Annotated in this window: 115 protein-coding genes and 2 other RNA genes (2 of these 117 running past the window's edge); 55 read left to right on the forward strand and 62 right to left on the reverse strand. The window is 70.5% G+C overall.

Annotation, left to right across the window (positions count from 1 at the left end; genetic code table 11):
* Together D9R14_RS09270 and aspS are read right to left on the reverse strand one after the other, a co-directional pair.
* A protein-coding gene (locus D9R14_RS09270) for a DUF2059 domain-containing protein (protein ID WP_121623041.1) crosses the window boundary here: on the reverse strand, window positions 1-145 show its start. Its footprint begins 314 nt before the window's first position; only the first 145 of its 459 coding nucleotides appear in the window; it begins with the start codon at window positions 143-145; its stop codon lies beyond the left edge, outside the window.
* 76 nt (window positions 146-221) lie between these two features.
* Window positions 222-1,994 carry an aspartate--tRNA ligase gene (aspS, locus tag D9R14_RS09275; protein ID WP_121623042.1) on the reverse strand — a complete coding sequence of 591 codons (1,773 nt, stop codon included), beginning with the start codon at window positions 1,992-1,994 and terminating at the stop codon, window positions 222-224.
* Window positions 1,995-2,343: 349 nt separating this feature from the next.
* On the opposite strand from aspS, the gene rnd reads away from it, so the two are divergent.
* Together rnd and mutL are read left to right on the forward strand one after the other, a co-directional pair.
* Complete coding sequence (rnd, locus tag D9R14_RS09280) at window positions 2,344-3,495, forward strand: ribonuclease D (RefSeq protein WP_121623043.1); 1,152 nt, start codon at window positions 2,344-2,346, stop codon at window positions 3,493-3,495.
* 57 nt (window positions 3,496-3,552) lie between these two features.
* Window positions 3,553-5,418 carry a DNA mismatch repair endonuclease MutL gene (gene mutL / locus D9R14_RS09285; RefSeq protein ID WP_121623044.1) on the forward strand — a complete coding sequence of 622 codons (1,866 nt, stop codon included), beginning with the start codon at window positions 3,553-3,555 and terminating at the stop codon, window positions 5,416-5,418.
* Window positions 5,419-5,480: 62 nt separating this feature from the next.
* Here the strand turns inward: mutL and D9R14_RS09290 are convergent, their stop codons facing one another.
* From D9R14_RS09290 to D9R14_RS09300, 3 genes are all read right to left on the reverse strand, one after another.
* Complete coding sequence (locus tag D9R14_RS09290) at window positions 5,481-6,482, reverse strand: MBL fold metallo-hydrolase (protein ID WP_121623045.1); 1,002 nt, start codon at window positions 6,480-6,482, stop codon at window positions 5,481-5,483.
* Window positions 6,483-6,614: 132 nt separating this feature from the next.
* Window positions 6,615-7,631, reverse strand: coding sequence for an amino acid ABC transporter substrate-binding protein (locus tag D9R14_RS09295; protein WP_121623046.1), 1,017 nt, complete (start codon window positions 7,629-7,631; stop codon window positions 6,615-6,617).
* Window positions 7,632-7,686: 55 nt separating this feature from the next.
* Complete coding sequence (locus D9R14_RS09300; protein ID WP_121623047.1) at window positions 7,687-8,316, reverse strand: L,D-transpeptidase; 630 nt, start codon at window positions 8,314-8,316, stop codon at window positions 7,687-7,689.
* A gap of 433 nt (window positions 8,317-8,749) precedes the next feature.
* On the opposite strand from D9R14_RS09300, the gene D9R14_RS09305 reads away from it, so the two are divergent.
* Window positions 8,750-9,499, forward strand: coding sequence for a YebC/PmpR family DNA-binding transcriptional regulator (locus D9R14_RS09305; protein ID WP_121623048.1), 750 nt, complete (start codon window positions 8,750-8,752; stop codon window positions 9,497-9,499).
* Between the two features lie 78 nt (window positions 9,500-9,577).
* Here the strand turns inward: D9R14_RS09305 and D9R14_RS09310 are convergent, their stop codons facing one another.
* The gene (locus tag D9R14_RS09310; protein WP_245420668.1) at window positions 9,578-10,018 is read right to left on the reverse strand and encodes a MerR family transcriptional regulator; all 441 of its coding nucleotides are present in this window, start codon (window positions 10,016-10,018) and stop codon (window positions 9,578-9,580) included.
* A 263-nt stretch (window positions 10,019-10,281) separates the two neighbouring features.
* Here D9R14_RS09310 and D9R14_RS09315 point away from each other — a divergent pair, with 263 nt between their 5' ends.
* The 4 genes from D9R14_RS09315 (at window position 10,282) to ruvA (ending at window position 14,730) form a co-directional block, all read left to right on the forward strand.
* On the forward strand, window positions 10,282-12,837 hold the full coding sequence (locus tag D9R14_RS09315; RefSeq protein WP_121623049.1) for a tetratricopeptide repeat protein: 2,556 nt from the start codon (window positions 10,282-10,284) through the stop codon (window positions 12,835-12,837).
* Window positions 12,838-13,136: 299 nt separating this feature from the next.
* Window positions 13,137-13,646, forward strand: a complete 510-nt coding sequence (ruvC, locus tag D9R14_RS09320; RefSeq protein ID WP_121623050.1) for a crossover junction endodeoxyribonuclease RuvC — start codon at window positions 13,137-13,139, stop codon at window positions 13,644-13,646.
* Window positions 13,647-13,667: 21 nt separating this feature from the next.
* Complete coding sequence (locus tag D9R14_RS09325) at window positions 13,668-14,093, forward strand: anthrone oxygenase family protein (RefSeq protein WP_121623051.1); 426 nt, start codon at window positions 13,668-13,670, stop codon at window positions 14,091-14,093.
* 19 nt (window positions 14,094-14,112) lie between these two features.
* Window positions 14,113-14,730, forward strand: coding sequence for a Holliday junction branch migration protein RuvA (gene ruvA / locus D9R14_RS09330; RefSeq protein WP_121623052.1), 618 nt, complete (start codon window positions 14,113-14,115; stop codon window positions 14,728-14,730).
* Between the two features lie 10 nt (window positions 14,731-14,740).
* On the opposite strand, the gene D9R14_RS09335 is transcribed toward ruvA, so the two are convergent.
* The 3 genes from D9R14_RS09335 to D9R14_RS09345 all read right to left on the reverse strand — a co-directional run bounded on the left by D9R14_RS09335 (window position 14,741) and on the right by D9R14_RS09345 (window position 15,976).
* Window positions 14,741-15,145, reverse strand: coding sequence for a type II toxin-antitoxin system VapC family toxin (locus D9R14_RS09335; RefSeq protein ID WP_245420670.1), 405 nt, complete (start codon window positions 15,143-15,145; stop codon window positions 14,741-14,743).
* Window positions 15,138-15,374 (reverse strand): type II toxin-antitoxin system VapB family antitoxin, encoded by a 237-nt coding sequence (locus D9R14_RS09340; RefSeq protein ID WP_121623053.1) that lies wholly within the window; start codon window positions 15,372-15,374, stop codon window positions 15,138-15,140. The genes D9R14_RS09335 and D9R14_RS09340 overlap by 8 nt, the downstream gene beginning before the upstream one ends.
* A 71-nt stretch (window positions 15,375-15,445) precedes the next feature.
* Window positions 15,446-15,976 (reverse strand): flavin reductase family protein, encoded by a 531-nt coding sequence (locus D9R14_RS09345; protein ID WP_121623054.1) that lies wholly within the window; start codon window positions 15,974-15,976, stop codon window positions 15,446-15,448.
* Window positions 15,977-16,154: 178 nt separating this feature from the next.
* Between D9R14_RS09345 and D9R14_RS09350 the strand changes: the two genes are divergently transcribed.
* A complete protein-coding gene (locus D9R14_RS09350) occupies window positions 16,155-16,946 on the forward strand; it encodes an alpha/beta fold hydrolase (RefSeq protein ID WP_210210832.1) in 792 nt (263 codons plus the stop codon).
* Between the two features lie 155 nt (window positions 16,947-17,101).
* On the opposite strand, the gene D9R14_RS09355 is transcribed toward D9R14_RS09350, so the two are convergent.
* On the reverse strand, window positions 17,102-17,878 hold the full coding sequence (locus D9R14_RS09355) for a DUF4394 domain-containing protein (protein WP_121623055.1): 777 nt from the start codon (window positions 17,876-17,878) through the stop codon (window positions 17,102-17,104).
* Between the two features lie 189 nt (window positions 17,879-18,067).
* Here D9R14_RS09355 and D9R14_RS09360 point away from each other — a divergent pair, with 189 nt between their 5' ends.
* From D9R14_RS09360 to D9R14_RS09370, 3 genes are all read left to right on the forward strand, one after another.
* The gene (locus D9R14_RS09360) at window positions 18,068-18,613 is read left to right on the forward strand and encodes a sigma-70 family RNA polymerase sigma factor (RefSeq protein ID WP_121623056.1); all 546 of its coding nucleotides are present in this window, start codon (window positions 18,068-18,070) and stop codon (window positions 18,611-18,613) included.
* Window positions 18,610-19,419, forward strand: a complete 810-nt coding sequence (locus D9R14_RS09365; protein ID WP_121623057.1) for an anti-sigma factor — start codon at window positions 18,610-18,612, stop codon at window positions 19,417-19,419. The genes D9R14_RS09360 and D9R14_RS09365 overlap by 4 nt, the downstream gene beginning before the upstream one ends.
* Before the next feature lie 274 nt (window positions 19,420-19,693).
* Window positions 19,694-21,124, forward strand: coding sequence for a DUF1254 domain-containing protein (locus tag D9R14_RS09370; protein ID WP_121623058.1), 1,431 nt, complete (start codon window positions 19,694-19,696; stop codon window positions 21,122-21,124).
* A gap of 98 nt (window positions 21,125-21,222) precedes the next feature.
* Here D9R14_RS09370 and D9R14_RS09375 read toward each other — a convergent pair whose 3' ends face one another.
* Window positions 21,223-22,155: a polysaccharide deacetylase family protein gene (locus D9R14_RS09375; RefSeq protein WP_121623059.1), complete on the reverse strand. Its 933-nt coding sequence runs from the start codon at window positions 22,153-22,155 to the stop codon at window positions 21,223-21,225.
* A 311-nt stretch (window positions 22,156-22,466) separates the two neighbouring features.
* Here D9R14_RS09375 and ffh point away from each other — a divergent pair, with 311 nt between their 5' ends.
* From ffh to D9R14_RS09395, 4 genes are all read left to right on the forward strand, one after another.
* Window positions 22,467-24,005, forward strand: coding sequence for a signal recognition particle protein (gene ffh, locus D9R14_RS09380; RefSeq protein ID WP_121623060.1), 1,539 nt, complete (start codon window positions 22,467-22,469; stop codon window positions 24,003-24,005).
* Between the two features lie 181 nt (window positions 24,006-24,186).
* Window positions 24,187-24,549, forward strand: a complete 363-nt coding sequence (gene rpsP, locus D9R14_RS09385) for a 30S ribosomal protein S16 (protein WP_121623061.1) — start codon at window positions 24,187-24,189, stop codon at window positions 24,547-24,549.
* A gap of 185 nt (window positions 24,550-24,734) precedes the next feature.
* On the forward strand, window positions 24,735-26,228 hold the full coding sequence (locus D9R14_RS09390; RefSeq protein ID WP_121623062.1) for a leucyl aminopeptidase: 1,494 nt from the start codon (window positions 24,735-24,737) through the stop codon (window positions 26,226-26,228).
* Window positions 26,229-26,376: 148 nt separating this feature from the next.
* The gene (locus D9R14_RS09395) at window positions 26,377-26,826 is read left to right on the forward strand and encodes a DNA polymerase III subunit chi (protein WP_121623063.1); all 450 of its coding nucleotides are present in this window, start codon (window positions 26,377-26,379) and stop codon (window positions 26,824-26,826) included.
* Between the two features lie 12 nt (window positions 26,827-26,838).
* On the opposite strand, the gene D9R14_RS09400 is transcribed toward D9R14_RS09395, so the two are convergent.
* Together D9R14_RS09400 and D9R14_RS09405 are read right to left on the reverse strand one after the other, a co-directional pair.
* Entirely contained in the window at window positions 26,839-27,321 is a 483-nt protein-coding gene (locus tag D9R14_RS09400) for a hypothetical protein (RefSeq protein ID WP_121623064.1), read from the reverse strand.
* Complete coding sequence (locus D9R14_RS09405; RefSeq protein WP_121623065.1) at window positions 27,318-27,647, reverse strand: hypothetical protein; 330 nt, start codon at window positions 27,645-27,647, stop codon at window positions 27,318-27,320. Before D9R14_RS09405 ends, D9R14_RS09400 begins: the two co-directional genes overlap by 4 nt.
* Window positions 27,648-27,808: 161 nt before the next feature.
* Here D9R14_RS09405 and D9R14_RS09410 point away from each other — a divergent pair, with 161 nt between their 5' ends.
* Together D9R14_RS09410 and D9R14_RS09415 are read left to right on the forward strand one after the other, a co-directional pair.
* Window positions 27,809-28,438 (forward strand): 2-hydroxychromene-2-carboxylate isomerase, encoded by a 630-nt coding sequence (locus tag D9R14_RS09410; protein ID WP_121623066.1) that lies wholly within the window; start codon window positions 27,809-27,811, stop codon window positions 28,436-28,438.
* Window positions 28,439-28,567: 129 nt separating this feature from the next.
* Window positions 28,568-29,026 (forward strand): hypothetical protein, encoded by a 459-nt coding sequence (locus D9R14_RS09415; RefSeq protein WP_121623067.1) that lies wholly within the window; start codon window positions 28,568-28,570, stop codon window positions 29,024-29,026.
* Between the two features lie 29 nt (window positions 29,027-29,055).
* Here the strand turns inward: D9R14_RS09415 and D9R14_RS09420 are convergent, their stop codons facing one another.
* A complete protein-coding gene (locus D9R14_RS09420) occupies window positions 29,056-30,012 on the reverse strand; it encodes an alpha/beta hydrolase (RefSeq protein ID WP_121623068.1) in 957 nt (318 codons plus the stop codon).
* Window positions 30,013-30,102: 90 nt separating this feature from the next.
* Between D9R14_RS09420 and D9R14_RS09425 the strand changes: the two genes are divergently transcribed.
* From D9R14_RS09425 to D9R14_RS09435, 3 genes are all read left to right on the forward strand, one after another.
* Entirely contained in the window at window positions 30,103-30,570 is a 468-nt protein-coding gene (locus D9R14_RS09425; protein ID WP_121623069.1) for a secondary thiamine-phosphate synthase enzyme YjbQ, read from the forward strand.
* A gap of 117 nt (window positions 30,571-30,687) precedes the next feature.
* Window positions 30,688-31,362, forward strand: a complete 675-nt coding sequence (locus tag D9R14_RS09430; RefSeq protein WP_121623070.1) for a response regulator — start codon at window positions 30,688-30,690, stop codon at window positions 31,360-31,362.
* A 112-nt stretch (window positions 31,363-31,474) separates the two neighbouring features.
* Window positions 31,475-32,851: an AmpG family muropeptide MFS transporter gene (locus tag D9R14_RS09435; RefSeq protein ID WP_394010517.1), complete on the forward strand. Its 1,377-nt coding sequence runs from the start codon at window positions 31,475-31,477 to the stop codon at window positions 32,849-32,851.
* Between the two features lie 71 nt (window positions 32,852-32,922).
* On the opposite strand, the gene D9R14_RS09440 is transcribed toward D9R14_RS09435, so the two are convergent.
* The 3 genes from D9R14_RS09440 to murJ all read right to left on the reverse strand — a co-directional run bounded on the left by D9R14_RS09440 (window position 32,923) and on the right by murJ (window position 39,008).
* Window positions 32,923-36,120, reverse strand: coding sequence for an efflux RND transporter permease subunit (locus D9R14_RS09440; RefSeq protein WP_121623071.1), 3,198 nt, complete (start codon window positions 36,118-36,120; stop codon window positions 32,923-32,925).
* Window positions 36,121-36,130: 10 nt separating this feature from the next.
* The gene (locus D9R14_RS09445) at window positions 36,131-37,309 is read right to left on the reverse strand and encodes an efflux RND transporter periplasmic adaptor subunit (protein WP_342634779.1); all 1,179 of its coding nucleotides are present in this window, start codon (window positions 37,307-37,309) and stop codon (window positions 36,131-36,133) included.
* Between the two features lie 160 nt (window positions 37,310-37,469).
* The gene (gene murJ / locus D9R14_RS09450; RefSeq protein ID WP_121623072.1) at window positions 37,470-39,008 is read right to left on the reverse strand and encodes a murein biosynthesis integral membrane protein MurJ; all 1,539 of its coding nucleotides are present in this window, start codon (window positions 39,006-39,008) and stop codon (window positions 37,470-37,472) included.
* A 117-nt stretch (window positions 39,009-39,125) separates the two neighbouring features.
* Between murJ and ssrS the strand changes: the two genes are divergently transcribed.
* The 6 genes from ssrS (at window position 39,126) to D9R14_RS09480 (ending at window position 43,944) form a co-directional block, all read left to right on the forward strand.
* Window positions 39,126-39,281, forward strand: a non-coding RNA gene (gene ssrS, locus D9R14_RS09455) — 6S RNA.
* 105 nt (window positions 39,282-39,386) lie between these two features.
* On the forward strand, window positions 39,387-39,941 hold the full coding sequence (locus D9R14_RS09460) for a 5-formyltetrahydrofolate cyclo-ligase (protein WP_245420672.1): 555 nt from the start codon (window positions 39,387-39,389) through the stop codon (window positions 39,939-39,941).
* A gap of 4 nt (window positions 39,942-39,945) precedes the next feature.
* Window positions 39,946-40,767 (forward strand): TIGR00282 family metallophosphoesterase, encoded by an 822-nt coding sequence (locus D9R14_RS09465; RefSeq protein WP_121623073.1) that lies wholly within the window; start codon window positions 39,946-39,948, stop codon window positions 40,765-40,767.
* A 219-nt stretch (window positions 40,768-40,986) separates the two neighbouring features.
* A complete protein-coding gene (gene thrS / locus D9R14_RS09470; protein ID WP_121623074.1) occupies window positions 40,987-42,960 on the forward strand; it encodes a threonine--tRNA ligase in 1,974 nt (657 codons plus the stop codon).
* 128 nt (window positions 42,961-43,088) lie between these two features.
* Window positions 43,089-43,523 (forward strand): DUF7662 domain-containing protein, encoded by a 435-nt coding sequence (locus D9R14_RS09475; RefSeq protein ID WP_147452994.1) that lies wholly within the window; start codon window positions 43,089-43,091, stop codon window positions 43,521-43,523.
* Window position 43,524: 1 nt separating this feature from the next.
* Window positions 43,525-43,944 (forward strand): type II toxin-antitoxin system VapC family toxin, encoded by a 420-nt coding sequence (locus D9R14_RS09480; protein ID WP_121623076.1) that lies wholly within the window; start codon window positions 43,525-43,527, stop codon window positions 43,942-43,944.
* Window positions 43,945-43,946: 2 nt separating this feature from the next.
* On the opposite strand, the gene D9R14_RS09485 is transcribed toward D9R14_RS09480, so the two are convergent.
* From D9R14_RS09485 to purE, 4 genes are all read right to left on the reverse strand, one after another.
* Window positions 43,947-44,285 carry a c-type cytochrome gene (locus tag D9R14_RS09485; protein WP_121623178.1) on the reverse strand — a complete coding sequence of 113 codons (339 nt, stop codon included), beginning with the start codon at window positions 44,283-44,285 and terminating at the stop codon, window positions 43,947-43,949.
* Window positions 44,286-44,374: 89 nt separating this feature from the next.
* Complete coding sequence (locus D9R14_RS09490; RefSeq protein ID WP_184759491.1) at window positions 44,375-45,418, reverse strand: RgsD C-terminal domain-containing protein; 1,044 nt, start codon at window positions 45,416-45,418, stop codon at window positions 44,375-44,377.
* Window positions 45,419-45,511: 93 nt separating this feature from the next.
* The gene (locus D9R14_RS09495; protein ID WP_121623077.1) at window positions 45,512-46,594 is read right to left on the reverse strand and encodes a 5-(carboxyamino)imidazole ribonucleotide synthase; all 1,083 of its coding nucleotides are present in this window, start codon (window positions 46,592-46,594) and stop codon (window positions 45,512-45,514) included.
* A 3-nt stretch (window positions 46,595-46,597) separates the two neighbouring features.
* Window positions 46,598-47,080: a 5-(carboxyamino)imidazole ribonucleotide mutase gene (gene purE / locus D9R14_RS09500; protein ID WP_121623078.1), complete on the reverse strand. Its 483-nt coding sequence runs from the start codon at window positions 47,078-47,080 to the stop codon at window positions 46,598-46,600.
* 209 nt (window positions 47,081-47,289) lie between these two features.
* On the opposite strand from purE, the gene D9R14_RS09505 reads away from it, so the two are divergent.
* Both D9R14_RS09505 and D9R14_RS09510 read left to right on the forward strand, forming a co-directional pair.
* Entirely contained in the window at window positions 47,290-47,514 is a 225-nt protein-coding gene (locus tag D9R14_RS09505; protein ID WP_147452995.1) for a hypothetical protein, read from the forward strand.
* Window positions 47,515-47,550: 36 nt separating this feature from the next.
* The gene (locus tag D9R14_RS09510) at window positions 47,551-48,897 is read left to right on the forward strand and encodes a hypothetical protein (protein ID WP_121623080.1); all 1,347 of its coding nucleotides are present in this window, start codon (window positions 47,551-47,553) and stop codon (window positions 48,895-48,897) included.
* Window positions 48,898-48,910: 13 nt separating this feature from the next.
* Here the strand turns inward: D9R14_RS09510 and D9R14_RS09515 are convergent, their stop codons facing one another.
* From D9R14_RS09515 to D9R14_RS09530, 4 genes are all read right to left on the reverse strand, one after another.
* Window positions 48,911-49,846 (reverse strand): lipid A biosynthesis lauroyl acyltransferase, encoded by a 936-nt coding sequence (locus tag D9R14_RS09515; protein WP_245420675.1) that lies wholly within the window; start codon window positions 49,844-49,846, stop codon window positions 48,911-48,913.
* 12 nt (window positions 49,847-49,858) lie between these two features.
* Complete coding sequence (locus D9R14_RS09520) at window positions 49,859-50,881, reverse strand: zinc-binding dehydrogenase (protein ID WP_121623081.1); 1,023 nt, start codon at window positions 50,879-50,881, stop codon at window positions 49,859-49,861.
* 190 nt (window positions 50,882-51,071) lie between these two features.
* Window positions 51,072-52,355, reverse strand: coding sequence for a beta-ketoacyl-ACP synthase (locus D9R14_RS09525; protein WP_121623082.1), 1,284 nt, complete (start codon window positions 52,353-52,355; stop codon window positions 51,072-51,074).
* Between the two features lie 189 nt (window positions 52,356-52,544).
* Window positions 52,545-53,075 carry an SH3 domain-containing protein gene (locus D9R14_RS09530; protein WP_184759489.1) on the reverse strand — a complete coding sequence of 177 codons (531 nt, stop codon included), beginning with the start codon at window positions 53,073-53,075 and terminating at the stop codon, window positions 52,545-52,547.
* 159 nt (window positions 53,076-53,234) lie between these two features.
* On the opposite strand from D9R14_RS09530, the gene D9R14_RS09535 reads away from it, so the two are divergent.
* Window positions 53,235-54,236, forward strand: a complete 1,002-nt coding sequence (locus D9R14_RS09535) for a 2-hydroxyacid dehydrogenase (RefSeq protein ID WP_121623084.1) — start codon at window positions 53,235-53,237, stop codon at window positions 54,234-54,236.
* A gap of 181 nt (window positions 54,237-54,417) precedes the next feature.
* Here the strand turns inward: D9R14_RS09535 and D9R14_RS09540 are convergent, their stop codons facing one another.
* Complete coding sequence (locus tag D9R14_RS09540; RefSeq protein WP_121623085.1) at window positions 54,418-55,230, reverse strand: HesA/MoeB/ThiF family protein; 813 nt, start codon at window positions 55,228-55,230, stop codon at window positions 54,418-54,420.
* A 102-nt stretch (window positions 55,231-55,332) separates the two neighbouring features.
* Between D9R14_RS09540 and D9R14_RS09545 the strand changes: the two genes are divergently transcribed.
* On the forward strand, window positions 55,333-55,716 hold the full coding sequence (locus tag D9R14_RS09545; RefSeq protein WP_121623086.1) for a four-helix bundle copper-binding protein: 384 nt from the start codon (window positions 55,333-55,335) through the stop codon (window positions 55,714-55,716).
* A 28-nt stretch (window positions 55,717-55,744) separates the two neighbouring features.
* Here the strand turns inward: D9R14_RS09545 and D9R14_RS09550 are convergent, their stop codons facing one another.
* The 3 genes from D9R14_RS09550 to D9R14_RS09560 are packed head-to-tail and all read right to left on the reverse strand — an operon-like array spanning window position 55,745 to window position 57,250.
* Complete coding sequence (locus tag D9R14_RS09550) at window positions 55,745-56,338, reverse strand: DsbE family thiol:disulfide interchange protein (protein WP_121623087.1); 594 nt, start codon at window positions 56,336-56,338, stop codon at window positions 55,745-55,747.
* Complete coding sequence (gene ccmD / locus D9R14_RS09555; RefSeq protein WP_121623088.1) at window positions 56,335-56,514, reverse strand: heme exporter protein CcmD; 180 nt, start codon at window positions 56,512-56,514, stop codon at window positions 56,335-56,337. The genes D9R14_RS09550 and ccmD overlap by 4 nt, the downstream gene beginning before the upstream one ends.
* A 4-nt stretch (window positions 56,515-56,518) precedes the next feature.
* Window positions 56,519-57,250, reverse strand: coding sequence for a heme ABC transporter permease (locus D9R14_RS09560; RefSeq protein ID WP_121623089.1), 732 nt, complete (start codon window positions 57,248-57,250; stop codon window positions 56,519-56,521).
* A 141-nt stretch (window positions 57,251-57,391) separates the two neighbouring features.
* On the opposite strand from D9R14_RS09560, the gene D9R14_RS09565 reads away from it, so the two are divergent.
* Window positions 57,392-57,871, forward strand: a complete 480-nt coding sequence (locus D9R14_RS09565; RefSeq protein ID WP_121623090.1) for a DUF1579 domain-containing protein — start codon at window positions 57,392-57,394, stop codon at window positions 57,869-57,871.
* A gap of 43 nt (window positions 57,872-57,914) precedes the next feature.
* On the opposite strand, the gene D9R14_RS09570 is transcribed toward D9R14_RS09565, so the two are convergent.
* The 3 genes from D9R14_RS09570 to ccmA form a co-directional block, all read right to left on the reverse strand.
* The gene (locus tag D9R14_RS09570) at window positions 57,915-58,481 is read right to left on the reverse strand and encodes a carboxymuconolactone decarboxylase family protein (protein WP_121623091.1); all 567 of its coding nucleotides are present in this window, start codon (window positions 58,479-58,481) and stop codon (window positions 57,915-57,917) included.
* A 105-nt stretch (window positions 58,482-58,586) separates the two neighbouring features.
* Window positions 58,587-59,258: a heme exporter protein CcmB gene (gene ccmB, locus D9R14_RS09575; protein WP_121623092.1), complete on the reverse strand. Its 672-nt coding sequence runs from the start codon at window positions 59,256-59,258 to the stop codon at window positions 58,587-58,589.
* Between the two features lie 343 nt (window positions 59,259-59,601).
* Complete coding sequence (ccmA, locus tag D9R14_RS09580; protein WP_121623093.1) at window positions 59,602-60,207, reverse strand: heme ABC exporter ATP-binding protein CcmA; 606 nt, start codon at window positions 60,205-60,207, stop codon at window positions 59,602-59,604.
* Window positions 60,208-60,390: 183 nt separating this feature from the next.
* Here ccmA and acnA point away from each other — a divergent pair, with 183 nt between their 5' ends.
* The 3 genes from acnA to D9R14_RS09595 all read left to right on the forward strand — a co-directional run bounded on the left by acnA (window position 60,391) and on the right by D9R14_RS09595 (window position 64,933).
* A complete protein-coding gene (gene acnA / locus D9R14_RS09585; RefSeq protein WP_121623094.1) occupies window positions 60,391-63,087 on the forward strand; it encodes an aconitate hydratase AcnA in 2,697 nt (898 codons plus the stop codon).
* Between the two features lie 257 nt (window positions 63,088-63,344).
* A complete protein-coding gene (locus D9R14_RS09590) occupies window positions 63,345-64,127 on the forward strand; it encodes a DUF1223 domain-containing protein (protein WP_121623095.1) in 783 nt (260 codons plus the stop codon).
* A 425-nt stretch (window positions 64,128-64,552) separates the two neighbouring features.
* Window positions 64,553-64,933, forward strand: a complete 381-nt coding sequence (locus D9R14_RS09595) for a DUF2794 domain-containing protein (RefSeq protein ID WP_121623096.1) — start codon at window positions 64,553-64,555, stop codon at window positions 64,931-64,933.
* A gap of 320 nt (window positions 64,934-65,253) precedes the next feature.
* Here D9R14_RS09595 and irrA read toward each other — a convergent pair whose 3' ends face one another.
* Window positions 65,254-65,787, reverse strand: a complete 534-nt coding sequence (irrA, locus tag D9R14_RS09600; protein ID WP_121623180.1) for an iron response transcriptional regulator IrrA — start codon at window positions 65,785-65,787, stop codon at window positions 65,254-65,256.
* 339 nt (window positions 65,788-66,126) lie between these two features.
* On the opposite strand from irrA, the gene D9R14_RS09605 reads away from it, so the two are divergent.
* Window positions 66,127-66,630 carry a disulfide bond formation protein B gene (locus tag D9R14_RS09605; RefSeq protein WP_121623097.1) on the forward strand — a complete coding sequence of 168 codons (504 nt, stop codon included), beginning with the start codon at window positions 66,127-66,129 and terminating at the stop codon, window positions 66,628-66,630.
* Window positions 66,631-66,643: 13 nt separating this feature from the next.
* Here the strand turns inward: D9R14_RS09605 and D9R14_RS09610 are convergent, their stop codons facing one another.
* The 3 genes from D9R14_RS09610 to D9R14_RS09620 form a co-directional block, all read right to left on the reverse strand.
* Window positions 66,644-67,201 (reverse strand): HNH endonuclease, encoded by a 558-nt coding sequence (locus D9R14_RS09610; protein WP_121623098.1) that lies wholly within the window; start codon window positions 67,199-67,201, stop codon window positions 66,644-66,646.
* Between the two features lie 77 nt (window positions 67,202-67,278).
* Entirely contained in the window at window positions 67,279-67,956 is a 678-nt protein-coding gene (locus tag D9R14_RS09615) for an alpha/beta hydrolase (RefSeq protein WP_121623099.1), read from the reverse strand.
* Between the two features lie 22 nt (window positions 67,957-67,978).
* A complete protein-coding gene (locus D9R14_RS09620; RefSeq protein WP_121623100.1) occupies window positions 67,979-68,629 on the reverse strand; it encodes a DNA-3-methyladenine glycosylase family protein in 651 nt (216 codons plus the stop codon).
* Window positions 68,630-68,679: 50 nt separating this feature from the next.
* Here D9R14_RS09620 and gluQRS point away from each other — a divergent pair, with 50 nt between their 5' ends.
* Window positions 68,680-69,672, forward strand: coding sequence for a tRNA glutamyl-Q(34) synthetase GluQRS (gene gluQRS, locus D9R14_RS09625; RefSeq protein WP_245420677.1), 993 nt, complete (start codon window positions 68,680-68,682; stop codon window positions 69,670-69,672).
* Here gluQRS and D9R14_RS09630 read toward each other — a convergent pair.
* The 3 genes from D9R14_RS09630 to D9R14_RS09640 form a co-directional block, all read right to left on the reverse strand.
* Window positions 69,651-70,589, reverse strand: coding sequence for an AEC family transporter (locus D9R14_RS09630; RefSeq protein WP_121623101.1), 939 nt, complete (start codon window positions 70,587-70,589; stop codon window positions 69,651-69,653). The genes gluQRS and D9R14_RS09630 overlap by 22 nt on opposite strands.
* Before the next feature lie 7 nt (window positions 70,590-70,596).
* A complete protein-coding gene (locus D9R14_RS09635) occupies window positions 70,597-70,893 on the reverse strand; it encodes a hypothetical protein (RefSeq protein ID WP_121623102.1) in 297 nt (98 codons plus the stop codon).
* Window positions 70,894-71,141: 248 nt separating this feature from the next.
* Complete coding sequence (locus D9R14_RS09640; RefSeq protein WP_121623182.1) at window positions 71,142-72,050, reverse strand: transporter substrate-binding domain-containing protein; 909 nt, start codon at window positions 72,048-72,050, stop codon at window positions 71,142-71,144.
* 47 nt (window positions 72,051-72,097) lie between these two features.
* Here D9R14_RS09640 and D9R14_RS09645 point away from each other — a divergent pair, with 47 nt between their 5' ends.
* Window positions 72,098-74,044 carry a glycosyltransferase gene (locus D9R14_RS09645; RefSeq protein WP_170168562.1) on the forward strand — a complete coding sequence of 649 codons (1,947 nt, stop codon included), beginning with the start codon at window positions 72,098-72,100 and terminating at the stop codon, window positions 74,042-74,044.
* Here D9R14_RS09645 and D9R14_RS09650 read toward each other — a convergent pair.
* Window positions 74,035-74,685 (reverse strand): SCO family protein, encoded by a 651-nt coding sequence (locus D9R14_RS09650; protein WP_121623104.1) that lies wholly within the window; start codon window positions 74,683-74,685, stop codon window positions 74,035-74,037. The two genes, D9R14_RS09645 and D9R14_RS09650, sit on opposite strands and share 10 nt — an antisense overlap.
* A gap of 27 nt (window positions 74,686-74,712) precedes the next feature.
* Entirely contained in the window at window positions 74,713-74,943 is a 231-nt protein-coding gene (locus D9R14_RS09655; protein ID WP_121623105.1) for a hypothetical protein, read from the reverse strand.
* Window positions 74,944-75,111: 168 nt separating this feature from the next.
* On the opposite strand from D9R14_RS09655, the gene D9R14_RS09660 reads away from it, so the two are divergent.
* From D9R14_RS09660 to D9R14_RS09670, 3 genes are all read left to right on the forward strand, one after another.
* Entirely contained in the window at window positions 75,112-76,785 is a 1,674-nt protein-coding gene (locus D9R14_RS09660; RefSeq protein ID WP_121623106.1) for a lysine--tRNA ligase, read from the forward strand.
* Window positions 76,786-76,825: 40 nt separating this feature from the next.
* Entirely contained in the window at window positions 76,826-77,515 is a 690-nt protein-coding gene (locus D9R14_RS09665) for a sulfotransferase family 2 domain-containing protein (protein ID WP_121623107.1), read from the forward strand.
* Between the two features lie 193 nt (window positions 77,516-77,708).
* Entirely contained in the window at window positions 77,709-78,347 is a 639-nt protein-coding gene (locus D9R14_RS09670; RefSeq protein ID WP_121623108.1) for a peroxiredoxin, read from the forward strand.
* A 73-nt stretch (window positions 78,348-78,420) separates the two neighbouring features.
* On the opposite strand, the gene D9R14_RS09675 is transcribed toward D9R14_RS09670, so the two are convergent.
* On the reverse strand, window positions 78,421-78,852 hold the full coding sequence (locus tag D9R14_RS09675; RefSeq protein ID WP_121623109.1) for a CBS domain-containing protein: 432 nt from the start codon (window positions 78,850-78,852) through the stop codon (window positions 78,421-78,423).
* 151 nt (window positions 78,853-79,003) lie between these two features.
* Window positions 79,004-79,747 carry a rhomboid family intramembrane serine protease gene (locus D9R14_RS09680; protein WP_245420679.1) on the reverse strand — a complete coding sequence of 248 codons (744 nt, stop codon included), beginning with the start codon at window positions 79,745-79,747 and terminating at the stop codon, window positions 79,004-79,006.
* A 290-nt stretch (window positions 79,748-80,037) separates the two neighbouring features.
* On the opposite strand from D9R14_RS09680, the gene D9R14_RS09685 reads away from it, so the two are divergent.
* Window positions 80,038-80,691: a transglutaminase-like cysteine peptidase gene (locus D9R14_RS09685; RefSeq protein WP_121623110.1), complete on the forward strand. Its 654-nt coding sequence runs from the start codon at window positions 80,038-80,040 to the stop codon at window positions 80,689-80,691.
* A gap of 19 nt (window positions 80,692-80,710) precedes the next feature.
* Here D9R14_RS09685 and D9R14_RS09690 read toward each other — a convergent pair whose 3' ends face one another.
* Window positions 80,711-81,241 carry a gamma carbonic anhydrase family protein gene (locus D9R14_RS09690; RefSeq protein ID WP_121623111.1) on the reverse strand — a complete coding sequence of 177 codons (531 nt, stop codon included), beginning with the start codon at window positions 81,239-81,241 and terminating at the stop codon, window positions 80,711-80,713.
* A gap of 149 nt (window positions 81,242-81,390) precedes the next feature.
* On the reverse strand, window positions 81,391-81,615 hold the full coding sequence (locus tag D9R14_RS09695; protein WP_121623112.1) for a hypothetical protein: 225 nt from the start codon (window positions 81,613-81,615) through the stop codon (window positions 81,391-81,393).
* A gap of 141 nt (window positions 81,616-81,756) precedes the next feature.
* On the opposite strand from D9R14_RS09695, the gene D9R14_RS22895 reads away from it, so the two are divergent.
* The gene (locus D9R14_RS22895; protein WP_147452996.1) at window positions 81,757-82,317 is read left to right on the forward strand and encodes a T4SS efffector SepA family protein; all 561 of its coding nucleotides are present in this window, start codon (window positions 81,757-81,759) and stop codon (window positions 82,315-82,317) included.
* A 17-nt stretch (window positions 82,318-82,334) separates the two neighbouring features.
* Here the strand turns inward: D9R14_RS22895 and D9R14_RS09700 are convergent, their stop codons facing one another.
* The 3 genes from D9R14_RS09700 to D9R14_RS09710 all read right to left on the reverse strand — a co-directional run bounded on the left by D9R14_RS09700 (window position 82,335) and on the right by D9R14_RS09710 (window position 84,738).
* Window positions 82,335-83,636 carry an RsmB/NOP family class I SAM-dependent RNA methyltransferase gene (locus tag D9R14_RS09700; protein ID WP_121623113.1) on the reverse strand — a complete coding sequence of 434 codons (1,302 nt, stop codon included), beginning with the start codon at window positions 83,634-83,636 and terminating at the stop codon, window positions 82,335-82,337.
* Complete coding sequence (locus tag D9R14_RS09705; protein ID WP_121623114.1) at window positions 83,633-84,316, reverse strand: 5'-methylthioadenosine/S-adenosylhomocysteine nucleosidase; 684 nt, start codon at window positions 84,314-84,316, stop codon at window positions 83,633-83,635. The genes D9R14_RS09700 and D9R14_RS09705 overlap by 4 nt, the downstream gene beginning before the upstream one ends.
* A 77-nt stretch (window positions 84,317-84,393) precedes the next feature.
* On the reverse strand, window positions 84,394-84,738 hold the full coding sequence (locus D9R14_RS09710; RefSeq protein ID WP_121623115.1) for a hypothetical protein: 345 nt from the start codon (window positions 84,736-84,738) through the stop codon (window positions 84,394-84,396).
* A 262-nt stretch (window positions 84,739-85,000) separates the two neighbouring features.
* Here D9R14_RS09710 and D9R14_RS09715 point away from each other — a divergent pair, with 262 nt between their 5' ends.
* The 5 genes from D9R14_RS09715 to mepA all read left to right on the forward strand — a co-directional run bounded on the left by D9R14_RS09715 (window position 85,001) and on the right by mepA (window position 89,474).
* The gene (locus D9R14_RS09715; RefSeq protein ID WP_121623116.1) at window positions 85,001-85,696 is read left to right on the forward strand and encodes a tetratricopeptide repeat protein; all 696 of its coding nucleotides are present in this window, start codon (window positions 85,001-85,003) and stop codon (window positions 85,694-85,696) included.
* 11 nt (window positions 85,697-85,707) lie between these two features.
* A complete protein-coding gene (locus tag D9R14_RS09720) occupies window positions 85,708-85,968 on the forward strand; it encodes a hypothetical protein (protein WP_121623117.1) in 261 nt (86 codons plus the stop codon).
* Window positions 85,969-86,064: 96 nt separating this feature from the next.
* On the forward strand, window positions 86,065-87,456 hold the full coding sequence (der, locus tag D9R14_RS09725) for a ribosome biogenesis GTPase Der (protein ID WP_121623118.1): 1,392 nt from the start codon (window positions 86,065-86,067) through the stop codon (window positions 87,454-87,456).
* 78 nt (window positions 87,457-87,534) lie between these two features.
* Window positions 87,535-88,569, forward strand: coding sequence for a L,D-transpeptidase (locus tag D9R14_RS09730; protein WP_121623119.1), 1,035 nt, complete (start codon window positions 87,535-87,537; stop codon window positions 88,567-88,569).
* On the forward strand, window positions 88,569-89,474 hold the full coding sequence (mepA, locus tag D9R14_RS09735) for a penicillin-insensitive murein endopeptidase (RefSeq protein WP_121623120.1): 906 nt from the start codon (window positions 88,569-88,571) through the stop codon (window positions 89,472-89,474). The genes D9R14_RS09730 and mepA overlap by 1 nt, the downstream gene beginning before the upstream one ends.
* 10 nt (window positions 89,475-89,484) lie before the next feature.
* On the opposite strand, the gene D9R14_RS09740 is transcribed toward mepA, so the two are convergent.
* Complete coding sequence (locus D9R14_RS09740) at window positions 89,485-90,279, reverse strand: SDR family NAD(P)-dependent oxidoreductase (protein WP_121623121.1); 795 nt, start codon at window positions 90,277-90,279, stop codon at window positions 89,485-89,487.
* A 192-nt stretch (window positions 90,280-90,471) separates the two neighbouring features.
* Here D9R14_RS09740 and D9R14_RS09745 point away from each other — a divergent pair, with 192 nt between their 5' ends.
* The 3 genes from D9R14_RS09745 (at window position 90,472) to D9R14_RS22900 (ending at window position 93,123) form a co-directional block, all read left to right on the forward strand.
* A complete protein-coding gene (locus tag D9R14_RS09745) occupies window positions 90,472-91,434 on the forward strand; it encodes a polysaccharide deacetylase family protein (protein WP_170168563.1) in 963 nt (320 codons plus the stop codon).
* 152 nt (window positions 91,435-91,586) lie between these two features.
* Window positions 91,587-92,849 carry an amidase gene (locus D9R14_RS09750; RefSeq protein WP_121623123.1) on the forward strand — a complete coding sequence of 421 codons (1,263 nt, stop codon included), beginning with the start codon at window positions 91,587-91,589 and terminating at the stop codon, window positions 92,847-92,849.
* A 49-nt stretch (window positions 92,850-92,898) separates the two neighbouring features.
* Window positions 92,899-93,123 (forward strand): hypothetical protein, encoded by a 225-nt coding sequence (locus D9R14_RS22900; protein WP_147452997.1) that lies wholly within the window; start codon window positions 92,899-92,901, stop codon window positions 93,121-93,123.
* Window positions 93,124-93,301: 178 nt separating this feature from the next.
* Here the strand turns inward: D9R14_RS22900 and tolB are convergent, their stop codons facing one another.
* The 5 genes from tolB to ybgC all read right to left on the reverse strand — a co-directional run bounded on the left by tolB (window position 93,302) and on the right by ybgC (window position 97,855).
* Window positions 93,302-94,642 carry a Tol-Pal system beta propeller repeat protein TolB gene (tolB, locus tag D9R14_RS09755; protein WP_121623124.1) on the reverse strand — a complete coding sequence of 447 codons (1,341 nt, stop codon included), beginning with the start codon at window positions 94,640-94,642 and terminating at the stop codon, window positions 93,302-93,304.
* A gap of 252 nt (window positions 94,643-94,894) precedes the next feature.
* Window positions 94,895-95,827 (reverse strand): cell envelope integrity protein TolA, encoded by a 933-nt coding sequence (gene tolA / locus D9R14_RS09760; RefSeq protein ID WP_121623125.1) that lies wholly within the window; start codon window positions 95,825-95,827, stop codon window positions 94,895-94,897.
* A gap of 6 nt (window positions 95,828-95,833) precedes the next feature.
* Window positions 95,834-96,295, reverse strand: a complete 462-nt coding sequence (gene tolR / locus D9R14_RS09765; RefSeq protein ID WP_121623126.1) for a protein TolR — start codon at window positions 96,293-96,295, stop codon at window positions 95,834-95,836.
* A gap of 4 nt (window positions 96,296-96,299) precedes the next feature.
* The gene (gene tolQ, locus D9R14_RS09770; protein ID WP_342634780.1) at window positions 96,300-96,968 is read right to left on the reverse strand and encodes a protein TolQ; all 669 of its coding nucleotides are present in this window, start codon (window positions 96,966-96,968) and stop codon (window positions 96,300-96,302) included.
* Between the two features lie 359 nt (window positions 96,969-97,327).
* On the reverse strand, window positions 97,328-97,855 hold the full coding sequence (ybgC, locus tag D9R14_RS09775) for a tol-pal system-associated acyl-CoA thioesterase (protein WP_121623184.1): 528 nt from the start codon (window positions 97,853-97,855) through the stop codon (window positions 97,328-97,330).
* Between the two features lie 408 nt (window positions 97,856-98,263).
* Here ybgC and D9R14_RS09780 point away from each other — a divergent pair, with 408 nt between their 5' ends.
* Window positions 98,264-98,833, forward strand: coding sequence for a sigma-70 family RNA polymerase sigma factor (locus tag D9R14_RS09780; protein WP_170168564.1), 570 nt, complete (start codon window positions 98,264-98,266; stop codon window positions 98,831-98,833).
* Complete coding sequence (locus tag D9R14_RS09785; protein ID WP_121623129.1) at window positions 98,830-99,498, forward strand: ChrR family anti-sigma-E factor; 669 nt, start codon at window positions 98,830-98,832, stop codon at window positions 99,496-99,498. Before D9R14_RS09780 ends, D9R14_RS09785 begins: the two co-directional genes overlap by 4 nt.
* Window positions 99,499-99,502: 4 nt before the next feature.
* Here the strand turns inward: D9R14_RS09785 and D9R14_RS09790 are convergent, their stop codons facing one another.
* Window positions 99,503-100,069, reverse strand: coding sequence for a DUF2244 domain-containing protein (locus tag D9R14_RS09790; protein ID WP_121623130.1), 567 nt, complete (start codon window positions 100,067-100,069; stop codon window positions 99,503-99,505).
* Window positions 100,070-100,091: 22 nt separating this feature from the next.
* Between D9R14_RS09790 and nth the strand changes: the two genes are divergently transcribed.
* Window positions 100,092-100,976: an endonuclease III gene (gene nth, locus D9R14_RS09795; protein WP_170168565.1), complete on the forward strand. Its 885-nt coding sequence runs from the start codon at window positions 100,092-100,094 to the stop codon at window positions 100,974-100,976.
* An 18-nt stretch (window positions 100,977-100,994) separates the two neighbouring features.
* Here nth and D9R14_RS09800 read toward each other — a convergent pair whose 3' ends face one another.
* The 6 genes from D9R14_RS09800 to D9R14_RS23090 all read right to left on the reverse strand — a co-directional run bounded on the left by D9R14_RS09800 (window position 100,995) and on the right by D9R14_RS23090 (window position 105,044).
* Window positions 100,995-101,513: a dihydrofolate reductase gene (locus tag D9R14_RS09800; protein WP_121623132.1), complete on the reverse strand. Its 519-nt coding sequence runs from the start codon at window positions 101,511-101,513 to the stop codon at window positions 100,995-100,997.
* On the reverse strand, window positions 101,510-102,772 hold the full coding sequence (locus D9R14_RS09805) for a flavin monoamine oxidase family protein (RefSeq protein ID WP_245420682.1): 1,263 nt from the start codon (window positions 102,770-102,772) through the stop codon (window positions 101,510-101,512). Before D9R14_RS09805 ends, D9R14_RS09800 begins: the two co-directional genes overlap by 4 nt.
* Before the next feature lie 43 nt (window positions 102,773-102,815).
* Complete coding sequence (locus tag D9R14_RS09810; RefSeq protein WP_121623134.1) at window positions 102,816-103,415, reverse strand: SspB family protein; 600 nt, start codon at window positions 103,413-103,415, stop codon at window positions 102,816-102,818.
* A gap of 129 nt (window positions 103,416-103,544) precedes the next feature.
* Window positions 103,545-103,906, reverse strand: a transfer-messenger RNA (tmRNA) gene (gene ssrA, locus D9R14_RS09815).
* A gap of 56 nt (window positions 103,907-103,962) precedes the next feature.
* A complete protein-coding gene (locus D9R14_RS09820) occupies window positions 103,963-104,904 on the reverse strand; it encodes a site-specific tyrosine recombinase XerD (protein ID WP_121623135.1) in 942 nt (313 codons plus the stop codon).
* A complete protein-coding gene (locus D9R14_RS23090; RefSeq protein ID WP_170168566.1) occupies window positions 104,901-105,044 on the reverse strand; it encodes a hypothetical protein in 144 nt (47 codons plus the stop codon). The genes D9R14_RS09820 and D9R14_RS23090 overlap by 4 nt, the downstream gene beginning before the upstream one ends.
* A gap of 157 nt (window positions 105,045-105,201) precedes the next feature.
* Between D9R14_RS23090 and D9R14_RS09825 the strand changes: the two genes are divergently transcribed.
* A complete protein-coding gene (locus D9R14_RS09825; protein WP_245420684.1) occupies window positions 105,202-105,810 on the forward strand; it encodes a shikimate kinase in 609 nt (202 codons plus the stop codon).
* A gap of 11 nt (window positions 105,811-105,821) precedes the next feature.
* Window positions 105,822-106,967, forward strand: coding sequence for a 3-dehydroquinate synthase (gene aroB / locus D9R14_RS09830; RefSeq protein WP_121623136.1), 1,146 nt, complete (start codon window positions 105,822-105,824; stop codon window positions 106,965-106,967).
* A gap of 372 nt (window positions 106,968-107,339) precedes the next feature.
* Here aroB and D9R14_RS09835 read toward each other — a convergent pair whose 3' ends face one another.
* Window positions 107,340-107,559, reverse strand: partial view of a polyamine ABC transporter substrate-binding protein gene (locus D9R14_RS09835; RefSeq protein ID WP_121623137.1) — the end only. 887 nt of this gene lie beyond the right edge of the window; the window shows 220 of its 1,107 coding nt (coding positions 888-1,107); its start codon lies beyond the right edge, outside the window; it ends in the stop codon at window positions 107,340-107,342.

Raw genomic sequence — 107,559 nt, forward strand, 5'->3', positions numbered from 1 at the left:
GGGAAAGCGAGAGGTGCACCACCTCGCGCGCCACTGCCGCGGTGTCTTGCGCGGGGGCCCGCGCCGCGGCCGGCGCGGTCTGGGCCGAGGCGGCGGCGGGAAGCACGAGGGCCGCGATCACGAGCAACTGGCGGGCATACCGCATGGGGCTTCCTCCGGGGGGCGCCGGCGCGTGGCGGCCGGCTTCCTCCCCGAAGGCACTCTACATCATTCGCCGGAGATTACTTGCTCGGGGGAACCGCCCGGATATGCAGCTCGCGCAGCTGCTTGGGGCTCGCCTCGCTGGGCGCCCCCATGAGCAGATCGAGCGCCTGCTGGTTCATGGGGAAGAGCGAGATCTCGCGCAGGTTCGTCACGCCGCACAGCAGCATGACGATGCGGTCCACGCCCGCCGCCATGCCGCCATGGGGCGGCGCGCCATACTGGAACGCGCGGTACATGCCGCCGAACCGCTCCACCACGGTGGCCTCGTCATAGCCGGCCAGTTCGAACGCCTTCACCATGGCCTCGGGGCGATGGTTGCGGATGCCGCCGGAGGCGATCTCGTAGCCGTTGCAGGCGATGTCGTACTGGAACGCCTTGATGGTGAGCGGGTCCTGCGTGTTCAGCGCCTCCAGCCCGCCCTGCGGCATGGAGAAGGGGTTGTGCGAGAAGTCGACCTTCTTCTCTTCTTCCGAATATTCGTAGAACGGGAAGTCGACGATCCAGGCCAGCTCGAACCGGTCGTGGTCGACGAGATTCAGGTCCTCGCCCACCTTGGTGCGGGCGAGGCCGGCGAACTTCACGAACTTGTCCGGATCGCCGGCCACGAAGAAGGCGGCGTCCCCGGCCTTGAGGCCGAGCTGGGCGCGGATCGCCTCGGTGCGCTCGGGGCCGATATTGTTGGCGAGCGGGCCGGCGCCCTCCCCCCCTTCACGCCACATGATGTAGCCGAGGCCGGGCTGGCCCTCGCCCTGCGCCCAGGAATTCATGCGGTCGCAGAAGGCGCGGGAGCCGCCGCCGGGAGCCGGGATGGCCCAAACCTCGTTCTTCTCCACCTCCAGCATGCGGGCGAACACCTTGAAGCCCGAGCCGCGGAAATGGTCCGAGACGTTCTGCATCACCAGCGGGTTGCGCAGGTCCGGCTTGTCGGTGCCGTATTTGCGCAGGGCCTCGGCATAGGGAATGCGCGGCCAGTTCTTGGTCACCGGCTTGCCGTTCGCGAAATCTTCGAACACGCCGGTGATGACCGGCTCCACCGCCTGGAACACGTCCTCCTGCTCGACGAAGCTCATCTCCAGGTCGAGCTGGTAGAATTCGCCCGGCAGCCGGTCGGCGCGCGGGTCCTCGTCGCGGAAGCAGGGGGCGATCTGGAAGTAGCGGTCGAAGCCGCTCATCATGATCAGCTGCTTGTACTGCTGCGGCGCCTGCGGCAGCGCATAGAACTTGCCCGCGTGCAGGCGCGAGGGCACGAGGAAGTCGCGCGCCCCCTCCGGCGAGGAGGCGGTGAGGATCGGCGTCTGGAACTCGAAGAAGCCCTGGCCCTTCATTTTCGCACGCATGGCGTCGATGATCGCCATGCGGGTCATGATGTTCTTGTGCAGCTTCTCGCGCCGCAGATCGAGGAAGCGGTACTTGAGCCGCGTCTCCTCGGGATATTCCACGTCGCCGAACACGGGCAGCGGCAGCTCGGCGGCGGCGCCCAGCACTTCGAGCTCGGCGGCGTAGACCTCCACGGCGCCGGTGGCGAGGTCCGGATTCTCGGTGCCCTCGGGGCGCTTGCGCACCTTGCCGTCGATCCGGATCACCCATTCCGCGCGCGCCTTCTCGGCGGCGGCGAAGGCCGGGCTGTCGGGGTCCACCACCACCTGGGTGAGGCCGTAATGGTCGCGCAGGTCGATGAACAGCACGCCGCCATGGTCGCGGATGCGGTGGCACCAGCCGGACAGGCGCACGCTCTGGTCGACCTCGGCGAGGGTGAGCGCGCCGCAGGTGTGGGAGCGGTAGCGGTGCATGGCGTGCCCTTTCAAAGGCTGAATGGTCGGTCTGCGGGGTCCTTCGACCCGGCCTCGGCGCCGGCCGGCCGCGTGTGGCCGGACTGCCGCGAGAGGCCGCGTTCCGCACCGGGCGCCGCCTGGAAGGCCCGGCGCGCCGCGGCGCGGATGACCGCGTCTGAGGCGGGGCGAAGGTGCATGCGCCTTGGGGCTTGTCAAGCGCGCGAGGCCTTTCCGCCGCCGGGGAGACGGCGGCGGCCTGCAGTCATGCGTCCTGCGCAATGCTTGCTTATCAGCCATTCCGCTCACTTCTGACAAAATCGCGCCACATTCCCTTTCCGCGGAGGACGGCGGTGGGTATGGTCGCCCAATGGATCTGATCACCTCCACCGAGGCGCTGGCATCGGCCTGTGAGCGTCTGGCCCGCCACCCCTTCGTTACCGTCGATACGGAGTTTCTGCGGGAAACCACCTTCTGGCCGAAGCTCTGCGTCGTGCAGGTGGCCTCGCCCGAGGAGGCCATCATCATCGACGCCCTCGCCGAGGGGCTCGATCTCGACCCGCTCTACCGCCTCATGGCCGACCACAAGGTGATGAAGGTGTTCCATGCCGGCCGGCAGGACATCGAGATCATCTGGCACCAGGCGCGGCTCATTCCCCATCCGGTGTTCGACACCCAGGTGGCGGCGATGGTGCTGGGCTATGGCGACAGCGTCTCCTACGACCAGCTCGTCCAGCGCGTCACCGGGCACGCCATCGACAAGTCCTCGCGCTTCACCGACTGGTCGCGCCGGCCGCTGAGCCAAGCCCAGCTCACCTATGCGGTGGCGGACGTGACGCATCTGCGCGACATCTTCCTCAAGCTCACCGCCGACCTCGATGCCCGCGGGCGCGGCGAATGGGTGGGCGAGGAAATGCGCGTCCTCACCTCGCCCGCCACCTATGAGCAGAGCCCCGACACCGCCTGGGAGCGCCTGAAGTCCCGCGTGCGCAAGCCGCGCGAGCTGGCGGTGCTGGTCGAGGTGGCCGCCTGGCGCGAGCGCGAGGCGCAGACCCGCGACATGCCGCGCGGCCGCATCGTCAAGGACGAGGTGATCGCCGAGATCGCCGTCCAGGCGCCGCAGACGCCGGAGAAGCTCGCCGAATTGCGTTCCCTGCCCAAGGGCTTCGAGCGCTCGCGCTTCGGCGAGGCGGTGCTCGAGGCGGTGAGGAAAGGGGTCGCCCGCGACCCCAAGACGCTGCCGCGCATCGAGCGCGACAAGCCGCTGCCCAACGGCGCCAGCGCCACGGTGGAGCTGCTCAAGGTGCTGCTGCGCATGACGGCCGAGCAGAACGCGGTCGCCGCCAAGGTGATCGCCACCACCGACGACCTGGAGCGCATCGCCGTCGACGACGCGGCCGACGTGCCGGCCATGCAGGGCTGGCGCCGCGAGCTGTTCGGCGAGCGCGCGCTGGCACTCAAGGCCGGGCGCCTGGCGCTGGCGGTGGACAAGGGCCGCGTGGTGGCGGTGGAGCGGGACTGACCCGCCGGGCGCGCGGCGCTATCATCGGCGCCCGTGGTCCTCTGAGTCGTCCGCCCGATGCCGATCCGCCGCCTGCCGCCCGTGCTCATCGACCGCATCGCCGCCGGCGAGGTGGTGGAGCGGCCGGCCGCGGTGGTGAAGGAACTCACCGAGAACGCGCTCGATGCGGGCGCGCGCGCCGTCGAGGTGGTGATCGACGGCGGCGGGCGCCGCCTGGTGCGGGTCGCCGACGACGGCGCGGGCATGGGGCCGGACGATCTTGCGCTCGCTGTGGAGCGCCACGCCACCTCCAAGCTCGACGGCGAGGACCTGCTCGCCATCTCCACCTTGGGCTTCCGCGGCGAGGCGCTGCCCTCCATCGGCGCGGTGGCGCGCCTTGCCATCACAAGCCGGCCGCGCGGCGCACCGAGCGCGTTCGAGATCCGCGTCGAGGGCGGCGTCGTGAGCCCGCCGCGCCCGGCGGCATTGGCGCAGGGCACGCGGGTGGAGGTGCGCGACCTGTTCTACGCCACCCCGGCGCGGCTGAAGTTCCTGAAGTCCGACCGGGCGGAGGCGGCGGCCGCCGCCGACGTGGTCCGCCGGCTCGCGCTGGCGCGGCCGGACGTGGCCTTCACTCTGGTGCTGGACGACCGGGCGCCGGTGACCTTTCCGGCCCGCGCCGGCGATGCGGACGGGCGCGCCGCGCGCATCGCCGACGTGCTGGGGGCGGAAGCGGGGGCGAACGTGATCCCCGTGGAGGGGATGCGGGAAGGCGTGCTTCTGGAAGGGCTCGCCGGCCTGCCCACCTTCTCCAAGGCCAATTCGCTGAGCCAGTTCCTGTTCGTGAACGGCCGCCCGGTGCGCGACAAGCTGCTGATGGGCGCGGTGCGCGCGGCCTATGCCGATCTCCTGCCCTCCGACCGGCACCCGGTCCTGGCGCTGTTCTTCACGCTCGACCCGCGCGAGGTGGACGTGAACGTGCACCCCGCCAAGACCGAGGTGCGGTTCCGCGACGGCGGCAACGTGCGGGCGCTGATCGTGCGCACGCTGAAGGACGCGCTCGCCGCGCGCGCGCCGCGCACCGCCGCCACCATCGCCGATCGCCTGGTGGCGCTGGCGCGGCCGGAGCCGTCCGGTGCGGCGCCGGCGCAGCCGGGCTTCGGTGCGGGCCGGCAGGCGGCCTATGCGGCGCCGTTCGGGCGGCCCGCCGGCGGCTATGACTGGCGCGCCTCCCCGGCCCTGCCGCTCGGCGGGACGCCGGAAGACGCGCCGGCGGGGGCCGCCGCGCCCGTGCCCGCTCCGCTCGCCCTGCCCTCCGCCGATGCCCGCGCCTTCGCGGGGGCGCCGGAGGCGGGCGACCTCGACCTCCCGCTCGGCGCCGCGCGGGCGCAGCTGCACGAGACCTATATCCTCGCCCAGACCCGCGAGGGCCTGGTGCTGGTGGACCAGCACGCCGCCCATGAGCGCCTGGTCTATGAGCGCCTGAAGGCGGCGCTCGCGCGCGACGGCGTCGCCCGGCAGGGGCTGCTCATCCCCGCCGTGGTGGAGCTGGACGCGGCGGAGGCGGGGCTGATCCTGGAGCGGGCGGCGGAGCTTTCCGCGCTCGGGCTCGACATCGAGCCGTTCGGCCCGGGCGCGGTGCTGGTGCGGGCGGTTCCCGCTCTGCTCGGGGACTGCGACGCGGCGCGCCTGGTGCGCGACCTCGCCGAGCATGCGGGCGAGTGGGACGACGCGCTGCCGCTGGAGCGGCGCCTGCTCCACGTGGCCGCCACCATGGCCTGCCACGGCTCGGTCCGCGCCGGGCGGCGCCTCAAGGTCGAGGAGATGAACGCGCTGCTGCGCGAGATGGAGGCGACCCCGAACGCCGGGGAGTGCAACCATGGCCGCCCCACCTTCGTCACGCTCTCCTTGAGGGACGTGGAGAAGCTGTTCGCGCGGCGCTGAAGCGAACCGGCCGGGAGCGGCGGGCTCCCGGCGCGGATGTCAGGCGGAGCGGCCGCGCAAGCTCACAGGCTGGAGGGGTTCCACAGCACCGGCACGTAGCGGAAGCCGTCGCCGGCCTTCTCCACGTGCGCCACGGCCGGGAACGGGAAGTGGTAGCCGGCGAGCCTGGTGCGGTCTGCCGCCACGCGGTCGAGGTTGGCCTTGCGCACCTCGGCGGCCTTCGCCGCATCCATGTCGAACTGCACCTGCCAGGACGGGTTGGCGACGAACAGCGCGGCGATGTTGGTCAGGTCCGACTGGATGAACATCTCCTCGAGATTGGATTCCAGCGCGAACGAGGTGTGGCCCGGCGTGTGGCCGGGCGTGCCCACCGCCTTGAGGCCGGGCGCCACCTCCTTGTCCCAGGCGTAGCGCTCCAGCTTGCCCTCGAACGGCTTGAACACCCGCCGCACGTTCTGGAACGAGGGCTTCATCGCGTCGGGCGCGCGGCTCATCTGGCCCTCGTCCATCCAGAACGCCCATTCCGCCTCGGGCACCATCACCTGCGCCTTGGGGAAGGCGGGGGTGCCGTCGGCCAGCACGAGGCCGTTGATGTGGTCGCCGTGGAAGTGGGAGATGACGATCTGGTCGATCATCTCGGGCTGAACGCCCAGCGTGCCGAGCGTGCCGCGCAGCTGGCCGACCGCGCCCGGCTCGCCGCCGTTGCCGGTGTCGATCAGCACCCGGCGGCCGCCGATGTTCAGGAGCAGCACGTTGAACGGGATGGAGAGCTGCGCCTCGTCGAGGAATGCCGCCTTCAGCGCCGCCTTCACCGTCTCGGGCGGCTGGTTGCGCACGAAGGTGGGGGGCAAGGGGAAGGTGCGCATGCCGTCGGCGATGGCGGTGATCTCCACGTCGCCCACCTTGTAGCGGTAGGCGCTCGGCACCTGCCGGCCGGCGGCGGGCGCCGGATTGGGCGCCTGGGCGCGCGCGGGCGCCGAGAAGCCGGCGCCGAGACCTGAGGCTCCCAGTCCGGCAAGGGCGGCGGAACCGGCGACAAGGGTACGGCGGGAGAGACTGGGCATGATTCCTCCGGGCGCTTTGCGCGCCTTGATCTGACCGGAGGGAAACTAGAGGCCGCAACGCAAAAGCGCCGCTCACATCGCTGCGAGCGGCGCCTTTTCGGGGGCAGGCCGGCGCCGGGGCGCCAGCGGGAATCAGCGGATCGGCGGGGCGTACTGGATGCCGCCCATGCTCCACAGCTGGTTCACCCCGCGCGGGATGCCGAGCTTGGAGGAGGCGCCCACATTGCGTTCGAAGCTCTCGCCATAATTGCCCACCGCCTTGACGATGCGCGCGGCGAAGTCGTTGGACAGGCCCAGTTCCTCGCCGAGCTTGCCCTCAAGGCCGAGCAGGCGCTTGACGTCCGGCTTCTGGGACTGGAGCGCTGCGTCGAGGTTGGCGGTGGTCACCCCCAGCTCCTCGGCGTTGAGCATGGCGAACAGCGACCACTTGACGATGTTGAACCACTTGTCGTCGCCCTGGCGCACCACGGGGCCGAGCGGCTCCTTGGAGATCACGTCGGGCAGCACGATGTGGTCGGCGGGCTTGGTCATGTTGAGGCGCAGGGCATAGAGCTGCGACACGTCGGTGGTGAGGGTGTCGCACTTGCCCTCGTCATAGGCCTTCACCATGTCGGCCGAGTTCGGCACCGACACCAGCTCCAGCTTCATGTTGTTGGTCTTGAAGTATTCCTCGGTGGCGGCGGCGGCCGTGGTGCCGGCCTGGACGCAGACCTTGGAATTGTCGAGTTCGAGCGACGAGGTCAGCTTGCGCGCGTTCGGCACCAGGAAGCCCTGGCCGTCATAATAGGAGATGCCGGCGAACAGCAGGCCGAGCTTGGCCTCGCGCTCCAGCGTCCAGGTGGAATTGCGCGACAGCAGGTCCACATCGCCCTTCTGCAGCGCCGGGAAGCGCTCCTCGGCGTTGAGCGGCACGAACTTCACCTTGTTCGGATCGCCGAGCACCGCGGCGGCCACCGCGCGGCACATGTCCACGTCGAAGCCGGACCAGCGGCCCGAGGCGTCGGGCGCGGAGAAGCCCGGCAGCCCCTTGGAGACGCCGCAGACCAGCTCGCCGCGGTCCTTCACGCTCTTCAGGGTCTGCTGTGCGAAAGCATTGGTCCCGACGAGCGCGACTGCCGCGCCCGCCAGGAGGGCCAGGATCGTCTTCATGGATGCCCCCGAGGCGATGTTGTCGTTGAGCGTGCGAAGGTGGCCGGGGCCGCCCTCAGAGGGTGGCCTGCTGGCGCACCACCACCTTGGTGCCCACGGGCACGCGCCCGTAGAGGTCGATGATGTCGCTGTTCACGAGACGGAAGCAGCCCGACGACACGGCGTAGCCGATGGTCTGGGGCTGGTTGGTGCCGTGGATGCGGTAGACCGTGCCGCCGATATAGAGCGCGCGGGCCCCCATGGGGTTGCCCGGGCCGCCGGCCATGAAGCGGGGCAGATAGGGCTGGCGCTGGATCATTTCCGCCGGCGGCGTCCAGTCCGGCCATTCGGCCTTGCGGACGATCTCCTTGAGGCCGCCCCACTGGAAGCCGTCGCGGCCGACGCCGATGCCGTAGCGCAGCGCCCGGTTGTCGCCCTGCACGAGGTAGAGGAACCGCTCGTTGGTGTGGATGACGATGGTCCCGGGCTTCTCGGTGGTGCGGAAATAGACCGGCTGGCGCCGGAACGCCGGCTCGAGCTGCGCCTCATCGTCCTCGGAGGCGACGAGGCCGGGCTGATCGCCGATGTCCATCACGGCGCCGGCGCCGCGGCCGGGCGCCTGGGCGGAAGCGACGGGAGAGAAGGCGAGGATGCCGGCCTGGAGCAGCACGGCGAGGGTGAAGGACTTGAACGTGATCGGCGACATTCCGGCCTCTTCTAGCGTGCGCTCCCGGAGGGAGCGGCTTCCATGCACCCGAGGTCTCGCGGCATGTGGCCATGCCGCGGCCCGGACGATTGCCGTTGCCCATCCCTCGCGCGCCGGCCATCCGGCGGTCCCGTCGCGGACCGCCCCAGGCGTTGCCTGACGCGCGACCCCACGTTGGCTTAGCCGAGCGCGCGCCCGAGGAAAAGGGGCCAGCGGCGCGGCGCGACTGGCATTTTTCGGACGGACTCCATCCTGGCGGTAGCAAGGTAAATGGATCGTAACCGGCCTGCCGCCGCGGGCCGTGCGCCGGCGCCGCGCACGCAACCTTGCCCTCGGCCGGGCCACCCGCCTATAAGGCCCGATCAACTCAACGGGATCGGTCCGGGCTGCCTTGCGACAGGGGCGCGGGACAGACCAAGGGACGGTGGCGGCCATGGCCGGACATTCGCAATTCAAGAACATCATGCACCGCAAGGGGCGGCAGGACGCGATGCGCTCCAAGCTGTTCTCCAAGCTGGCGCGCGAGATCACGGTCTCGGCCAAGATGGGCCTGCCCGACCCCGGCATGAACGCGCGCCTGCGCGCCGCCATCCTCGCGGCCCGCGCCGAGAACATGCCCAAGGACAATATCGACCGCGCCATCAAGAAGGCGGCCGGGGCGGACACCGAGAATTACGACGAGATCCGCTATGAGGGCTACGGGCCCGGCGGCGTCGCGGTGATCGTCGAGGCGCTCACCGACAACCGCAACCGCACCGCCTCGGAGGTGCGCTCCTATTTCACCAAGTCCGGCGGCAATCTCGCCGAGACCGGCGCCGTGTCGTTCATGTTCGACCGGGTGGGCGTGGTGGAGTTCGACGCCAAGGCCGCGTCGGCCGACGACATGATGGAGGCCGCCATCGAGGCGGGCGCCGACGATGTCACATCGTCCGAGCACGGCCACGAGGTGGTCTGCGCCGCCGACAGCCTCGCCGAGGTGCAGCGGGCGCTGGAGGCCCGCTTCGGCGAGCCGCGCAAGGCGGCCCTGGCCTGGCGGCCGCAGAATACCGTCGCGGTGGACGACGAGACCGGCGAGAAGCTGCTGCGGCTCGTGGAGACGCTGGAAGACAACGACGACGTGCAGAACGTGGTCGCCAATTTCGAGCTGTCCGAGGCGCTGGTCGCCAAGATGAGCGCCGAGTAACGGCGCGCCGGGCGCGGCCTCACGGCGCGCAGGGGTCCCGGGCGCCGCGATCCGGCGCCCGCGGCCCGGTGGGTCTCCTCAGGAGATCGACAGCTCGTGCAGCATGCCCTTCAGCTCGCCGATGGCCTCGTCGATCTCGCCGCGCTGGCGCTCCAGGATGGTGATCTGGTTCACGCAGCGGTCGCGGGTCAGAGCGAGGCTGGCCCGGTCCTTGCCGTCCTTGGCGCCGACCAGGCTGAGCAGTTCGCTCAGCGTGAAGCCGAGGCGCTTGCCCTTCAGGATCAAGGCGAGGCGGGTGCGGTCGGCGTCGCTGTAGAGGCGGCGGGTCCCGTCGCGCTTGGGGTTCAGAAGGCCCTTGTCCTCATAGAAGCGCAAGGCGCGCAGCGTGGTGCCGAAATCGCGCGAAAGCTCGCCGATGGTGTGGAGGCGCTCGGCGTCCAGCGGACGGCTGCGGAGCGTCTGCGGGGCCGGCAGCTCATGCGCGCCGGTCATGTCGTGGATCGAAGTCTCGATGGTCATCTTGGCTTTCCCGCTGTCGAAGGGGGCGATCAACCCATGTTCGATCGGGCAATGGTTTAGCCGCGACGCGCCCCCACCGGGAGAAACGCGACCTCCTCTTAGGGAAAGTAACGGTTACTTGGTCCGGAATTCCGACCCTTAAGGGCTTGGTTAACACCTCGTTTACCATGTTGGCCGGATGCTCACTTGCACGAATCACCGCAATGCGGCGATGGTAAAGGGTTCCTGCGTTATCGGTTCCCTTTCGCCATGAGGAGGCGGTCATGGAGCGCGGTGCGCGTGCGGCGCGGGCAGACACGGCCATCCGCTCGGCCATCTACAGGGACCTGAGCCGGCAGCTGGGGGACGAGTTCGACCCCGATACGCCCGCTTGGGACCTGGAGCGCGAGCGCCCGTCCTCGGTGGACGCCATGCGCACCGACATGGACGCGCTGCGCGAGCGGCTCGCCCAGGCGGCGCCGCGCCGGGCGGTTCTGGAGATGGACCGGGCGATCTCGCTGCTGAACCGCCGCTTCGAGGAAATGCGGGTCGCCGGGGATTCGGCGCGCACCAAGGAGAGCCTCGCCATCGGCGAGGAACTCGGCAAGCTGCGCGCGGCGCTCGATGCCCTCAACGCGCCGGAGCGCTTCCAGGCGCTCGCCACCGGGGTGGACGCGCTCGCGCGCAAGCTCGACGCGGTATCCTCCCGCCAGCTCGACCCCGTGGAGATCGTCCGCCTCCAGCGCCAGACCGACGAGATGAAGTCGCTGGCCCAGCGCGCGCTGGCGCCGGGCGGGCTTCAGGACATGGCCGAGCGCATCGCCGCCTGCGCCGACAAGATGATGCGCAGCTCCGAGGATCTCGCCCGGCGCATGGGCGAGGCGACGGCCAAGTTCGAGCTGTCGGCCGAGGCGCTGATGAACAAGGTCGGCCAGTTCGAGGCCAGCTACATCCTCGGCGGCCATGCCAATGCCGAGGAACTGCGCCGCGGCGTCAATGCCGAGGTCGGCGCCATCAATGCCCGGCTCGACAAGGTGGCGGCGCAGGTGTCGGCCCTGTCGCCGGCGGCAACGGCCGATATGTCGGCACGCATCGGCGCGCTCCTGACGCGCATGGAGCGGGCCGGCGGCAACGTGGACAAGATCGCGGTCGCACCCTTGACCGAGGCGATGGAGAACCACCTCTCCACCCTCACCGAGCGGGTGCGCGACACCCAGGCGCGCCTCGGCCAGCTGGACAAGATCGAGGACGCCGTCGCCCGGGTCGCGGCGGAAATGGAGCGCGTGCGCGCCGCCGCCACCGAGGCCGCCGCCGAGGCCGCCGAGGCGGTGGCGCTCAAGATTTCCGAGAATGCCGACGGCCCGGCCGTGCTCGGCATCAAGCGCGGCCTTGCGGTGCTGGAGGCGCGCCAGGAGGAGATGGCGCGCCGCCTCGCCGACGCCATCGATCCCGATGCCGACGACCGCGCCCCCCTCGGCCGCGCCGCGCACGACGACGGCCTGTGGACCGCCGGCCCGGAAAGCGTGGAAGAGGCCGTCCTGCAGGAGGAGCCGGCGCCGCGCCAGCCCCGTGCCAAGCCGGCCGACGCGCCGCGCCAGGCCCGCAGCCGCAACCCCGACCCGGCCGCTGCCGAGGCGCGCGACCGCGCCCGCGCCGAGGCGCGCGCCCAGGAAGCCAGAGCCCAGGAAGCCAGGGCCCAGGAAGCCAGGGCTCAGGAGGCCCGCGCCCAGGAGGCCCGTGCCCAGGAGGCCGAGGCGCGGCAGGAGGCGCCCTCCGCGCCGCCCCCGCAGGCCGAGCGCCCCCGCCGCACGCGCATCGATCCGGCACCGGAGCCGCGCTCGCGCGCCATGCCGCAGGACGAGTTCGACCTGCCCGGACCCGAGGCCGAGCGCCGCGCCGACTGGAGCATCGGCGGCGCCGAGCGGCGCCTGCGCCGGGAACGCTCGCGCAAGGAGCGCCTGTCCTCCGCCCAGCGCCGGGACCGGCGCCGCCGCAGCACGCTCAAGGCCCTTGTGGTGGCCGCGGTCCTGCTCATCCTGGTCTCGGGGGTGGGTCTCGCGCTCCAGGCCGTTTCCGGCGTCGTGCCGGGCGTCGGCGCCGCGGTGGATGGCGTCAGGACGCAGGTCTCCGGCCTGCTGTTCAGCCCGGTGCGCGACCTGCCGGCGCCGGTGGGGCCGGCAGCGCTCCAGGCCGCCGCCCGCGCCGGCGACGTCGCCGCCGCCTATGCGGTGGGCGTGCGCTATGCCGACGGTATCGGCATCAGCGCCGATCCCAAGGCGGCCGAGAAGTGGCTCGCTTACGCGGTCTCCGCCGGCTCGGCGCCGGCCGCCTACCGGCTCGGCAGCCTCTACGACAACGTCTCGCGCAATCTCGCCGAGGCCCGGCGCTTCTACGAATGGGCCGCCAGCCAGGGCAATGTGCGGGCCATGCACAATCTCGGCGTGGTCTTTTCCCAGGGCATCGACGGCAAGCCCGACTGGCCGCGCGCCATCGAGTGGTTCCGCAAGAGCGCGGAGATGGGCCAGGCGGACAGCCAGTACAATCTCGGCGTGATCTATGCCCGCGGCCTCGCCGGCTCGGCCGATCTCGCGGAAGCGTGGAAGTGGTTCGCGCTCGCCGCCAGCCAGGGCGATGCCGACAGCGCCACCAAGCGCGACAGCCTGATCACCCGCGCCGATCCCCAGGCGCTGACCCGCGCCCGGCAGGCGGCGGAGAACTTCCGGCCCGCGCCGCTCGATCCCGCCGCCAACTTCGTCGACCTCAAGCCCGACTGGGGCATGGAGAGCGGATCGAACACGGTCGCCCGCCAGGCCTCCACGCCGCCGTCCCGCTCGCTCTGAGGGCCGGCGGTCCGGTCGGGGCCGGAGAGCTTCCGATCCCGTCCCTTCGCGCTGCCGCAGAACCCTCTCCCCGCGGGAGAGGGGCGCCTCACGGCACCGGCTGCGTTGGCGGCCCGGCCTCCCCTGCCGCCGGGTTAGTGCCACCCCCTCCCCGTCGGCGAGAGGGGCGCCTCACGGTGCCGCCTGCGCCGGCGGACGCGGCTTCGCTCCACCGGCGTGAGGGGCGGTATCATCCTGATTTCCGGCGCCCGCCGTCCGCGCCGCTTTCCTCGCAGGCGCGTCCGGGGCAGCCTTCGGCCATGGCATCGCACGTGATTCGCATCATCGGTCTCGATCCCGGCCTGCGCCGCACCGGCTGGGGCGTGATCGAGGCCGAGGGCACCCGGCTCTCCTTCGTCGGCTGCGGCACCGTCCTGCCGCCGGAGGATGCGCCCATGGGCGTGCGCCTTGCCGAACTCCACCGCGGCCTGATCGAGGTGCTGGGCCGCTTTGCGCCGGACGAGGCGGCGGTGGAGGAGACGTTCGTCAACATGAACCCCTCGTCCACCCTCAAGCTCGGCCAGGCGCGCGGCGTGGTGCTGCTGGCCCCCGCCCAGAGCGGGCTGCCGGTGGCGGAATACGCGCCCACTTTGGTGAAGAAGAGCGTGGTGGGCGCCGGCCGGGCCGAGAAGGGGCAGGTGCGGATGATGATCTCGGTGCTGCTGCCCAAGGCGCAGCCTGAGACCGAGGACGCCGCCGATGCCCTTGCGGTCGCCATCACCCACGCGCACCATCGCGGCGCGGCGGCATTGGCGCGGCTGGTGCGGTAGGTCGCCGGCGGGGGACGGGACATGATCTTCGGGCTGCTGGGGCTGGTGGCGGCCGCCGCCTTCACGGGCGCGGCGCTCTACGTCAACGTGGTGGAGCAGCCGGCGCGCCTCGCGCTGAGCGAGGCGAGCGCGCTCGCCCAGTTCCGCCCCGCCGACCGGCGCGGCTTCGCCATGCAGGCGGTCCTGGTGGTCGCCGGCTTCGTCTGCGGCGCCGCCGCCTTCCTCACGCAGGGCGACTGGCACTTCCTCGCCGGGGGCGTGCTGATGCTCGCCAACTGGCCCTACACCTTCATCGGCATCGCGCCCACCGAGCAGCGGCTGATGGCGGCGCGGGCGGATGATCCCGACTGCCGCCGGCTCCTGTCCAACTGGGGCCAGCTCCACATGGTGCGCACCGGCCTCGGCGTGCTCGCCACCTTCATCTTCTTTCAGGCCGTGCTCGACTGACGGCGCGGCGGAGGCCCCCATGATCGGCAAGCTGAAAGGCGTGGTGGATTCCTACGGCGAGGACCATGTGATCCTCGACGTGAATGGGGTCGGCTACCTGGTGCACTGCTCGCAGAAGACCCGCGACGGCCTGCCCGCGCCGGGGGGCGCCGCGAGCCTCCTCATCGAGACCCATGTGCGCGAGGACCAGATCCGCCTGTTCGGCTTCGCCCGCGAGGGAGAGCGCGACTGGTTCCGCCTGCTCCAGAGCGTGCAGGGCATCGGCACCAAGATCGCCCTCGCCATCCTCTCCACCCTGTCGGCCTCGGACCTCGCCGAGGCCATCGCGCTCGGCGACAAGGCCGCGGTCGCCCGCGCGCCGGGGGTGGGGCCGCGCGTCGCCACCCGCATCGTCACCGAGCTGAAGGACAAGATGGGCGGACTTTCCGCCGGCGCGGTGGAGCTTGCCGACCTCGGCGGCGCGCCGGCGCGCGCGGCGAAGGGCGGCCCGGCCTCGGACGCGGTCTCCGCGCTGGTCAATCTCGGCTACGCCCAGGCCCAGGCCGGCGCCGCCGTGGCCGCCGCCGCCCGCGCGGCCGGCGACGGGGCGACCACCGAGACGCTGATCCGGCTGGGGCTCAAGGAACTGGCGCGGTAGGGGGAGCGCTTCAGGGCCGGGCGATGTCGGTGCGGCTGAAGTCGTCGCCCGTGAACAGCAGGGCCGCTCCGAGTGTGCGCGCGGCGCCATAGGCGAAACAGTCGCCAAGATTGAGCGCCGCGGGGTGGCGGCCTTTGCCGAAGCGGGCGAAGGCGGAGACTGCTTCGCTCGCTATGGCCGGCGTAACCGGCTCCTGCGCGATGCCGAGCATGGCCAGAAGCTCGGTCACGAAGTCCTGCGCCGCCCCGGCGTCCCAGCCGGTGATGCGCATGACGGCGAGCACGGTCTCGAATGTCGCCACCGGCGAAGTGACGGGGAGGCACGCCTCCTCGATCAGCCGCAGGAACAAGAGCGCCTCCGGCTCCTCGTTCAGGATCGCCACCAGTGCGGAGGCGTCGATGAACAGGTCAGCCACCGGAGACCTCGTCGAAGAACGCCTTGTCGACCGCAAGCCCGGTCTTCGGCGCGGCGCGGAAGCGTGCCAGCAGAGGCGCGATGCGCGCACGCAAAGGCTGGCGCCCGCGCTCGCGCTCCAGCGCTTCTGCGACCGCACGGCGGATGGCGTCGGTCAGCCCCTCCTTGCGCAGACGGGCAAGCTCGCGCACCGCCTGATCCGTCTTCGGGTCGCGGATGTGGATGGCCATCTTGAGTTTCTCGGCTAGCTGAATAGCCTAACCAGGATAGCTGGCCGCGCGCGCCCTCTCCAAGCGTGCGTTCACGGCATGCGCGAGGGCAGGCGAACGATTTCGCCGTCGACGGCAAAGGTGCCGTAGCCGCGATGGTGCAGGGTGCGCGGCGGCGTGCGCGACGGCGTGTGCCAGGCCTTCACCACCTCCAGCACGAACAGGTTGAAGCGGTTCACGAGCCGGGTGTCGGCCACGCGGCATTCGAGATTGGCGAAGCACTCGCCCACCAGCGGCGCGCCCACCTGGGCGGCGGGCTTCGTGGTGAGGCCGAACTCAGCGAACTTGTCGTGGTCGCGGCCCGAGACGTTGCCGATCGCCACCACCGTCTCGGCCATCTCTGCAGAGGGAATGGCGATCACGCACTCCCCCGTCGCCCTCAGCGCCTTGTGGCTGAAGTCGCCGGAGGCGACGATGCAGGCGATGAGCGGTGGGGTGAAGTCCACCATCATGTGCCAGGACATGGTCATGACATTGGCGCGGCCCGCCGCCGCGGTGGTGAGCAGCACCACGGGACCGGGCTCGATCAGCTGGTAGACGTGGGACAGAGGCAGATCCTTCATGGCGAGCTCCAGCAATCCGGTGCCGCACGCCCCGGCCGTGACCCTGCGACGCGACGGGATCAAGCCTAGCCCCGCTGGCGCCGACGCGCCTTGCGCCGGGTCAGGGACGCGCGCCGCGTGCCGCACATCTTGGCGTGCGCTGCTCGCGGCCGTCCTGCTCGCCGGCGCCGCCGCGCCGATGGCCCTCGCCGGGCCGGACGGGGCGAGCGACCGCCGCGTCGCCGACCTCTCCATCGCCGGCCTCGACCAACGGGTGCTGCTCGCCTCCCCCGCCGCGCCGCGCGCAGTGCTGGTGATGCTCCCCGGCGGCGCCGGCGCTATCGGCATCCGACCCGACGGGACGCTGGCGCATGGTGCCAATTTCCTCGTGCGCACGCGCGCGCGATTTATGAACAAGGGGTTCGCGGTGCTGATTCCCGACGCGGCGGGCACGCGCAACCTGCGCGGCCGGCGCAGCACGCCGGCCTATGGCGACCTGGTACGGGCGCTCGCGGCCTATGCGGGGAGCGAGACGGGCGCGCCGGTCTTTCTCGTCGGCACCAGCCAGGGCGCCATCGCCGCCGCCAACGGCGCGGCACGGGCGCAGCCGGGAGCGGTGGCGGGGCTGGTTCTCACCGAGGCGGTCTCGGACCTCGGCGGCAGCCGCGAGAGCGTCTTCGACGTCGATCTCGCCGCGGTGCGGGTGCCGGTCCTGATCGTCGCCAACCGCGACGATGCCTGCCCGGTCTCTCCGCCCGCCGCGGCGCCGCGGATCGCCGCGGCCCTTGCGGGCGCGCCTTCGGTGACGGTGGAGAATGTGGCCGGAGGGATGCCCGGCAAGGCCTGCGGCTCGCTGTCGCCGCACGGCTACCGCGGCATCGAGGGGCAGGTGGTCGACCTGATCTCCGCCTGGATCGACGCCCGGCTCGCCGCGTTCGGGCGGCAGGGAGCCACAGGACCCCTGCCCCATCCGGCCCGCGATCCGGAATAGGCGGGGCCGGGCGATTAAACCCGGCCCCCAACTCCACGCTGCGGGGGCCACGTGGAGCCGAACGGAGCCGCAGATCACCGCATCAATACGGTGATCCCAGCGGCTGGATCACTCGCGCGCGACCGGCGTCGTGCCGATGCGCGCTTTTCGCGGCATCACATGCCGGGAAGCACGGCGATGTCGCGCACGGTTCCCTTCATACCGGAGATGGTCGCCGCCTTGGTGCTGGCGCCGGTGGCGAGATCGACCTTGTAGAGCGTGTCGCCCGCCATGAGCCACGCGGCGTTCCCGCCCTCGGCGCCGGAGACGATGTCGAAGGCCACCGCCTTGGCGGGCATTCCCAGCGCGCCGACGGTATTGAGCACGCCGTCATTGGGCGGGGCCTGCTTGACGAGCGCGCCGGAGGCGTCGATGTCGAACAATGCGGTCTCCTTGGCGCCCTTCATGGAGTTGGTATAGGCGCCCGCCACCACCTGGGGCGTCTTGCCGGCCATCTTGTCGCCCGCGGCGAAGGCGAGGTTGCCGTCGCGGATCACCTTGCCGTCGTCCACGTTGGCGCGCAGGTTCATGCCGTCCGAGCCGATGATCCGCAGGCGGTCGGCGACCGGGTTGAAGTCCACCGTGACCGTGGTGCCGGCGGCGGGGATCATGTCGAGCTTGGACTTCACCATGGCCTTGCCGCTCGACGTGTCGACGGTCGCGACCGTGCCGTCCGCATAGACGGCGTAGAGCTGGCCGTCCGCCGGGCGGACGTCGATGCCGAGCACGCGGCCGGGACCGCCGGAAATGGCCCAGGTCTTCGCCACCTTGCCGGCCTTGGCATCAACGATGGCGATCTGATCGTCGCCGACGAGGGCGGCCACCGTCTGCGCCTGCGCGCCGGCGAGCGCCGCGGTGGACAGAAGCGTCGCGAGAAGGGTCTGCCTGATCATGGTCCGTCTCCTGGTTGTCCGGCACGAGGCCGTCTGGAGCGGCTACACGCCACCCCCCGGGGCGGATGCAGAGGGGCGGAGATTTTTTTGCGACGGCCGCCGGGACAGGAATATTTCGCGCCCGACGCATCCAAACGGCTCCTCCGCGCATATTGGTCGTCGGGGACAGGAAGGACGCCGAAGACGCCCATGAGCCAGCCCGACGGGGACATTCTGGATGCACTGCGCGCCTGCCAGCGCGGCGACCAGGCGGGCTTGCGCGCGCTCTATGAGCGCGAGGCGCCGCGCATGGTGGGCGTCGCCTACCGCATGCTGCGCCGGCGGGCTTTGGCAGAGGAGGCGGTGCACGATACGTTCGTGCTGGTGTGGCGGCAGGCGGCGAGCTTCGACCCCGCGCGCGGGGCCGCACGCACCTGGATCTATGCCATCCTGCGCAACCGGTCGCTCAACATCCTGCGGGGCGAGACGCGCACCGAACTGGTGGATGATTTCGAGCCCATGGGCCTGGAAAGCGAAGAGGAAGGCCCGGAAGGCGCCCTCATGCGGCTCGCCGAGAGCGGCCGGCTGAGGGGCTGCCTGGAGCGGCTCGAACCGGACCGGCGGCGGGCGATCCTGCTCGCTTACGTCCGCGGCCTGACCCACGGCGAGCTGGCGGGACGCTTCGGCGTGCCGCTCGGAACCATGAAATCCTGGATCCGCCGCTCCCTGCTGGCGCTCAGGGAGTGCCTGGCATGAGCGCGCAGGGCACGCCTCCGACCCCCGACGAGCTGGATCATTTGGCGGCCGAGCATGTTCTCGGCCTCGCGGACCCGGCCGACGAGGCGCGGGCGCGCGCCCTCATGTCCGCCGATCCCGCCTTCCGCGCGCTGGTGGAGACGTGGCGCGCGCGCTTCGCCGAGCTGGACGCGACGGCGGCGCCCGGCGCGCCGTCCGATGCGCTGCTGGAGCGCATTCTGGCGAGCGTCGCCGCCGCTCCTGAGGCAGAGGCCGCGCCGCACGCCACCGTTCCCGAGCCGCCGGCGCGCACGCCAGCCGCTGCCCAGCCGGCGCGCCCCGCGCCGGGTCCGGCCCCGCGTCCCGCGCCGTGGTTCGCCGGCTTCTGGGAGAGCCTCGCCTTCTGGCGCACGGCCGGATTTGCCGCCAGCGCCGCCGCCCTCGTTCTTGCGGTCGGGCTCGCGGTCACGCTGCCGGGAGGTGCGCCGAAGCCGGTGTTCGTCGCTGTGCTGCTGACCCCCGACAACCAGCCGGCCGCCGTGGTCAATGCCTTCGCCAACGGCACCGCGGAGCTCATTCCGCTGCGTTCAATCGAGGTGCCGCAGGGCCGAGCGCTGGAGGTCTGGACCCTGCAGGACCGGGGCCGCGGGCCGGTCTCGATCGGCCTTCTGGAGCGGGCGCGGACGGTGCGGCTCGATCTCGGCCGCCTGCCCGCCACCGGGCCGGACCAGTTGTTCGAGATCACGCTGGAGCCGAGCGCAGGCTCGCCCATCGGCCGCCCCACCGGTCCGATCCTCATGAAGGGCACGACCAGCGCGCCGTTGTGAGCGCCCGCGGATTGGTCCGCCGCGCGCGCAGAGGCGCCCGGACCGCCGGCCCGGCCGCCCGGGAGCGCTATCTTACCGCCCACGGAGGCGTCGTTAGGGAAGCGGGCTAGCGTTCATATTGGCCTGAAATATCAAAGACTAAGGCAACATAGTCGGGGCGTTTGCGTCACGGCTGACGTAGAGCTTGGCGGTGCTTGCAACCGCGCGGCCAGATCCGCGCCGGGTGGTGGGCCGCCGTCGCGGCACCGTCATCCGATCCTTGGGGAGACGACGCATGAAGATCTCGCGGCGCGATGCCACCTTCGGAGGCCTCGGCCTTCTTGCCACGACGCTCGGCGGCGCGCCGGCGCAGGCGGCATTCGACGGCCTCCGCGGCGTGGGCGCGGGCCTGGAGGATTTCTGGACCGCCACCGACGCCTATATCTACGGCTATCCGCTCATCACCATGGAGATGACGCGCCGCGTCATGACCAACGTCGCGGCCCCGAAGGGCACGCGCGCGCCCATGGGCCAGCTCGTGCGCATGCGCGAATATCCCAACGCCGCGTTCCGCGACGTGACCGCGCCCAATGCCGACACGCTCTACACCACCGCCTTCGTGGACCTGGGCAAGGAGCCTTACGTGCTCTCGATCCCCGACATGAAGGACCGCTACTTCCTGTTCCCCATGCTGGACGGCTGGACCAACGTGTTCCAGGTGCCCGGCAAGCGCACCACCGGCACCGGCGCGCAGACCTATGCCATCACCGGGCCCGGCTGGACCGGCACGCTGCCTGCGGGCGTGACGCAGTACAAGTCGCCCACCGCGATGGTGTGGATCCTCGGCCGCATATACTGCACCGGGACGCCGGAGGACTATGCCGCCGTCCATGCGCTGCAGGACCAGGTGAGCCTCGTGCCGCTGAGCGCCTACGGCAAGCCCTACACCCCGCCGGCCGGCAAGGTGAACCCGAAGACCGACATGAAGACGGCGGTGCGCGACCAGGTGAACGCCATGAGCGCGGTGGAATTCTTCACCCTGCTCGCGCAGCTGATGATGACCAACCCGCCGGCGGCGGCCGATGCCCCCGCGCTCGCGAAGTTCGCGAGCATCGGCCTCGTGCCGGGCAAGCCGTTCGACAAGTCGAAGCTGAGGGCGGACTTCGCCAAGCGCATCCCGCAGATCGCGCAGGACCGCATCATGATCCAGTTCAAGATCAATGATGCGGTGAAGACCGTCAACGGCTGGACCTTCACCACCAAGACCGGCGAGTACGGCACCGACTACCTGATGCGCGCGCTCATCACCGCCATCGGCCTCGGCGCCAACCGGCCGCAGGACGCGATCTACCCGACCTCGGAGAAGGCCGCGAACGGCAGCGCCTATGACGGCTCCAAGAAGTACGTGATGCGCTTCCCCAAGGGCCAGCTCCCGCCGGCGAAGGGCTTCTGGTCGCTCACCATGTATGACGGCTCGTTCTTCTTCGTGCCCAATGCGCTGAACCGCTATTCCATCAGTCCGCGCCAGAACCTGAAGGCCAATCCGGACGGGTCCGTCGACCTCTATCTCCAGAAGGACAGCCCCGGCGCCGACAAGGAATCCAACTGGCTGCCCGCGCCGGCCGGCAAGTTCATCCTGATGCTGCGCCTGTACTGGCCCAACCCCGAGAACCCGTCGATCCTCGACGGCACCTGGAGCATTCCCGCGGTCACGCAGGCGAGCTGAGCGCGCAGGCACCGGCGCGCCCGGTGCCCCGCCACGCCGCCAAAGGAAAAGGGCCTTCCTGCTCGGCAGGAAGGCCCTTTTTCAATTCGGGGAGACGATCAGTAGAGGCCGGTTCCGGTCCCGCTGGTGCTGCGCACCGGAGTGGCCGGCGGACGCTGGGTGGATCCGGTGGTCGCGACCGGCTTCGGCTTGGGTGCGGGACTGCCGCTCGCCGCCGTCCCGGCCGGCTTCGGCTTCTTGGGCGGCGCCGGCTTCACCGCGGCGACCTTGGGCGGCTCCGGCTTGTTCATGGCGATCAGCTCGGTCACGGTGACGAACTTGAAGCCGCGCGCGAGCAGCGCGTCGAGCACCTTGGGCATCGCCTGCACGGTGGTCGGGTGGATGTCGTGCGCCAGGATGATGCCGCCCGGGCCGATCTGCTTCATGGTCAGTTCGTAGATCTTGTCGGGGTTCTTGTTCTTCCAGTCGAGGGTGTCGACCGACCAGTAGATGAAGGTCAGGTCGTACTTGTCCTCGATGTGCTTGCGCAGCGGCACAGACATGGCGCCATAAGGCGGGCGCAGATAGCGCGGCTTCTTGCCGGTGATCTTCTCGATCGCGTCGTTGGTCTGGGTGATCTGGCGGTCCGCCTCGGCGAGGCCGACCTTCGGCAGGATCGGGTGGTTCCAGGAGTGGTTCTCCACCTCGTGCCCCTGGGCCACCATCTGCTTCAGGATTTCCGGGCTCTGCACCGCGCGGCTGCCGAGCACGAAGAAAGTCGCCTTGATGCCCCGCTGCTCCAGCATCTTCAGGAGCTTGTTGGTGGTCTCGGGGTTCGGCCCGTCGTCGAAGGTGATGGCGATATAGGGCCCGTCCACGTGCATGGACGAATAGGACGTGATCTTGGCCGGCGCCGCAGGCGCTCCGGACGGCGCGCTCGCGGTCGGGGCGGGGGCGGCGGCCGGGGGCGGCCCCATCATCTGGGCGGAGGCGGAGGAAAGCCCCAGCGTGCCTGCCGCCAGGATGGCGCACAGCCTGAGAATGGTCTTCACGGTCAGGGGTCCCCCGAAACGGTGCCGGTCGCGATCATATCGCGGCCTCTGCACCCGACTGTTCACATGATGTGTCGATAAATTGTGAAACGATGAAGGCACGCGCGGATTTGCCTCGCTCTGTCAAAGGTGCTATCCACCGCGGCTTCACGAGGACGGCCCTGCCGATCCGCCGACCGGGCCTTGCGCCCGGAGGTCACCGCCCGACAGCGCGTTGCGCCCTCGGGCGTGCTTTGCGTTGGCTTTCATGCCGATGCGCGGACGGGCGGCCTGGCCCCCGTCGCGCGTGAAACCCGAACCCACGGACGCTCATGTTCGATACCCTTTCCGACCGCCTCGGCGGCATACTCGACAAGCTGAAGCGGCGCGGCGCTCTCACCGAGGCCGACGTCGGCGAGGCCATGCGCGAGGTGCGCCGCGCGCTGATCGAGGCGGACGTGGCGCTGGACGTGGTACGCTCCTTCACCGACCGGGTGAAGAGCCGCGCCGTCGGCATCGAGGTCATCAAGTCCGTCACCCCGGGCCAGATGGTGGTGAAGATCGTCCACGACGAGCTCGTGGCGACGCTCGGCTCCGACGCCGACCCCATCGATTTGAACGCCCCCGCCCCGGTGCCGATCCTGATGGTCGGCCTGCAGGGCTCGGGCAAGACCACCTCCACCGCCAAGATCGCCAAGCGCCTCACCGAACGCGGCAAGCGCAAGGTGCTGATGGCCTCGCTCGACACCCGCCGTCCGGCGGCCATGGAGCAGCTGGCGACGCTCGGCAAGCAGGTGGAGGTCGCGACCCTTCCCATCGTCGCCGGCCAGTCTGCGGTGCAGATCGCCAAGCGCGCCATCGAGGCGGCCAAGCTCGGCGGCTACGACGTGGTGATGCTCGACACCGCCGGCCGCGTGACGCTGGACGAGGCGCTGATGGCCGAGGTGGCCGAGGTGAAGGCCGCCACCCACCCGCACGAGGTGCTGCTGGTCGCCGACAGCCTCACCGGCCAGGACGCGGTGAACACCGCCAAGGCGTTCGACGGCCGCGTCGGCCTCACCGGCATCGTGCTGACCCGCGCCGACGGCGATGGTCGCGGTGGTGCGGCTCTTTCCATGCGCGCCGTCACCGGCAAGCCCATCAAGCTCATGGGCACCGGCGAGAAGATGGACGCGCTGGAGGATTTCGATCCCCACCGCGTGGCCGGCCGCATCCTCGGCATGGGCGACGTGGTGGCGCTGGTCGAGAAGGCCGCCGAGAACATCGACATCGAGAAGGCCAAGGCCGTCGCCGAGAAGATGCGCAAGGGCGCCTTCGACCTCGACGACCTGCGCGAGCAGCTCAACCAGATGCAGAAGCTCGGCGGCATGAGCGGGCTCATGGGCATGCTGCCCGGCGTCGCCAAGATGAAGAACCAGATCGCCAGCGCCAATCTCGACGAGAAGCTGTTCAAGCGGCAGGTAGCGATCATCAATTCCATGACGCCCAAGGAGCGCCGCCTGCCGAAGCTGCTCGACGCCTCGCGCAAGCGCCGCATCGCGGCCGGCTCCGGCACCAAGGTGGAGGAGATCAACCGCCTCCTGAAGATGCACCGCCAGATGGCCGACATGATGAAGGCCATGGGCGGCGCCGCCGGCAAGCGCGGTCCGCTCGCGGGCCTTGCCGGCATGATGGGCATGGGCGGCGGCGGCCCCTCCCCCGAAATGCTCAAGCAGATGGCCGAGAAGATGCCGGGCGGCGGTGGCGGCGGCGGCCTGCCGCCGAACTTCCCCGGATTGCCCGGCGGCGGCCTGCCCCCGACCTTCCCCGGCGGCCTCCCCGGCCTGCCGAAGGGCTTTCCTGGATTGGGAGGGCCCGGCAAGAAGAAGTGACGACGTCCCCCATTTGCGTGCCGTCATCCCCCGGCTTGTCCGGGGGATCCACGTCGGGCCGGGTCCGACCTTCGATGGTCAGGCCAGCGGCACCGTGGATGCCCCGGACAAGCCGGGGCATGACGGCCGAAAGATCAGTTCCGACCGAAACACATCCATCGACTTAAAAAGGAAGAACCCCATGTCCCTGAAGATCCGTCTCGCCCGCGGCGGCGCCAAGAAGCGTCCCTATTACCGCATCGTCGTCGCCGATTCGCGCTCGCCGCGCGACGGCCGCTTCATCGAGAAGATCGGCTCCTTCAACCCGCTGCTGGCCAAGGATGCGGCTGAGCGCGTGGTGCTCGACACCGAGAAGGCCAAGGCTTGGCTCGACAAGGGCGCCCAGCCGACCGACCGCGTGGCCCGCTTCCTCGACGCCGCCGGCCTCCTGAAGCGCGAGGCGAAGAACAACCCGAAGAAGGCCGAGCCCGGCGAGAAGGCCAAGGAGCGCGCCAAGGAGCGGGCCGAGAAGGCCGCCGCCCCCGCCGAGGAAGCCGGCGCCTGAGGGCTCCCGCTTGCCGTGAGCGGCCCGGCCCGATGGTCAACGCCGCTTTGACCTGACCGCTCCGTCATGCCCCGGCCCGTCCGGAGGATGACGGGGCGCCAAGGGAACGTGCCGCTGCTGCGTCTCGCTCTGCCAAAGATCGTCCTGCGCCGGCGCGCGCCGGCTGTCCCCGCCTGGAGCCCTTCATGTCCGAGCCCGTCACCGTCTCGTTTGCCAAGCACAACGCGGCGCCGAAGGGCGTCGTCGTCGTCCTCACCGACGAGAGCCTCGCCTTCGGCGCGGCGACCCAGAAGCTGGTGAAGGGCGCGGACGCCGCGCTCACCCGCGCCTTCGACGCCGAGCGCTACAAGGGCAAGGCCTGGACCGGGCTCGATCTGCTGGCCCCGGCCGGCCTTGAGGCGCCGCGCCTGATCGTGATCTCAGTGGGCAAGGCCAGGGAGCTGAAGAGCTCCGACTTCCTCAAGCTCGGCGGCCTCGTCGCCGGCAAGATACCCGCCTCCGCCCGCGAGGCGACGCTGGTGCTGGATCTGCCGGGCGCCAAGGTCTCCGCCGACGACGCGGCCGAGGTGGGGCTGGGCATCGCGCTGCGCAGCTACAGCTTCGACCGCTACAAGACCAAGAAGAAGGACGAGGCCGATCACGGCACGCTCGCCGTGACCCTGCTGGTGGCCGACGAGCCGGCGGCCAAGCGCGCTTATGCCGCCAAGGAGGCGGTGGCCGACGGCGTCATTCTCGCCCGCGACCTCGTCAACGAGCCGCCGAACGTGCTCGACCCGCCGGAATTCGCCCGCCGCGCCGAGGCGCTGAAGAAGGTGGGCGTCGAGGTGGAAGTGTTCGACGACGCCGACCTCGCCCGCCTCGGCATGCGCGCGCTGCTCGGCGTCGGCCAGGGCTCCATCAAGGAAAGCCGCGTCGTCGTCATGCAGTGGCGCGGCGGCGCCAAGGGTGACGCGCCGGTCGCCTTCATCGGCAAGGGCGTGACCTTCGACACCGGCGGCATCTCCATCAAGCCGGCATTGGGCATGGAGGACATGAAGGGCGACATGGGCGGGGCCGCCTGCGTCACCGGCCTCATGCACGCGCTCGCCGCCCGCAAGGCGAAGGTGAACGCGGTGGGCGTCATCGGCATCGTGGAGAACATGCCCGACGGCGCCGCCCAGCGCCCCGGCGACATCGTCACCTCGCTGTCCGGCCAGACCATCGAGATCGTCAACACCGACGCCGAGGGCCGCCTGGTTCTGGCGGACGTGCTCTGGTACGCCAAGGAGCGCTTCAAGCCGAAGTTCATGATCGACCTCGCGACGCTCACCGGCGCCATCCTGGTGGCGCTGGGCAGCGACCATGCGGGCCTGTTCTCGAACGACAACGAGCTGGCCGAGCGCCTCGCCAAAGCGGGCCAGGAGACCGGCGAGAAGGTGTGGCGCCTGCCGCTCGGGCAGGAATACGACAAGCTGATCGACAGCAAGTTCGCCGACATGAAGAACACCGGCGGCCGCAATGCCGGCTCGATCACGGCGGCCCAGTTCCTCAAGCGCTTCGTGGACAAGACCCCCTGGGCGCATCTCGACGTCGCCGGCACCGCCATGTCCTCGCCGCCGAGCGACATCAACAAGAGCTGGGGCTCGGGCTGGGGCGTGCGCCTGCTCAACCAGCTGGTGAAGGACCACTACGAGGGGTGAGGCTGGGGCGGCGTTCGCCGCCGCTCCCACGCGCCGTCATGCTCCGGCTCGACCGGAGCATCCACGGACCGCCGGATGGGTCCTCCGGTCAAGCCGGAGGACGACGGCGGTTCAACGGGCATCGGGACGAACGAGAGGGGCTGCCGCCATGACCGACATCCTCTTCTACCACCTCGAACGCCGCCCGCTCGAAGCGGTGCTGCCAGCGCTGCTGGAGAAGTCGCTGGAGCGCAGCTGGCGGTGCGTGGTGGAGTGCGGCTCGGCCGAGCGGCGCGATGCGCTCGACGCGCATCTGTGGACCTACAGCGAGGCGTCCTTCCTGCCCCACGGCACGGATGCGCAGCCCCAGCCCGAGCGCCAGCCGGTGCTGATCGCGACCTCCGACGCGAACCCCAACGGCGCCACGGTGCGCTTCCTGGTGGACGGCGTGGCCCTGCCCGATCCCGCCCCCTATGAGCGCCTGGTCTACCTGTTCGACGGGCGCGACGACGAGCAGGTGGCCGCCGCGCGCGAGCGCTGGAAGGAGGCGAAGGCGCTGGGCGCCGCCCTCACCTACTGGCAGCAGGACGAGAACGGGCGCTGGGTGCGCAAGGCCTGAGGGACGGCCGCTTCAGCCGGAGGCCCCGCCGCCCCCGCGGCCGCGCAGCATCTTCATGACATAGCCGAAGATGGTGAGGGCGATGCTCGGCAGCGCGGTGTCGAACGGCGAGCGGACGAAGGCGGCGAGGCGCTGGGCCTGGCCGCCGACGACCTTCAGTTCGGTGCTCACCGCCAGCAGCGCCGCCTCGTGCACCTGGGTCGCCACCTGATCCTCGCGGCCCGGCTTGATGGCCGAGGCGATCAGCACCAGCACCAGCGCCACCACCAGCCCCACGCCGCCGCTGATGGCGGCCGCGGCCTTGGTGCCGTAGGCCTCCTCCAGCAGCAGGAAGCCGGCGAAGGCGAACATGCCGAACGCGCTCGCGGCGACGAGGCCGGCGAACACGAACAGCACCGAGCGCGCCGCCAGCCGCCGCATGGCGAGCTCGGCGATGATGAGGTCCGCCTTCAAAAGGATGCGCAGGTTGCGCACCAGCGTGTCCATATCGTTCATCGCCGTCTCCAGACCTTCCCCAGCACGAAGCCGGCGAGGAGGCATCCCGCCACCAGCGCCAGCGGATGCGCCACCACGGCCGCGCGCGCCTTGGCCTCGGCATCTTCCGCAAAGCCAGCGAAGTCCGAGGCGACGCGGCGCGCATCCTTGAGCGCGTCCTCGGCCGTGGGCCGCACCGCCTCGTAGGCGTCCTCCGCGGCGCGGCGGGCGCCGGAGCGCGCGCGCGCCTCCACGTCGACCGCGCGACGCGCCAACTCCGCCCCAACCGATTCCAGCTCGCCCTTGAGCGCCGCCAGACGTGCCACCACCGGATCCCGAGCGCCCATGTGCGCCTCCTTCACTCTTCTGGCCGCGCCGGGGCGCCGCGCGGCCGCCTCGATGGAGCCCCCTCCCCCCTTCTCCTGTCAAGCGGCAGGACCGCCATTGACCGCAGCGGGGTTCGGGCGCACATCCGCCCCTCGTCAGGGGAAACGCCCGGAGAGCGAAGATGGCGCGCCACATCGACTATTATTTTTCGACCCCCTCGCCCTGGACCTTCATGGGCCATGCCCCGTTCATGGATCTGGTGCGCACCTACAGCCTCGACGTGGCGTTCCGGCCGGTGGCGCTCGGCCCGGTTTTCGCGGAAACCGGCGGCTTGCCGTTGCCCAAGCGCGCGCCGGCGCGCCAGGACTACCGCCTGGTGGAGCTGCAGCGCTGGCGCGTGAAGCGCAATGTGGAGCTGAACATCCACCCGCGCTTCTGGCCGTTCGACCAGACCCGCGCCGACCAGACGATCATCGCCGCGCTCCAGGCCGGCCTGCCTGTGGACGCGCTGATGCGCCGCATCTTCGCGGGGGTCTGGCAGCGCGAGGAGAACCTCGCCGATCCGGCCACCCTGGCGGCGATCGCCGACGAGGTGGGGCTGCCGGGAAGCTCGCTGGTGCTCGCCGCGGAGAGCGAAGCCGCCGCCAGCGCCTATGACGAGAACCGCGCCCTTGCGATCGCCGCCGGCGTGTTCGGCGCGCCGTCTTACGTGCTGGACGGCGAGGTGTTCTGGGGCCAGGACCGCCTCGACCTGCTCGCCGACGCCCTCGCCAGCGGGCGGTCGCCCTACCGGCCGATCAAGGCGCAGTGACGGGCCGGCCCCGGTTCGGCCGCGATCGGCGGCGAGCATAGGGCAACGCGCCGGTCCCCCACAGCGGGGGGCCGGACGTGCCCTGCCGCCCGCATGCGCGGGCCGCGACGAGACGAGACGGAGGCCGCCATGATCCGCCATCGCCTGACGCTCCTGATTGCCGGCGCAATGCTGGCCGTGCCGGCGGGCCTCGCCGCGGCGCAGACCGGCGCCGGGCGCCAGGGGCTGCCCACCGTGGCGCCGGAGACGGCGGTTGGCGACGGGCCGCGCTTCGCCTTCGCCCCGGTGGAGGGCGGCACGCTGAAGCTCGACACGCGGACCGGTCTCGTATCGATCTGCGCCAAGGGGCCGGCGGGCTTTGCCTGCGAGGCGGTGCCGGACAGCCGCGACGCCTATGAGGCGGAGATCGCCCGGCTGCAGCAGGAGATCGCCGCGCTCAAGGCCGGCCGCCCGGGCGCCGCACCGACGCCGGCGCCCGGCGATCCGTCCGAACTGGACGCGGCGCTCGACTATGCCGAGCGCATGTATTCCCGGCTGAAGTCCTTCATCGACCGCCTGCGCACCAATGAGGGTCAGGAGCCTCTGTAGGCCGGGGCTCCCGGGTCCGCGCCGCCCGCTCAGAAGTGGGTGAGGAAGTCGTCGATCTTGCGCAGCGCCTGGTCGGTGATGGGACCGGGGAAGCCGATGAAGACGTGGCAGCCGCCGGGATAGACGTCGAGCGCGCTCTCGTTGCCCGCCGCCATCCAGCGCGCCGCCATGAACAGGCTGTCGTCGAGCAGCGGGTCCTTGGCGCCCACCGTGAACAGCGCCTTCGGCAGGCCGCGCAGGTCCGCCAGCAGCGGCGAGACGTCCGGATCGTCGGGATTGCCCACAAGCCGCAGATAGTTGCGCACGAAGCGGGCGATGTCGGCGGTGTTCAGCACCAAAGGCTGGTCGCCCCAGTTGCGCGCCGAGGGGGTGAGGCGCAGATCGTAGCAGCCGGCGGTGAGGTTGGCGGCCGTGAACGGCTGCATCAGGTGCTTGTCGCGCAGCCGCAGCAGGGTCGCCACCGCCAGCGTCGCGCCGCCGGATTCCCCGCCGATGGCGAAGCGGTGGGTGCCGAAGCGCGCCGCCCCCTCCTTCACCAGCCACAGCGCCACCGCCTCGCAGTCGTCCGGGCCGGCGGGATAGGGCACTTCGGGGGCGAGGGCATAGTCCACCGACACCACCGCGAGGCCGCAATTGGCCGCGATGCGGTCGGTCAGCCCCTCATTCTCGCGCGCCGAGCCCAGGGTCCAGCCGCCGCCGTGGATGTGCAGGTAGACGCCCTTGGGCGCGCCGTCCGGCATCACGATGCGCACCGGCACCGGGCCACGCGGGCCGGGAACCGTCTCGTCGTGGGCGCGCTTGCTCTCGGGCGGCAGCGGGAAGGTGCCCTTGCCGGACGCACGCGCCGCGCGGATCGCCGGCAACGGCACCGACCAGCGGTTCGGCAGGCCCTGCAGGGTCTTGACGATGGCGTCGTTCACCATGCGCGTGCCGGGGGCGACGGCATCGTCCGCGAACGCTTCGGGATCGAGGATCAGCTTCGGCATGGGCGGTCCTGGCTGGGGAAGGAAGCGACTGCCGCGTTATAAGCCCAAGCAGGGCCCGTTGGGCAGCCGGCATGATGGAAGGCGCGAGAGATGACGCAGATGCGACGCACCCCGGCGCGGCGCGCGCCCGTCACCACCCAGGCCCATGCGCGGCTCACGGTGGAGACGCGCGGCCAGGGCTTCACCGACCTCACCCGCGAGACGGCCGCCTTCCTTGAGGAGATCGGCGCCGGCAGCGGGCTGCTGGTGCTGTTCTGCCGCCACACCTCCGCCTCCCTCACCATCCAGGAGAATGCCGACCCGGACGTGCGGCGCGACCTGCTCACCGCGCTCGACCGCCTCGCCCCGCGCGACCTCGGATGGGTGCACGATCTGGAGGGGCCGGACGACATGCCCGCCCATGTGCGCACCCTCGTCACCGACAGCGGTCTTTTTATACCCGTCATCGACGGGCGCATGGTGCTGGGCACCTGGCAGGGCCTCTATCTGATCGAGCACCGCGACGCGCCGCACGCGCGCGAGGTTGCGCTGCAATTCACCGGGCAGGCCGGGAATTGATCTGACCGGCTTGTCATCGCTTCGCCACGGATCGATGATCGGCACAACCGAATCTAAGCTGCGTCAACCTTGGCGCGGCCGCTGCCAGCAAAATGGCCGGGCGTGGGGAGGGTGTACGTGCCAGAGGACGTCGCATCGGGTCTGCGCCTCGTCATCGCCGACGACCATCCTTTGTTCCGCGGCGCGCTGCGCGAGGCCATCTCCGGCCACGCCTCCGGCGTCCAGGTCGAGGAAGTGGGCACCTTCGACGACCTCACCGCTTTGCTCGAACGGGATGCGGACGTCGACCTGATCCTGCTCGACCTCACCATGCCGGGGGCGCGCGGCTTCTCCGGCCTCATCTATCTGCGCGCGCAGTATGCCGCGCTGCCGGTGGTGGTGGTGTCCGGCAACGAGGAGCCGTCCGTTATCAGGCGCTGCATCGATCTCGGCGCCTCCGGCTTCATCCCCAAGACCATGGCGGTGGCCGACATGCGCCAGGCGGTGACGCAGGTGCTGAAGGGCGAGACCTTCGTGCCGGCGGACATCAACCTGTCCACCAAGACCGACGCCGAGACCGACGCCATCATCGCCCGCCTCTCCACCCTCACGCCGCAGCAGGTGCGGGTGCTGATGATGCTGGCGGAGGGCCGGCTCAACAAGCAGATCGCCTACGAGCTGTCGGTCTCCGAGGCGACCGTGAAGGCGCATGTCTCCGCCATCCTCCAGAAGCTGGGCGTGGAGAGCCGCACCCAGGCGGTGATCGCCGTCTCCAAGGTCGAGACCGGCCTGTGGAGCCAGCAGCAGGCCTGATTCCCGCCGCCCCGCGCCGCTCGAAACGCTTTATTTGCCTTCCAGGGTTTTCCTGGCGCGACGGCGTGCCCATCGCCGGGCAAGGCTTCAAGGACGGAAGGCGGCGCGAGCCATGAGCGACGACACCATGCGCCCCCCGGCACCGGGGGAGGCGGCCACCGGCTGGTGGGCGCGGATGCTTGCCGGCCTCAAGGTCTACGGCCAGCCGGGCGTGCTCTCCGTCATGTTTCTCGGCTTCTCCTCGGGCCTGCCGCTGGCGCTCACGGGCACCACGCTCTCGGTGTGGATGACGGAGGCCGGGGTGAGCCTCGGCAGCATCGGGCTGTTCTCGCTGGTAGGCGTGCCCTACACGCTGAAGTTCCTGTGGGCGCCGCTGGTGGATGCGCTCGACGTGCCGCTGCTCTCGCGCCTGTTCGGCCGGCGGCGCGGCTGGCTGCTGGCGACCCAGCTGGCGCTGATGGCCGCCATCCTGTTCCTCGGCTTCCAGGACCCGCTGTCCGCGCCGCTGCTGGTCGCGCTCGGAGCGCTGGTGGTCGCGACCGTCTCGGCGACCCAGGACATCGTGGTCGACGCCTACCGCGTGGAGCGCCTCGCCGGCAACGAGCAGGCGGCCGGCATGGCGGGCTATGTGGCCGCCTACCGGGTGGGCATGCTGGTCTCGGGCGCGGGCATCATCGCCCTCGTCGCCTATTTCGAGGTCGCCGGCGTCCCGCGCGCCTCGGTCTGGCTCTGGGGCTATGTGGTGGCCGGCGCGCTGATGCTGGTGGGCATCCTCACCACCCTCCTCTCCCGCGAGCCGGAGGCGCCGGCGCGGGAGACGGACGCGGGCGCCCTCTCCCGCGTGGTCTCGACGGCGGTGGGCGCGTTCTCGGAATTCCTGTCGCGCGAGCAGGCGGCGACGATCCTGCTGTTCGTGCTGCTGTTCAAGTTCTGCGACGCCTTCGCCGGCGTGCTGACGGCACCGTTCGTGATCGCAATCGGCTTCGACAAGGCGACCTATGCGGGCATCGTCAAGGGCGTCGGCTTCTTCGCCGCCCTCGCCGGCGGGTTCGCCGGCGGCTATATCGCCCGCGAGCTGTCGCTGGTCAAAAGCCTGTGGATCGCCGGCATCCTGCAGATCCTGTCCAACCTCGCCTTCACGCTCCAGGCCGTGGTGGGCGTGAACGTGCCGCTGCTCACCGCGACCATCGTGGTGGAGAACTTCACCGGCGCCATCGGCACGGTGATCTTCGTCGCCTACCTCTCGGCGCTGTGCGGCGCCCGCGCGCATACCGCGACCCAGTATGCGCTGCTGACCGCGCTGACCGCCGTGGGGCGCACCTTCCTCGCCTCCGGCGGCGGGTTCGTGGCCGAGGCCACGGGCTGGCCGGTGTTCTTCGTCATCACCGCCGTGGCGGGACTGCCGGGGCTGGCGCTGCTCGCCTTCCTCCAGGCCAGGGGCCATTTCCGCACCCTGCGGAGCGGCGCGCCGCCCGCAGCCGCGGACTGACGGCGCTCCAGAACGCGAGAAGGCGGCCGACCCGGGGTCCGCCGCCTTCGTCCTTCCGTCCTGTGTCCGGCCTATTCGGCGGGGGCGGGGTGGCTGGTACCGGCGGGCTTTTCCGGTTCCGCGCCGTCCTTCGGCTTCCTTGAGCCCAGCCCGGCGAGCCAGCGGGCGAAGACGTAGAAGGCCGGCGTGAAGAGCAGGCCGAACACCGTCACGCCGATCATGCCGTAGAACACCGCCGTGCCCAGCGCCTGCCTGAGCTCTGAGCCGGCGCCCACCGCCCACACCAGCGGCACCACGCCGAGGATGAAGGCGAGGGAGGTCATGATGATCGGCCGCAGGCGCAGCCGCGCCGCCTCCACCGCCGCCTCGCGCCGGCCGTGGCCCTGGTCCTCCAGCTGCTTGGCGAACTCGACGATCAGGATCGCGTTCTTCGCCGCGAGGCCGATCAGCACGATGAACCCGACCTGGGTCAGGATGTTGTTGTCCTGCCCCCGGAAGATCACGCCGCCGAGCGCCGCGACGAGGCACATGGGCACGATGAGGATGACCGCCAGCGGCAGCGTCAGGCTCTCATACTGCGCCGCCAGCACCAGGAACACGAACACCACGCCCAGCGCGAAGGCGAAGATGGCGGTGTTGCCCGCCCGCTCCTGCTGGAACGCGAGCGTCGTCCACTCGAAGGCGAAGCCTTGCGGCAGCGTCTTGGCGGCGAGCCCCTGCATGATCTGCATGGCCTGGCCCTGCGAGTAGCCGGGCGCGGGCGAGCCGTCGAGTTCGGCGGCGGGGTAGAGGTTGTAGCGCGGCACGCGGTAGGGACCGGAGATGTCGCGCACGGTGGCGAACGAGCCGATCGGCACGGTCTCGCCGTTGGCCGCGCGCACGCGGATGGAGAGCACGTCCTTCGGGTCGAGGCGGTACTGGGCATCCGCCTGCGCCTGCACCCGGAAGGTGCGGCCGAACAGGTTGAAGTCGTTGACGTAGGTCGACCCGATATAGGTCTGGAGCGCCGCGAACACGTCGGCCACGTTGATGCGCAGCAGCTGCGCCTTCTGGCGGTCGATGTCGAGGAACAGCTGCGGCGTCGAGGTCTCGAACAGCGAATAGACCTGCTGCAGGCCCGGCGTCTGCGCCGCCGCGCCCATCATGGCGTAGACCGCGCCGCGCAGCGCCTGGAGCCCGTTGCCCGCGCGGTCCTCGATCATCATGCGGAAGCCGCCGGCATTGCCGATGCCCTGCACGGGCGGCGGCTGCACCACGATCATCTGCGCTTCCTGGATAGCCGCCATCTTGCCGAACAGCGCCTTCTGCACCGCCGCGGCGGTGCGGTTCGGATCGCCGCCGCGCTCCGAGAACGGCTCCAGGATCACGAACATGGCGCCGGCATTGGGGGCGTTGGTGAAGGTCGCGCCCGAGAAGCCGGCGATGTTGATGACATGGCCGACACCCGGCGTGCCGAGGACGAGGTCGCCGGCGCGCTTCATCACCTCCTCGGTGCGCTGCATGGCGGCGCCGGGCGGCAACTGGGCGGCGATGATGAGGTAGCCGCGGTCCTGCGCCGGGATGAAGCCCTGCGGCGTGGTGACGAACAGATGGCCGCCGAAGGCGACGATGCCGGCATAGAGCAGCAGCATCACCGCCACGATCCGAACCAGGCGGGCGGTGAGGTAGGCGTAGCCGTTGCCCAGCGCCTCGAAGCTGCGGTTGAAGACGCGGAAGAAGGCGACGAAGGGGCGGGCATACCAGGCCGGCTTCTCGTGCGCCGCGCGGTGCGGCTTCAGCAGCAGCGCGCACATGGCCGGCGACAGCGTCAGCGAGACGAACAGCGAGATCAGCGTCGAGCCGGCGATGGTGAGCGCGAACTGCCGGTAGAACTCGCCCGACAGGCCGGTGATGAAGGCGGTGGGGATGAACACCGCGGACAGCACCAGCGAGATGGCCACCAGCGCGCCGCCGACCTCGTCCATGGTCTTGTAGGCGGCATCGCGTGGCGAGAGCCCCGCCTCGATATTGCGCTCCACGTTCTCCACCACGACGATGGCGTCGTCGACGACGATGCCCACCGCCAGCACCAGGCCGAACAGCGACAGGTTGTTCAGCGAGAAGCCGAACAGGCTCATGATGAAGAAGGTGCCCACCAGCGAGATCGGGATGGCGAGGATGGGGATGATCGCCGCGCGCCAGGTCTGCAGGAACAGCACCACCACCAGCACCACCAGCAGGATCGCCTCGCCGATGGTGTGGATCACCGCCGTCACCGACTGCTGGATGAACTCGGTGGGGTTGTAGTAGATCGCGTATTTGAGGCCGACCGGGAAGGTATTCTCGATCTGCTTCATCTGCGCGATCACCGCATTGCCGGTGGCGAGCGCGTTCGATCCGGGGCGCTGGAACACGCCGAGCTGGATCGAGATGTCCTTGTCGAGGAACGAGGTCGAGGCGTAGTCCTGGGCGGAGATCTCCACCCGGCCCACGTCCTTCAGCCGCACCAGCGCCTGGTCGGTCTGCTTGATGACGATGTTGGCGAACTCGGCCGGGTCGGCGAGCCGCCCCAGCGTGCGCACCGCGACCTGGAACGGGCGCTGCTGCGCCACCGGCGGTGCATTCAGCACGCCCGAAGCCACCTGCACGTTCTGCGCCCTCAGCCCCGTCACCACGTCGGTGGAGGTGAGGTTGAGCTGGCTCATGCGGTCCGGATCGAGCCAGATCGTCATGGCGTATTCGCGCGAGCCGAACACGGTGATGGAGCCCACGCCGTCGATGCGCGAGAGCACGTCCTTCACCTGGGCGTTGGCGAAGTTGGAGATGAACAGCGGGTCGCGCGAGCCGTCCGGCGAGAACAGGCTGACCACCAACAGCAAATCGGGCGACGACTTGGCCGTCACCACGCCCACCTGCTGCACCTCGGCCGGCAGGCGCGGCTGGGCGATGGCGACGCGGTTCTGCACCTGCACCTGGGCGATGTCGAGATTGGTGCCGATGTCGAACGTCACCGAGATCGAGAAGCGTCCGTCCGCCGTGGAGTTGGACGAGATGTAGAGCATGCGCTCCACGCCGTTGATCTGCTGCTCGATGGGGGCGACGACGGTGTCGGCCACGGTCTCGGCCGAGGCGCCCGGATACTGGCCGGTCACGGTGATGACCGGCGGGGCGATCTCGGGATATTGCGCCACCGGAAGGCGCGAATAGGACACGGCGCCGAGAATCACCAGCATGGTGGAAAGCACGCAGGCGAAGATCGGCCGGTCGATGAAGAAGTGTGAGAGCCTCATGGCCGCCCCCTCACTTCGCAGCGGCCGGCGCGGCGCCCGCGGGGGCTCCCGCGTCGGCGGCCTTGACCTCCTGGGGCGCGACGGTGACGCCGGGGCGCACGCGCATCAGCCCGTTCACCACCACCTTGTCGGTGGGCGCGAGGCCGTCGCGGATCACCCGGTCGGGGCCCACCAGCGGGCCGAGCTCGACGAAGCGCTGCTGCACCTTGTTGTCGGACCCGACCACGAACACGAACTTCTTCACCTGCTCGGAGCCGATGGCGACTTCCGGCACCACCAGGGTCTGGTAGGGCGCGCCGGCGTCGAGCCTCAGGCGGGCGAACATGCCGGGCCGGAACAGGCCGTCCTTGTTGGCGAACACGGCGCGGCCGCGGATGGTGCCGGTCTCCCGGTCCACCACGTTGTTCAGGAAGTCCATCTCGCCCTTGTGGGTGAAGCCCTTGTCGTCGATCAGCTTCAGCTCGACCGGAGCACCCTTGATCTCGGTGCCCATGCGGCGCGTGTAGCGCAGCAGCGAGGCCTCATCGATGGAGAACTCGAAGCGGATCGGATCGGTGGAAACGATCACCGCGAGCAAGGTCGGCGAGGCGCCGGTGCCGCCGGTGACGTAATTGCCCACCGAAACGCGGCGGTCGCCGATGCGGCCGGACACCGGGGCGCGGATCTCGGTGAAGTTGAGGTCCAGCTCGGCGGTGCGCACGGCCGCTTCCTGGGACTGCACGTTGGCGGCGGCGGTGCGCTCGGCCTGGGTGCGCTGCTCGAACGCCTGCTTGGAGATGGCGTTCGAGTTCTTGTCCTCAAGCAGGGTGCGGGCACGTTCCAGGTCGGCCTTGGTGAAGTCCATCACCGCCTTGGTCTGGGAAAGGTTCGCCTTGGCCTGGTCGAGGGCGATCTTGAACGGGCGCTGGTCGATGGTGAACAGCAGGTCGCCCTCCTTCACCATCTGGCCGTCGGTGAAGTGGATCTTGTCGAGGTAGCCGGAGACACGGGCGCGCAGGTTCACCTCGTCGATGGCGACGAAGCGGCCGACATACTCGTCGTGGTCGGTCACCGTGCGCGTGGCCGGGCTCGCCACCGTCACCTGCGGGGCGGGCGGCGGCCCCGACTGCTGCGGAGCCGGCTGGCCGCAGGCGGACAGCGCCAGCGCGCAGGCAAGTATGGCAGGAACACTGCGGGCAACATTCATCATCGGTCCGGCTCCGGGTGGACGCGCGGCGTCCACCAATGTCGTGAGCAAGGTCCGGCACGTCCCGCAACCGAAGGGCCAAGACCGAAAGGCGGCCGATCGAATAGCACAGCGCGCTGCGATGCAAAACGTTTCGAACGACATTTTTTCCGCCGCGAAAGCCTCACAGGCCGCGCCGGCCGATCACCCCGGCGATGAAGCCGCGGCCCAGAAGTGACGCGACGGCAAGGGCATAGCAAAGCGCGCCGGCCGCCACCACGAGCCCGAGCATCACTTCTTCGCGCGCCCAGAGCCCGGCGGCCAGGAGGCGGTCGGCCCCATATTGCGCGCCGAGCAGAGCGGCGGCGACGACGGCGAGCACGGCCGCGAGCCGGGCCAGATGCCCGCCGAGCTTCTCGTCGCCCACGGGCAGACCCTGGCGCACGGCGAACACCACCAGAAGTCCGAGATTGATCCAGCCGCCGATGGCCGTGGCGAGCGCGAGGCCCACCTGGGCGAGCGCGCCCATGAGGGCGAACTTGAGCGCGACATTGATGGCGACCGCGGTGAGCGAGGCGATCATGGGCGTGCGGGTGTCGCCGCGCGCATGGAACGGGGCGATGAAGGCGCGCACCACCACGAAGGAGAGGAGGCCGACGCCATAGGCCTGGAGCGTCGCCGCCGCCTCCGCCGCGTCGGCCGCCGTGAAGGCGCCCCGGGCGAACAGAGCGCGCATGGTGAGGTCCGGCACCACCAGAGCGGCGGCCACGAAGGGAATGGCGAGCAGCGCCGCCAGCTCCACCGCGCGGGCCTGGGCGCGGGCGGCGCCGGCATCGTCCTTGGCCGCGAGGCGGCGCGCCATCTCCGGCAGGAGCACGGTGCCCACCGCGATGCCCACCACGCCGATGGGCAATTGGTTGATCCGGTCGGCGTAATAGAGCGCCGAGAGCGCGCCGGCGGGCAGGAACGTGGCGATGATGGTATCGGCGAACAGCGCGATCTGGATGCCGGCCGAGCCGATGATGGCCGGCCCCAGCGCCTTCAGGAACTGGCGCGTGCCGGGATCGAGCGTCGGCCGCGAGAACCGGAGCCCGATGCCCGAACGCTCCGCATCCGCCCCCACCGCGAACAGCTGCGCGACGCCGGAGATCAGCACCCCCCACGCCGCCGCGTGGCCGGCGGTCGGGAACAAGGCGGCGGCGAGCAGCGTGCCCACCATGCACACATTCAAGAGGATCGGCGCCGCCGCCGGCACGGCGAAGCGGCCGGAGGCGTTGAGCGCGCCGGAGGCGAGCGTGGCGACCGAGATCAGCGCGAGATACGGGAAGGTGATGCGCGTCAGCGCCACGGCGAGGCCGTAGCGCTCGGGATCGTCCGCAAGGCCCGGCGCGAGCAGCGCCACGAATTCAGGCGTGAAGGCGAGCACCAGCGCCAGAAGCACGCCGTGCACGATCATCATCGCGGTGAGGATCTCGTCGGCGAAATGGCGCGCCCGTTGCGGTCCGTCCTGCTCCCGAAGGCGCGAATAGGTGGGCACGAAGGCGGCGTTGAACGCGCCCTCGGCGAAGATCGCGCGGAAATGATTGGGCAGGCGGAAGGCGACGAAGAAGGCGTCCGCCACCGGCCCGGCGCCCAGCACGGCGGCCATCACCACGTCGCGGATGAAGCCGGCGAGGCGCGAGAGCAGGGTGAAGCCGCCCACGGAGAGGATGTTGCGGAACATGAATCGCTTCGGCGCCCTAAAGGTGGTCCGGTTCTATCCCGTCCGCACGCGCGCGGCCAGACGCGCCGTCGCAAGGAAGGGCTGGCGCTTTGCCCGGTTCGCACCTACATTGGCAATGCGGGGCTGTGGGGTACGTCTGGAGACAATATCCCCGGGGCCTTATCGATCCTGAAGGGAGCTGTCCCTGACCTTGCCCCTGGGCTCGGACACACGGCGCCCACCTACTTTGTAGGTTTCCCGGGATCGCACTCCGACGGCTTTCGCGGCTCCGCACCCTCTTCTTTCGCCTCCGTCATGTCCCCTTCCCTTTCCGCTCCCGCCGATGCCGCCGCCGAGAAGCGGCGCCTGCGCGCGGGTGCGTTGGCGCGTCGCGCGGCCATGGGGGAGGAAGCACGGCGCCTCGCCTCGGCCGCCGCCGCAATTCATGCGCGCACCGCCATGGGCGATGGCCCCCTGGCCGGGCGGACGATCGCCGTGTTCGCGCCCTTCCGGGACGAGATCGACACCTTTCCCCTCGCCGCACTGCTCCGCGCCGAAGGCGCCCGCTTGGCCTTGCCGGTGATCGTCGGCCGCGGGCTGCCGCTTGCGTTCCGCCTCTGGCAGGCGGACGACCCGCTTGTCCCCCAGGGCGCTTACGGCATCCCGACACCTTCGGAGACCGCGCCCGAGGCGACGCCGGACCTTGTCGTGGTGCCGCTCGCCGCCTTCGACCGCTGCGGCGGGCGCATCGGCTACGGCGCCGGCTTCTACGACCGCACGCTGGCCCGCCTGCGTGCCGCTTCGCCCGTTACCGCCCTCGGCTACGCCTTCGCCTGCCAGGAGGTGCCGCGGGTGCCCGCCGAGCCCCATGACGAACCCCTCGACATGATGATAACGGAGCACGGCGCCCTTCCCTGCTCCCACCCCTTCTCCCGCTTCTGCCCCGGACCCTGACGCGATGCGCATGCTCTTCCTCGGCGACGTGGTCGGCCGTCCCGGCCGCGACGTCGTCACCAGCCTCCTGCCGGGCCTCGTCGCCGACTGGCGGCTCGATTTCGTCGCCGTGAACGGCGAGAACGCCGCCGGCGGCTTCGGCATCACCGAGGCCATCTATGAGGACCTCAGGGCAGCGGGGGCCGACGCGGTCACGCTCGGCAACCACTCCTTCGACCAGCGCGAGGCGCTGGTCTTCATCGAGCGCGCGCCGCAATTGCTGCGCCCGGCAAACTACCCCGCCGGCACGCCGGGCCGCGGCGCGGCGCTGGTGGAGGCGAAGAACGGCGCCAGCGTGCTGGTGCTCAACCTCATGGGCCGCATCTTCATGGATGCGCTGGACGACCCCTTCGTTGCGGCCGACCGCGCTCTGGAGGGGGCGGAGCTGGGCCGCGTGGCGGATGCGGTGCTGATCGACTTCCACGCCGAGACCACCAGCGAGAAGCAGGCGTTCGGCCATTATTGCGACGGCCGCGCCTCCCTGGTGGTGGGCACCCACACCCATGTGCCGACCGCCGACCACCGCATCCTGTACGGTGGCACCGCCTTCATGACCGATGTGGGCATGTGCGGCAGCTATGAGGGGGTGATCGGCATGGACAAGGAGGAGCCCATCCGCCGCTTCATCCGCAAGCTGCCCTCGGCCCGCTTCGAGCCGGCGGGCGGCGCCGGCACGCTCTCGGGCGTGGCGGTGGAGACCGACGACGCCACCGGCCTCGCCGTGAAGATCGCCCCGGTGCGCATCGGCGGGCCGCTGGCCGAGACCCGGCCGGATTTTTGGGGGTAGGGCGTTCCGCCGCCCGCAAATCCTGGCGCCCCCACGCCGGTCGCGCCCCCTCACCCCCGGCCCCTCTCCCGCGAGGGGAGAGGGGAGGCGCGCGCTGGACCGGCCGGCGCGCCGGGCCTTCTGGCTGGACGCCCGCTTGCCCGCTCCCTAAAAGGACCCCGCCAAATTGCGTGATGCCTACCTGCGTGGTGCGCAGGAGTGGGCGAAAAGGAGTGCCACATGATCTCGCTGACCTTCCCCGACGGCGCCAAGCGCGAATATCCCGTGGGGACCTCCGGCGCCGACGTCGCCGCCCAGATTTCCAAGTCGCTCGCCAAGAAGGCCGTCGCCGTCACTCTGGACGGCGCGATGGCGGACCTTGCCGAGCCGATCAGCCGCGACGCGAAGATCGAGATCGTCACCCGCGACGACCCGCGCGCGCTGGAGCTGATCCGCCACGACTGCTCGCACGTGATGGCGGAGGCGGTGCAGGAGCTGTGGCCGGGCACCCAGGTGACCATCGGCCCGGTGATCGAGAACGGCTTCTATTACGACTTCGCGCGCAACGCCCCCTTCACCTCCGAAGACCTGCCGGTCATCGAGGCGAAGATGCGCGAGATCATCGCCCGCGACCGGCCCTTCACGCGCGAGGTGTGGAGCCGGGACGAGGCCAAGCGCGTGTTCGCCGCCAAGGGCGAGGCCTACAAGGTCGAGCTGGTCGACGCGATCCCGGCGGACCAGGACGTGAAGATCTACAAGCAGGGCGAGTGGTTCGACCTCTGCCGCGGCCCGCACATGCCCTCCACCGGCAAGATCGGCACTGCCTTCAAGCTGATGAAGGTGGCCGGCGCCTATTGGCGCGGTGATTCGAACAACCCGATGCTGACCCGCATCTACGGCACCGCCTGGCAGGACGAGAAGGCGCTTGCCGATTACCTCCACCGGCTGGAGGAGGCGGAGAAGCGCGACCACCGCCGCCTCGGCCGAGAGATGGACCTGTTCCACTTCCAGGAGGAGGGGCCGGGCACCGTCTTCTGGCACCCCAAGGGCTGGACCCTGTTCCAGGAGTTGGTGGCCTATATGCGCCGGCGCCTGAAGGCGGACTATGACGAGGTCAACGCCCCGCAGGTGCTGGACGCCTCGCTGTGGGAGACCTCCGGCCACTGGGGCTGGTACAAGGAGAACATGTTCAAGGTCCAGTCGGCGGGCGACGAGACCAAGGACGAGCGCGTGTTCGCGCTGAAGCCCATGAACTGCCCCGGCCATGTGCAGATCTTCAAGCACGGGCTGAAGAGCTACCGCGATCTGCCCATGCGCCTCGCCGAGTTCGGCCTGGTGCACCGCTACGAGCCGTCCGGCGCGCTGCATGGGCTGATGCGCGTGCGCGGCTTCACGCAGGACGACGCCCACGTCTTCTGCACCGAGGAGCAGATGGCGGCGGAGTGCCTGAAGATCAACGATCTGATCCTCTCCACCTATGCCGACTTCGGCTTCGACGAGATCGTGGTGAAGCTCTCCACCCGGCCGGAGAAGCGCGTCGGCACCGATGCGGTGTGGGATCATGCCGAGAGCGTCATGAGCGGCGTGCTCGACCAGATCGCCGCCTCCTCCAACCGCATCAAGACCGGCATCCTGCAGGGCGAGGGCGCGTTCTACGGGCCGAAGTTCGAATACACGCTGAGGGACGCCATCGGCCGCGAGTGGCAGTGCGGCACCACGCAGGTGGACTTCAACCTGCCGGAGCGGTTCGGCGCCTTCTACGTGGATGCGGACGGGCAGAAGAAGACGCCGGTGATGATCCACCGCGCCATCTGCGGCTCCATGGAGCGCTTCACCGGCATCCTCATCGAGCACTTCGCCGGCCACTTCCCGCTGTGGCTCGCCCCCACCCAGGTGGTGGTCGCCACCATCACCTCGGACGCGGACGACTACGCCGCCGAGGTGGTGGACGCGCTGAAGGCGGCCGGCCTTCGTGCCGAGCTCGACCTGCGCAACGAGAAGATCAACCTCAAGGTGCGCGAGCACTCGCTGGCCAAGGTGCCGGTGCTCCTGGTGGCGGGCAAGAAGGAGGCGGCCGAACGCACCCTCTCCATGCGCCGCCTCGGCTCCAACGCCCAGACCTCCGGCGCGCTGGACGAGGTGATCGCGTCGCTGGTGGACGAGGCCGTGCCGCCGGACCTCAAGCGCAAGGCGCTGGCCGCGAAGGCGGCGTGAGGGGGAGCGAACAGGACGGAATGAGGGAGGCGGGGCTTCGGCCTCGCCTTTCTTTTTGCACTACAACAAACACTGTTTATAAACACTGTTTGTTTGACTAGCCTCCAATATCGAAAGAGGAGGTTCCCGTGGCATCGTCCAGCGCACTCAAGGCCCCGACCGATTCCCGTTACGCGCCTCTGACCGCCCACCTCAGGACCGTCAGCCAAACCCATGTCGCGATGACATTCGCGGAGATCGAGGCGCTGGTGGGCCATCCCCTCCCCGCCAGCGCCCGCCGTCACCGCGCGTGGTGGAGCAACAATCCGAGCAACAGTGTTATCACCTGGGCCTGGCTGGCTGCCGGTTACAAGTCCGAGCAAGTGGACATGGAGGCGGGCCGCCTCGTCTTCCGGCGCGTGGAGGAGGAGGAACGGATGTCGGCGGTCGCTGAGGCCGCCCCGGCCGCCGACCGCGCGAGCCTGCTGAAGGCGCTCTACGGCGCGCTCAAGGGCACCGTCACGGTTGCCGACGGCACCGACCTCACCGCGCCCACCGCCACCGACTGGCGGGCGGAGCGCTGAGATGGCCCTGCCCATCCTGCTCGATACCTGCGCCGCCATCTGGATCGCCAATGGCGACCGGATCGCTCCCGAGGCTCTGGAGCGGCTGGCCGATGCCCGCGAGGCCGGGCAGTCGATCTTCATCTGCCCCATGACGGCCTGGGAGATCGGCCAGCTGGTGGCATCGCGAAAGATCGCGCTGGCCCAGTCGCCGACCGCTTGGTTCCGCGCGCTTGTGGCCCTGCCCGGCGTGGCGCTGGCGGCCATGCCGCCCGAAGCCCTGATTGAATCGTCCTTCCTGCCGGACGAGCCGCCCGCCCGCGATCCCGTCGATCGCATCATGATCGCCACGGCGCGCCATCACGGCTACCAGCTGATGACGCGCGACCGCCTCCTCCTCGGCTTCGCCGCCCGCGGGCACCTGCAGGCGATTGCCTGCTGATCCTACTTCCGCAGGCTCGCGAAATAGGCGGCAAGGTCGGCCGCCTCGTTGCGGGTCAGCGCGACCTGCGGCATCTGCGGATGCGGATTGAGCAGGCGTAAGGCGAGCCACGGGGCGGAGATGTCGCCGTCGCGCTCCGCGAGCGCCGCGAAGGTCGGGGCGTCGCTGGCGGCGCTTTGCGGGGCGGCGCCCACCACATGGCAGCCGGCGCACCAGCGCTCCGCCAGAGCGCGCCCGGCGACAGCGTCGGGCCGGTGGACGGGCGCGGCGGCGAGTGCCGTCGCGGCGAGCGCGGCGGCGGCGAGGCAGAGGGCGGATAGGGGCTTGCCGGGGCGCGTCACGGGCGGCTCCACACAGAGGTTGTCGCCTCAGCGGAGCACGGCGGGCCCGCCGGCTCATTGATCCCGAACATATCGCCGCAAGGCGGCGCTCACTTCACCAGGACCTCGACCTCCTGGTCGTGGCCGGCATCCACCTTGAACTCGCGGCTGTAATTCTTGCCGCCGTTGCGGGCGATGGCGGCATAGTCGCCTTCGGTGAGCACGAACACCGGGAAGGCGCCGATGGATTCCTTGATGGTGTCGCCGCCGGGGGTGATGACGGTCCATTGCGTATCGGCCTGCGCCTCGCCGCCCTGCACCTTCACCAGCTTCAGCATCACCTGCGCGGCGCGGTGGTGCATGGTGGCATCGGTGAGCTTGCCGGGCTGGACCGAGACGTCCGCGCGCACCACGGCATTGGCGTCGCCATAGGTGGAAACCACGTGGTAGGTGCCTTCCGGCAGCAGCACCACCTCGCCGGCGCCGGCGCCGCGATAATAAGGCTGGGTGGAGGTGCGCCCCTGCAGGAACGAGCCCTCGAAGATGTCGAACGTGACCTTCTGCGGCGAGATGGTCTTGTTCTCCACGTCCGCTTCCAGGCGCAGGCCGCCGGCCGGCAGCACGAAGCCCTCGCGGCGGGACACCGGGCCGAGCACGATGCGCTGCGCTGTGTTCGCCAGCCCGTAGCTCGCATGGATGATGTAGCCGCCGGGGGTGAGGAAGAACACCGGCGCCGCATCCGTGCTCTCGGCCACCAGCGGGAAGGCGCCGGAGGCTTCCGGCCGGTCCGCGAACACGCGCCAGACGACGCCGCGGGGAATGGCCTGCCCCTCGGGCGAGAAGCGGGCGAACACGCCGAGCGCCGCCTTTCCGGGCGGCGAGGGTGGCAGCACCGCATGGGGCTCGCGCGCCCCCGCGCCGCCGCCGGGAACGATGGCGCGCGGCGGCCCCGAGGGCGGCGGCGCGAACGGCCCGGCCTGGGGCGCCGCGGAGGGCGGGGTGCCGAGAAACTGGAGGCTTTGCGCGCCGGCGGGCGCGGCGGCGGCGGCGATCAGCCCGGCCGCCAGCGCGACGCGCGCGACGCGCCGACCGATCCCGCGCAGCGCGCGAAGCGCGCGGGCGGCCGAAGCGGGAGCGAGGCGTGAAGCGTCCATGGCACTGAGGTGCACAAAATTCCGGGCGGATTCAAGTCCGGCCTGCGGGGCGCCGCCGGGCGCGGCCAGCCCGCGCCCGGCGGCGCCCTGGGGTCAGCAGCCCTCGCCGTCGCGCAGGCGGTTCACATGGCCCATCTTGCGGCCGGCCCGGGCCTCGTCCTTGCCGTAGAGATGCAGCCGCGCGCCGGGTTCGGCGAGAATCTTGTGCCAGGCATGCACGTCCTCGCCGATCAGGTTGGTCATCTGCGCCGGACCCAGCCGGGCCGGATCGCCGAGCGGCCAGCCGGCGATGGCGCGCACGTGCTGCTCGAACTGGCAGGTGGCGGCGCCGTCCTGCGTCCAGTGGCCGCTGTTGTGGACCCGCGGGGCGATCTCGTTCACCAGCACCCGCTCCGCGGCGCCGCGCCCCACCAGGAACAGCTCCACCGCGAACACGCCCACATATTCGAGCGCGCCCGAGATGGCGCAGGCGATGGACCGCGCCGCCCGCTCGGTTTCCGGGCTGACGCCGGCGGGCACCGTGGAGGTGTGCAGGATGTGCTCGCGGTGCACGTTGCGCGTCACGTCATAGGCGGCGAAAGCGTCGTCCGCGCGCCGGGCGGCGACGATGGACACCTCCGCCTCGAACCGCACGAAGCCCTCAAGGATCGCCGGCTGGCGCCCGAGCGCGTGCCAGGCCGCCGTAAGATCCTCGCCGGGGCGGACGATGACCTGCCCCTTGCCGTCATAGCCGAAGCGCCGCGTCTTCAGCACCGCAGGAAGGCCGATCGCGGCCACCGCCGCCTCCAGCGAGGCGAGGTCGTCCACGGGCGCGAACGGGGCGGTCTCGATGCCGAGCGCGCGAACGAAGCTCTTCTCCGCGAGCCGGTCCTGGGTGGTGGCGAGCGCCTTGGCGCCGGGCGCCAGCGGACGGCGGGCGGCGAGGAACTCGGCGGTCGCCAGCGGCACGTTCTCGAACTCGTAGGTGACCACGTCGACCTGGCGCGCGAACGCCTCCAGCGCGGCGAAGTCGTCATAGGCGGCGCAGATGTGGCCGGCGCTGACCTGGAAGGCCGGGCTGTCCTTGTCCGGGCAGAGGATGAAGCTCTTCAGGCCCAGTCGCGCGGCGGCGAGCGCGATCATACGCCCCAGTTGGCCGCCGCCGAGAATCCCGATGGTATCGCCCGGCGCCAGCATGGCTCAGACCGGCCGCTCCGCCACCTGCGCCGTGCGCGCGGCGCGGAAGTCCTTGAGACGCTGGGCAAGACCGGCGTCGCCGAGGGCGAGCACGGCGGCGGCGAGCAGCGCCGCGTTGGTGGCGCCGGCCCGGCCGATGGCGAGCGTGCCGACGGGGATGCCCGCGGGCATCTGGACGATGGAATAGAGGCTGTCGAGGCCGCTCATGGCCTTCGATTCCACCGGCACGCCGAACACCGGCAGGGTGGTGAGGGAGGCGACCATGCCCGGCAGGTGGGCGGCGCCGCCGGCGCCGGCGATCACCACCTTGAAGCCCTCCGCCTCGGCGCCCTTGGCGAAGGCATACATGCGGTCCGGGGTGCGGTGGGCGGAGACGATGCGCACGTCGTGCGGGATCGCGAGCGCCGCCAGCGTCTCCGCTGCGTGGCGCATGGTGTCCCAATCGGACTGGCTGCCCATGATGACGGCCACAAGCGGCGCGCTCATCCCTTCCGACCCCTCGGGAAAAAAGGAAAGCGCGGCTTTATAGGAATGCGGCAGGCGGGGCAAGGGGCGGGCGCCGCGCCGGGCGCAGAGTCCGGTGTGGCGCAGGGACCGATGCACGAAGAACGCACCCACGTTTAAAAATTGATTCTACGATTATTGCTATCTATGCGTGTATTATCTAACATCCCGCTCCAACGGATGAAGGCCACATGGGACGGGATGTTTCGACGATGAAGCGCTGGCGGCTCCTCGGCCTGATCGTGATGGTCGCAGCCCTCGCCTCCTCGAGCGCGCGGGCACAGGTGCCGCCGCACCAGCCCGGCACCATCTGCTTCACCCCCTATTTCTGGTGCTGGGCCCAGCCGCCCGGCCCTCCCGGCGCCTATTGCGGCTGTCCGGGACCCTATGGCTGGGTGCAGGGGATTCTGGGGTGAAGCGAGGCCGCTGATCATCGAGGATCGAGGGACGCCATGGGCAACGGCACGGATCAGCTTTTGGCGGATGCCGACCTCGTGCTAGAGGCGGCGTCCAGTCTCGGGCGTCTGGATCGGTCCCGCGATCTCGGGGAGCGGCTCGCCCGCGTGAGGGCGGCGGTTGATGCCGGCGCCGAGCCCGACCCGAAGGCCATCGGTGACCTGCGCCTCGCCCTCAATGATGCGATCGCCGAACTCGCCCCCGTGACGCTTGGCGACCTGCGGACGGGGTGGCGGCCATTTCGCAGGACGCGCGGGCACCAGTTGCGGCTCACGGCGATCGCCGTGCTTTGCCTCCTGATCGTGTTCACGACGGCAAAGATCACCATCGAGTACGAGCGCACCAGCACCCTGTTCGCCACCACCAAGGCGCTGCACGCCTCGCGGCCGGACGAACTTGCGGCGAAGCTCTACTTCCTGCTCAAGAAGAACGGCTTCGATGCACTCACCACACCCAGCAACGAGAAGCTCTACGATCAGCTGATCACCCAGGTCGCCGACCTGCGCCAGATCGGCAGAAGCATGGGCTCCTACAGCCAGGTGGAACAGCAGGTGGTGGACGGCGATCCGTTTTCATTCATCAGACACCTGGTGTCCGCGATCACGGGGCTGTTCGCGTCGGATCGGTCCCGCGGCGGCGTTGCGGGGCCGGCCCAGCCGGGAACAATGGAATTGGCAAATGCTTCTGCGGAGAGCGCCAGAAAGCGCTTCAATGAGGTCCAGCAGCGCTATCGCCCCGATCTGGGATTGGGGCAAGGAGACCCCGACGCGCCAACCGGCACTCCCGAGCCGGCGGACCCGGCGCGCCGTGCGAGACCGTTGATGGAGGGCACACCAGAGATCGAAAGGCTGTGCTTCAACCAGGAGGATAAGAAGAGGATCTCCTGCGCGATCGGCGACCATCTGGCGGAGATCAGGCAACTCATGGTCGCCCTCAACATCGGCCCGACCATCCTGAACGTCCAGGAATACACGGCCAAGATGATCTCCCAGAAGTCGACGATCGACCTCTACGGGCGATGGCTTCTACCGGCGCTCTACGGAATGATCGGCTCCATGCTGTTCATCCTGCGGCGCTACCTGGACCCCGCGAGCCCGGATCCCTCCATCCTGGATTTTCTGTACCGCATCACGCTCGGCGGCTTCGCCGGCATCATCGCCGCGTGGCTGTGGACGCCCGCCTCGGCGGACCTCAACCTGCCCACCATCACGTCCGCCGGCGCGTTCGGCATCGCCTTCCTGGTGGGCTTCTCCACCGACGTGCTGTTCGGCGCGCTGGAGCGGCTGTCGAAGCTCGCCAGCGACGCCATGGGCAAACCGCCCGGCGGCGGCGCCGCCGCCTGAGCGCGGCGCCGGCTCAGCGCCAGCGGCGGTGCAGCCAGAGCCATTGGGCGGGGTGCTCGCGCACCCAGCCTTCGATCACGTCGTTGATCGCCTGCATGGCGCCCTCGACGTCGATCTTGCCCTCGGCGTCGCGCGGCATCACCACCTCCTCGGTGAACTCCACGCGGAACCGCCCCTTGGGCAGGCGCACCACCCGCCAGCCATAGACCGGGCAGTCGAAGTGCCGGGCGAGCTTGGCGAGCGTCGGGTTGGTGGCGGTGGGACGGCCGAAGAACTTCACCTTCGGCCCGCCGGTCCAGTACTGGTCCACCAGCATGCCGATATGCTGGCCCTGGCCGAGCCGGCGGATCAGCTCGCGCGCGGCATCGCGGTCGGTGCGGATGAGGTCGGGCATGGTGCCCTTGCGCATCTCCTCGATCAGCTGCGCGGCCTTCTTGTTGTTCGGCTCGCGGTAGATCACCGCGTCGAGGATGTTCATCTCCGCGCCGGCGATGGCGCACATTTCCCAATTGCCGGTGTGGGCGGAGAAGAACAGCGCCGTCCTGCCGTCGCGCAGCTGGTGCGAGAAGTCGGCCTTGCCGATCTCGATGCGGCCCCTCTTGCCGGGATTGCCCGGGTCGTAGTCCCAGATGTGGTCGAGGTGCGCGAACTCGGCGCACAGGCGGCCGAGATTGGCCCACACCTCGCGCACCAGCTTCTCGATCTCCCGCGGCGACTTCTCGGGAAAGGCAGCCTTCAGGTTGGCCCGCGCCACCTTGGTGAGCGGCCACATGGGCCCGAACAGGCGCGCCCAGAAGGCCATGCCGGCGGACGACACCTCCAGCGGCCACAGCCTGAGCCACCACAGCGAGCCGCGCACGTAGCCGCCCAGGATCGCGCCGGTGACCGGCGCCATCCGCTTGATCGCGCGGTGCCGGAACTGCTTCCAGCGCTGCTTGTGCCTGCTCAAGTCAATCCGCCTTCAGAATGCGACCAGGATCTTGCCGAACACGCGCCGGCTCTCCAGGCGCTCGAGGCCCTCGTTGAACCGATCCAGCGGCACCACGGTGTCGATCACCGGGCGGATGCCGCGGCCCATCTTCTCAAGGCCGTTGGAGACGTTGCGGATGGTGGCGCCGAACGAGCCGAAGATCTTGTACTGGCGCTGGAACAGCTGCATCAGGTTCATCTGCACGCTCACCCCCGAGGTGGAGCCGCAGGTCACGAGCCGCGCGCCCGGACGCATGGAGAGCAGCGAGCCGTTCCAGGTCTCGGCGCCCACATGCTCGAACACCACGTCGACGCCGACCTTTTTGGTGATCTTGCGCACCTCGTGCTCGAAGCGGTCGCGCCGGTAGTTGATGACGTGGTCGGCGCCGAGCGCCAGCGCCTTGGCGCCCTTCTCGTCGTCGCCCACCGTGGTGATGACTGTGGCGCCCACGTCCTTGGCGAGGCGGATGGCGGCGGAGCCGATGCCCGAGCCGCCGGCATGCACCAGCACGGTCTCGCCGGCTTCGAGACGCGCATTGTCGAACAGCATGTGCTCGACGGTGGAGAAGGTGATGCCGGCGCAGGCGGCGTCCTCGAACGGCACGCCCTGCGGCGCCGGGATGGCGAGGCGCTCCGGCAGGTTGATGAGATCGCGGGCGAAGCCGTCGATGTGGAAGCCCAGCACGCCGCCCACATTCTCGCAGAGATTGTCGCGGCCGGCGAGGCAGTGGCGGCAGTGGCCGCAGGTCATGGCGCCGTACATGGAAACGGTCTGGCCGACCTGGAGCCCGCGCACGTCGGCGCCGACCGCGACGATCTCGCCGGCGGCCTCCGCGCCCACCACGAGGGGCATCTTGCGCTTGGCGAAGGCCATGCCGCGCCAGCCCCACACGTCGATATGGTTGAGCGCCAGCGCCTTCACCCGGATCTGCACCTCGCCGGCGCCGGGGGCGTCGGGCTCGAGCATGTCGACGATTTCGAGCTTGCGGTCGGAGACGAGCTGGAGGGCGCGCATTCTTGTTCTCTGGGTCGGTTTTTCAGCGATGGACGACGCAGGCCGCGCCGTCCGGGTCCGTCACCGGGACGAACCGGTCATATAGCCCGCGCCGGGGGAAAAGCGGAAGGCCACCACCTGCGGGAGAAGACGACGCCCCCCGCCCTCAGTACGGCGCGGAGGCGGAGGCGGATGTCGCCGCCGCGCCCCCTCAGGCCGGCTCCGCCGCCAGGACCAGGCAGACGTTCTGCCCGCCGAAGCCGAACGAATTGGAGATCGCGCGGCGCACCTGCGCATCCCGCGCCACGTTCGGCACCACGTCGAGCGGGATCGCGGGGTCGGGCACATGATAGTTGATGGTCGGCGGGATGCGGCCATTGGCGATGGTGAGCAGCGACACCGCCGCCTCGATGGCCCCCGCCGCGGTCAAGGTGTGGCCGATCATGGACTTGTTGGACGAGATCGGGATGCCGGCGAGCTTCTCCTCGCCGAACACGCCCTTCAGGCCGACATATTCCATGCGGTCGTTCTCGGGCGTCGAGGTGCCGTGGGCGTTGATGTAGTCCACGTCGTCCGGGGTGATGCCGGCATCCGCCAGCGCGTTCTTCATGCAGCCGACGATGGGGCGGCCGTCCGGCGAGGAGCGGGTGCGGTGGAAGTTGTCGGCCATTTCGCCGCAGCCCTCCAGCACGCCGAGGATGGTCGCCCCGCGCGCGACCGCGTGAGCATAGCTCTCCAGCACCAGCGCCGCGGCGCCCTCGGCCATGACGAAGCCGTCGCGGTTCTTGGCGAACGGGCGCGCCGCCTCCTCGGGCCTGTCGTTGGCGGTGGTGAGCGCCGAGAGCAGCGAGAAGCGGATCAGCGCCTCGGGATGCACCGAGCCGTCGGTGCCGAGCGAGAGCGCGACCTCGGTCTCGCCGCGCCGGATCGCCTCGACGCCGAGCTGGATCGCGGTGGCGCCGGACGCGCACGCGGTGGAGAGCGAGATCGGCTGGCCGCGGGTGCCGAAGCGATCGGCGAGGCGGTCGGCCACCGAGCCGAACATGAAGCGCTCGTGCCACGGGCGGAACCGGCCGGAGGCGGCGGCGCCGAGCAGATCGCGATAGGTCAGCGGGTACTTGCCCACCGCCTCCCCCAGTTGCCGGCGCTCCGGCCATTCCAGCTCCACCGGCGGAACGGCGGCGAACAGCGGGCCGGGGAAGTCGCCCTTGGCGCCGATGCCGGCCTCGGCGATGGCCTCCTCCACCGCGAGGGTGGCGAGCTTCTCGGACAGGTCCGGCGCCGGGACGCGGCCGTCGAACAGGAAGTCCACGGTGCCGGCGATGGTGGTGCGCATGCCCTCGATGGGAAAGCGGGTGATGGTGTGGATGCCCGATTCGCCGGCGGTGAGGCGGCGCCAGTTGTCGTCCTTGCCCTGGCCGAGCGAGGTGACGATGCCGATGCCGGTGACGACCACCACGGGCCGTCCATGCTTGTCCAGATGCGCCTGCGTCATGCCGCGGCTCCCGTTGGTGAGGCGCGCTTGCCCGAGGCGCCGTGTTCTCTTGCGTGACCGCCGTCGCGCCCTCAGGGAGCGCCCGCAGCTGGCGTCATTGCGGGGGAAAATAAGCCGAAGCCGGCCCGCGGGTAAATGCGGCCCGGCTTTCGCTACCAAAACACCATCCAGGCCTGACGGCCCGGTGGCCTATTCCATCTTCTCGTTGGGATATACGCCGAAGAGCAGGGACTGCGCCACATAGCCGTCGAAGCTCTCGCCGGAGATGCGGCAGAACTTGCCGTCGCAGGCCTTCACGACGCCGAGCACGCCGGGCTCCAGCTTCGCCACCACCGCGGCCTCGGGGCTCGGCCCATTGCGCAGCGGCACCGTCTCGCCCTTCTGCCAGGGCGCGACCAGAGCGGTGCGGCGCAGCGACAGCAGGGAATGGTAGACCCAGCCCTCCGCGCCATCGGCGTCGCGGATGCGGCGCCAGGTCTCGAACTCGGCCGTCACCTCGACCGGCAGCCCGGCCCGGTGGAACACCCAGGCCACGTCGTGGTCCTTGTTCGGCCCGTTGCGCACGTTGACGGTGTCGGCCTTGAGCGAGGAGAAGCGCGGCACCGGCAGTCCCGAGGTCCCGTCCTGCGCGGCCTCGGCCGGCGCCAGGGCGAAAAGCCCCGTGACGAAGAGCGCGCCCAAGAGGAAGCTCTTCATGCAATGACGGATCGGTGAAGGCATGATGGCATCGTCCTTTCGCATCGCGGGAGGGGTGCGCCTGTGAGGTGCGCCGCGCGGGCGCGCGCGTCAAGGGCTGCGGCTCCCGCGCGCCTTGTGTTTCGCCGCCTGTCTGATAGACGGGACCACAAGGGTTAAGAAATGGGGAACGGGGAAGTGCCCATGGTGCGTCGCAAGCCGCTGGTGGTCGTCACGCGCAAGCTGCCGGAAACGGTCGAGACGCGCATGCGCGAACTGTTCGACGTTCGCCTCAACGAAGACGACGCGCCGATGGACCACGCGGCCCTGGTGGAGGCGGTGAAGACGGCCGACGTGCTGGTTCCCACCGTCACCGACCGCATCGATTCCTCGGTTCTCTCGCAGGCGGGCGAGAACCTGCGGCTGATCGCCTCCTTCTCCAACGGCGTCGACCATATCGACGTGGCGAGCGCGCTCAACCGCGGGATCACCGTCACCAACACCCCCGGCGTCCTCACCGAGGACACCGCCGACATGACCATGGCGCTGATCCTCTCGGTGCCGCGGCGGCTGGCCGAGGGTGCGCAGGTGATGAACTCCGAGAAGGAGGAATGGCCCGGCTGGTCGCCCACATGGATGCTCGGCCGCCGCATCTGGGGCAAGCGCCTCGGCATCATCGGCATGGGCCGCATCGGCCAGGCGGTGGCGCGGCGCGCCAAGTCCTTCGGCCTGCAGATCCACTACCACAACCGCCGCCGCCTGCCGGTGGCGATCGAGGAGATGCTGGACGCCACCTACTGGGAGAGCCTCGACCAGATGCTGGCGCGCATGGACATCATCTCCGTGAACTGCCCGCACACGCCGGCCACCTACCATCTCCTGTCGGCGCGGCGCCTCAAGCTGCTGAAGCCGCACGCTTACGTGGTGAACACCGCGCGCGGCGAGGTGATCGACGAGAACGCCCTCACCCGCCTGATCGAGGCCGGGGAGATCGCCGGGGCGGGCCTCGACGTGTTCGAGCACGAGCCGGCGGTGAACCCCAAGCTGATCCGCCTCGCCAAGCAGGGCAAGGTGGTGCTGCTGCCGCATCTCGGCTCGGCCACCCTGGAAGGCCGCGTGGACATGGGCGAGAAGGTGATCGTCAACATCAAGACCTTCATGGACGGCCACCGCCCGCCGGACCGCGTCCTGCCCGCGATGCTGTGAGCAACGCGCCCGGCCCGGCTTCCTCCGCGTCCCGCACACCCGTCGCCCTCCGGCTTGACCGGAGCCTACCGGCCTGCCGCAAGCCCTGCACAACGGGGTGGATGCTCCGGTCAAGCCGGAGCATGACGGCGGCGGGGACGCGCGACTGGACATTCCCTGGCGCCCGGCGCCTTAGGCAGCCTTACGCCGCCTTGGCGTGCGCCGACAGATCGGTGATGCGCACCGTCTCCCCCGTCAACGGGTTCTCCGGGTCCCAGCCGTAGCTCAGCGTCTCGAAGCGCATGGAGCGGGCGTCGATCATCAAAAGGCGGCCGACCAGTCCCTCCCCGAAGCCGACGATGGCGCGGATCGCTTCCAGCGCGGCGATCGAGCCGGCGGTGCCGGCGAGCGCGCCCAGCACCCCCGCCTCGGCGCAGGGGGCTACCGTGCCGGGCGGCGGCGGCTCGGGGAACAGGCAGCGATAGGTGGGGTTCGGCGTGCCGTCCGGACCCCTCTCGTGGGCGCGAACGGTGGTGATGGTGGCATCGAGCGTGCCGAGCGCCGCCGTCACCAGCGTCTTGCGCGCCAGAACGCAGGCGTCCGACACCAGATAGCGGGTGGAGAAATTGTCCGAGCCGTCCACCACCACGTCCACGCCGCCGATCAGGTCGAGCGCGTTCTCGGCGGTAAGCCGCGTGCGGTGCGTCACCAGCTCCACATGGGGGTTGAGCGCGGCGATGGCGTCGCGGGCGCTGTCCACCTTCGGGCGGCCGATGTCCGGCGTGCCGTGGATCACCTGGCGCTGGAGGTTGGAGAGCGAGACCACGTCGTCCTCCACCAGGACGATGCGCCCGACGCCGGCGGCGGCAAGATAGAGCAGCACCGGCGCGCCGAGGCCGCCGGCGCCGACCACCAGGACGTGCGCCGCCTTGAGCTTCTGCTGGCCCGGCCCGCCCACGTCGTGCAGCACGATGTGGCGGGCGTAGCGTTCGATCTCTTCGGTGGAGAAGGCCATAAGGGCTCATTAGCCCTTCGGCGCGATTTCGTCACCCTGGCGGGAACCAGCTCTGCGTCACCGGCATTTCTCCTATGACAGACACGCCGGAGACCCTGCGACATGCACCGCATCGCCATCGACTTCTCGCGCCGCGCCGACGTTCCTGCCACCTTCCTTCTGGACGATCCGGTGCAGTCCGGCCGGGCCGTGGACCTTCTGCTCGACTGCGCGCGGGCCTGCGCCGACGGGGCCGCGGACATGGAGACCGGCCGCTCGGCCATCGAGCCCGAGCGCCTGCGCCTCATGCTGGCCTGCGCCGAGACCTGCCGCGCGGCGGCGCATGTGATGATCCTCGGCGTGCCGCACCATCGCGAGCTGTGCGAAGCGGCCGCCGGCCTGTGCGAGGCGTGCGTCGCCGCCTCGGATGCGGACGATGATGCCGACGAGTGCGCCGCCGCCTGCCGCGCCTGCGCGGAGGCCTGCCGCAACCTCGCCGTCCACTGAGATCGCCGCCACTGAGCCGTCGGCCCGCTTATTGGGCCGCGAGCTTCTCGATCAGCGGCTGGAGGGTGGTCGCCACCGCCTCCGGCGTCAGCGGCCCCACGAATTTGTGGGCGATGGTGCCGTCCTTGGCGAGCACGAAGGTCTCGGGCACGCCATAGACGCCCCATTCGATGGCCGCCCGGCCGTTCGGGTCGATCCCGACCGCCTCGTAGGGCATGCCGTACTGGCCGAGGAAGCGCCGGGCATTCTCCGGGGCGTCCTTGTAGTTCAGCCCGACGAGGCGCAGGCGCGGGTCCTGCGCCAGCTTCATCAGCAGCGGATGCTCCTCGCGGCACGGCCCGCACCAGGAGGCCCAGACGTTCACCAGCGTCGGCTTGCCGCCGAGCGCCGCGGTGTCGATGCCGGGCACGCTCGCCCCTGCCTTGCGCAGATCCGGCAGCGGCGGCAGCGTCATGGCGGGCGCCTTGCGTCCCACCAGAACGGAGGGCACGCGCGAGGGATCGCCCCCGCTCTCCAGGCGCGTCAGGAACAGGCCCGCCAGCGCCAGGAAGATCACCAGCGGCAGCATGACCAGCCACACGCGGCGCCGTGGCGCCTGTGGTGCCGGAGCGGGCGCGCTCATGGGGCCGCCTCCTCGATCTTGGACACGGCGCTGGAACGGCGGCGCACGCCGCGCGCCTCCAGATCGGCCAGCGCCCGCTTCTGGGCGGCGTTGTCGATGAGCAGCCAGGCGGCGAGCAAAGCGAGGCCGAGGAGGGAGACCCCATAGGAGGCGGCGATGAAGGTGAAGTGCTCCATCGGTTCAGCCCATCGCCTCGGCGGCGGCGCGCGCCTCCAGCACCTCCACCCGCCGGCGCAGGATCTCGGTGCGCATGGCGATGAGATGCAGCGTCGCGAACAGCAGCGAGAAGCCGAGCGCGCAGGTGAGCAGCGGCCAGAGCAGGCTGCCGTCGATGGTGGAGCCGCCCATGCGGAACACGGAGGCGGGCTGGTGCAGGGTGTTCCACCAGTCCACCGAGAACTTGACGATGGGAATGTTGATGACCCCCACCAATGTCAGCACCGCCGCCGCGCGGCCGGAGCGGCTCGGATCGTCGATCGCGGCACGCAGCGCCATCACGCCGAGATAGAGCAGCAGCAGAACCAGCATGGAGGTGAGGCGCGCATCCCACACCCAATAGGTGCCCCACATGGGCCGGCCCCACAGGGCGCCGGTGACGAGGCACAAGGCGGCGAAGGTGGCGCCGATGGGCGCCGCGGCCTTGTGCGCCACGTCCGCGAGCGGATGGCGCCAGACCAGGATGCCGAGCGAGGAGGCCGCCATCAGGGTGTAGGCGAACATGGCGAGCCAGGCGAACGGCACGTGGATGTACATGATCTTGACCGTCTCGCCCTGCTGGTAGTCGGCGGGCGCCTGGAAGGCGAGCCAGAAGCCGATGGCCAGAACGAGGACGGACGCGACCGCGATCCACGGCAGGAGGCGGCCGGAATAATTCAGGAAGCGCGTCGGGTTCGCGAGGTCGAGGATCGCCATGCCGCCTTTCTAGACCATCTCCATTCGCCAGGGGAGCGGTCCTCGCGCGCCATTTACCCGCAGGAAAGAAGGTCGCGGCCGACCATTGCGGCGCCCCCGCCGAGCCCTCATCTTCCGTAGGGTCATTGAAAGGAAAACGCCATGCATGAGGAAACGGGCAAGGAGCATCAGTGGCTGCAGGGCCTGGTGGGGAACTGGTCCTTTGAGGGCGAATGCATCATGGGCCCGGATCAGCCGCCGAGCCGCATGAGCGGTGCCGAGACGGTGCGCGCGCTCGGCGACCGGTGGGTGATCTGCGAGAGCACCACCCCGATGCCCGAGATGGGCACCGCCACCAACCTTCTCTCCCTGGGGTTCGACCCGGCCAAGGGCAAGTTCGTCGGCACCTTCATGTCGTCGGCCATGAACGCGCTGTGGGTCTATGAGGGCACGCTCGACGCCGGCGGCACCGTGCTGACGCTGGACACCGAGGGGCCGTCCATGACCGGCGAGGGCCGGGCGCGCTACCAGGACATCATCGAGCTGAAGCCGTCCGGCGAGCGGGGCTTCTCCTCGCGCATCGAGATGCCCGACGGGCAGTGGGTGACGTTCATGACGTCCACCTACGTCAAGAAGGCATGACCCCGGCGCCTGCGCCGCCCGTGCCGCGGCGCGGGCGCGGCGCTCATTCCTTCTCCGGCACCGGCACGTTGAAGCCGTTGAGAATCATGGAGACGTGGCAGTAGAGCGCGACGAGATAGATCAGCTCCGCCGCACCCGCCTCCTCGAAGGTCTCCACCGCCCGGCGGTAGAGCAGTTCCGGCAGCGGCCCGCCATTCAGCAGCGCGTGGGTGACGTCGTAGGCCACGGCCTCGGAATGGGTGAGGTCGGCCGGGCGGCTGCCGCCGACGATGGTCGCGATCTTGTCGTCGGACAGGCCCTTGGCCTCCGCCACCGCCACGTGGGCGTAGAGCTCGTAGGCGCTGTCGAACCTGGCGCCGGCGACGAGGATCGCCACCTCGCGCACCGTGCGCGGCAGGCTCGGCGCCTCCGACATGGCCTTCACCAGTTCCCACACCGGGCCGCCGAACTTGGAATAGCGCAGCCAGGGGTTCCAGGGCCCCATCAGCGCGCCGGTCTCGTCGATCACCTTGAAGGCGTTGAAATTGGCGCGGATGCCCTTGGCCATGTCGTCATAGAGCGGCTTCTGGGCCTCGGTGAGGGCATTGGGCGAGAGCAGCGGCAGGCGCATGGAATGGATTCCCCTGGGTCGCGCGCGCCGGGAGCGACGATCTGCCCCGGCCGCACGCCATAAGAGACGATGTTCGTGACGCCTTTTCCAGCGCTTCCCGTGCGGTCAGCCGCGCGCGGCGCGCAGCGCGGCCGCCGCCGCCACGGGGCCGAGCACCAGCGAGAACAGAGCGAGCCCCAGCAGCACCCGAAAGGGGGTGCCGAACGGCACGGGCCCCGTCACCGCCGACGTGGTCGCCGACACCGCGAAGATCAGCACCGGGATGGCGAGCGGGATCACCAGCACCGCGATCAGCAGCCCGCCGCGCCGGAACGCGCCCGCGAACGCCGCGCCGATCAGGCCGAGGAAGGTCACCGCCGGCGTGCCCACCAGCAGCGTCGCCACCACGGCGGCGATGGCCGCCGGCTCCAGGTTCAGCATCAGCGCCAGCACCGGGGCGGCGATCACCAGCGGCAGGCCGGTGGCGAGCCAGTGGGCGAGGCCCTTGGCCGCGGCCACCAGCTCCAGCGGCAGCGCGGACAAGGTGAGGTTGTCGAGCGAGCCGTCTTCCACATCGGCGGTGAACAGGCGTTCCAGGCCGATGAGGCTGGCGAGCAGCGCGCCGATCCACAGGATCGCCGGGCCGATGCGGGCGAGCAAAGCGAGGTCCGGCCCGACCGCGAACGGCACCACCGTGATGACGCACAGGAAGAACACCACCCCGAGCCCCGCCCCGCCGCCGGAGCCGAGCGAGAGCGCGAGGTCGCGCCTCAGGATGGCCAGGAAGGCGCGGGTCATGGGCGCAGCTCCAGCGCGGTGGGCGGGGCCTCCCGGCACAGGCCGTGCGCCAGGCCTCTTGCCGCTCCCGCGCGCGGGAGAGACGGAGAAAACAGGCTGAACTTTGCGCGCGGCCGGGCCTTTGCCCCCCTCCCCCCTTGCGGGGGAGGGCAGGGTGGGGGGTGGCGCAGCATTTCCCCCCTATACGAGGAATGGGCGCGGCGGGCGGACACGGAGGCTACGATGCGCGCCGCCCCCCCCCACCCCCGCCCTCCCCCGCAAGGGGGGAGGGAGTGGCGAACGGCGACGACCGCATGCGGATCGGGCTCGACAGAGCGAATGGCGGCACCTGGCGTCTGGGTCCTCATGCCGCCCTCCCCAGCCGCAGTTCCTCGCCCGGCCCGAGGTCGAGCGGGGCATGGGTGGCGGCCACCAGGATGCCGCCCTGGGCGAGGTGGGCGCGGGCGAAGCCGGCGAACATCTGCTGCGCCGCGGCATCGAGCGCGGTGGTCGGCTCGTCGAGGATCCATATCGGCCGGCGCGAGGCCAGGAGCCGCGCCATGGCGAGGCGCCGTTTCTGTCCGGCAGACAGAACCCCGGCCCTGAGCCGCGCGAGGCCGCCGAGGCCCACCGCCTCCAGCGCCTCGCCGACGCCAAGGCCGGTCTCGCCGAGAACCGCGCGCCAGAAGGCGAGGTTGGCGTGGACCGTCAGCGCGCCCTTCACCGCGTCCTCGTGGCCGAGATAATGCACGCATTCGGCGAGCGGAGCCTCGCTTGCGCTCTCCAGGCGCACCGCGCCCTCGCTCGCCGCCAGCAGGCCCGCGAGGATGCGCAACAGCGAGGACTTGCCGGTTCCGTTCGGCCCCGTGACGATGAGAGGAACGCCCCCGCGCGCGGAAAGGGAGAGCCCCGCGAACAGCAGCTTGAGCCCGCGCCGGCAGGCGAGGCCTTCGCCTCTGAGGCAGGTCAAGGAATTTTCCGCCACGGCCCCTGCTTTCGCTGCATTGCACTTTGCCCGTTCTTATCGCATGACCCCGGTTTGAAATGGCTCTATAAAGCGGCTGAACCGCACCGTCCAAGGTGGTGGGGTGCCTCCCTCCCCAACCCTTAGGCGATCCGCGTCGGTCGATCATCGAACCGGAGTGAACGCGCCGTGACTTCTCTCGACAGCTTCCAGTGCCGCAAGACCCTTCAGGTGGACGACAAGGACTACGTCTACTACGACCTGGAAGCGGCGGAGAAGAACGGGCTTCCCGGCGTCTCCCGCCTGCCCTTCTCCATGAAGGTGCTGCTGGAGAACCTGCTGCGCTTCGAGGACGGCCGCTCGGTCACCAAGGCGGACATCCTCTCGGTCGCCGACTGGCTGAACAACCGGGGCAAGGCGGAGAAGGAAATCGCCTACCGCCCGGCCCGCGTGCTGATGCAGGACTTCACCGGCGTGCCCGCCGTGGTCGACCTCGCCGCCATGCGCGACGCCATGGTGGCGCTGGGCGGCGACCCGGAGCGCATCAACCCGCTGGTGCCGGTGGACCTCGTCATCGACCACTCGGTGATCGTCAATTTCTTCGGCGACAATGCCGCGTTCAAGAAGAACGTGGATGAGGAATACAAGCAGAACCAGGAGCGCTACCGCTTCCTGAAGTGGGGCCAGAACGCGTTCGACAACTTCCGCGTGGTCCCGCCCGGCACCGGCATCTGCCACCAGGTGAACCTCGAATACCTCGCCCAGACGGTCTGGACCCGCAAGGAAGAGATCAACGGCAAGAAGGTCGAGGTGGCCTACCCCGACACGCTGGTGGGCACCGATTCGCACACCACCATGGTGAACGGCCTCGGCGTGCTCGGCTGGGGCGTCGGCGGCATCGAGGCCGAGGCGGCCATGCTCGGCCAGCCCATCTCCATGCTGATCCCCGAGGTGATCGGCTTCAAGCTGGACGGCAAGCTGAAGGAAGGCATCACCGCCACCGACCTCGTGCTCACCGTCACCCAGATGCTGCGCAAGAAGGGCGTGGTGGGCAAGTTCGTGGAGTTCTACGGCCCCGGCTTGGAGCACCTCTCCCTCGCCGACCGCGCCACCATCGCCAACATGGCCCCCGAATACGGCGCCACCTGCGGCTTCTTCCCGGTGGACCGCGAGACCATCGACTATCTGGAGGAGACCGGGCGCAAGGACAGCCGCGTCGCGCTGGTGGAAAAGTATTCCAAGGCGCAGGGCATGTGGCGCAAGAAGGACACCCCGGACCCGGTGTTCACCGACACGCTGGAGCTGGACCTCGACACCGTGCTGCCGTCCATGGCCGGCCCCAAGCGCCCGCAGGACCGCGTGCTGCTCTCCGAGAGCAAGACCGGCTTCCTCGCCGCGCTCGAAGGCGAGTTCAAGAAGCCGGGCGAAGCCGGCAAGCGCGTGCCCGTCACCGGCGCCGACTACACGCTCGGCCATGGCGACGTGGTGATCGCCGCCATCACCTCCTGCACCAACACCTCCAACCCCTCCGTGCTGATGGCCGCGGGCCTCCTGGCCAAGGCGGCGGCGAAGAAGGGCCTCAAGTCCAAGCCCTGGGTGAAGACCTCGCTCGCGCCCGGCTCGCAGGTGGTGGAAGGCTACCTGAAGGACTCGGGCCTGCAGGAATATCTCGACGACCTGGGCTTCAACCTTGTCGGCTTCGGCTGCACCACCTGCATCGGCAATTCCGGCCCGCTGCCCGAGCCGATCTCCGAGGCCATCAACAAGAACGACCTTGTTGCCGGCGCCGTGATCTCCGGCAACCGCAACTTCGAGGGCCGCGTGAACCCGGACGTGAAGGCGAACTACCTCGCCTCCCCGCCGCTGGTGGTGGCCTATGCGCTCGCCGGCTCGCTCCAGGTGGACCTCACCACCGAGCCGCTCGGCACCGACAAGGACGGAAAGCCGGTCTACCTCAAGGATATCTGGCCCTCCAACAAGGAAGTGGCCGACTATATCCGCGAGAACGTCACCAAGAAGATGTTCAAGGAAAAGTATTCCGACGTCTTCAAGGGTGACGAGAACTGGCAGAAGATCGCGGTGCCCACCGGCCAGACCTATGCCTGGCAGGACGCCTCCACCTATGTGCAGAACCCGCCCTATTTCGTCGGCATGACGAAGGAGCCGGTGCCGGTGAAGGACATCCTCGACGCCCGCATCCTGGGCCTGTTCCTCGATAGCATCACCACCGACCACATCTCGCCGGCCGGCTCCATCAAGCAGGCGTCCCCGGCCGGCCAGTACCTGATCGAGCACCAAGTGCGCCCGATCGACTTCAACCAGTACGGCACCCGCCGCGGCAACCACGAGGTGATGATGCGCGGCACGTTTGCCAACATCCGCATCAAGAACCAGATGGTGCCGGGGGTCGAAGGCGGCGTCACCATCCACTATCCGGACGGCGAGAAGCTGCCGATCTACGACGCGGCCATGAAGTACAAGGCCGAGGGCGTGCCGCTGGTGGTGTTCGCCGGCAAGGAATACGGCACAGGCTCCTCGCGCGACTGGGCCGCCAAGGGCACCAAGCTGCTCGGCGTGCGCGCCGTGATCGCCCAGTCGTTCGAGCGCATCCACCGCTCGAACCTGGTCGGCATGGGCATCGTGCCGCTGGTGTTCAAGGAGGGCGAGAGCTGGCAGACGCTCGGCATCACGGGCGACGAGATCGTCACCCTCAAGGGCATCGAGGGCGACCTCAAGCCGCGCCAGACTCTCACCGCCGAGATCACCTTCGCCGACGGCACCGTGAAGAACGTCGACCTCATCTGCCGCATCGATACGCTGGATGAGCTGGACTACTTCCGCAACGGCGGCATCCTGCCCTACGTGCTGCGCTCGCTCGCGGCCTGAGAGGCCTTGATATGATGCAAGACGGGGCGGGGGCGCGAGCCTCCGCCCCTTTTTCTTGGATTGCCGACGCCGGTGCATGACCCGCCGCATCATCGGGCGGCCGAGATAGGATCGCGCCGCGCAGCCTCTTGAAAGTGGGGGCCGGCGGACGGCGGTTTCGATGCACCCGTGCCCGCACCTGAATGTGACTGGTTCCGCCCCCTCGGCTCCGTTATCCCCTTTCCACCCGACCACCTCGAACCGGCGCGATCGTCTTCATGCTCCATAAGCCCGCCCTCCCGCTCGCGCTGGTCGCGCTCCTCGCCTTCGGTGGCGCGGCGTTGGCTCAGGGCACGGGGCAGCAGGCGACCGGCCAGAGCGCACAGGCCAAGGCTGCCAGCCCGCACAAGGTGGTGGTGGAGCTGTTCACCAGCCAGGGCTGCGCCTCCTGCCCGCCGGCGGACGTGCTCCTTGGCGAGCTGGCCAAGGACCCGCAGGTGATCGCGCTGTCGCTGTCGGTGGACTATTGGGACTATATCGGCTGGAAGGACACCCTCGCCCTCCACGGCCATTCCCTGCGCCAGAAGGCCTATGCCGAGATGCGGCCGGACCGGAAGGTCTATACCCCGCAGGTGGTCGTGGACGGGCAGTTCGCCGCCAAGGGCAGCGACCGTGCGGCGGTGCATCGCGCGGTGCTGGCGGCGCGCGGCGCGGCGCAGCCGAAGGTCCCGCTCGACGTGGAACGCGCGGGCGACGCCATCGAGGTGCGGATCGGCGCAGCCGAGGAGCCCGTCGCCGCGATCGTGTGGGCCTGTCCGGTGAGCTCCAGCCAGCAGGTTGCCATCGGCCGCGGCGAGAACGGCGGACGCAACGCCACCTATTCCAATGTGGTGCGCGGCTGGGTCCGCCTCGGCAGCTGGGATGGGAGAAGCCTGGCGCTGAACGTTCCGGTCGCCGAGCTGCGGCGCGATGGCGTCGATGCGGTCGCCATCCTGGTTCAGGCCGGCCCGATCGATGCCCCCGGCCGCATTCTCGGCGCCGCCATGGTGCCGCTGAACTAGTTTCCGCCCTTCCCGCTCTATCCCGCGCGACATGGGCCGCCCCGGATCTCGCTGCCCGTGCTGTCGCGCGCGCAAAAAAAGAGGCCGCCTTTCGGCGGCCTTCGGGGGTCTGGATAGAAACGGTGCGTAGCAGTGGCCGGCTCGCGCGCGCCCCGGGGGCTGGGGGGCTGGGATAGGTCGGAGCGCCTCGCGAACCGGCCCTGCTACGGGTATGAAGATCGCCCGGCCCGTTGGCGTGCGGTTGTTCGAATTCCGGCGAGACTGTGATTCCATTGACGTTGGCGTGATCCCCCCGCCGCGGCCGCCAGCGGCCGCGCGGCACAGCCGGCTACGGAATGCCCTTGAAAGGCGGGGGCGGGCCGGCAATCATGACGGTCCAGGCGCGACTGCGTCGATCGCGAACAGCGCCGGGAAAGGGAGGCCCGATGGGAGACGTCGAACCCATACGATATCCGGACTCCAAGCGGCCGGCCCCCGCGGCGCCGGCCGCGCCCACCAGCGCTTCCGCGCCGGTCCGCGTCACCTTCGACCGCCGGGAGCTGGACCGCATCCTCGACCTCTACGGCCGCATGGTGGCGCTCGGCGAATGGCGCGACTACGCCATCGACTTCACCCGCGACAAGGCGGTGTTCTCCATCTTCCGGCGCGCGCTGGACGTGCCGCTCTACCGCATCGAGAAGGACCCGCACCTCGCCCGCCGCCAGGGCGCCTATGCGGTGGTGTCGCAGACTGGGCTGATCCTCAAGCGCGGCCATGAGCTGCCGCGCGTGCTCGCCGTGCTGGAGAAGCCGCTGCGGACCATCTGAAGCCCCCGCTGAGCGAAGGCGCCCCCGTCCGGGATACGGACAAGATCAGCGCCTGCGGGGGGCCGCGCAGGGCATCATCGCGGTCGGCGCGGTGGCGCAGCCGGCATTGAAGCGGCGCATGGTGTCTTGCGTGAAGTGCTGGGGCGCGGCCTCGACCTCGAACGGCGGTTCAGCGCCGGATGCGCCCGCCCTCTGAGATGCCCGCCTCGGGGAGGACCGTCTCTGAGATGATCGTATTTGAGATGATCGTCATGCCTGCGTGCAGCGCGCGCATGACCCTTCGCCGCCCCTCGCCCGGGCGCGGCGCCCTTGCTGCCGGGTCAGGACTTCGAGGTCTTGCGGCGCAGCCGAACCACAACGTCCACCCGCGCCACCTCGTAGCCCTCGGGCGCCTCGGGCAGCCGGTCCACGCCCACCTGCTGGGCGGGAATGTCGAGCAGCTCGTTGTGGCCTTCGAGGTAGAAATGGTGATGGTCGGAGGCGTTGGTGTCGAAATAGGTCTTGGAGCCGTCCACGGCCACTTCGCGCAGGAGGCTGACCTCCGTGAACTGGTGCAGCGTGTTGTAGACGGTGGCCAGAGAGACCGGGAAGCGGGCCTTGATGGCCTCCTCATGGAGGATTTCCGCGGTCACGTGCCGGTCGCCCTTGGCGAACAGCAGCCAGCCGAGCGCCAGCCGCTGGCGGGTGGGACGCAGCCCGACCTCGCGCAGCATCTCGCGCACGTCATGGAAAGGACAGCCCGTGCGGCGTGCGGTGGAGATGTCGCGCAATTGCGCCACCGGCAGCACGTGGTCCTCGACAGCCTCGGTCCCCGAGGCAATGGGGGAGCCGAAGGCGGTTCGGAATCGGGGCATCTCGCTCATTTCGGTCTACAATCTTCGCAGCTACCACCAAAATATGCCGCCGGAGACGAAACGCAATGCGAATGCCTCCGAAGACCAGCTTCGATTTATACCGGATCGTAGACCCCAATTCCATACCGACGGGCTATTACGATAATAAGTCTAAAGTGCATGGCCGGCTGGTGAATATCCGCGCGGCTCGGCCTGCGGCAGCGCCGCTTGACTGCCCCTGTATCACGCCACATTGACCGGTCAGCCCCCCGCCTCGCCCGTGGACGCGCGGGCGGCGGCGCGCTATGGCGGCGGCGGGCGGCGCCCCGATGGCGGCCGCCCAGATCGCTGAGAAGGACCATGCCCTTGGGCTCCACCGGCACACCCTCCCAAGCTGCGCTGCTCGTCGCCGCAGGCTCCGCCCTTGCGCTCGCGGCCGCGTGGTATTTCCAGCTGGTGGTCGGGCTGGCGCCCTGCCCGCTCTGCCTCGACCAGCGCATTCCCTATTATGTCGGCGTGCCGCTGGCGCTTCTCGCCTTCGGCGCGGCGCAGACCGGCCGCACCGGCACGGCGCGGGCACTCATGGGCGTGCTGTTCCTGCTGATGCTCGCCAATGTGGGCCTCGCGAGCTTCCATGCGGGCGTCGAGTGGCGCTTCTGGCCCGGCCCCACCTCGTGCACCGGCGCGCCCGCCGCCACCACCGGCAGCATCCTCTCCGCCATCAAGGGCGCCCACGTGCCGCGCTGCGACGAGGCGGCGTGGCGCCTGTTCGGCCTCTCCATGGCGGGATGGAACGCGCTGATCGCCGCGGCGCTCGCCCTCTGCGCGCTCGCCGGCGCGACATCACGCCGCAAGGACGCCTGACGGGCAGCGCCGCTCAGGGGTCGAGTTCGGTGTCCCAGTAGAGGTAATCGAGCCAGCTCTCGTGCAGGTAGTTGGGCGGGAAGTGGCGCCCGTTCTGGTGCAGGTCCTGCACGGAGGGCTGGAACGGCATCTGCGCCGGCCACATCCCCACGTCGCCCGGCATGTGGCCGCCCTTGCGCAGATTGCAGGGCGAGCAGGCGGCGACCACGTTTTCCCAGGTGGTCTGGCCACCGCGGGAGCGCGGGATGAGATGGTCGAAGGTGAGATCGTCGCGCGAGCCGCAATACTGGCAGGAGAAGCGGTCGCGCAGGAAGACGTTGAAGCGGGTGAAGGCGGGGTGGCGGGTCGGCTTCACGAAGGTTCTGAGCGAGACCACGCTCGGCAGGCGGATCTCGAAGCCCGGACTTCGTACCGCCTTGTCGTAGTATTCGACGATGTTCACCCGGTCGAGGAAGACAGCCTTGATGGCATCCTGCCAGCACCAGACGGACAGCGGGTAATAGCTCAAGGGACGGTAGTCCGCATTGAGCACGAGCGCTGGCCAAGCCCCTGGTGACAAAGCCGTGGTCAAGGACGGAACTCCTCGCCTCGCCGCACCGAATCACGACACCCGGGTCCGGCGCGCCGCGATACTCTATATGGACAGTGTCATTCTTGTGAAGCACGCCGCGGGCGGCGCCCGAGGGCCTCCGCCAGGAACGCGCCGGCGTGGAAAAGCCCGGCCTCGTCAATGCCGTGGCCGAGGTCGGGGCACATGTGCCACTCCACCGGCGCGCCGGCCGCGGCCAGCGCCTGCGCGCTTGCGAACATGGCCGAGACCGGGATCAGCTCGTCCTGCGCCCCATGGACCAGGAGCAGCGGCGGCGGGCGGTCGATCGCCTCGGGCGGGTTCTGAAGCTGTGCCCACAAGCCCGAGCAGCCGACCACCGCCGCCGGGCGCGCGCCCCCTTGGGCGGTCGCCGCATGCAGCGCCATCATTGCCCCCTGGCTGAAGCCGAGCAGCGCGAGGCGGGACGCCGGAAGGCGCAGCGCCGTCAGTTCGCTGTCGAGGAAGGCGCGCAGCGTCGGCCAGGCGGCCTGCGTGCCGCGGGCCAGCTCATGCGGATCGCGGAAGGTGAGCGGAAACCATTGCCGCCCCACCGGCTCCTCGGCGCAGGGCTCCGGCGCATGGGGCGCGACGAAGGCGGCGCCCGGCAGCAGATTGGCGAACGCGGCGCCGATGTCGATCAGGTCGCGCCCGTCGGCGCCATAACCGTGCAGCAGCACCACCAAGGCGTCGGCGGCGCCGGAACGCGGCGCGAGGCGGGGACCGTCGAGCAGGGCCATGGGAGCGTCCGGGGCTGGAGGATCAGGCGGGGGCGCCGAGGCGGGCTCGGCGCGCGCCATAATAGGCCCACAGGAGGTGCGCCGCCACGCCGCGCAGCGGCCGCCAGTCCTCGGCGATGGCGAACAGGCCGAGGTCCGAGCACCGGCCCGGCAGGCCGAGCGCCTCGCCCGCCGCCACCTTCAGCGCCAGGTCCCCCACGGGGAATGCATCGCCCCGGCCGAGACAGAAGAGCAGGTAGATGTCGGCGCTCCACAGGCCGATGCCCGGCAGGCGGGTGAGATAGGCTCCGGCGGCGTCCGCCTCCATGGCGTCCACGTGGGAAAGGTCCACGGTGCCCGCCGCGAGCGCGCCGGCGATGCCGCGCAGCGTGCGGATTTTCGGCGCCGACAGGCCGGCGGCGCGCAGATCGTCGTCGGAGGCGGCCAGCAGCGCGTCGGCGGCGATCGTGCCGCCGAGCCGGGCCTCCAGCCGCGCGGTGATGGAGCGCGCCGCCGCCACCGAAAGCTGCTGCGCCACGACGATGGCGGCGAGCCCGGAAAAGCCCGGTGCCCGGCGCCGCAGGGTCGGGCGCCCCGCCTCCGCGACCAGAGGCACGAGGCGCGGGTCGAGGTCGACCAGCGCCTCGAGCGCGCGCTCGAACGTCGGCTGGTCGGTGAGGATCGGCTCGTTCATCGGCTCCGCCCGGCTGCTGCCGCCCGGTGAGGGGCGCCGTGGGAAATGCTATGGCTCACGCCGCGAGCATGGCGCCGCCGGGCGCGCCGCGCAAAGGGGAGCCGCGCACCGTGGAGACGCAGGAGGCCGACAGAGGAACGACGCCGGCCCCGCGCCGCTTCGTCTGCCGCTTCGCGCCGAGCCCCAACGGGCGGCTGCATCTGGGCCATGCCTACTCCGCTCTGGTCAACCACGATGCCGCCCGCCGCATGGGCGGCACCTATCTGGTGCGCATGGAGGACATCGACCTCACCCGGTGTCGACCCGAATTCGCGGACGCCATCCTCGACGACCTCGCCTTCATCGGCGCCCCGCCGGACGCCCCGCCGCGCCGGCAGTCGGCCCACATGGCGGACTACGCGGCCGCGCTGGCGCGGCTGGAAGGCATGGGTCTGGTCTATCCCGCCTTCGAGAGCCGGGCCGAGATCGCCCGCGCCGTCGCTGCGCAGGACGCCGCCGGCGCGCCGCTCGCGCGCGATCCGGACGGCGTGCCGCTGCTCCCGTTCGCGCGCAAGCGGCTTTCCGATGCGGCGCGCGCCCGCCGGCGCGCGGCAGGAGAGCCCCACGTGCTGCGGCTCCACATGGCGGCTGCGGTGGAGGCGGCGGGCGGTCCGCTCGCCTGGCACGAGGCGCAGGGGCTGCCGGAGGGACCGGCCGCTCTCGTGGCGGCGGCCCCCGAGGCCTGGGGCGACGTGATCCTCGCCCGGCGCGACGTGCCGACCAGCTACCATCTCTCCGTGGTGGTGGACGATGCGGCCCAGGGCATCACCCACGTGATCCGCGGCGAGGACCTGTTCCAGGCCACCGCGGTGCACGTGCTGCTGCAACGGCTCCTCGGCCTGCCGCAGCCGGTCTACCACCACCACCGCCTGATCCGCGACGCGGCCGGGGCGAAGCTCTCCAAGAGCGCGGGCGCCGACGGCCTCGCCGCGCTGCGGGCGGCCGGCGTGACGCCGGCGGAGCTGCGCCGGCGCCTCGGCCTTCAGCCGACGCCGGCCACGTAGAGCCAGAAGGCGATGGTGACGACCGCGAGCACTGTGGAGAGCGATACGGCGCTCGACGCCGTGCCCACCTCCACGCCGTAGCGCTGGGCGAACAGATAGCCGTTGATGCCGCACGGCATGGCTGCGAACAGCACGGCGACGCCGGCCCACACGGGCGGCATGGGCAGCACCAGCGTCAGCGCCAGCACGATCAGCGGATGCACCATCAGCTTCAGCGCGCAGATCACCGAGGCCGGCCCGAGCCGGCCGCGGATGCCGTAGCGCTTCAGCGACAGGCCGAGGGAGATCAGCGCGCAGGGCGTCGCGGCCGCGGCCAGCATGTCCACCAATTGCTTCGGCACCCCGGACACCTGGAAATCCAGGAGCCGCGAAATCCCGCCCACATAGATGCCGAGCAGCACCGGGTTCAGCGCCAGCGCCTTGGCGAGCCGCATCACGCTGGCGCGGGAAAAGCCGGCCTGGCCCTCCAGCATCACCGTGGCCGCAATCATCATCACCGGCAGGTGGATGGCGATGAGCAGGAACAGCGGCACCGCCCCCGCCTCGCCATAGGCCTTCAGGATCAGCGGCACGCCGACGAACACGGTGTTGGCCTGGCCGGCGGTGAAGCCCTGGATCACCGCCTCCACATGGCCGCGCTTCAGCACCAGGCGGGCATAGGCCATGGCGAGGCCGAACACCAGGAACGCGCCGGTGAAGTAGGCGATCCAGTAGCCCCAGGGCTGGGCATCGGGGAGCTTCGCCTCGCTCAGCGTCCGAAAGATCAGCACCGGCACCGCGAGGCCGAAGACGAACTCCGCGAGCCCGTCGGACGCCTTGTCGGAGATCAGCCCGACATTCGCCGACAGGAAGCCCACCCCCACCATGCCGAACACCGGAAGGACGATGACGGCGATGTCGGCAAGGGTGGCCAGCATGTCCGGCTCAGGCGGCCCGCGAAGCCGGCGCGCGCACGGGCGCAAGCTCGGCCGCGCGCACGCCCACCGTCACCGCGAGGCGCATGCGCAGCCGCTCGGCCACCGCCGGCTCGGCGGAAAAGTCCAGGGTGGCCGAGAGGCCGCGGGCATCGGCGGCGCAGGTGACGGCGCTCGGCAGCACGTCGTGGATCACGAACGGCTCCAGAAGGCGCAGGAGCAGGTTGGGATCGGCCTCGGCCGCCACGGTCAGGCGGTGGAGGGGCTGGGGCTGGGGCGCGCTGGGCGCCGAAGGGTGCGAAGACATTGGGCCGGTTCCGGGAGCGGGCCGCGGGCGCCTGAAGGAGAGCAAGGCCCGAACAGGGCCGTCGGCGCGCGCGTCGAAGCAGAAGGGATGCGGTTCAGGAGACCCGGCCGAGCGTATCGACCGGGCGAGAAATTCGCCGCTGCGCCGGAAGAAGGCCCGGCTTCCCTTGTCCGAAGTGGCACATGCGCGATCCTTTAGTCCCGGCCTCCGCAAGCGTCAACCGCCGCGCGGCACGGCAGGGCCCGGCCTCAATAGAACGAGACCGGGAACCAGCGCAGATAGAGGTCGGTGTAGACGCCCTTCTCCCAGATGCGCTGGAGCGCGTAGTCGATGGCGTGGCGCAGCCCGTCATTGCCGGCCCTGACCGCCACGGCGAAGCCGTCGCCGAAGAAGCGGCTCTCGGTGAAGGGTCCGCCCACGAAGGCGCAGCAGGCGCCCGAATCCGTGCCGTTGAGCCAGATGGCGAGCGTGATGCCGTCGCCGAAGACGAGGTCGACCTCGCCCTTGCGCAGCGCCTCCTGGGCGCCCTTGAGGTCGGCATAGGTGCGGATCGCTGCCTCGTTGAAGAACGAGCGCAGATAGGCCTCGTGGGCGGTGCGCCCCACCACCCCGACGCGTTTGGAGGCGACGATCTCGGGCGTCGCGTCCGCCGGGCCGGCGCCGCTGCGGCCGACGAAGCGGGCGGGCGTGCCGAGATAGCGCTCGGAGAAGTCGAGGACCGTCCGCGAGGCCGGGGTGGCGGCGACGCCGGCGATGGCGGCATCCGCCCGGCCCTGCTCCACCGCCCCGACGATCTGGTCGAACGGCTCGGCGGCGATGGTGCAGGAGGCGCCCAGCTCGTCGCAGATGGCCCGCGCGAGGTCCACGTTGAAGCCGGAGAGCGCGTCATTGGCGCCGGTGAAATTGAACGGCGGATAGTCGTCCGCCGTCACGAAGCGCAGCGTCTTGGGCAGGCGCGCCGCGTCGGGACGCTCGATGCGGCGTTCCACGTTCCAGAAGTTGGGCACCTTGACCGCCGCCGGCTTGCCGTTCGGCGCGGCCGGCTGCGCCGCCACGCCGCTGGCGACGGCCGCCCCCACCAGCACCAGCGTCGCGAGAAATGTCGCAAAGCGTGTGGCCGCCGGCCGTCGCACCCGAATCGAGGATGGATTGTCCATGGCGGCTGCTGTACCTTCAGATTGCAATGCGCCGGAGGGGGCGACGCATGGTGGGGGAGGCGCGCGGCGCCCGCAAGGCCATGGGCGAGCGATGGGCCGGTGCCGCCTCGGGCGCCCCGGCGGGGGCGAAGGAGTCCCGTCACGCAGCCCGCGCCATCGTCTCCCGCCCTGCCCATGCCCTTCCTATGCCGCCGGAGCTTGCGCCTTTCAAGGACGTGCTGGCCCCCGCGCTTCTCGCCGCGGCCGCCCGGCGGGCCCGCCGCCTGGGTGTCGGCGGCGACGAGGTCCTGGTCGCCGCAGGCACCGTGACGGCAGCCGAGGCTGCGGAGATGATCGCCGAGCGCCTCGGCGTCGGCGTCGCCGATCTCGATGCCATGCCGATGCCCGAGGGACCGCTGGCGAAGGCGGCGCTGCGCACCGGGGTCATCATGGAGCCCATGCCCGGCGGGCGCACCCGCTTCACCTGGGCGGTGGCGGGCCGGCAGGTGCGGCGCCTCGCCCGGGCGCTCGACGCCGACCCGGGCCTCGCCGGCCGGGTGCGGCTCGCCGCGCCGGACGCGCTGGCGCAGCGCATCCATGACGCTTGCGGCGAAGGCCTGTGCGACGATGCCGCCTACGACCTGCTGCGCACGCGGCCGGACAGCTCCGCCGCGACCCTGCGACCGGCGCGAACCCTCGCCTTCGGCGCCGTCCTGTTCGGACTGCCTGCCGCGCTGGCGCTGGTGCTGGTGCCCGACGCGGCTCTCCTGGCACTGCAGGCCGCGCTCTCGCTGGTGTTTCTCGCCTGGATCGCGCTGCGCCTGTCCGGCTGCCTCTGCCCCAGCCCGGCCGATCCGCCAGCGGCGGCGGACGACCGCGGCCTGCCGCTCTATTCCATCCTCGTGCCGCTCTACCGGGAAGCCGCGAGCGTGCCGCGCCTCGCGCGGGCGCTCGCGGCGCTCGACTATCCGCCCGAGAAGCTCGACATCAAGCTGGTGGTGGAGGAGGACGACGGCGAGACCCGCGCCGCCATCGCCGCCTGCAGGCTGCCGCCCCGGTTCGCGCAGGTGGTCGTGCCGGCCATCGGGCCGCGCACCAAGCCGAAGGCGCTCAACATGGCGCTGCCGTTCGCCCGCGGCCAGTTCGTGGCGATCTACGACGCCGAGGATGCGCCCGAGCCGGACCAGCTCCGGCGCGCGCTCGCCGCCTTCCGGGCCGGCGGCCCCGGCATCGCCTGCGTCCAGGCGCGCCTCGCCGTGGACAACGGGGCCGAAAGCTGGATCAGCGGCCATTTCGCGGCCGAATATGCCGCCCAGTTCGACGTCCTGCTGCCGCTGCTGAGCGCGGTCGGACTGCCGGTGCTGCTCGGCGGCACCTCCAACCATTTCCGCCGCGACGTGCTGGAGCGGGTGGGCGCCTGGGACCCGTTCAACGTCACCGAGGACGCCGATCTCGGGGTCCGCCTCGCCCGCGCCGGCTGGCGCACGCTGGTCATCGCCTCCGCCACCCAGGAGGAGGCGCCCGTCCGCATCGGCGCGTGGCTCGGCCAGCGCACCCGCTGGCTCAAGGGATGGGCGCAGACCCTGATGGTGCACGGCCGCGATCCCGCCGCCTTGGTCCGCGACCTCGGGCCGGGCGCCACGGCGGCGCTGTTCCTGCTCACCGCCGGCCCCTATGCCGCGGCGCTGCTGCATCCCGTGTTCGTGGCGGTGCTGGCGCGGGACGTCTGGCACGGCGCGCTGGGCGCACCCTGTGTCTCGCCGGCCGAGGTCGCCGCCTCGGCCTTGGCCTACACCACGCTGATCGCCGGCTACGGGGCGGCGGCGCTGTCCGCCGCCGTCGGCTGCGCCCGGCGCGGCCTGCCGGTGCGCCTCGCGACGCTCGCGACCATCCCGCTCTATTGGCTGCTGCTGTCGGTCGCGGCATGGCGGGCGGTGCTGGAACTGCTTCGCCGTCCGCATTTCTGGTGCAAGACGGAGCACGCCGTCTCGCGCCGCGGCGCGCGTCAGAAGTAGCGCTTCAGTTCGGCCGCGGCCTCGGCCGGAGGACGCTTGGCGTTGAACGGCGCGGCGAAGATGCCGGTCTTGTCCATGAGATAGACCACGGCGGTGTGGTCCATCGTATAGTCGTCGCCGGTCAGCGGCACCTTGCGGGAATAGACGCGGTACGCTTTCTTGATCGCCTCCACCTGCTCCGGCGTGCCGGACAGGCCGCGAAGCTGGGGCGCGAAGCTGCCGAGATAGGATTTCAGCACCTCCGGCGTGTCGCGCTCGGGATCGACGCTGACGAAGAAGGCCTGCAGCCGGTTCGCGTCGGGGCCGAGCGCGGCGAAGATCTCAGACATCTCGAACAAGGCGGTCGGGCACACGTCCGGGCAGTGGGTGAAGCCGAAGAAGATCAGCGTAGGCTTGCCCTTCAGCGACGCCTCGGTGACGGTCGCGCCGTTCTGGTCGACGAGGGTGAAGGGGCCGCCCACCGCGGCCACCCCCTGCCCCGTGGAGCGGGTGGGGCCGGGCAGCAGCAGGCCCACCGCCACCACGAGCACCGCGGCACCGGCCAGGAAGGCCGAAAACAGCGCCACGATGCGCAGGCGCGCGCTGCGGCCGGGCGCGCCGGTGGGCTTCGGCTTGCCGGAAGGCTTTACGGGAGACGGCATGGGACCTCGTTCGCCGCGCGCACCCGCCTAGAGGCAGGAGCCGATCCCGGCGGTCAGTGTATCGAAGAAGACGGACACGCCGTTGCGCATCCACAAAAGCACCGCAGCCGCGAACAGCGCGCCGCCGAACAGCGCGGTCGCCCAGACGACGAGCGGCGTCGAGAAGGCCGGGGACGGACGGCCAGCGGCATCCCGCGACGGCTGCGCCGGCGATGCGACACCGGCTTCGAAGGTCCCGGCTTCAAAGGTCTTGGCCATGGCCTGCCCTGAATTCCCCTTGCCTGCCCCCCGGCCTTGAGGAGCTGCGGGAAGATTAGCGCGCATCGGCGGCAAGGTCCAAGCGACGCGGCGTCACGGGCGCGTGACGCCCGCGCGTTGACGCATTCGGCGCTCATTCCTAAGTTCGCCCGTCTCCCGGAGATCGAAATGTCCCACGCCGCGTCTGCGTCCGCAATTCCCGCCGAACTTGCCGCCGAGCTGAAGAGTGTCGCCGAGACAGCGTCCGCCTGGCCGTTCGAGGAGGCGCGCAAGCTGGTGGAGCGGCTGAAGACGCACCCAAAGGACGAGGTGCTGTTCGAGACCGGCTACGGCCCCTCCGGCCTGCCCCATATCGGCACCTTCGGCGAGGTGGCGCGCACCACCATGGTGCGCCACGCCTTCCGCATCCTCACGCAGGACAAGGTGAAGACGCGCCTCCTGTGCTTCTCGGACGACATGGACGGCATGCGCAAGATTCCGGACAACGTCCCGGACCCGGTGGCGCTGAGGCCCTATCTGCAGATGCCGCTCACGAAGGTGCCGAACCCCTTCGGCGGCGACTATCCGAGCTTCGGCGCGCACAACAACGCCATGCTGCGGCGCTTCCTCGACACGTTCGGCTTCGACTACGAGTTCGCCAGCGCCACCGACTACTACACCTCCGGCAAGCTCGACGCCGTGCTGCTGAAGGTGGCGGAGCGCTATGACGCCATCATGCAGGTGATGCTGCCGACCCTGGGCGAGGAGCGGCAGGCGACCTATTCGCCCTTTTTGCCCATCTCGCCCACCTCCGGGCGCGTCCTCTACGTGCCGCTCAAGAACGTGGACGCGAAGGCCGGCACCATCACCTTCGACGACGAGGACGGCACCGAGCTGACCCTGCCCGTCACCGGCGGCCGGGTGAAGCTGCAGTGGAAGCCCGACTTCGGCGCCCGCTGGGCGGCGCTCGACGTGGACTTCGAGATGTTCGGCAAGGACCACCAGACCAACGCGCCGATCTACGACAAGATCTGCCGAATCCTGGGCGGGACCGCGCCGGACCACTTCGTCTACGAGCTGTTCCTGGACGAGAAGGGGCAGAAAATCTCCAAGTCCAAGGGCAACGGTCTCACCATCGACGAGTGGCTGACCTATGCCAGCCCCGAGAGCCTCGCGCTCTACATGTTCCAGTCGCCCCGCTCGGCCAAGAAGCTGCACTTCGACGTCATCCCGCGGGCGGTGGACGAGTATTACGCGTTCCTCGCGCGCTACCCGCAGCAGGACTGGAAGCTGCGCCTCGGCAACCCGGTCTGGCACATCCATTCCGGCAATCCGCCGCAGGTGGACATGCCGGTGTCCTTCACCATGCTGCTCAACCTCGCCTCGGCCTCGAACACCGAGGACGAGCAGGTCCTGTGGGGCTTCCTGCGGCGCCACGTTCCGGGCGTCTCCGCGCAGACCCACCCCCAGCTCGCCGCGCTGGTGGGCTATGCGGTGAAGTACTTCCACGACTTCGTGAAGCCGGGCAAGGTATTCCGGGCGCCCGACCCGGTCGAGCGCAACGCGCTGGAGGCGCTCGACGCGGCGCTGGCCGTGCTGCCGGCGAACGCGAGCGCGGACGAGATCCAGAACGCGCTCTACGACGTCGCCCGCCCGATCCCGCGCTACCAGGACTTCAAGGCCAAGGGCGCGACGCAGGAACGGCCGGGCGTGTCGATCGAGTGGTTCAACACCCTCTACCAGGTGCTGCTCGGGCTTGAGCGCGGGCCGCGCTTCGGTTCGTTCGTCGCCATCTACGGCATCGCCGAGACGCGCGACCTGATCGCCCGGGCGCTCGGCGGCACGCTGTCGGGTGCGGCGTGAGACAGGGCGACCGGCTCGCGCGCGCACTGCGGGACGCGACATGACGCAGCTTGAGATGATTTCCGTGCACGTGCCCAAATGCGCCGGCACGTCCTTCTTTCGGGCGATCGAGGCGGCCTACGGGGCCGGCTCCATCCGGCGGGACTATGATGACCGTCCGCTCGATCCGGCCGCCCCCATGAACCTCGATCCGGACGGGTGGCTCGCCCGCAGCGCCGAGGCGGCCCCCGGCGCGCTGCGCGGCTTTCGCGTGGTGCACGGCCATTTCCACATGCACAAATATCGCGGCGTGAAGGCGCGCCTGCGCGTCACCTTCCTGCGCGATCCGGTGGAGCGGCTGGTCTCGCATTATGCGTTCTGGCGCAACCGGCCGGGTGCCGGCCACGCGCTGCACGAATATGTGCTGGCGCAGAACCTGACGCTCGACGCCTTCGCCCGCCTGCCCTTCCTGCGCACCTGCTTCAGCCAGGTGTTCTTCCGCGGCGTGGACCTGGGCGAACTGGACTTCATCGGCTTCCACGACCGCGCGGGCGCCGACATGGAGCGCCTGTCGGCGCTGGCGGGGGTCTGCCTCGTCTTGCCCGTGGCCAATCCCAACCCCGATCCCGGCTACCGCCAGATGGTGGAGGCGCTCCATGCGGACACCGCCCGGCTCGGCCGCCTGCGGGACCTGCTGGCGGATGACATCGCCTTCTACGAGAAGGCGCGGGCGCTCCACGCGCCAGCATGACGGGCCGGGTCCCGATCTCTGCGGCGCTGGCCGGACATCCTCCCGAACCCCGCGCGCCCCTGAGCCCGTCCAAACCGGCGCAAGCCTCCGGTCACGTGGCGTTTCAAGGGGTGCGGGTTTCGATTGATTTGCACGACAGAGCCGGTATAATTTCTATACAACATTATTTTTAAGTTTAATGGAGAAACCCCCAATGACCTTGCGCCTTGGAGACACGGTGCCGGACTTCGTGGCCCAGACCACCGAAGGCGAAGTGAAGTTTCACGACTGGCTCGGCAACAGCTGGGGCATCCTGTTCTCGCATCCGAAGAACTTCACCCCCGTCTGCACCACTGAGCTCGGCCAGGTGGCGCACCTGAAGGCCGAGTTCGACAAGCGGAACGTGAAGGTGATCGGCCTGTCGGTGGATTCGGTCGAGAACCACCCGGCCTGGGTGGCCGACATCAAGGACGCTACCGGCGCGCAGCTGAACTTCCCGCTCATCGCCGACAACGACAAGAAGGTCTCCGACCTCTACGACCTGATCCACCCGAACGCGAGCGACACCGCCACCGTGCGCTCGGTGTTCGTGATCGGGCCGGACAAGAAGCTGAAGCTCACCTTGACCTATCCGGCGAGCACGGGCCGCAATTTCCAGGAAATCCTGCGGGTGGTGGATTCGCTCCAGCTCACCGCGCAGCACGCCGTGGCCACCCCGGTCGACTGGAAGCAGGGCGACGACGTCATCATCGTTCCCTCGGTGTCGGACGAGGCCGCCAAGGAGAAGTTCCCGCAGGGCTGGAAGACCGTGAAGCCCTATCTGCGCGTGGTGCGCCAGCCCGGCGTGAACTGACCCGGCGCGACCTGCACATTACTCGGCAATGCGGGCCGGCCTTGCGCCGGCCCGTTCGCGTTCAGGGGCCGCTTCAGGCGGTCATGATGTAGTCGCGCAGGGCGGCGCTTTCGCGCTCCATCTCCTCCACGCGGTGCTTCACCACGTCGCCGATGGAGATGATGCCCACCAGGCGGTCGCCGTCGACCACGGGGACGTGGCGGAAGCGGCCGCGCGTCATGCGCTCCATGATGGCGGGGATGATCTCGTCCGGCGTGCAGGTGACGACCGCGCGCGTCATCACCTCGCTCACGGGGGTCGCGAGCACGGCGGTGCCGCGCTCATTGATGAGGCGCACCACATCGCGCTCGGAGACGATGCCCTCCACCGCCATGCGCCGATCTACCACGACGATGGCGCCGATGCGGTGCTGGGCGAGGCTCTTCACGGCATCGCCGAGCGTGGCCTCGGGCGTCAGGGTGACGATATCCTTGCCCTTGCCCTGGAGAATGCTGCTGATGGTCATTGGCGTGGTCTCCTTCCCACGGCCCGCGCGGCGCCGGTTGTCTCCGGCCTTCACGCCAAGGGCCGCCTCATGCGAACGGGAATGATCCCTCGCAAAAGGATGCGGCGCAAGAGCGCAGCGGCGCGACTTTACCGAGGGGCAGAGGGCGGCGTCAGGCGATCCTGCGGCGCGGCACCGGATCGAACAGGGCGAACAGCAGAAGGCCGGCGACGAAGCCGCCGATATGGGCCTGCCAGGCCACTTCCGCGTCATCCACGCCCGGCATGGAAACGCCGAGGCCGAACAGAAGATTGAGCGCCACCCAGGCGCCGACGAACACCAGGACGCGCCCGTCGCGGAAGTTCTCGATCAGCGAGCCCGCCGGCTGGTGGTCCGCATGGCGGCTGCGGTCGGGAGACAGCGCCGCCCCGGGTGCGAAGGCGAAGCGCACCGCCGCCGCCATGGCGCCCGAGACCGCGGCCGAGGCGCCCACCAGCGGCATAAGCCCGTCCGGATGGGTGACGAGGTGGGCCAGCGCCCCCGCCGCCGCCGTCACCGCGCAGAACACCGCGAAGCGCCAGTTGCCGAAGCGCCGCGCCACCGGCGTGCCGAAGGCGAGCAGCCAGACGAGGTTGACGCCCAGATGCAGCCAGTTGGCATGCAGCAGCGCATAGGTGACGAAGGTCCAGGCCTGGGGGCCGATGCCGTCGGGCAGGGCAAACGCCTCCGGCACGCTGTAGCGCACCGGGATGAAGGCGAAATAGGTGAGCACCTCGATGTCGGCCGCCTCGCTCAGCAGCATGGTGCGAACCGCGTGCACGCCGATCATCAGCAACGTGAGCGCCGCGATGATGCCGGGCACGTTCAGGATCGGCTGGCGGCCGGGCGCATCGGCGAAGGGCGGTCGGTGAAGCACGCCATCGACATAGGCACAGCCCGTCGGGGCGGCAAGGAAAAAGGCGCGCGCGTGGCGCGGACGCCGCCGGGTCCCCGCCCGGTTGGTTGCGCGGGTCTCTGGCCGCCGCAGGCCCGGCCGCGCAGGATTTTCGCGAAACCAAGCAACGCCAAGGCATCACCTGCGCAGGCACCGGCTGTGGCCTTGAGGTCACGGTATGGGATGGCCGTTAAGGTTAACGGAAGGTTGACGGGGCAATTGCGGCCGAGATGCGGCATTATGATCTCGTTAACGATTGGCGGATGCCCGCGATGCCCGAGCGCCTGGTCCGATTTTTTCTGGCTGCCTTCCTGGTGATGGCAGGCGCCACCGGCGCCGCCGCCCAGGACCAGCGCCTGAGCCTGCGCGTCACCAGCCCCGTGCCTGCGGCCCTTCCGAGCAGCCTGTCCGAAGGCCATGCCACCAGCGCGCCCATCGGCTACACCCGGTTCTGCGCCGAATATTCCCACGAATGCGCCCCGTCCGGCTCCGTTGTCGCCATGGTGCGGCTCGACGCGCGCCGCCGCGCCGAGCTGGAGCGGGCCAACACCTCGGTGAACGCCAGCGTCGAGCCGGTGACCGACCTTGAGCATTACGGCGAGACCGAACGCTGGACCTATCCCGACGACGGCAAGGGCGACTGCGAGGACTATGTGCTGGAGAAGCGCCGCCTGCTGCTCAATCTCGGCTGGCCGGCCTCAGTCCTGCTCATCACCGTGGTGCGCGACCAGAACGGCGACGGCCATGCGGTGCTGACCGTGGTGACGGACCACGGCGACCTGGTGCTCGACAACCAGGAGGAAAAGATCCTGCCCTGGAGCGAGACCGGCTATCGCTACGTGAAGCGCCAGTCCCAGGCGCATCCGGCCCGCTGGGTGTCTCTCGGCGACAGCGGCGCCCCGCCGGTGGTGGGCGCCGGCCGCTGACGGCGGGACCGGGGCGGGATCAGTCGATCCGCTTCAGGCCCTTCTTATAGCGCTGGAAATTGTGCTGGTAGTGCTCGGCCGTGCGCGCGACCCGCGCCGCCATTTCCGCATCGATGCGCCGCACCGCCTTGGCCGGGGCGCCGACGATCAGCGAATTCTCCTCGAACACCTTGCCCTCGGTGACGAGCGCGTTGGAGCCGACAAGGCTGCGCGGGCCGATCACCGCGCCGTTGAGCAGCGTCGCGCCCATGCCGATGAGGCTGCCCTCGCCCACCGTGCAGCCATGCAGGATCGCCATGTGGCCCACGGTGACGCCGGCGGCGAGCGTCATGGGGAAGCCCGGATCGGTGTGGAGGACGCAGTTCTCCTGAATGTTCGTGCCCTCGCCGATGACGATGGGCTCGTTGTCGCCGCGCAGCACCGAGCCGAACCAGACGCTCGCGCCCTCCTTCAGGATGACGCGGCCGATCAGCACCGCATCGGGCGCGATCCAGTAATTGCCGGAGGCGGGAAGCTCTGGCGCGATGCCATCGAGGGAATAAAGCGGCATGGACGGTCCTCTTCGGGCCTGACGGGGCGGAAGACGGGCGCGCCCCGCGCGCCCTGATTGCCGCTTGCTACCGCCATTGCCGCCGCGGGGCTAGGCCCTCGGCGCGACCACGGCCCGAGGCCCGCCGCAGCAGGCCGCGGGCGGCCGTGTCAGATGCTGGCCCAATAGCCCTCGCACCCGGCCGGCGGATTGGCCGCCGCCGCGCCGTGGCGCTTCTTCAGCTCGGCACAGGAATAGGCCCGCGCATCGGCCGGCAGCCGGGAATTGATGGCGGTGCCGATCTCGTCATAGGGCTCGGACGAGGCATAGACGTAGAACGCCCAATAGCCGCCCACCACCAGCAACAGGAGAACTATGACGCGGATGATACCCATGGGACCGCCCTCAATCTCTAACCACGGTTCGGTGGGTTAACGCCCCGCCCTCGCTAAAGGTCCCAGGCCGCTCCCCGTATCGGCTTGACAGGGGCCATTATTGCGTATCGTATGATTATAACGGAGGACAGGAGGACCGTCGTGCCCGTCTCGATAGCATTGTCGGAAGACACATACCGTCGCCTACAGGCGGCAGCCGAGCCGTTCGTGGACAACACGCCAGAATCAGTGATCGTAAAGCTTCTTCGGGCGTGGGAGAGCAAATCCACGCCACAGAAGCGCGACGATGACCAAATCAATTCGCGCATCGAACGTGAATCCTTCGACCCTCGGAACCCACCGAGCCTGACACATACGAAAGTTTCCGCGGCCAGAATCATGAACGAATCCATACCGAGTCCAACATGGAACGGCCTTATGGATTCAATTTTGATTCTGGCTTCAGATCGACTCGGCGGCGTAGCAGCTCTGCGACGGATCGCGAGCGTCAACTTGACAGAAGGGGCCAAGGGCGATGAAGGCTATCGATACGTTTCTAAAGGCAACTTTTCGGTCCAAGGCCAGGATGCCAATTCTGCTTGGAGAGCTGTCGTTCAAATTGCAGATCGCCTTCAAGTTCCGACGGTTGTCGAATTCGAGTGGCGCGTAAAACCCGAAGCTCAGTTTCCAGGCACCCTTGGTCGAATGACACTTGAATTCTAGAGTCCAGTCAGCGAGCCCTACCCCTCCCGGCGCAGCACGCTCACGAAGAAGCCGTCCGTCCCCGTCCGGCGCGGCGTCATCAGCAGGCCCTCGCGGCTGGTGAGGGCGGCGGCGGCCAGAGCCGCCCCCTGGGCGCCGAGCGCCAGAGCGGCATCGGTGGGCGCGATCGGGTGGAAATCCGAGCGCTTGGCCAGCAGCGCGCGCACCTGGGCGCCGTTCTCCTCGTCCAGCAACGAGCAGGTCACGTAAGCGAGCCGGCCGCCGGGGCGGACATAGTGGGCCGCCTGCTCCAGCACCTTCGCCTGCTCGGCGATGCGCTGGGCGAGCGCGCCGGGGCGCACGCGCCACTTGGCGTCGGGGTTGCGCCGCCAGGTGCCGGTGCCGGTGCAGGGGGCGTCCACCAGCACCAGGTCCATCCGCCCTTCCAGGTCGCCGAGCACGTCCTCGGCGCCGCGCGGGCTCCTGACCTGCACGTTGCGCACCCCGGCGCGGGCCACGCGCTCATGCAGCGGCTTCAGGCGGCGGATGTCGGCATCGTAGGCGTAGATCTGGCCCTTATTGTCCATCAGCGCGGCGAATTCGAGCGTCTTGCCGCCGGCGCCGGCGCACAGGTCCAGCACCTGCTCGCCCGGCGCGGGGCGGGCGAGGATGGCGGCGATCTGCGAGCCCTCGTCCTGCACCTCCACCTCGCCCTTCAGGAAGGCGGGCTCGGCGGAGACCGGCGGCGCCTTGCCCTCGGCATCGAGCACGATGCGCAGCGCCAGCGGCGAGAAGCGCCCCGGCTCGGGGTGGAGATGGGCGAGCGCGGCGCGCGCGGCGTCCGGCTCGGCCTTCAGCGTGTTGACGCGCAGGTCGAGCGGAGCGCGGGCGGCGAGCGCACGCCCCTCCTCCGCCGCATCCGCTGCGAACACGTGGCGCAGCGAGGCGTGGAGCCACTGGGGATAGTCGCCCTGCACGAAGGGCGGCGCCCCGGAAAGGTCCGGCGCGGCAAGGCGCGCCTGCTCTTCCGGCGAGAGCGGCGAGGGCGCGAAGCGCTCGCCGGAGCACAGCGCGGCGATCGCGGCGGCATCGAGCCCGCGCATCACGGCGAGCATGCCGAGCACCAGAGCGCGCGGCGTCTCGGAGCCCATCACATGAGCCGCGGACGCGCGCCGGCGCAGCGTGTCGTAGACCAGGCCGGCGATCGCGGCCCGGTCGCCCGAGCCGGCAAAGCGGTGGCCGAGGCCCCAGTCCTTCAGCGCCTCGCCGGCCGGGCGGCGGCGCGCGGCGATGTCGGCAAGGACCTCGATGGCGGCGGAGATGCGGGCGGAGGGGATCACCGGCGCACCTCCGCGTCCTGGCGGCCCGCAGCGAGGGCATCGAGCCCGCCGGCGGCCAGCTGCGCCGTCAGCAGGTCCACCGCGCGCGCCAGCTTCTCGTCGACGATGTGGAGGTATTCGGTCCAGTCCTCAAAGCGGGCGATATCGCTGCGCCCGTCGGAGATTCCGCGCAGGCCGATCAGCGGCCGGCCGTGGCGGCGGGCGGCGCGCAGCACCGCGAAGCTTTCCATGTCCACCATGTCCTGCGCGATCGCGTCATAGGCCGCGCCTGAGATGATGGCGCCGCCGGTCGAGAGGGAGGCCGAAGGCACGCCGGCGATGCGGTGCGGCAGATCGATCTCCGCTGGCTCGTCCAAGAACGGCGTGCGCCCCTTCTCGAAGCCGAGCGCGGAGGCGTCCATGTCGCGATAGGCGACGCGCGCGACCTGATAGACCTCCGCATGCTCCAGCCGGCGCGAACCGGCCGAGCCGAGCGTGACCACGAGATCCGGCGCCGCGTCGCGATGTTCCAGCGCGGCGAGGGCGCGCGCCGTCTCCACCGCCGCCTCCACCGGGCCGACGCCGGTGATGAGCGGCGCGATGCGTGCCTGAAGATGCGGCCCGTATTCCTGGCGGGTTGCCATCACGAAGAGCACCTTGTGGCCGCCGACGGAATGGAGATGGCGGGCGGGGTCGTCCATGGCTGTCACCTGAAGCGCGGCGGGCGGAGCGCCTGTCCTCTAGCGCCCGGCGCCTCCTGTCAATCGCCGCGCCGCGTTCAGATGTTCAGCAGGATGGCGAGCGCGAACAGGCCCCACACGAGCGCCAGCACCGCGAGGCTCGCAACATCGAGGCTCACGCGGGCCCGCGCCGCCGGCGAAAGGAGCTGCGGGAAGGCGGCGATGAAGCGCAGGGCGACGAAGACGAAGGCCAGCACCACGAACGCCACGTCCGCCTTGCGGGTGAACAAGGCGAGCGCGGTGAGGGTGTAGAACAGCAGCGCCGCGAAGACGGCGCGCACGCCGTCCGCCGTCACCTCGCTGGCGCGGATGCCGCGCAGCAGCACGGCAAGCACCAGCGCCACATGGATGAACAGCGGCAGCAGAATGATCTGAACTGTCATGACCCCCTCCGTCGCGCGCCCAGAGGCCGGGCGTCGGCTCTGGCGTCGCCGCAAGCGCAACCGCAGCGGCGCGGTTTCGTTCCCCCGGAACGCTGAAACGACGGGGGGGAGCCGTCGGCAACCGGCCCGCGTCGCGGCCGGTCAGGCGATCGCGCCACTTGACCCGGCGCGGGTTTGCCACGATTGAGCCGCACGGATACGTTACCCGCCCTTTCCGGCACCCCTGACGGGAGCGCCGGCGCCAGAGAGCCGCGAACCGCCGATGACCGACATATTTCACGAGATCGAGGAAGACCTCCGGCGCGAGCGCCTGCGCAAGCTGTGGGACCGCTTCGGCAACTACCTGATCGCGCTGGCGCTGTTGCTGGTGGCCGCGACCGCCGGCTGGAGCGGCTGGAAATACTGGCGCGAGCAGCAGGCCTTCAAGGCCAGCGCCGCGTTCGAGGCCGCCTCCGAGCTCGCCGCCGCCGGCAAGTTCCCGGAGGCCGAGGCCGGCTTCCAGGCGCTGGTGAAGGACGGCCCGGCGGGCTATGCGGCGCTCGCCGGCTTCCGCGCCGCCTCGGTGGCGGCGCAGGCCGACAAGGCGCGCGGCGTCGCCGCCTTCGACGCGCTCGCCGCCAATGCCGGCCTGCCCGCCGCGCTGCGCGACGTTGCGCGGGTGCGCGCCGGGCTGATCCTGGTGGATACCGGCACGCCGGACGAGGTGCGCCAGCGCGTCGGCGCGCTCGCTGCCGGCACAGGGCCGCTGCGCAATTCCGCCCGCGAGGCGCTCGCGCTCGCCGAGCTGAAGGCCGGCAACGCCGCCGCCGCCAACAAGCTCGCCACCGAGATCACCGAGGATGCCGAGGCCGCGGGCGGGGCGCGCTCGCGCGCCGAGCTGATCCGCCGCCTCACCGCCTCGGCGGTCCCGCCCCCCGCCGAGCCGGCCGCGCCCGCGGCGAGCCCGGCGACCCAATGAGGGAGTCCTCCATGACGCAAGCGCTCGCGCGCCTCGCTCTTGCCGCCGGCCTCGCGCTGGCGCTGGCCGGCTGCGAATCGATGGAGAAGTTCAACCCCTTCGCCGAGAAGGAGACGCGCCTGCCCGGCTCGCGCCAGCAGGTCTTCCCCGAAGGCGTTCCGGGGGTCGACTATTCCGCCGCGCCCTCGCAGCCGAGCAATTCCAACGCCGTCCTCGACCGCCTGCCGGACCCCGCGGCCAAGCCGGGCCAGCAGGGCCAGCAGACCAACTGACCGCGCGGCGCGCCCGCTCCTGCGGGCGCCGTGCTAGGCTGCGCCGCCGCTTCTCCTTCCAGACCCCGCACGCAGCAGGGGCGACGAGCCGAATTCATGTCCTTCACCCTCGCCATCGTGGGCCGGCCCAATGTGGGCAAGTCCACCCTGTTCAACCGCCTCGTGGGCAAGAAGCTCGCGCTGGTGGACGACCGGCCGGGCGTGACCCGCGACCGGCGCGAGGGCGAGGCCCATCTCGGCGACCTCACCTTCCGCATCGTCGACACGGCGGGCCTGGAGGAGGCGGACCCGGCGAGCCTCGAAGGGCGCATGCGCGCCCAGACCGAGACCGCCATCGCCGACGCCGACGCCATCCTGTTCATGATCGACGCCCGGGTCGGCCTGACCCCCGCCGACCGCGCGTTCGCGAGCCTGGTGCGCAAGTCGGGCAAGCCCACCATCCTGGTCGCCAACAAGAGCGAGGGACGGGGCGGCGAAGCGGGCCGGCTGGAGGCGTTCGCGCTCGGCCTCGGCGACCCGATCCCGCTCTCCGCCGAGCACGGCGAGGGCCTCTCCGAACTCTACGACGCCGTGCTCGACGCGCTGCCGGAGCAGACCGCCCTGGCCGAGGACGACGAGGACACGGACGACGACGAGGACGCGGCGGAGCCGGCCGACGCGGAAGCGGCGGACACCAGGCCGAAGCGCCCCATCAAGGTGGCGGTGCTGGGCCGGCCCAATGCCGGCAAGTCCACGCTCATCAACCGCCTGCTCGGGGAAGATCGCCTGCTCACCGGCCCGGAGGCCGGCATCACGCGCGATTCCATCGCCGTGGAGGTGGAGCACAAGGGCGTGAAGCTGGAGGTGTTCGACACCGCCGGCCTGCGCAAGCGCGCGCGCATCGACGACAAGCTGGAGAAGCTCTCCGCCGCCGACGGCCTCCGGGCGATGAAGTTCGCCGAGGTGGTGGTGGTGCTGATCGACGCCACCCGCCCGTTCGAGGAGCAGGACCTGCGCATCGCCGATCTGGTGGAGCGCGAGGGCCGGGCGCTCGTCATCGGCTACAACAAGACCGACCTCGTGCCGCGCGGCGGCCTCGCCGCCAAGCTGCGCGAGCAGGTGGACCACCTGCTGCCGCAGGTGAAGGGCGTGCCGATCGTCGCCCTCTCCGGCGCCACCGGCCACGGGCTCGACAAGCTGGTGGAGGCGATCGTCGCCGCCCACAAGTGCTGGAACAAGCGCATCGCCACCAACCCGCTCAACCGCTTCCTCCAGGAGGCGACCGACGCGCATCCGCCGCCGGCGGTGTCCGGGCGCCGGGTAAAGCTGCGCTACATGACCCAGCCGAAGGCGCGCCCGCCCTCCTTCGTGCTGTTCTGCTCGCGCGCCGACGCGGTGCCGGAGAGCTATCTGCGCTATCTCTCCAACGGCCTGCGCGAGACCTTCGACCTGCCTGGCGTGCCGATCCGCATCGCTTTGCGCGAAAAGGCCAATCCCTACGCCGATTGAGCGCGGGCGGCAGCTCGGGTTAGATTCCCTGCGCAGATTCGCCGCCGGCTCCGGCGGCGGTCCGGTGAGGGGTGCCCCATGGCCTTTGATTTCGACGCCGGCCGACGCCGGACCCTCAAGCTCGCCGGCCTGATCGCCGCCGGCGCCGCGCTCGACGCGCTGCTGCCGGTGATGGCGGCGGACGACCCCGACCTCGAAGCCATCAAGGCGCTGAAGCCGGGCGCGTTCGTCTGGCATCCCGAGCGCGCGCCGGACGGCTTCGTCGCGGTGGTGGTGAACCTGTCCGACCAGATGGCCTACGTCTACCGCAACGGCGTGCGCATCGGCGTCACCACGGTCTCCACGGGCAAGGACGGCTTCGGCACGCCCACGGGGGTGTTCACCATCCTCCAGAAGGACGTGGACCACCATTCCTCGCTCTATAACGACGCCTCCATGCCCTATACCGAGCGCCTCACCTGGTCCGGGGTGGCGCTGCATGCCGGCGGGCTGCCGGGCTATCCCTCCTCGCACGGCTGCGTGCACCTGCCTTTGGCCTTCGCCAAGCTTTTGTTCGGCATCACCCATCTCGGAACCACGGTGATCATCGCCGACAACCACACGGCGCCGCAGGACGTGCTGCATCCCGGCCTCGTCATGAGCGAGAACCTGGAGCAGGAACTGGCGGTGGACGCCACCGGCCGGGGCGCGCCGCAGGACGGGCAGACGCCGCAGGCCCCCGGCGCCGCCGCCCCGCCGCCGGAGCCGGTGAGCATCGTCATCAGCGGCGCGGACAGGACGCTCATCGGCCTGAAGGGCGGCAAGCCAGCCGTGACCGGCCCCGTGACCATCGCCGATCCCGGCACGCCGCTCGGCAACGTGGTCTATGTGCTGACCGCGACCGCGCCCGGCCAGCCAGCGCGCTGGAACGCGGTGTCGCTGGAGGGCGGAGACGCGGTGACCGGCGCGGCCCAGCGCACGCTGTCGCGCATCGGCATCGACACCACCATCAACCAGCAGGTGGCGGCACTGGTGAAGCCGGGGGCGACATTGTTCATCACCGACCTGCCGGCCCATCCGGACACCCGCACCAACCAGGACTTCGTGGTGCTCACCCACAAGGCGGCGAGCTGATGGCCCGGCCGGTGCGCGCGCGCCTCGCGGCGGCGCTCATCGCCCTTGCGTCGCTGCTGCCGGCCGGCGCGGCGTCGGCCCAGGGCGTGCCGCCGGCGCTGGCGGACAAGCCGGCCAAGGAGCTGTTCGGCAGGGTCGACGGGCCGGCGCCGCTCGCCGCGCGGTCCATCGGCTTCTATTCCAAGGGCTGCCTCGCCGGCGGCGTGGCGCTGCCGGTGAACGGTCCCGCATGGCAGGCCATGCGCCTGTCGCGCAACCGCAACTGGGGCCATCCTGACCTGGTGGCGTTCGTCGAGCGGTTCGCGCTGCAGGTGCCGAAGGTATCGTCGTGGCCCGGCATCCTCGTGGGCGACATGGCGCAGCCGCGCGGCGGGCCGATGCTCACCGGCCACGCCTCGCACCAGCTCGGCCTCGACGTGGACGTCTGGCTCACCCCGAGCCCGGGCCGCGAATTCACCCGCGAGGAGCGCGAGAAGCTCTCCGCCACCATGATGGTGCGCGCCGACCGGCGCGACATCGACCCCGCCAACTGGCGCCCCGACCACTGGAAGGTGGTGCGCCTCGCTGCGCAGGACCCGCAGGTGGAGCGGGTGCTGGTGAACGCCGCCATCAAGAAGGCGCTGTGCCGCGACGCCACCGGCAATCGCGCCTGGCTCGCCAAGGTGCGCCCCTATTGGGGCCATGATTTCCACATGCACGTCCGCATCGGCTGCCCCAAGGACAGCCCCGGCTGCCGCGCCCAGGACCCGATCCCCGGCGGCGAGGGCTGCGGCGCCGAGCTCGACTGGTGGTTCACCGACGAGGTGCTGCACCCCAAGCCCTCGAAGGAGCCCTCCAAGCCCAAGCCGCCTTTGACGCTGGCCGAGCTGCCCGAGGCTTGCACCGGCGTACTGCTGGCGAAGTAGCCGGCGCGCCTCAGCGCAGCCGCTCGCGCATGGCGCGGTGGGTGACGCGCGCCAGCAGGCCGCGCGGCGCGAAGCGGGTGGCGAACGCCAGCAGCCGGTTGGTGCCGCCCACCACCTCCATCGCCCGCCCCGCCATCATCGCTTCGACGCCCCGGGCCGCCACCTCTTCCGCGCTGGTGGATGGGGCGCCGCGGAACAGCTCGGTGCGCGTCATGCCGGCACGCGCGGCGAAGCCGGTCGGCGTCGGGCCGGGGCAGAGCGCGGTGACTGTGACGCCGCTTTCCGCCAGTTCCTCCGCGAGCGCCAGCGAGAAGGACAGCACATAGGCCTTCGAGGCGCCGTAGACCGCGGCCAGCGGCAGCGGCGCGAAGGCGGCGGTGGAGGCGACGTTGAGGATCTGCCCCGCGCCGCGCGCCCGCATGGCCGGCAGCACGGCACTGGTGAGGCGCGTGAGCGCGGCGATATTGGTGGCGATCATGCCGGCGGCGCTCTGCGCCGGCAGGTCCGCGAACGGGCCGTAGTCGCCGAAGCCCGCATTGTTCACCAGGATGTCCGGCCCGAGCGCCGCGAGATCGGCCGCGAGCGCCTCGGTGGCGGCAGCGTCCGAGAGGTCGCAGACGCGGATTTCCGCTGCGCCGCCGTGCCCGCCGGCAATCTCGCGCGCTGCCGCCTCCAGCCGCGCCGCGTCGCGGGCGACCAGCAGCAGGCGGTGGCCGCGGGCGGCGATCTCGTGGGCGACCGCGAGGCCGATGCCGGCATTGCCGCCGGTGACGACCGCGAGCTTTGAGGCGGGAGAGGGGTTCATGGTCGTCTCCGTGGCGCCGACGCGATGGCGGGGTCGCGATTGGACCCGCGCCGGCGCACCGGCGCAATGGCCGTCTCAGGGACACCACCCCTCCAAGGCAGCCCTTGCCTGCGGCCCGGCGGCGTGCTGAGTGCTGCCACGGCTGCGCCCGCGCTGGCGGGCGGGCCGCATGCCTTTTCGGGATCGATCGCCGTGCCGTCCGCCGTCCGCCTCCTGCCTGTCCTTGTCCTTCTCGCCGCCACCGGTGCCGTGCACGCCGCGGCTCCGCCGCCCGCCTGCTTTGCGCCGGCCGCGCTCGCCGCCAGGCCCGGCGAGGAGATCGTCCAGCCACGCAAGGGCGCCGTCGCACTGCCCGACCGGGTGCTCGCCGCCGCCCAGCCCGTGCCGGCGCCGCTCGCCGGCGCCATCCGGCGGGTGGACCTGCCGGCGGGCGTGAAGCTCGTCGCGCTCACCTTCGATCTGTGCGAGGCCGGCGGCGAGGTCTCCGGCTATGACGGCGCCATCTTCGACTATCTGCGCCAGGAAGACGTGCCGACCACTTTGTTCGCCGGCGGCAAGTGGATGATGACGCACAAGGAGCGGGCGATGCAGCTGATCGCCGATCCGCTGTTCGAGATGGGCAACCACACCTGGTCGCACGCCAATCTCGCGGTGCGCGCGGGCACCGAGATGCAGCGCCAGGTGGATGATGCGGACATCGCCTATGCGGTGCGCCGGGCGGACGCCGCCGCGCTGGGCTGCGCGATGGCCGGCCCCGAGCGCACGCGGATGTTCCGCTTCCCCTACGGCTCGTGCAGCCCCGAGGCGCTCGCCTATGTGAACCACACCGGCCACCTCGCCATCCAGTGGGACGTGGATTCCGGCGATCCCGCCTTCATCGGCGCCAAGGTGATGGCGGACCAGATGCTAGCCGCCATCCGCCCCGGCTCCATCGTGCTCATGCACGCGAACGGGCGCGGCAAGCACACGGCGGCGGCCCTGCGCCTGCTGATCCCGGCGCTGAAGGCGCGCGGCTACGGCTTCGCCACCATCTCCGAGCTCATCGCCAAGGGCCGGCCGGTGGTCGTGCCTACCTGCTATTCCATGCGGCCGGGCGACACCAAGGTCTATGACGATGCCGCGCGCCAGGGCCGGCGCGTCCTGCCGGTGCAGTGAGGCGCCGGGGCGGGCGGGACGGCCCCTTTGACGGCAAGCTGAATCTCCGCTCTTTTGCATCCGAGCTTCCGAACGCTGGCGTCGTCGCGGCCCCGGCTTCGGATCCGGACCGAGCCCGGCGCGCCGCGCCCAACCCATTGGCCCCCCGCCCCATGACCATGCTGAAGGCCCGCGAGATCGCCCTTGCTCTGCGCGAGGGCCGCACCACGCCCCACGACGTGCTGGAGACCTGCCTTGCCGCCATCGCCGAGAGGGATGCGAACGTGGGCGCCTTCTGCGCTCTGGACCCGGCGGCGGGGCGGGCGAAGGCGCGGGGCGGCGACTTCGGCGGGACAGCGCTCGCCGGCCTGCCGTTCGCGGTGAAGGACATCATCGACACGCGCGATCTGCCCACCGCCTATGGCAGCCCCCTCTTCGCCGGCTACCGGCCGCGCGCCGACGCCCCGGTGGTGGGGCAGGCGCTGCGCGCCGGCGGGCTGCTGCTGGGCAAGACCGTGACCACGGAATTCGCCTTCCTGAAGCCGTCGCAGACGCGCAACCCGCGCCGGCTCACCCATTCGCCCGGCGGCTCCTCCTCGGGCTCGGCGGCGGCGGTGGCGGCGGGCATGGTGCCGTTTGCGCTCGGCACCCAGACCGGCGGCTCGGTGGTGCGCCCGGCCTCCTATTGCGGCGTCACCGGCTACAAGCCCACCTACCGGCTGCTGCCGGCGCTCGGCATGAAGACCTTCTCCTGGCACCTCGACACCATGGGCCTGTTCGCCGCCCGCGTGACGGACGTGGCGTTCGCCGCGTCCGCGCTCACCGGGCGCGACCTTTCCATCGAGGGCTTCGGCACGGCGCCGCGCATCGGCATGCTGGCGACCGCGCGCGACGCATCGGCGAGCGCCGACGCCCATGCCGCGCTCGCCGCGGCGGCCCGGGCCGTGGAGGCCGCGGGCGCACGCATCGTGCCCATCACCCTGCCGGAGGAACTGGAGGCGGCCGATGCGGTGCACGGCACCATCCAGGACTTCGAGGCGGCGCTGGCGCTGATGGACGAGTTCACCCACCACCGCGCCGCACTCTCCGAGGGGCTGCGCGCGCACCTTGAGGCCGCGTCCGCCATCACGCCCGAGGCCTATGACGAGGCACGGCGCATCGGCAAGCGCGGGCGGCACGTGCTCGGCACCCTGTTCGGCGAGGTGGACGCGCTGCTGACCTTCTCCGCGCCCGGCACCGCGCCGGAGGGCTTCGCCTCCACCGGCTCGCCCATGTTCAACCGGCTGTGGACCCTGATGGGCTGCCCGACCATCAACATCACCGGCCTCACCGGTGCCGACGGGCTGCCCATGGGCGTCCAGCTGGTGGGCCGTTTCGGGCGCGACCGGGCGGCCTTGAGCCTCGCCGCGCTGGTGGAAGGCGCCATCGCCGTGTGAAATAACGTATGCCAAGACATCGTCCTGTGCGATGCACGCAGGGCTAAAGATGAAAATCTGGCGTTACTTGGCCCGGCGGAGCCTTCGCGCCGCAGCGAGAAGTCATGCGCCGCAGCACATTTCAGGTCTTTTCAGGGCGGCGCGCTTTGCTAGTTTTCCCCGCGAGGTCGATTCATGCGGGGAGCAGCCGGTGACGGTGACGCAGGTCTTGACGCTCCTGAAGCTCGGCGCCGCCTTCGCCTTCATTGGCGCGGTGCTGCTGGGGATGACGTAGACGCGACACTGCCGGCCTCAGCGCGGGGCCCCAGAACAACAATACAAGGGAAGGTCGGATCGGCCCACGTGGCGCCGGGGAGGGAAACCTCCCCGGCGTTCGCGCATGCGGCCGTTGCGATCGGCATCGGCGTGGCCGAGCCGGCGCGGGCCGCCGCCGGGCAGGGCCGCCATCGCCCTCAGGAGCGCAGCGGCGACCAAGCGGGATCGGAGGCGTAGCTCGGGGTGGGCACCCGCTGCTCGTTGTAGCCGGTCACGTCCACCGTATAGAGGTTCGGGCCCGCCGCGCCGCCGGGATCGCGGAAGAACATGATGACGCGGCCGTTGGGCGCGAAGGTCGGCCCTTCGTTATGGTATCCCTCGGTGAGCACGCGCTCGCCCGAGCCGTCGGTCTTCATGACGCCGATGGCGAAGCGGCCCTCCGCCTGGCGGGTGAAGGCGATCCAGTCGCCGCGCGGCGACCAGACCGGCGTCGAGTAGCGGGCATTGCCGAACGAGATGCGCCGCGCGCCCGAGCCGTCCGCGTTCATCAGGTAGATCTGCGAGGAGCCGCCGCGGTCGCTCTCGAAGCAGATCTGCCGCCCGTCGGGCGAATAGCAGGGCGCGGTGTCGATCGCCGGCGTGTCGGTGAGGCGGGTGGTGGCCTTCGAGCGCAGGTCCATCACGAAGATGTTGGAATTGCTGCCCTGCTGCAGGCTCATGATGACCTTCTGGCCATCGGGCGCGAAGCGCGGGGCAAAGCTCATGCCGGGGAAGTTGCCCACCACCTCGCGCTGGCCGGTCTCGATGTTGAGCAGCAGCACGCGCGGATCACCCTGCCCGTAGGACATGTAGGTGATCTCCTGGCTGGTGGGCGAGAAGCGCGGGGTCAGCACAAGCTGGTCGCCGCGCGTGAGGTAGCTCACATTGGCGCCGTCCTGGTCCATGATGGCGAGGCGCTTGATGCGCCGCTCCTTCGAGCCGCTCTCGTCCACGAATACGATGCGGGTGTCGAAATAGCCCTTCTCGCCGGTCAGCCGCTCATAGATGGCGTCGGCGATGATGTGGGCGATGCGGCGCCAGTTCTCCGGCTGCGCGACGAACTGCTGGGCGGCGAGCTGCTGGCCCGCGAACACGTCCCACAGGCGGAAGATCACCTGGAAGCGGCCGTCCTGCTGGCGCGCGACGCGGCCGGTGACGAGGCCCTGGGCATTGATGACGCGCCAGTCCTGGAAACGCGGCGTGTCCGGATTGGAGATCTGCTCCACGAACGCCTTGGGATCGATCGGCGCGAACAGGCCGGAGCGCTTGAGGTCGGCGGCGATGACGCCGGAAATGGCGCGGCCCTGCTCCACCTCGCCCACGAAGTCGGTGATGGCGATCGGGATCGGCTGGGGCACGCCGCCGGAGATGTCGAGCTTCAGCGCGGCGTTGGCCGGCGAGGCCCTGAGCGCCGCGCCGGCGGCCAGAAGGCCACCGGCGCCGGCCACGAAGCTGCGGCGGGTCAGCGCGAATCTGGAACGCGAGGGGGGCGGGTTCACTTTGGTCGGACCTCTGATGGCTTTCGGCGCCCATCCGCGCGGCGGGGCCGGCTTCGGGTTGGGGCGCGATGAAAGGGGAACGCGGAACGGTCGGGACGGGTGTCCCTCAGACTAGAACCGGACCTGCCCCGGTTGGAATCCGTCCGGAGCGGGGTCGGTGTCACGATGCGAGAAGCGGAAGCCGTCTTCCCAACCAAGCCGGCTGCCGGCCGATGGGAACGCTCTTCCGCCGCCGAGCGGGCCGGGCGCATGTCAGGCTCCCTTCGGCGTGAATCTCAGCTCCATATCCTTCCACTGACGATAGTTTTCCTTGCGGAGCATGGTGTAAGGCTGGCAGCGCAGCAAGGCGCGCATGGCGCTGTCGGCGATCGGCCGCCAGAAGGCGGAGGGGCTGCCGCCGAGCACCTCGGGCTGCCCGACGATGGAGCCGTCCTCGCGGAACGACACGTTGATGAGCACGAACAGCGCGTCGTCCGGCACGCCGGGCGTGATCCAGCACTGCTGGAGCCGGGCGCGGAACGCGTCGATCTCGCTCTGGCTCAGGGTCGCCTGCTCGCCGCGCGGGGCGCCCAGCGAGGCGGTGGTGGAGACCTGGCTGGCGCTCGCCGCCTGGCGCGTCGGGGTACGCTTGTCCAGGAGCTGCTTGATTTCGTCGGCGTTGAAGTCGCGCTGCGAGGTGACGTCCTGGGGCTTGGGGTCGTCCTTCGGCGGCGCGGGCTTCCTCGGCGGCAGCGGCACCGGCGCGAGCGATGCCTGCTGCACGGGCTTGGGATCCGGCTTTGCCGCGTTCTTCAGCGCCTCGTCGGCGGTGGGCGGCGTGGGCGGCGCCTCGGCTGCCTTGGGCGGGGTCGGCTGCTGCTGGGGCGGCTGGGGCGGCTGGGGCGGCGGGGCGGCCGCCGCGGGCGGCGGCGTGGTGGCGTCCACCGGCGCCTTCTCGGACACCTTGGGCTTGGAATCCTCCACCGGGCTCGGCGCGTCGACCTTCTCGGCGACGGTCTTCGGCGCCTCGTCCTTCTTCCCGCTCTTCTCGCCCTTGGTCATCTTGGTGAATTCGGAGGCGGAGACGATGTCCACGGGCATGGATTCGGGCGGCGTGTCGAACGGCTTCGCGCCGGTGAAGGACACCAGCATGAACACCAGAACGCTCGAATGCAGCACCGTCGATGCGGCAAGCCCGACACGCATCGCGCCTCAGCCTCCCTGTTCCACTTCGGTGACGAGGGCCACCCGCTTGAAGCCGGCCGCGGACAGGCGGCCCATCACGCCCATCACGGTGCCGTAATCCACCTTCTTGTCGCCGCGCACGAAGATGCGCTCATCCATGCCGCCGCGCGCCTGGGTGATCGCTTGCAACTTCGGGACCAGCTCCTCGCGCTTGATCTCGCTGTCGCCGATGAAGATCTGGCCCTTGTCGTTGACCGAGAGCGTGATCGGCTCCTTGTTGTCCTGGTTGACGGCGGTCGCCTGGGTCTGCGGCAGGTCGATCGGCACGCCGACCGTAAGCATGGGCGCCGCCACCATGAAGATGATGAGCAGCACCAGCATGACGTCCACCATGGGCGTCACGTTGATCTCCGCCATCACCGGCCGGCCGCGGCGCCGCGAGCGACGGCTCTGCCAGCCGGCGGCGCCCCCTCCCGCAGACATTCCCATGGGCCTACTCCTGCTCGTCGATCTGCCGCGACAAGATCGCGGAGAACTCGTCGGCGAAGCCTTCCAGGCGCTGCGCCTGCCGGCCCGCCTGCGACACGAACTTGTTGTAGAATATGGTCGCGGGAATGGCCGCAATGAGGCCCATCGCGGTCGCGAACAGGGCTTCGGCGATGCCCGGCGCCACCACGGCGAGCGATGTGTTCTTCGACGCGGCGATGGACTGGAAGCTCGACATGATGCCCCAGACCGTGCCGAACAGGCCGATGAAGGGGCCGGCCGAGCCCACCGTGGCGAGCACCAGAAGCTTGGATTCCAGCCGGTCCATCTCACGGGCGATGGTGACGTTCATCACCTTGTCGAGCCGCTGGTTGAGCCCGGCGAAGGAGCGCGCGCCGCCCTCATAGGTGCGCTTCCACTCCCGCATGGCGGCGACGAAGATGGCGGCCATTCCGTGGTTCGAGCGCCCGGCGAGCGAGCGGTAGAGGTCCTCAAGGCTCTGGCCGGACCAGAACACCTGCTCGAAGCGGTCCATCTCGCGCCGGTTGCGGCCGAACAGCACCGTCTTGTCGATGATGATCGCCCACACCCAGATCGAGGCGAGGATCAGGCCGATCATCACCAGCTTGACGACGATGTGGGCCTGGAGGAACAGGCTGAGGAAGGACATGTCCATCGCGGGGGCCGCCACGCCCGACGCGGCGAGGTCCTGCGCCGCCGCAGGGGCGGCCGCGGCCAGCAGCACCGCCGCGAGGCCGAGCGAGAGGCGGCGCGGAAGGCGCGTCTGAAAGAACATGGAGCCTGCGCCACGACGGCGCGATCGATCTGTCATTCCCTCGCTCCGTGGGCGCGGCAAAAGCGCCGCGCATGCCGGTCCCGTCTACCGTGCTGCGCGGTCTTTGATCGGGCGATCCTGTCCAAACTTTGGCACCGCCGCTCGATTTTCCCATCGCGCGGCACGCCGGCAGCCGCCAGCGACGACACATGCCACAAATAGCCTTAACGAGCGGTTAGGATCGGCATGCCGCGGTTGCCTCAAGGCCTTGAACTGACGAGTGCCGCGGCTTCCTTTGCGTCATTGAGCGTCGCCTGGCGCAGCGCGTCCGGGATGCGCTTGGCGCGCCCCTGCGAGACGAAGGCGACGCGGACATTGGCCGACACCAGCACCTCGCCGGCCCGCTTGACCTGCTGCAGCAGGATGATGGAGGCCCCCATCACCTCGTTCGACAGCGTCACCACCTCCAGCACGTCGTCGATGCGCGCGGGCTTGAGGAAGTCGATCTGCATGGCCCGCACGACGAAATGGAAGCCCGGCGCCTCGGCGGCGGCCTGGGCGAACAGCTCGCCCTGCACGACGCCCAGCAGGCGCATGTAGTCGGAGCGGCCGCGCTCCATGAATTTCAGATAGTTGGCGTGGTAGACGATGCCGGAGAAATCGGTGTCCTCGTAATAGACCCGGAGCGTCAGCGCGTGCCCGCCGGGAATGAGCCGGCCGGCGAGCTGGGGATGGGCCTCCAGCTCGCCCGGGGCCACGGCGCGCTCGCCCGCGATGTCCGTCTTCATGGCGCCTCCGTTGAAATCGTCGCCGCCCCCGCCGCGCGCATGCGCGCGGGCCAACCCCGCAGCCTTCGGGCGGGTTCTAACGGATTTGGATCGGCAAGATCAAATGCGCCGTCATGTCGCTCTGCCCGCCGGACCTGAGGCGAAGCCTTGCGGCAGGCGGATCTTTCGGCCGCTCCGGGCGCCGGCATGCCGTACCGCAATGGGGATTGCGCGCGGCTCCCGTCCACATCATGAAATCGTTATTTGGCAGCCCCATCCCTGCGGTGGAGCTTGGCCGTGCGCGCACCCTCTGCAGTCCGGCGCGCGTGCGGTCATCCGATCGGTTGGGCGTTTCGTATCGAGGTCATGCATGCCCCCGCCCCTGCTGTCATGGAATCGCCGCCGGCCGACACGCGTCGGCCCCGCGCCATGACCGTCCCGTCTCCAGCGGGCGGCGGCGCCGACCTCGACGGCCTGATCCTGGCCATCGCGCGGGATGCGGACCGGCAGGCCTTTGCCGCGCTGTTCCGGCACTTCGCGCCGCGGCTGAAATCCTATCTCGCCCGCACCGGACTGCCCGCCAACGCCGCCGAGGAGCTGGCCCAGGAGACCATGCTCGCTGTGTGGCGCAAGGCGTCCTATTTCGATCCCGCCCGCGCCGGCGCGGCCACCTGGATCTTCACCATCGCCCGGAACCTGCGTATCGACCTGCTGCGCCGGGAGCGCCACCGCTCGACGCTCGATGCCGACGCGGAGAGCGAGCCGGTGGACGAAACCTCGGGCGAGACCCTGCTCATGACCGCCGAGCGCGAGGCGCGCGTGCGCGCCGCACTATCCGCCCTGTCGGAGGAGCAGGCGGCGATCGTCCGGCTGTCCTTCTTCCAGGAGAAGCCGCATTCCGCCATCGCCCAGGAACTGGGCATCCCGCTCGGCACCGCAAAGTCGCGGGTGCGGCTCGCCCTCGCCCGGCTGCGGGTGCTGCTGGAAGACCTGAAATGAACCCGCGTGCCCATCCGAGCGACGAGACGCTGGCGCGCTTCGCCGTGGGCACGCTGCCGGCCGGCCCGCGCCTCGTGGTCGCCGCGCATCTGGAAGGCTGCGCCTGCTGCCGGCGGACGGTGCGCGCGTTCGAAGCGGTCGGGGGCGCCCTGGTGGAGGCCGAGGCCGGCCTGCCGCTCGCCCCGGACGCCTTCGCCCGGACCATGGACCGCATCGCGCGCGAGGGCGCCGGCATGGTGCATCGCCCGGCCCCGGCGCGGCCGGCCCCCGGCGGGAGGCCGACGGGACTTCCGCCCGGCTTGGTCCTGCCGGCGGCGCTCGCCGGCTGCGCCATCGGCCCGCTGCGGCCGGTCGCGCCGGGCGTGCGCATAGGGCGGGTGCGCGTGCCCGGCGATCCCAAGGCGAACGTGATGCTGCTCGACATCGGCGCGGGCCGCGGCATTCCCGACCACACCCATGCGGGGCTCGAATTCACCCAGGTGCTGCACGGCGCCTATCACGACCATCGCGGGCGCTATGCGGCCGGCGACCTCGTGGAGGTGGACGGCGAGGTGGACCATGCGCCGGTGGTGGATGCGGACGGCCCCTGCGTCTGCCTCGTCGCCATGGAGGGTGCGCTTCGCTTCCGCGGGCTCCTGGGCGTGCTGCTGCGGCCGTTCGTGTGAAGCGTCAGAAGGTGGAGCGCGTGACCCCGCGCTTCACCGCCTGCAGCGCCGCCGTCAGGTCGTCCGCCAGCGCCCCCTTCTGCTCGGGGCCGAGGAAGCGGCCCACCGGAACCGTCGAGCGGCCGCTCACCAGCGCCACGTCCAGCGTGCCGTGATCCTCGTCGTCCTCGCGCCAGATGCGGGTCCAGAACGGGTTGAGGCGGATGGTGCGCTCGCGGCCGTTCACCGGCACGCGCCGCACCTCCACCACGCTCGGCGTGACGCGGATGTATTCGCGCGCCTTGGCGGAGCGGAAATTGGCGCGGAAGGCGAGATAGATGATGAGCACGTCGAGGCCGAAGAAGCCGAAGATCGGCCATGCCCCCATGGCCAGGAACACGAAGCCGGAGACGAAGCTCACGCCGCCCACCGCCGCCATGACGATCAGGAAGCCGCGCTGGCTCAGCGAGCGGTGCGGCGCCAGCGTGACGGCATAGACCTCCGGCTCGTCGAGCACGACGGCCGGCGCGTGCACGTCGGTCCGCGCGTCGGTCCGCACGTCTGTGGCTTCGCTGCGGCTGGCATCGGTCATGGCTGCTCAGTATACGGGAAAAATGCCGCAGAAGACCAAAGCGCCACCCCCCGCCGCCGACCCCGCCAAGGCCAAGGGGGGAAAGCCGTCGGCGCTCCCGGCGCAGGCCAAGCCGCAAAAGCGCGCCTCCGGCAAGGCCGCCGCGCCGCTTCCCGCCGCGGTTCGGCGCGCCAAGCCCGCGCCTGTCGTCGTGCCGACCGAACCCAAGCCCGCGCCGCGCCGCCGGGCGGTGGCCAATGCGGCGGCTGCGGCGCACGGTCGCACCCTCGCGGCGTGGAGCCATGCGGAGATCGTCGAGGCCTTCACCCGCTTCGAGGCGGCCGATCCCGAGCCCAAGGGCGAGCTCGAGCATTCCGACCCGTTCACGCTCCTGGTCGCGGTGGTGCTCTCCGCCCAGGCCACCGACGCCGGAGTGAACAAGGCGACGCGCGGCCTGTTCGCCGCCGCCGCGACGCCGGCCGCCATGGCGGCGCTCGGCGAGGAGGAGATCGCGCGGCACATCCGCACCCTCGGCCTGTTCAAGGGCAAGGCGAAGAACGTGGCCGAGCTGTCGCGGCTCCTCATCGCCCGCCATGGCGGGCAGGTGCCACGCGACCGGGAGGCGCTGGAGGCGCTGCCCGGCGTCGGGCGCAAGACCGCCAACGTGGTGCTGAACATCGCCTTCGGCGAACCCACCATCGCCGTGGACACCCATCTCTTCCGGGTGGCCAACCGCACCGGCCTCGCGCCGGGGGCGACGCCGCTGGCGGTGGAGGAGGGCCTTGAGGCGCGCATCCCGGACCGCTTCAAGCTCCACGCCCACCACTGGCTGATCCTGCACGGGCGCTACATCTGCAAGGCGCGCCAGCCGGAATGCCGGCGCTGCCTGATCGCCGATCTGTGCCGCTGGCCGGAGAAGATCATCTGATCCGCCCGGCGCGGCCGCTCACCCCTGCCGGCGGCGCTCCAGGGTCACGTAGCTGAAGGCCATGTCGTCCTTCGGCCCCTGCAAGGGGCCTTCGCGGGCCGTCTCGCGCCAGTCGGCGCTCTCCACCGATGGGAAGAACACGTCGCCCTCGGGCCGGCCGTGCACCTCGGTGAGATGGAGGGTCCGCGCCAGAGGCAGCGTCTCCGCGAACAGGCGATGGCCGCCGATGATGGAGATCTCCTGCGCGCCCATCGCCGCGGCGGCATCCTCCGCCAGCGCCAGCGCTTCGGCGAGGTTGCGGCCGGTGAGCACGCCCTCGGGCGGGGCGAAGGACGGGTCGGCGCTCACCACCACAGAGGTGCGGCCCGGCAGCGGCTTGCCGATGGACTGGAAGGTGCGGCGACCCATGACGATGGGCTTGCCCCAGGTGAGCGCGCGGAAATGCTTGAGGTCGGACGGCAGGCGCCACGGCAGGTCGCTGTCGCGGCCGATGACGCCGTTCTCCGCCACCGCGACGACGAGCGCGAGCGGCCTCATGGCGCTTCTCCCAGGCTTGCGAGCGCCGCATCCGCCGCCTTGAGCCCCGACAGATGCGCGCCGTGGGCGGTGGAGAAGGCCGGCCCGCCGAGCGCCTCGCCGGCGAAGAAGATGCGCCCGTCGAGCGGCTGCGCGAGCCGCGCGCGCAAATGCGCCTTGCCCGGCAGGGCGCCGGAATAGGCGCCGCCCACATAAGGCATCGCCGCCCAGCGCGAGGCGCGCGCACCGCGCAGACGGGATTTCAGCGCGGTGCCGAACACCTGCGCCAGCGCATCGAGGGCGTGCTGAACCATGGCCTCCTCCCCCTCCTCCATCAGCCGGGCGGCGATGCCGCCGACCACATGCACCACCGCGCCCTCCGCCCCGCCGGGGCGGATCAGCGCCGAGACCGCACCGCGCTCGGGCGCCGCCTCGGTGAAGGCGTCGAGGAAGCTGCGCTCCGGCAGGCCGAACACGTCCCGGTCGAAGCCCAGCACCACCTTCTCCACCACGCCGAGCGGCAGGGCGGCGAAGGCCTCTTCGAGATCATGAGGCAGAGCGGGGAAAAAGCCGAGCCGTCCGGAGGCGATGACCGCGGTCGGCACCGCCACCACCGCCGCCTGGCAGGAGAGCGCGCCGCGCGGCATCTCAAGGACGAGGCGCGGGCCGGAGCGGTCGATACGCGTCACCGGGCAGGACAGCGTCACCGGAACATGCGCGGCGTGCGCCAGCACCAGCGTGCCGAATCCGCCGAGCACCGCCCAATTGTCGGGACTGTCGCGATAGAGCGCATAGTCGCGGGTGGAAATCCGCGCCGGATCGGCCGCCGACATGAAGGCGAGCCAATGGCGCGCCAGCGTCTCGAAGCGCCCGTTTTTCGGCAGTACCGCCTCGGCGGCGACATCGCGGCCCGCGTCGCCGGCGGCGCGCACCGCGTCGAAGGCGGCATCCACCTCGCGCCAGCCATCGTCCGCCTCGTCTGGCGTGGCGAAGCGGTCGCCCAGATGGAGCAGGCGGGTGCGGTCGCGCCCGCCGCGGCCGAGGTCGAAGCCCAGCGTCCGGGCGATGGCGGTGAAGGGATTGGCGCGCGCGTCGTGCAGCCAGTGGCAGCCGAGGTCCACCGGCACGCCGAGGGTCGCGGTGTCGGTCTCGGCGCGCCCGCCGGCATGGTCCGCCGCCTCGATCACCTCGAAGGCGACGCCCGCCGCGGCAAGGCGCAAGCCAGCGGCAAGTCCGGCCGCGCCGGCGCCGATGACGGCGACGTCTGTCTCGCTGGTCACGATCGGATCACTTTGGCCGGGCGGCCGAACGAGGGGACGGCGGCTATTTCTTGCGGAACACGTCGAGCTGCACCACCTCGGCGCCGCCGGGACGGGCCGGCGCGTCTTCCGCCGTATCCTGGCCCGGCTCGGCCACCTTGGAGGGGCCCGGCGCATCGGCATCGGGCGCGCGCCGGGCGCTGGCGAGCGCCGGCTCGGAGGCCGCGCCGCGGGAGGGGCGCCCGCCGACGGTGGGCAGGTCGGCACTGGCCGGCGCCTCCTGCGCCTCGGCCTCCGCCCCGTCGGGCGCGGCCAGCTCGAACTGCAGCCCGAACTTCACGGACGGGTCGAAGAAGCCCTTGAGCGCGGAGAACGGAATCACCAGCTTCTCGGGCACGCCGCCGAACGAGAGCCCGACCTCGAAGCCGGCCTCGGTCACGACGAGGTCCCAGAACTGGTGCTGGAGCACGATGGTCATCTCTTCCGGATACTTCTCCCGCATGCGCTGGGAGAGCCGCACGCCGGGGGCGCGGGTGTCGAAGGAGATGTAGAAATGGTGGTCGCCCGGCAGGCCGTCGCGCGCCGCATCGGAGAGCACGCGGCGCACCACGGAGCGCAGCGCCTCCTGGGCGAGAAGATCGTAACGGATGTGATCGACCGTCATGGGGCCCGCTGAACCGAATGATCCCGGCCGGTCCTGGCCCTCGCGCCGCGGCGAACGGCCCGCGGGCGCGACGCTCGGACCCGATGGGGGCCGTCGATGCCTTCCCTCCGCCCGGCCGAACGGAAGGGAAGTGGAGGCTTCTGTTGCCAGGTGCCTCCGAACCCCGCCTATCCGGTGCTACCCGGGAGGACTTTGATTTGGTCTTTCAAACCGCTCACGCGGCCTGAGCAACCGGAGCATAGTTGTCATTCGCAACTATAGGTCGGCCCGATGACGGCGGAACCATGCCGAGCAAAAGAATGCCCTTTACACCCTCGTCGATCCTATTTCGCCCCCGCCGGAACCCACCCCGCTGAAGCGCGATGGATTCTGGTGGAGGCGCCGGGTACCGCCCCCGGGTCCGAAAGGCTTATTCCGACAACCGTTTATCGCCATAGCCGGCTTGCGCCGGCCCTTGGAATATAGGCCGCCCCTCCCGCCGATGAAAGGGGAGCGCGGTAAAAGTCCCCAATCCTCGGCCGCCCGCCCCTCCAAAACCCCCTCCGGGTCAGCCCTCCGAGAGCGGGTGCAGGTCGCGCACCATGTCCTTGAGGCGGTCGTCGAGCACATGGGTGTAGATCTGCGTGGTCGCCACGTCCGCATGGCCGAGCAGGGTCTGCACCACCCGAAGGTCGGCCCCGTGCGCCAGAAGGTGGCTGGCGAAGGCGTGGCGCAGCACGTGGGGCGAGAGCTTGGCGGGCGCGACGCCCGCCGCCACGGCGAGGTCCTTCAGGTCGCGCCCCGCCTGCTGGCGCGTCACATGGCCGCTTTCCGAGCTGGAGGGAAACAGCCAGCGCGCGGCGTCGAGCCCGGCCGCGCGGCGCGCCTCCAGATAGGCCGCCGTGGCCGCCTTCGCGGGGCCGCTCAGCGGCACGAGGCGCTCCTTGCCGCCCTTGCCGGCGACGATGATCGCGTCCGCCTGCGCCCGCGCCGCCGTGGCGGGCAGCGCCACCAGCTCGGACACGCGCAGGCCGGTGGCATAGAGCAGCTCCACCATGGCCGCGACCCGCAGGCGACGCAGCGCCTCGGCCGACGGCTTCGCGCCGGGTGCGGGCCCCGGCGCCGCGGCGCGGCGGTGCGCGGTCTCGATCAGCCGCGTCACCTCGTCCAGCGTCAGCACCTTCGGCAGGGCGCGCCCGCGCTTCGGACCTTCCAGCACGGCGGCAGGGTCGTCGCCGCGATGGCCCTCGGCGAACAGGAAGCGGTAGAACTGGCGCACCGCCGACAGCCGCCGCGCCACCGTGGTGGCGGCGAAGCCCCGGTCGGAGAGGTCGGCGAGGAAGGCGCGGATGTCCGCCGTTCCGGCATCGGCGAGGCCGGCGCCGCGCGCCTTCAGGAACGTCGCAAAATCGTCCAGGTCGCGGCGATAGGCCTCAAGCGTGTTGGCGCTCGCGCCGCGCTCCACCGCCTGCATGTCCAGGAACAGTGCGAGCGGGCCTTGGGCGCTCATCGCTCGATGCGCTCCGGCTGTACCGTGAGCGTGATCTCGCGCTCCTGCGGCTCCACCCAGTTGGCGAGCGCCCACAGGGCGGCGTAGCCCGCGCCGAACAGCAGGGCCAGGACCACGATGATGCGGATCAAGGTGGGCATCCGCCGTCTCCCTCGTGCGCCGAATCACGGCAGGCCACCGCGCACCGGCAAGGGGTGCCACGTGCCGGCCCGGCGTTCAACCTCATTGCCGGCTCGGCGAACCGGTGATAGGGCCAACCCAAGCGGCACGCAAAGAGAACCGTGGCCGGAGGCGTCTGTGACCCACGACGAAGAGCACGCGCGCGGCCCGCTGCCGCCGGAAGACCTCGCCCGCAGGCTCGCGGGCCGCTCCATCGTGCTGGTGGGCATGCCGGGCGCGGGCAAGTCCTCCGTGGGACGCCGGCTTTCCAAGCGCCTCGGCCTGCCGTTCGTGGACGCGGACGAAGAGATCGAGAAGGCGGCGGGGATGAGCATTCCCGACATCTTCGCCCAGCGCGGCGAGGCCGAGTTCCGCGAGGGCGAGAAGCGCGTGGTGGCGCGCCTGCTCCAGTCCGGGCCGCTGGTGCTCGCCACCGGCGGCGGCGCCTTCATGAATGCCGAGACGCGGGCGGCGGTCGCCGCGCGCGGCGTCTCGGTGTGGCTGCGCGCCGACCTTGCGACGCTGCTGAAGCGCGTGAAGAAGCGCACCGACCGCCCCCTGCTCGCCCAGGGCGATCCCGCCGAGCGGCTCCAGGCGCTGCTGGCCCAGCGCGGGGACACCTATGCCCTCGCCGACCTCGTGGTGGACAGCCGCGACGTGATGCACGACACGGTGGTGGAAGAGGTGGTGGAGGCCGTCGCGCGGCATCTCGACCGCCACCCGCCCGCCACCGCTCCGGATTGCTGAAGGCCGACCCCATGCCCGCGACCGCCTCCTCCCCCGTTGCAACCGCCGCCGAGGCGCCGCGCCGCACGGTGCATGTGGACGTCGCCGGGCGGCCCTACGACATCCATATCGGCCCCGGCCTGCTCCAGGAGGCAGGCGCGCGCATCGCGGCGCTGCGGCCGGGCGCGCGGGTCGCCATCGTCACCGACGCCAATGTCGCCGCGGTGCATCTCGCCGCGGTGGAGGCTTCGCTCGCCGCCACCGGCATCGAGCATGTCGCCGTGGTGGTGGAGCCGGGCGAGAAGACCAAGGGCTACAAGGGCCTGGAGCAGGTGGTCGAGGCGCTGATCGGCGCCCGCATCGAGCGGCGCGACCTGGTACTGGCGCTCGGCGGCGGCGTGGTGGGCGACCTCACGGGCTTCGCCGCCGCGGTGCTGCGGCGCGGCGTCGACGTGGTGCAGGCGCCGACCACCCTGCTCTCCCAGGTGGATTCCTCGGTCGGCGGCAAGACCGGCATCAATTCGCCCCAGGGCAAGAACCTCGTCGGCGCCTTCCACCAGCCGGTGCTGGTGCTGGCCGACACCGCCGCCCTCGACACGCTGCCCGTGCGCGAGGTGAAGGCGGGCTATGCGGAGGTGGTGAAATACGGCCTGCTGGGCGACGCCGCCTTCTTCGACACGCTGGAAAAGGACTGGCGCGGCGTGATCGAAGGCGGGCCGGAGCGCATCTTCGCCGTGGCCAAGAGCTGCGAGGCCAAGGCCGCCATCGTCGCCCGCGACGAGAAGGAGACCGGCGACCGGGCGCTGCTCAATCTCGGCCACACCTTCGGCCATGCGCTGGAGGCGGGGGCGGGCTTCTCCGATCGGCTGCTGCACGGCGAGGCGGTGGCGATCGGCATGGCGCTCGCCTTCGCCTTCTCGCGCCGGCTCGGCCTGTGCCCCGGCCAGGACGTGACGCGGGTGGAGCGGCACCTTCAGGCGGTGGGCCTGCCCACCCGCATCGCCGACGTGCCGGGCGACCTGCCGGACACGGACGGCCTGATGCGCCTCATCGCCCAGGACAAGAAGGTGAGCCGCGGCGCGCTCACCTTCATCCTGGTGAGCGGCATCGGCGAAGCCTTCGTGGCCAAGGACGTGGACGGTGCCGAAGTTCGGGCGTTCCTGGACGAGGTGCGGTGAGGGGGACGAACCGCGTCCTGCTACGCTGCCCTCCCGCGTGCGGTCGGGGTGAGGAGGTGGGGGTCTCGCGCCATCGCCGTCTCTCGCCCGTCGCCCTCCGGCTTGACCGGAGGGCCCACGGCCCAAGCCGCATTTCCAGCCGCGAGGATGGATGCTCCGGTCAAGCCGGAGCATGACGGCCCGAAGCGACTGAGGTCGCCCCCCGCCGGAACGCCCCCTTCCCTTCTCCTCGCCCCAAGGGGGGGGTGCCACCCCATGTCGCCTTCCGCTCGAACCGGCAGCAAAAAGGCCGCCCGGCGACCCGGACGGCCCTGATGTCTGGCGCCGTCTCGGTGGCGTAGCCGCCGCCCGAGACCGGCTAACTCGCCCGGCCTACTTGCCGCGCTTGAAGGTGTTCCAGGTCTTGGTGATGACCCGCTGCACCGCCGGCTCGTTGGTGGTGACGATGAACAGACGGTCCATCACCTCCTTGTTGGGATAGATCGATGGGTTGTCCAGGATCGCCTTGTCGATGAACTTCTGCGATTCCAGGTTGCCATTGGCGTAGGAGATGTAGTTCGAGTTCTTCGCCGCCACCTCGGGACGCATCATG

Source organism: Xanthobacter tagetidis (assembly GCF_003667445.1).
Taxonomy (GTDB): Bacteria; Pseudomonadota; Alphaproteobacteria; order Rhizobiales; family Xanthobacteraceae; genus Xanthobacter; species Xanthobacter tagetidis.

What these genes read in the sequence shown, in the direction of transcription:
- ruvA (WP_121623052.1), top strand. Translation starts at nt 14,113, where the DNA reads ATGATCGGCAAGCTGAAAGGCGTGGTGGATTCCTACGGCGAGGACCAT.
- tolA (WP_121623125.1), bottom strand. Translation starts at nt 95,827, where the DNA reads ATGCGTGTCGGGCTTGCCGCATCGACGGTGCTGCATTCGAGCGTTCTG.
- D9R14_RS09340 (WP_121623053.1), bottom strand. Translation starts at nt 15,374, where the DNA reads ATGGCCATCCACATCCGCGACCCGAAGACGGATCAGGCGGTGCGCGAG.
- D9R14_RS09790 (WP_121623130.1), bottom strand. Translation starts at nt 100,069, where the DNA reads ATGACCGATGCCAGCCGCAGCGAAGCCACAGACGTGCGGACCGACGCG.
- tolR (WP_121623126.1), bottom strand. Translation starts at nt 96,295, where the DNA reads ATGGGAATGTCTGCGGGAGGGGGCGCCGCCGGCTGGCAGAGCCGTCGC.
- D9R14_RS09300 (WP_121623047.1), bottom strand. Translation starts at nt 8,316, where the DNA reads ATGTCGCCGATCACGTTCAAGTCCTTCACCCTCGCCGTGCTGCTCCAG.
- D9R14_RS09305 (WP_121623048.1), top strand. Translation starts at nt 8,750, where the DNA reads ATGGCCGGACATTCGCAATTCAAGAACATCATGCACCGCAAGGGGCGG.
- D9R14_RS09545 (WP_121623086.1), top strand. Translation starts at nt 55,333, where the DNA reads ATGCACCGCATCGCCATCGACTTCTCGCGCCGCGCCGACGTTCCTGCC.
- D9R14_RS09670 (WP_121623108.1), top strand. Translation starts at nt 77,709, where the DNA reads ATGACCTTGCGCCTTGGAGACACGGTGCCGGACTTCGTGGCCCAGACC.
- D9R14_RS09550 (WP_121623087.1), bottom strand. Translation starts at nt 56,338, where the DNA reads ATGAGCGCGCCCGCTCCGGCACCACAGGCGCCACGGCGCCGCGTGTGG.
- ybgC (WP_121623184.1), bottom strand. Translation starts at nt 97,855, where the DNA reads ATGAAGACGGACATCGCGGGCGAGCGCGCCGTGGCCCCGGGCGAGCTG.
- rnd (WP_121623043.1), top strand. Translation starts at nt 2,344, where the DNA reads ATGGATCTGATCACCTCCACCGAGGCGCTGGCATCGGCCTGTGAGCGT.
- D9R14_RS09650 (WP_121623104.1), bottom strand. Translation starts at nt 74,685, where the DNA reads ATGCCGTCTCCCGTAAAGCCTTCCGGCAAGCCGAAGCCCACCGGCGCG.
- D9R14_RS09530 (WP_184759489.1), bottom strand. Translation starts at nt 53,075, where the DNA reads ATGCCTTCACCGATCCGTCATTGCATGAAGAGCTTCCTCTTGGGCGCG.
- D9R14_RS09460 (WP_245420672.1), top strand. Translation starts at nt 39,387, where the DNA reads ATGGGGGAGGAAGCACGGCGCCTCGCCTCGGCCGCCGCCGCAATTCAT.
- rpsP (WP_121623061.1), top strand. Translation starts at nt 24,187, where the DNA reads ATGTCCCTGAAGATCCGTCTCGCCCGCGGCGGCGCCAAGAAGCGTCCC.
- D9R14_RS09820 (WP_121623135.1), bottom strand. Translation starts at nt 104,904, where the DNA reads ATGAGCGCCCAAGGCCCGCTCGCACTGTTCCTGGACATGCAGGCGGTG.
- D9R14_RS09325 (WP_121623051.1), top strand. Translation starts at nt 13,668, where the DNA reads ATGATCTTCGGGCTGCTGGGGCTGGTGGCGGCCGCCGCCTTCACGGGC.
- D9R14_RS09780 (WP_170168564.1), top strand. Translation starts at nt 98,264, where the DNA reads ATGACCGTCCCGTCTCCAGCGGGCGGCGGCGCCGACCTCGACGGCCTG.
- D9R14_RS09730 (WP_121623119.1), top strand. Translation starts at nt 87,535, where the DNA reads ATGGCCTTTGATTTCGACGCCGGCCGACGCCGGACCCTCAAGCTCGCC.
- D9R14_RS09295 (WP_121623046.1), bottom strand. Translation starts at nt 7,631, where the DNA reads ATGAAGACGATCCTGGCCCTCCTGGCGGGCGCGGCAGTCGCGCTCGTC.
- D9R14_RS09525 (WP_121623082.1), bottom strand. Translation starts at nt 52,355, where the DNA reads ATGACGCAGGCGCATCTGGACAAGCATGGACGGCCCGTGGTGGTCGTC.
- D9R14_RS09675 (WP_121623109.1), bottom strand. Translation starts at nt 78,852, where the DNA reads ATGACCATCAGCAGCATTCTCCAGGGCAAGGGCAAGGATATCGTCACC.
- D9R14_RS09665 (WP_121623107.1), top strand. Translation starts at nt 76,826, where the DNA reads ATGACGCAGCTTGAGATGATTTCCGTGCACGTGCCCAAATGCGCCGGC.
- D9R14_RS09570 (WP_121623091.1), bottom strand. Translation starts at nt 58,481, where the DNA reads ATGCGCCTGCCGCTGCTCTCGCCCAATGCCCTCACCGAGGCCCAGAAG.
- irrA (WP_121623180.1), bottom strand. Translation starts at nt 65,787, where the DNA reads ATGCCCCGATTCCGAACCGCCTTCGGCTCCCCCATTGCCTCGGGGACC.
- D9R14_RS09715 (WP_121623116.1), top strand. Translation starts at nt 85,001, where the DNA reads ATGACCGACATATTTCACGAGATCGAGGAAGACCTCCGGCGCGAGCGC.
- murJ (WP_121623072.1), bottom strand. Translation starts at nt 39,008, where the DNA reads ATGTTCCGCAACATCCTCTCCGTGGGCGGCTTCACCCTGCTCTCGCGC.
- D9R14_RS22900 (WP_147452997.1), top strand. Translation starts at nt 92,899, where the DNA reads ATGAAAATCTGGCGTTACTTGGCCCGGCGGAGCCTTCGCGCCGCAGCG.
- nth (WP_170168565.1), top strand. Translation starts at nt 100,092, where the DNA reads ATGCCGCAGAAGACCAAAGCGCCACCCCCCGCCGCCGACCCCGCCAAG.
- D9R14_RS09660 (WP_121623106.1), top strand. Translation starts at nt 75,112, where the DNA reads ATGTCCCACGCCGCGTCTGCGTCCGCAATTCCCGCCGAACTTGCCGCC.
- D9R14_RS09655 (WP_121623105.1), bottom strand. Translation starts at nt 74,943, where the DNA reads ATGGCCAAGACCTTTGAAGCCGGGACCTTCGAAGCCGGTGTCGCATCG.
- ruvC (WP_121623050.1), top strand. Translation starts at nt 13,137, where the DNA reads ATGGCATCGCACGTGATTCGCATCATCGGTCTCGATCCCGGCCTGCGC.
- mepA (WP_121623120.1), top strand. Translation starts at nt 88,569, where the DNA reads ATGGCCCGGCCGGTGCGCGCGCGCCTCGCGGCGGCGCTCATCGCCCTT.
- D9R14_RS23090 (WP_170168566.1), bottom strand. Translation starts at nt 105,044, where the DNA reads ATGCCCACCTTGATCCGCATCATCGTGGTCCTGGCCCTGCTGTTCGGC.
- D9R14_RS09505 (WP_147452995.1), top strand. Translation starts at nt 47,290, where the DNA reads ATGGGACGGGATGTTTCGACGATGAAGCGCTGGCGGCTCCTCGGCCTG.
- D9R14_RS09605 (WP_121623097.1), top strand. Translation starts at nt 66,127, where the DNA reads ATGCCCTTGGGCTCCACCGGCACACCCTCCCAAGCTGCGCTGCTCGTC.
- D9R14_RS09420 (WP_121623068.1), bottom strand. Translation starts at nt 30,012, where the DNA reads ATGCCGAAGCTGATCCTCGATCCCGAAGCGTTCGCGGACGATGCCGTC.
- ccmD (WP_121623088.1), bottom strand. Translation starts at nt 56,514, where the DNA reads ATGGAGCACTTCACCTTCATCGCCGCCTCCTATGGGGTCTCCCTCCTC.
- D9R14_RS09435 (WP_394010517.1), top strand. Translation starts at nt 31,475, where the DNA reads ATGAGCGACGACACCATGCGCCCCCCGGCACCGGGGGAGGCGGCCACC.
- D9R14_RS09710 (WP_121623115.1), bottom strand. Translation starts at nt 84,738, where the DNA reads ATGACAGTTCAGATCATTCTGCTGCCGCTGTTCATCCATGTGGCGCTG.
- D9R14_RS09590 (WP_121623095.1), top strand. Translation starts at nt 63,345, where the DNA reads ATGCTCCATAAGCCCGCCCTCCCGCTCGCGCTGGTCGCGCTCCTCGCC.
- D9R14_RS09635 (WP_121623102.1), bottom strand. Translation starts at nt 70,893, where the DNA reads ATGTCTTCGCACCCTTCGGCGCCCAGCGCGCCCCAGCCCCAGCCCCTC.
- D9R14_RS09360 (WP_121623056.1), top strand. Translation starts at nt 18,068, where the DNA reads ATGAGCCAGCCCGACGGGGACATTCTGGATGCACTGCGCGCCTGCCAG.
- D9R14_RS09630 (WP_121623101.1), bottom strand. Translation starts at nt 70,589, where the DNA reads ATGCTGGCCACCCTTGCCGACATCGCCGTCATCGTCCTTCCGGTGTTC.
- D9R14_RS09405 (WP_121623065.1), bottom strand. Translation starts at nt 27,647, where the DNA reads ATGGGCGCTCGGGATCCGGTGGTGGCACGTCTGGCGGCGCTCAAGGGC.
- D9R14_RS09425 (WP_121623069.1), top strand. Translation starts at nt 30,103, where the DNA reads ATGACGCAGATGCGACGCACCCCGGCGCGGCGCGCGCCCGTCACCACC.
- D9R14_RS09495 (WP_121623077.1), bottom strand. Translation starts at nt 46,594, where the DNA reads ATGCTGGCGCCGGGCGATACCATCGGGATTCTCGGCGGCGGCCAACTG.
- D9R14_RS09290 (WP_121623045.1), bottom strand. Translation starts at nt 6,482, where the DNA reads ATGCCCAGTCTCTCCCGCCGTACCCTTGTCGCCGGTTCCGCCGCCCTT.
- D9R14_RS09440 (WP_121623071.1), bottom strand. Translation starts at nt 36,120, where the DNA reads ATGAGGCTCTCACACTTCTTCATCGACCGGCCGATCTTCGCCTGCGTG.
- D9R14_RS09690 (WP_121623111.1), bottom strand. Translation starts at nt 81,241, where the DNA reads ATGCCGCTTTATTCCCTCGATGGCATCGCGCCAGAGCTTCCCGCCTCC.
- D9R14_RS09620 (WP_121623100.1), bottom strand. Translation starts at nt 68,629, where the DNA reads ATGAACGAGCCGATCCTCACCGACCAGCCGACGTTCGAGCGCGCGCTC.
- D9R14_RS09535 (WP_121623084.1), top strand. Translation starts at nt 53,235, where the DNA reads ATGGTGCGTCGCAAGCCGCTGGTGGTCGTCACGCGCAAGCTGCCGGAA.
- aspS (WP_121623042.1), bottom strand. Translation starts at nt 1,994, where the DNA reads ATGCACCGCTACCGCTCCCACACCTGCGGCGCGCTCACCCTCGCCGAG.
- D9R14_RS09640 (WP_121623182.1), bottom strand. Translation starts at nt 72,050, where the DNA reads ATGGACAATCCATCCTCGATTCGGGTGCGACGGCCGGCGGCCACACGC.
- D9R14_RS09810 (WP_121623134.1), bottom strand. Translation starts at nt 103,415, where the DNA reads ATGACGGTCGATCACATCCGTTACGATCTTCTCGCCCAGGAGGCGCTG.
- tolQ (WP_342634780.1), bottom strand. Translation starts at nt 96,968, where the DNA reads ATGGACATGTCCTTCCTCAGCCTGTTCCTCCAGGCCCACATCGTCGTC.
- D9R14_RS09595 (WP_121623096.1), top strand. Translation starts at nt 64,553, where the DNA reads ATGGGAGACGTCGAACCCATACGATATCCGGACTCCAAGCGGCCGGCC.
- D9R14_RS09465 (WP_121623073.1), top strand. Translation starts at nt 39,946, where the DNA reads ATGCGCATGCTCTTCCTCGGCGACGTGGTCGGCCGTCCCGGCCGCGAC.
- D9R14_RS09645 (WP_170168562.1), top strand. Translation starts at nt 72,098, where the DNA reads ATGGTGGGGGAGGCGCGCGGCGCCCGCAAGGCCATGGGCGAGCGATGG.
- der (WP_121623118.1), top strand. Translation starts at nt 86,065, where the DNA reads ATGTCCTTCACCCTCGCCATCGTGGGCCGGCCCAATGTGGGCAAGTCC.
- D9R14_RS09705 (WP_121623114.1), bottom strand. Translation starts at nt 84,316, where the DNA reads ATGGACGACCCCGCCCGCCATCTCCATTCCGTCGGCGGCCACAAGGTG.
- D9R14_RS09445 (WP_342634779.1), bottom strand. Translation starts at nt 37,309, where the DNA reads ATGATGAATGTTGCCCGCAGTGTTCCTGCCATACTTGCCTGCGCGCTG.
- D9R14_RS09315 (WP_121623049.1), top strand. Translation starts at nt 10,282, where the DNA reads ATGGAGCGCGGTGCGCGTGCGGCGCGGGCAGACACGGCCATCCGCTCG.
- mutL (WP_121623044.1), top strand. Translation starts at nt 3,553, where the DNA reads ATGCCGATCCGCCGCCTGCCGCCCGTGCTCATCGACCGCATCGCCGCC.
- D9R14_RS09395 (WP_121623063.1), top strand. Translation starts at nt 26,377, where the DNA reads ATGACCGACATCCTCTTCTACCACCTCGAACGCCGCCCGCTCGAAGCG.
- D9R14_RS09565 (WP_121623090.1), top strand. Translation starts at nt 57,392, where the DNA reads ATGCATGAGGAAACGGGCAAGGAGCATCAGTGGCTGCAGGGCCTGGTG.
- D9R14_RS09740 (WP_121623121.1), bottom strand. Translation starts at nt 90,279, where the DNA reads ATGAACCCCTCTCCCGCCTCAAAGCTCGCGGTCGTCACCGGCGGCAAT.
- gluQRS (WP_245420677.1), top strand. Translation starts at nt 68,680, where the DNA reads ATGGCTCACGCCGCGAGCATGGCGCCGCCGGGCGCGCCGCGCAAAGGG.
- D9R14_RS09415 (WP_121623067.1), top strand. Translation starts at nt 28,568, where the DNA reads ATGATCCGCCATCGCCTGACGCTCCTGATTGCCGGCGCAATGCTGGCC.
- D9R14_RS09365 (WP_121623057.1), top strand. Translation starts at nt 18,610, where the DNA reads ATGAGCGCGCAGGGCACGCCTCCGACCCCCGACGAGCTGGATCATTTG.
- D9R14_RS09400 (WP_121623064.1), bottom strand. Translation starts at nt 27,321, where the DNA reads ATGAACGATATGGACACGCTGGTGCGCAACCTGCGCATCCTTTTGAAG.
- D9R14_RS09750 (WP_121623123.1), top strand. Translation starts at nt 91,587, where the DNA reads ATGACCATGCTGAAGGCCCGCGAGATCGCCCTTGCTCTGCGCGAGGGC.
- D9R14_RS09510 (WP_121623080.1), top strand. Translation starts at nt 47,551, where the DNA reads ATGGGCAACGGCACGGATCAGCTTTTGGCGGATGCCGACCTCGTGCTA.
- D9R14_RS09370 (WP_121623058.1), top strand. Translation starts at nt 19,694, where the DNA reads ATGAAGATCTCGCGGCGCGATGCCACCTTCGGAGGCCTCGGCCTTCTT.
- D9R14_RS09615 (WP_121623099.1), bottom strand. Translation starts at nt 67,956, where the DNA reads ATGGCCCTGCTCGACGGTCCCCGCCTCGCGCCGCGTTCCGGCGCCGCC.
- thrS (WP_121623074.1), top strand. Translation starts at nt 40,987, where the DNA reads ATGATCTCGCTGACCTTCCCCGACGGCGCCAAGCGCGAATATCCCGTG.
- D9R14_RS09540 (WP_121623085.1), bottom strand. Translation starts at nt 55,230, where the DNA reads ATGGCCTTCTCCACCGAAGAGATCGAACGCTACGCCCGCCACATCGTG.
- D9R14_RS09480 (WP_121623076.1), top strand. Translation starts at nt 43,525, where the DNA reads ATGGCCCTGCCCATCCTGCTCGATACCTGCGCCGCCATCTGGATCGCC.
- purE (WP_121623078.1), bottom strand. Translation starts at nt 47,080, where the DNA reads ATGAGCGCGCCGCTTGTGGCCGTCATCATGGGCAGCCAGTCCGATTGG.
- D9R14_RS09720 (WP_121623117.1), top strand. Translation starts at nt 85,708, where the DNA reads ATGACGCAAGCGCTCGCGCGCCTCGCTCTTGCCGCCGGCCTCGCGCTG.
- D9R14_RS09520 (WP_121623081.1), bottom strand. Translation starts at nt 50,881, where the DNA reads ATGCGCGCCCTCCAGCTCGTCTCCGACCGCAAGCTCGAAATCGTCGAC.
- D9R14_RS09560 (WP_121623089.1), bottom strand. Translation starts at nt 57,250, where the DNA reads ATGGCGATCCTCGACCTCGCGAACCCGACGCGCTTCCTGAATTATTCC.
- D9R14_RS09310 (WP_245420668.1), bottom strand. Translation starts at nt 10,018, where the DNA reads ATGACCATCGAGACTTCGATCCACGACATGACCGGCGCGCATGAGCTG.
- ccmB (WP_121623092.1), bottom strand. Translation starts at nt 59,258, where the DNA reads ATGACCCGCGCCTTCCTGGCCATCCTGAGGCGCGACCTCGCGCTCTCG.
- D9R14_RS09345 (WP_121623054.1), bottom strand. Translation starts at nt 15,976, where the DNA reads ATGAAGGATCTGCCTCTGTCCCACGTCTACCAGCTGATCGAGCCCGGT.
- D9R14_RS09390 (WP_121623062.1), top strand. Translation starts at nt 24,735, where the DNA reads ATGTCCGAGCCCGTCACCGTCTCGTTTGCCAAGCACAACGCGGCGCCG.
- D9R14_RS09800 (WP_121623132.1), bottom strand. Translation starts at nt 101,513, where the DNA reads ATGAGGCCGCTCGCGCTCGTCGTCGCGGTGGCGGAGAACGGCGTCATC.
- D9R14_RS09685 (WP_121623110.1), top strand. Translation starts at nt 80,038, where the DNA reads ATGCCCGAGCGCCTGGTCCGATTTTTTCTGGCTGCCTTCCTGGTGATG.
- aroB (WP_121623136.1), top strand. Translation starts at nt 105,822, where the DNA reads ATGCCCGCGACCGCCTCCTCCCCCGTTGCAACCGCCGCCGAGGCGCCG.
- D9R14_RS09695 (WP_121623112.1), bottom strand. Translation starts at nt 81,615, where the DNA reads ATGGGTATCATCCGCGTCATAGTTCTCCTGTTGCTGGTGGTGGGCGGC.
- D9R14_RS09410 (WP_121623066.1), top strand. Translation starts at nt 27,809, where the DNA reads ATGGCGCGCCACATCGACTATTATTTTTCGACCCCCTCGCCCTGGACC.
- D9R14_RS09490 (WP_184759491.1), bottom strand. Translation starts at nt 45,418, where the DNA reads ATGGACGCTTCACGCCTCGCTCCCGCTTCGGCCGCCCGCGCGCTTCGC.
- D9R14_RS09355 (WP_121623055.1), bottom strand. Translation starts at nt 17,878, where the DNA reads ATGATCAGGCAGACCCTTCTCGCGACGCTTCTGTCCACCGCGGCGCTC.
- D9R14_RS09785 (WP_121623129.1), top strand. Translation starts at nt 98,830, where the DNA reads ATGAACCCGCGTGCCCATCCGAGCGACGAGACGCTGGCGCGCTTCGCC.
- ffh (WP_121623060.1), top strand. Translation starts at nt 22,467, where the DNA reads ATGTTCGATACCCTTTCCGACCGCCTCGGCGGCATACTCGACAAGCTG.
- D9R14_RS09350 (WP_210210832.1), top strand. Translation starts at nt 16,155, where the DNA reads ATGGCCCTCGCCGGGCCGGACGGGGCGAGCGACCGCCGCGTCGCCGAC.